Origin of the sequence: Streptococcus sp. 1453 (assembly GCF_013276955.1) — a bacterium.
GTDB lineage: Bacteria > Bacillota > Bacilli > Lactobacillales > Streptococcaceae > Streptococcus.
Genome location: NZ_VMLZ01000005.1, coordinates 115,344 through 230,686, shown reverse-complemented (window position 1 = coordinate 230,686; position 115,343 = coordinate 115,344). Strand labels below are relative to the sequence as shown.

104 protein-coding genes, 1 other RNA gene, 3 pseudogenes and 1 riboswitch (2 of these 109 cut by a window edge) are annotated in these 115,343 nt (G+C 40.7%); of the genes and pseudogenes, 75 read left to right on the top strand and 33 right to left on the bottom strand.

Annotated features, from left to right (window positions below):
• The 3 genes in view from HW098_RS04615 to HW098_RS04605 are tightly spaced (at most 30 nt apart) and all read right to left on the bottom strand, a layout consistent with a single transcriptional unit that may run on beyond the window.
• Positions 1-57, bottom strand: partial view of a sugar kinase gene (locus HW098_RS04615; RefSeq protein WP_000161469.1) — the beginning only. Its footprint begins 945 nt before the window's first position; the window shows 57 of its 1,002 coding nt (coding positions 1-57); the start codon lies at positions 55-57; its stop codon lies off the left edge, out of view.
• 30 nt (positions 58-87) lie between these two features.
• Positions 88-729: an RpiB/LacA/LacB family sugar-phosphate isomerase gene (locus HW098_RS04610; RefSeq protein WP_000684782.1), complete on the bottom strand. Its 642-nt coding sequence runs from the start codon at positions 727-729 to the stop codon at positions 88-90.
• An 18-nt stretch (positions 730-747) separates the two neighbouring features.
• A complete protein-coding gene (locus HW098_RS04605) occupies positions 748-1,563 on the bottom strand; it encodes a gluconate 5-dehydrogenase (RefSeq protein ID WP_176139424.1) in 816 nt (271 codons plus the stop codon).
• A 272-nt stretch (positions 1,564-1,835) separates the two neighbouring features.
• Here HW098_RS04605 and HW098_RS04600 point away from each other — a divergent pair, with 272 nt between their 5' ends.
• The 8 genes from HW098_RS04600 to HW098_RS04565 are packed head-to-tail and all read left to right on the top strand — an operon-like array spanning position 1,836 to position 8,850.
• A complete protein-coding gene (locus HW098_RS04600; protein ID WP_000706826.1) occupies positions 1,836-2,270 on the top strand; it encodes a PTS sugar transporter subunit IIA in 435 nt (144 codons plus the stop codon).
• A gap of 11 nt (positions 2,271-2,281) precedes the next feature.
• Complete coding sequence (locus tag HW098_RS04595; protein WP_176139423.1) at positions 2,282-3,472, top strand: glycoside hydrolase family 88 protein; 1,191 nt, start codon at positions 2,282-2,284, stop codon at positions 3,470-3,472.
• 10 nt (positions 3,473-3,482) lie between these two features.
• Positions 3,483-3,974 (top strand): PTS system mannose/fructose/N-acetylgalactosamine-transporter subunit IIB, encoded by a 492-nt coding sequence (locus HW098_RS04590; protein WP_050094117.1) that lies wholly within the window; start codon positions 3,483-3,485, stop codon positions 3,972-3,974.
• Positions 3,975-3,988: 14 nt separating this feature from the next.
• The gene (locus HW098_RS04585; RefSeq protein WP_000026611.1) at positions 3,989-4,768 is read left to right on the top strand and encodes a PTS mannose/fructose/sorbose/N-acetylgalactosamine transporter subunit IIC; all 780 of its coding nucleotides are present in this window, start codon (positions 3,989-3,991) and stop codon (positions 4,766-4,768) included.
• Positions 4,755-5,573 carry a PTS system mannose/fructose/sorbose family transporter subunit IID gene (locus tag HW098_RS04580; RefSeq protein ID WP_000148015.1) on the top strand — a complete coding sequence of 273 codons (819 nt, stop codon included), beginning with the start codon at positions 4,755-4,757 and terminating at the stop codon, positions 5,571-5,573. Before HW098_RS04585 ends, HW098_RS04580 begins: the two co-directional genes overlap by 14 nt.
• Positions 5,573-5,866, top strand: a complete 294-nt coding sequence (yajC, locus tag HW098_RS04575) for a preprotein translocase subunit YajC (RefSeq protein WP_000381733.1) — start codon at positions 5,573-5,575, stop codon at positions 5,864-5,866. The genes HW098_RS04580 and yajC overlap by 1 nt, the downstream gene beginning before the upstream one ends.
• Positions 5,867-5,887: 21 nt before the next feature.
• Positions 5,888-7,789: an alginate lyase family protein gene (locus HW098_RS04570; protein ID WP_176139422.1), complete on the top strand. Its 1,902-nt coding sequence runs from the start codon at positions 5,888-5,890 to the stop codon at positions 7,787-7,789.
• Between the two features lie 59 nt (positions 7,790-7,848).
• Positions 7,849-8,850: a LacI family DNA-binding transcriptional regulator gene (locus HW098_RS04565; RefSeq protein WP_000412459.1), complete on the top strand. Its 1,002-nt coding sequence runs from the start codon at positions 7,849-7,851 to the stop codon at positions 8,848-8,850.
• 270 nt (positions 8,851-9,120) lie between these two features.
• Here HW098_RS04565 and HW098_RS04560 read toward each other — a convergent pair whose 3' ends face one another.
• Genes HW098_RS04560 through HW098_RS04540 form a run of 5 tightly spaced genes read right to left on the bottom strand, consistent with a single transcriptional unit; the run spans position 9,121 to position 11,064 of the window.
• Positions 9,121-9,699 carry a DUF3278 domain-containing protein gene (locus HW098_RS04560; RefSeq protein ID WP_176139421.1) on the bottom strand — a complete coding sequence of 193 codons (579 nt, stop codon included), beginning with the start codon at positions 9,697-9,699 and terminating at the stop codon, positions 9,121-9,123.
• A 26-nt stretch (positions 9,700-9,725) separates the two neighbouring features.
• A complete protein-coding gene (locus tag HW098_RS04555) occupies positions 9,726-10,049 on the bottom strand; it encodes a hypothetical protein (protein WP_000838776.1) in 324 nt (107 codons plus the stop codon).
• A 9-nt stretch (positions 10,050-10,058) separates the two neighbouring features.
• Positions 10,059-10,301 (bottom strand): hypothetical protein, encoded by a 243-nt coding sequence (locus tag HW098_RS04550; RefSeq protein ID WP_000711746.1) that lies wholly within the window; start codon positions 10,299-10,301, stop codon positions 10,059-10,061.
• Between the two features lie 10 nt (positions 10,302-10,311).
• On the bottom strand, positions 10,312-10,854 hold the full coding sequence (locus HW098_RS04545; protein ID WP_176139420.1) for a DUF3278 domain-containing protein: 543 nt from the start codon (positions 10,852-10,854) through the stop codon (positions 10,312-10,314).
• 15 nt (positions 10,855-10,869) lie between these two features.
• Entirely contained in the window at positions 10,870-11,064 is a 195-nt protein-coding gene (locus HW098_RS04540; RefSeq protein ID WP_001082470.1) for a helix-turn-helix transcriptional regulator, read from the bottom strand.
• A gap of 166 nt (positions 11,065-11,230) precedes the next feature.
• Between HW098_RS04540 and rsmH the strand changes: the two genes are divergently transcribed.
• The 5 genes from rsmH (at position 11,231) to HW098_RS04515 (ending at position 18,191) form a co-directional block, all read left to right on the top strand.
• Entirely contained in the window at positions 11,231-12,181 is a 951-nt protein-coding gene (rsmH, locus tag HW098_RS04535) for a 16S rRNA (cytosine(1402)-N(4))-methyltransferase RsmH (protein WP_176139419.1), read from the top strand.
• A gap of 9 nt (positions 12,182-12,190) precedes the next feature.
• Complete coding sequence (ftsL, locus tag HW098_RS04530; RefSeq protein WP_000227826.1) at positions 12,191-12,508, top strand: cell division protein FtsL; 318 nt, start codon at positions 12,191-12,193, stop codon at positions 12,506-12,508.
• A 3-nt stretch (positions 12,509-12,511) separates the two neighbouring features.
• Positions 12,512-14,764 (top strand): penicillin-binding protein PBP2X, encoded by a 2,253-nt coding sequence (pbp2X, locus tag HW098_RS04525; RefSeq protein WP_000872247.1) that lies wholly within the window; start codon positions 12,512-12,514, stop codon positions 14,762-14,764.
• Between the two features lies 1 nt (position 14,765).
• Positions 14,766-15,746: a phospho-N-acetylmuramoyl-pentapeptide-transferase gene (gene mraY, locus HW098_RS04520; RefSeq protein WP_176139418.1), complete on the top strand. Its 981-nt coding sequence runs from the start codon at positions 14,766-14,768 to the stop codon at positions 15,744-15,746.
• A gap of 339 nt (positions 15,747-16,085) precedes the next feature.
• Positions 16,086-18,191, top strand: a complete 2,106-nt coding sequence (locus tag HW098_RS04515; RefSeq protein WP_176139417.1) for an ATP-dependent Clp protease ATP-binding subunit — start codon at positions 16,086-16,088, stop codon at positions 18,189-18,191.
• A gap of 165 nt (positions 18,192-18,356) precedes the next feature.
• On the opposite strand, the gene HW098_RS04510 is transcribed toward HW098_RS04515, so the two are convergent.
• On the bottom strand, positions 18,357-18,839 hold the full coding sequence (locus HW098_RS04510; protein ID WP_000032547.1) for an S-ribosylhomocysteine lyase: 483 nt from the start codon (positions 18,837-18,839) through the stop codon (positions 18,357-18,359).
• Positions 18,840-18,933: 94 nt separating this feature from the next.
• Positions 18,934-20,418, bottom strand: coding sequence for a DUF1846 domain-containing protein (locus HW098_RS04505; protein WP_176139416.1), 1,485 nt, complete (start codon positions 20,416-20,418; stop codon positions 18,934-18,936).
• A 152-nt stretch (positions 20,419-20,570) separates the two neighbouring features.
• Between HW098_RS04505 and HW098_RS04500 the strand changes: the two genes are divergently transcribed.
• From HW098_RS04500 to HW098_RS04480, 5 genes are all read left to right on the top strand, one after another.
• Positions 20,571-22,181 (top strand): alpha-glucosidase, encoded by a 1,611-nt coding sequence (locus HW098_RS04500; RefSeq protein ID WP_176139415.1) that lies wholly within the window; start codon positions 20,571-20,573, stop codon positions 22,179-22,181.
• Between the two features lie 269 nt (positions 22,182-22,450).
• The gene (locus tag HW098_RS04495; protein ID WP_050222427.1) at positions 22,451-24,418 is read left to right on the top strand and encodes a peptide ABC transporter substrate-binding protein; all 1,968 of its coding nucleotides are present in this window, start codon (positions 22,451-22,453) and stop codon (positions 24,416-24,418) included.
• A 226-nt stretch (positions 24,419-24,644) separates the two neighbouring features.
• The gene (locus HW098_RS04490) at positions 24,645-26,603 is read left to right on the top strand and encodes a peptide ABC transporter substrate-binding protein (RefSeq protein ID WP_176139414.1); all 1,959 of its coding nucleotides are present in this window, start codon (positions 24,645-24,647) and stop codon (positions 26,601-26,603) included.
• A gap of 331 nt (positions 26,604-26,934) precedes the next feature.
• Positions 26,935-28,035 carry a UDP-galactopyranose mutase gene (gene glf / locus HW098_RS04485; protein ID WP_000272519.1) on the top strand — a complete coding sequence of 367 codons (1,101 nt, stop codon included), beginning with the start codon at positions 26,935-26,937 and terminating at the stop codon, positions 28,033-28,035.
• 234 nt (positions 28,036-28,269) lie between these two features.
• Positions 28,270-30,249, top strand: coding sequence for a peptide ABC transporter substrate-binding protein (locus HW098_RS04480; protein WP_055356911.1), 1,980 nt, complete (start codon positions 28,270-28,272; stop codon positions 30,247-30,249).
• A 396-nt stretch (positions 30,250-30,645) separates the two neighbouring features.
• Here HW098_RS04480 and pbp1a read toward each other — a convergent pair.
• Positions 30,646-32,700, bottom strand: a pseudogene (gene pbp1a / locus HW098_RS04475) (penicillin-binding protein PBP1A); the annotation flags it as partial.
• Positions 32,697-33,293, bottom strand: a complete 597-nt coding sequence (gene recU, locus HW098_RS04470) for a Holliday junction resolvase RecU (protein WP_000248777.1) — start codon at positions 33,291-33,293, stop codon at positions 32,697-32,699. The pseudogene pbp1a and the gene recU, both read right to left, overlap by 4 nt.
• A 66-nt stretch (positions 33,294-33,359) precedes the next feature.
• On the opposite strand from recU, the gene HW098_RS04465 reads away from it, so the two are divergent.
• The 17 genes from HW098_RS04465 (at position 33,360) to tig (ending at position 52,096) form a co-directional block, all read left to right on the top strand.
• Positions 33,360-33,887 (top strand): DUF1273 domain-containing protein, encoded by a 528-nt coding sequence (locus HW098_RS04465; protein WP_000179549.1) that lies wholly within the window; start codon positions 33,360-33,362, stop codon positions 33,885-33,887.
• 69 nt (positions 33,888-33,956) lie between these two features.
• Entirely contained in the window at positions 33,957-34,298 is a 342-nt protein-coding gene (gene gpsB, locus HW098_RS04460; RefSeq protein WP_000146532.1) for a cell division regulator GpsB, read from the top strand.
• 20 nt (positions 34,299-34,318) lie between these two features.
• Positions 34,319-34,699: RNase P RNA component class B (gene rnpB / locus HW098_RS04455), an RNA gene on the top strand.
• Positions 34,700-34,783: 84 nt separating this feature from the next.
• Entirely contained in the window at positions 34,784-35,941 is a 1,158-nt protein-coding gene (locus HW098_RS04450) for a class I SAM-dependent RNA methyltransferase (protein WP_176139412.1), read from the top strand.
• Between the two features lie 12 nt (positions 35,942-35,953).
• Positions 35,954-37,360, top strand: a complete 1,407-nt coding sequence (mapZ, locus tag HW098_RS04445) for a mid-cell-anchored protein MapZ (RefSeq protein ID WP_176139411.1) — start codon at positions 35,954-35,956, stop codon at positions 37,358-37,360.
• Positions 37,361-37,435: 75 nt separating this feature from the next.
• Positions 37,436-38,860 carry an NADP-dependent phosphogluconate dehydrogenase gene (gndA, locus tag HW098_RS04440; RefSeq protein WP_000158778.1) on the top strand — a complete coding sequence of 475 codons (1,425 nt, stop codon included), beginning with the start codon at positions 37,436-37,438 and terminating at the stop codon, positions 38,858-38,860.
• A gap of 11 nt (positions 38,861-38,871) precedes the next feature.
• Complete coding sequence (locus HW098_RS04435) at positions 38,872-39,561, top strand: response regulator transcription factor (protein ID WP_033684286.1); 690 nt, start codon at positions 38,872-38,874, stop codon at positions 39,559-39,561.
• A 98-nt stretch (positions 39,562-39,659) separates the two neighbouring features.
• Positions 39,660-40,688: a choline-binding protein CbpF gene (cbpF, locus tag HW098_RS04430; RefSeq protein ID WP_176139410.1), complete on the top strand. Its 1,029-nt coding sequence runs from the start codon at positions 39,660-39,662 to the stop codon at positions 40,686-40,688.
• 365 nt (positions 40,689-41,053) lie between these two features.
• Complete coding sequence (locus HW098_RS04425) at positions 41,054-44,284, top strand: SHIRT domain-containing protein (protein ID WP_176139409.1); 3,231 nt, start codon at positions 41,054-41,056, stop codon at positions 44,282-44,284.
• A 153-nt stretch (positions 44,285-44,437) separates the two neighbouring features.
• Positions 44,438-45,316, top strand: a complete 879-nt coding sequence (gene mvk, locus HW098_RS04420) for a mevalonate kinase (protein ID WP_176139408.1) — start codon at positions 44,438-44,440, stop codon at positions 45,314-45,316.
• Positions 45,298-46,251 (top strand): diphosphomevalonate decarboxylase, encoded by a 954-nt coding sequence (mvaD, locus tag HW098_RS04415; RefSeq protein WP_176139407.1) that lies wholly within the window; start codon positions 45,298-45,300, stop codon positions 46,249-46,251. The genes mvk and mvaD overlap by 19 nt, the downstream gene beginning before the upstream one ends.
• Complete coding sequence (locus tag HW098_RS04410; protein WP_176139406.1) at positions 46,238-47,245, top strand: phosphomevalonate kinase; 1,008 nt, start codon at positions 46,238-46,240, stop codon at positions 47,243-47,245. The genes mvaD and HW098_RS04410 overlap by 14 nt, the downstream gene beginning before the upstream one ends.
• Complete coding sequence (gene fni, locus HW098_RS04405) at positions 47,229-48,239, top strand: type 2 isopentenyl-diphosphate Delta-isomerase (RefSeq protein WP_176139405.1); 1,011 nt, start codon at positions 47,229-47,231, stop codon at positions 48,237-48,239. The genes HW098_RS04410 and fni overlap by 17 nt, the downstream gene beginning before the upstream one ends.
• Before the next feature lie 76 nt (positions 48,240-48,315).
• Positions 48,316-49,014: a cell wall-active antibiotics response protein LiaF gene (gene liaF / locus HW098_RS04400; protein ID WP_176139404.1), complete on the top strand. Its 699-nt coding sequence runs from the start codon at positions 48,316-48,318 to the stop codon at positions 49,012-49,014.
• On the top strand, positions 49,011-50,006 hold the full coding sequence (locus HW098_RS04395) for a sensor histidine kinase (RefSeq protein ID WP_173277067.1): 996 nt from the start codon (positions 49,011-49,013) through the stop codon (positions 50,004-50,006). Before liaF ends, HW098_RS04395 begins: the two co-directional genes overlap by 4 nt.
• A gap of 13 nt (positions 50,007-50,019) precedes the next feature.
• The gene (locus HW098_RS04390) at positions 50,020-50,652 is read left to right on the top strand and encodes a response regulator transcription factor (protein ID WP_176139403.1); all 633 of its coding nucleotides are present in this window, start codon (positions 50,020-50,022) and stop codon (positions 50,650-50,652) included.
• Positions 50,653-50,812: 160 nt separating this feature from the next.
• Entirely contained in the window at positions 50,813-52,096 is a 1,284-nt protein-coding gene (gene tig / locus HW098_RS04385) for a trigger factor (protein WP_176139402.1), read from the top strand.
• Between the two features lie 47 nt (positions 52,097-52,143).
• Here tig and HW098_RS04380 read toward each other — a convergent pair whose 3' ends face one another.
• From HW098_RS04380 to rnhC, 3 genes are all read right to left on the bottom strand, one after another.
• Entirely contained in the window at positions 52,144-54,510 is a 2,367-nt protein-coding gene (locus tag HW098_RS04380) for an ATP-dependent RecD-like DNA helicase (RefSeq protein WP_176139401.1), read from the bottom strand.
• A gap of 279 nt (positions 54,511-54,789) precedes the next feature.
• Entirely contained in the window at positions 54,790-55,404 is a 615-nt protein-coding gene (gene lepB, locus HW098_RS04375) for a signal peptidase I (protein ID WP_049523793.1), read from the bottom strand.
• A gap of 3 nt (positions 55,405-55,407) precedes the next feature.
• Entirely contained in the window at positions 55,408-56,289 is an 882-nt protein-coding gene (rnhC, locus tag HW098_RS04370; RefSeq protein WP_049511282.1) for a ribonuclease HIII, read from the bottom strand.
• Positions 56,290-56,375: 86 nt separating this feature from the next.
• Between rnhC and zapA the strand changes: the two genes are divergently transcribed.
• The 3 genes from zapA to HW098_RS04355 all read left to right on the top strand — a co-directional run bounded on the left by zapA (position 56,376) and on the right by HW098_RS04355 (position 59,663).
• Entirely contained in the window at positions 56,376-56,678 is a 303-nt protein-coding gene (gene zapA, locus HW098_RS04365) for a cell division protein ZapA (protein WP_000002019.1), read from the top strand.
• Positions 56,675-57,223 carry a CvpA family protein gene (locus HW098_RS04360; protein WP_176139400.1) on the top strand — a complete coding sequence of 183 codons (549 nt, stop codon included), beginning with the start codon at positions 56,675-56,677 and terminating at the stop codon, positions 57,221-57,223. Before zapA ends, HW098_RS04360 begins: the two co-directional genes overlap by 4 nt.
• A gap of 103 nt (positions 57,224-57,326) precedes the next feature.
• A complete protein-coding gene (locus HW098_RS04355; protein ID WP_176139399.1) occupies positions 57,327-59,663 on the top strand; it encodes an endonuclease MutS2 in 2,337 nt (778 codons plus the stop codon).
• A 48-nt stretch (positions 59,664-59,711) separates the two neighbouring features.
• On the opposite strand, the gene HW098_RS04350 is transcribed toward HW098_RS04355, so the two are convergent.
• Complete coding sequence (locus HW098_RS04350) at positions 59,712-60,641, bottom strand: helix-turn-helix transcriptional regulator (protein WP_049511285.1); 930 nt, start codon at positions 60,639-60,641, stop codon at positions 59,712-59,714.
• A 212-nt stretch (positions 60,642-60,853) separates the two neighbouring features.
• On the opposite strand from HW098_RS04350, the gene HW098_RS04345 reads away from it, so the two are divergent.
• The 5 genes from HW098_RS04345 (at position 60,854) to HW098_RS04325 (ending at position 66,937) form a co-directional block, all read left to right on the top strand.
• Positions 60,854-61,735: a hypothetical protein gene (locus tag HW098_RS04345; protein WP_049511603.1), complete on the top strand. Its 882-nt coding sequence runs from the start codon at positions 60,854-60,856 to the stop codon at positions 61,733-61,735.
• A gap of 61 nt (positions 61,736-61,796) precedes the next feature.
• Positions 61,797-63,356, top strand: a complete 1,560-nt coding sequence (locus HW098_RS04340; RefSeq protein ID WP_049511587.1) for a DUF6287 domain-containing protein — start codon at positions 61,797-61,799, stop codon at positions 63,354-63,356.
• A 199-nt stretch (positions 63,357-63,555) separates the two neighbouring features.
• A riboswitch (glycine riboswitch) is annotated at positions 63,556-63,644 on the top strand.
• Between the two features lie 90 nt (positions 63,645-63,734).
• On the top strand, positions 63,735-65,057 hold the full coding sequence (locus HW098_RS04335) for a sodium:alanine symporter family protein (RefSeq protein WP_176139398.1): 1,323 nt from the start codon (positions 63,735-63,737) through the stop codon (positions 65,055-65,057).
• A 322-nt stretch (positions 65,058-65,379) separates the two neighbouring features.
• The gene (locus HW098_RS04330) at positions 65,380-65,928 is read left to right on the top strand and encodes a carboxymuconolactone decarboxylase family protein (protein ID WP_176139397.1); all 549 of its coding nucleotides are present in this window, start codon (positions 65,380-65,382) and stop codon (positions 65,926-65,928) included.
• 109 nt (positions 65,929-66,037) lie between these two features.
• On the top strand, positions 66,038-66,937 hold the full coding sequence (locus HW098_RS04325) for a TDT family transporter (protein ID WP_176139396.1): 900 nt from the start codon (positions 66,038-66,040) through the stop codon (positions 66,935-66,937).
• 23 nt (positions 66,938-66,960) lie between these two features.
• Here the strand turns inward: HW098_RS04325 and serS are convergent, their stop codons facing one another.
• From serS to HW098_RS04310, 3 genes are all read right to left on the bottom strand, one after another.
• Positions 66,961-68,235, bottom strand: coding sequence for a serine--tRNA ligase (serS, locus tag HW098_RS04320; protein WP_173262960.1), 1,275 nt, complete (start codon positions 68,233-68,235; stop codon positions 66,961-66,963).
• A gap of 213 nt (positions 68,236-68,448) precedes the next feature.
• Complete coding sequence (locus tag HW098_RS04315; protein WP_000079358.1) at positions 68,449-68,820, bottom strand: DUF956 family protein; 372 nt, start codon at positions 68,818-68,820, stop codon at positions 68,449-68,451.
• A 2-nt stretch (positions 68,821-68,822) separates the two neighbouring features.
• Positions 68,823-70,187, bottom strand: coding sequence for an aspartate kinase (locus tag HW098_RS04310; RefSeq protein WP_176139395.1), 1,365 nt, complete (start codon positions 70,185-70,187; stop codon positions 68,823-68,825).
• Positions 70,188-70,374: 187 nt separating this feature from the next.
• On the opposite strand from HW098_RS04310, the gene HW098_RS04305 reads away from it, so the two are divergent.
• From HW098_RS04305 to HW098_RS04240, 14 genes are all read left to right on the top strand, one after another.
• The gene (locus HW098_RS04305) at positions 70,375-70,536 is read left to right on the top strand and encodes a hypothetical protein (protein ID WP_176139394.1); all 162 of its coding nucleotides are present in this window, start codon (positions 70,375-70,377) and stop codon (positions 70,534-70,536) included.
• A 12-nt stretch (positions 70,537-70,548) separates the two neighbouring features.
• Positions 70,549-71,334, top strand: a complete 786-nt coding sequence (locus HW098_RS04300; protein ID WP_176139393.1) for an enoyl-CoA hydratase — start codon at positions 70,549-70,551, stop codon at positions 71,332-71,334.
• Between the two features lie 92 nt (positions 71,335-71,426).
• Entirely contained in the window at positions 71,427-71,861 is a 435-nt protein-coding gene (locus tag HW098_RS04295; RefSeq protein ID WP_000386353.1) for a MarR family transcriptional regulator, read from the top strand.
• Positions 71,861-72,835 (top strand): beta-ketoacyl-ACP synthase III, encoded by a 975-nt coding sequence (locus tag HW098_RS04290; protein WP_176139392.1) that lies wholly within the window; start codon positions 71,861-71,863, stop codon positions 72,833-72,835. Before HW098_RS04295 ends, HW098_RS04290 begins: the two co-directional genes overlap by 1 nt.
• A gap of 58 nt (positions 72,836-72,893) precedes the next feature.
• Positions 72,894-73,118: an acyl carrier protein gene (locus tag HW098_RS04285; protein ID WP_000257838.1), complete on the top strand. Its 225-nt coding sequence runs from the start codon at positions 72,894-72,896 to the stop codon at positions 73,116-73,118.
• A gap of 117 nt (positions 73,119-73,235) precedes the next feature.
• Positions 73,236-74,210, top strand: coding sequence for an enoyl-[acyl-carrier-protein] reductase FabK (gene fabK / locus HW098_RS04280; protein WP_112444397.1), 975 nt, complete (start codon positions 73,236-73,238; stop codon positions 74,208-74,210).
• Positions 74,203-75,126, top strand: coding sequence for an ACP S-malonyltransferase (gene fabD / locus HW098_RS04275; protein ID WP_176139391.1), 924 nt, complete (start codon positions 74,203-74,205; stop codon positions 75,124-75,126). Before fabK ends, fabD begins: the two co-directional genes overlap by 8 nt.
• 40 nt (positions 75,127-75,166) lie before the next feature.
• Positions 75,167-75,898 (top strand): 3-oxoacyl-[acyl-carrier-protein] reductase, encoded by a 732-nt coding sequence (gene fabG, locus HW098_RS04270; protein ID WP_176139390.1) that lies wholly within the window; start codon positions 75,167-75,169, stop codon positions 75,896-75,898.
• Between the two features lie 21 nt (positions 75,899-75,919).
• Entirely contained in the window at positions 75,920-77,155 is a 1,236-nt protein-coding gene (fabF, locus tag HW098_RS04265) for a beta-ketoacyl-ACP synthase II (RefSeq protein WP_176139389.1), read from the top strand.
• 2 nt (positions 77,156-77,157) lie between these two features.
• Positions 77,158-77,643 carry an acetyl-CoA carboxylase biotin carboxyl carrier protein gene (gene accB, locus HW098_RS04260; RefSeq protein WP_176139388.1) on the top strand — a complete coding sequence of 162 codons (486 nt, stop codon included), beginning with the start codon at positions 77,158-77,160 and terminating at the stop codon, positions 77,641-77,643.
• Positions 77,640-78,062: a 3-hydroxyacyl-ACP dehydratase FabZ gene (gene fabZ / locus HW098_RS04255; protein WP_175880256.1), complete on the top strand. Its 423-nt coding sequence runs from the start codon at positions 77,640-77,642 to the stop codon at positions 78,060-78,062. The genes accB and fabZ overlap by 4 nt, the downstream gene beginning before the upstream one ends.
• A gap of 11 nt (positions 78,063-78,073) precedes the next feature.
• On the top strand, positions 78,074-79,441 hold the full coding sequence (gene accC / locus HW098_RS04250; RefSeq protein ID WP_175880255.1) for an acetyl-CoA carboxylase biotin carboxylase subunit: 1,368 nt from the start codon (positions 78,074-78,076) through the stop codon (positions 79,439-79,441).
• Between the two features lie 36 nt (positions 79,442-79,477).
• Positions 79,478-80,344: an acetyl-CoA carboxylase, carboxyltransferase subunit beta gene (gene accD, locus HW098_RS04245; RefSeq protein ID WP_176139387.1), complete on the top strand. Its 867-nt coding sequence runs from the start codon at positions 79,478-79,480 to the stop codon at positions 80,342-80,344.
• Positions 80,341-81,108 carry an acetyl-CoA carboxylase carboxyl transferase subunit alpha gene (locus tag HW098_RS04240; protein ID WP_176139386.1) on the top strand — a complete coding sequence of 256 codons (768 nt, stop codon included), beginning with the start codon at positions 80,341-80,343 and terminating at the stop codon, positions 81,106-81,108. Before accD ends, HW098_RS04240 begins: the two co-directional genes overlap by 4 nt.
• 253 nt (positions 81,109-81,361) lie before the next feature.
• Here the strand turns inward: HW098_RS04240 and nusB are convergent, their stop codons facing one another.
• The 6 genes from nusB to gatC all read right to left on the bottom strand — a co-directional run bounded on the left by nusB (position 81,362) and on the right by gatC (position 86,088).
• Positions 81,362-81,787, bottom strand: coding sequence for a transcription antitermination factor NusB (nusB, locus tag HW098_RS04235; protein WP_176139385.1), 426 nt, complete (start codon positions 81,785-81,787; stop codon positions 81,362-81,364).
• A complete protein-coding gene (locus HW098_RS04230; protein ID WP_050242198.1) occupies positions 81,780-82,169 on the bottom strand; it encodes an Asp23/Gls24 family envelope stress response protein in 390 nt (129 codons plus the stop codon). The genes nusB and HW098_RS04230 overlap by 8 nt, the downstream gene beginning before the upstream one ends.
• A gap of 21 nt (positions 82,170-82,190) precedes the next feature.
• The gene (gene efp, locus HW098_RS04225) at positions 82,191-82,751 is read right to left on the bottom strand and encodes an elongation factor P (RefSeq protein ID WP_000568643.1); all 561 of its coding nucleotides are present in this window, start codon (positions 82,749-82,751) and stop codon (positions 82,191-82,193) included.
• A gap of 126 nt (positions 82,752-82,877) precedes the next feature.
• Complete coding sequence (gene gatB, locus HW098_RS04220; RefSeq protein WP_061088367.1) at positions 82,878-84,320, bottom strand: Asp-tRNA(Asn)/Glu-tRNA(Gln) amidotransferase subunit GatB; 1,443 nt, start codon at positions 84,318-84,320, stop codon at positions 82,878-82,880.
• The gene (gene gatA / locus HW098_RS04215) at positions 84,320-85,786 is read right to left on the bottom strand and encodes an Asp-tRNA(Asn)/Glu-tRNA(Gln) amidotransferase subunit GatA (protein WP_176139384.1); all 1,467 of its coding nucleotides are present in this window, start codon (positions 85,784-85,786) and stop codon (positions 84,320-84,322) included. The genes gatB and gatA overlap by 1 nt, the downstream gene beginning before the upstream one ends.
• Entirely contained in the window at positions 85,786-86,088 is a 303-nt protein-coding gene (gene gatC / locus HW098_RS04210) for an Asp-tRNA(Asn)/Glu-tRNA(Gln) amidotransferase subunit GatC (protein WP_000705419.1), read from the bottom strand. The genes gatA and gatC overlap by 1 nt, the downstream gene beginning before the upstream one ends.
• Positions 86,089-86,300: 212 nt before the next feature.
• On the opposite strand from gatC, the gene HW098_RS04205 reads away from it, so the two are divergent.
• A complete protein-coding gene (locus tag HW098_RS04205; RefSeq protein WP_001025436.1) occupies positions 86,301-87,845 on the top strand; it encodes a peptide chain release factor 3 in 1,545 nt (514 codons plus the stop codon).
• Positions 87,846-88,207: 362 nt separating this feature from the next.
• A complete protein-coding gene (locus tag HW098_RS04200) occupies positions 88,208-88,621 on the top strand; it encodes a glycosyltransferase (RefSeq protein WP_345789770.1) in 414 nt (137 codons plus the stop codon).
• Positions 88,622-88,680: 59 nt separating this feature from the next.
• On the opposite strand, the pseudogene HW098_RS04195 reads toward HW098_RS04200, so the two are convergent.
• Together HW098_RS04195 and HW098_RS04190 are read right to left on the bottom strand one after the other, a co-directional pair.
• A pseudogene (locus tag HW098_RS04195) lies at positions 88,681-88,842 on the bottom strand (helix-turn-helix domain-containing protein); the annotation flags it as partial.
• Between the two features lie 344 nt (positions 88,843-89,186).
• The gene (locus tag HW098_RS04190) at positions 89,187-90,353 is read right to left on the bottom strand and encodes an IS30 family transposase (RefSeq protein ID WP_176139383.1); all 1,167 of its coding nucleotides are present in this window, start codon (positions 90,351-90,353) and stop codon (positions 89,187-89,189) included.
• Positions 90,354-90,589: 236 nt separating this feature from the next.
• Between HW098_RS04190 and rpmB the strand changes: the two genes are divergently transcribed.
• The 9 genes and pseudogenes from rpmB to HW098_RS04150 all read left to right on the top strand — a co-directional run bounded on the left by rpmB (position 90,590) and on the right by HW098_RS04150 (position 98,877).
• Positions 90,590-90,778 (top strand): 50S ribosomal protein L28, encoded by a 189-nt coding sequence (gene rpmB, locus HW098_RS04185; protein ID WP_001140948.1) that lies wholly within the window; start codon positions 90,590-90,592, stop codon positions 90,776-90,778.
• Between the two features lie 154 nt (positions 90,779-90,932).
• Positions 90,933-91,298, top strand: a complete 366-nt coding sequence (locus HW098_RS04180) for an Asp23/Gls24 family envelope stress response protein (protein ID WP_050089938.1) — start codon at positions 90,933-90,935, stop codon at positions 91,296-91,298.
• 2 nt (positions 91,299-91,300) lie between these two features.
• Positions 91,301-92,968, top strand: coding sequence for a DAK2 domain-containing protein (locus HW098_RS04175; protein WP_000036655.1), 1,668 nt, complete (start codon positions 91,301-91,303; stop codon positions 92,966-92,968).
• 200 nt (positions 92,969-93,168) lie between these two features.
• Positions 93,169-94,869 (top strand): acetolactate synthase large subunit, encoded by a 1,701-nt coding sequence (locus HW098_RS04170; protein WP_176139382.1) that lies wholly within the window; start codon positions 93,169-93,171, stop codon positions 94,867-94,869.
• Entirely contained in the window at positions 94,862-95,338 is a 477-nt protein-coding gene (ilvN, locus tag HW098_RS04165) for an acetolactate synthase small subunit (protein ID WP_001253803.1), read from the top strand. Before HW098_RS04170 ends, ilvN begins: the two co-directional genes overlap by 8 nt.
• 178 nt (positions 95,339-95,516) lie before the next feature.
• Entirely contained in the window at positions 95,517-96,539 is a 1,023-nt protein-coding gene (gene ilvC / locus HW098_RS04160; RefSeq protein WP_000290683.1) for a ketol-acid reductoisomerase, read from the top strand.
• Between the two features lie 113 nt (positions 96,540-96,652).
• The gene (gene ilvA, locus HW098_RS04155; protein ID WP_000952975.1) at positions 96,653-97,903 is read left to right on the top strand and encodes a threonine ammonia-lyase IlvA; all 1,251 of its coding nucleotides are present in this window, start codon (positions 96,653-96,655) and stop codon (positions 97,901-97,903) included.
• 538 nt (positions 97,904-98,441) lie between these two features.
• A pseudogene (locus tag HW098_RS10495) lies at positions 98,442-98,555 on the top strand (SPFH domain-containing protein); the annotation flags it as partial.
• 106 nt (positions 98,556-98,661) lie between these two features.
• Positions 98,662-98,877 carry a hypothetical protein gene (locus HW098_RS04150; protein ID WP_001130036.1) on the top strand — a complete coding sequence of 72 codons (216 nt, stop codon included), beginning with the start codon at positions 98,662-98,664 and terminating at the stop codon, positions 98,875-98,877.
• Between the two features lie 106 nt (positions 98,878-98,983).
• On the opposite strand, the gene HW098_RS04145 is transcribed toward HW098_RS04150, so the two are convergent.
• A complete protein-coding gene (locus HW098_RS04145; RefSeq protein WP_000189477.1) occupies positions 98,984-99,724 on the bottom strand; it encodes an amino acid ABC transporter ATP-binding protein in 741 nt (246 codons plus the stop codon).
• A complete protein-coding gene (locus HW098_RS04140) occupies positions 99,724-101,289 on the bottom strand; it encodes an ABC transporter substrate-binding protein/permease (RefSeq protein WP_176139381.1) in 1,566 nt (521 codons plus the stop codon). Before HW098_RS04140 ends, HW098_RS04145 begins: the two co-directional genes overlap by 1 nt.
• A gap of 138 nt (positions 101,290-101,427) precedes the next feature.
• On the opposite strand from HW098_RS04140, the gene HW098_RS04135 reads away from it, so the two are divergent.
• Positions 101,428-103,317: a DUF2207 domain-containing protein gene (locus HW098_RS04135; protein ID WP_176139380.1), complete on the top strand. Its 1,890-nt coding sequence runs from the start codon at positions 101,428-101,430 to the stop codon at positions 103,315-103,317.
• 61 nt (positions 103,318-103,378) lie between these two features.
• On the top strand, positions 103,379-104,224 hold the full coding sequence (locus HW098_RS04130) for an undecaprenyl-diphosphate phosphatase (RefSeq protein WP_176139379.1): 846 nt from the start codon (positions 103,379-103,381) through the stop codon (positions 104,222-104,224).
• 32 nt (positions 104,225-104,256) lie between these two features.
• On the opposite strand, the gene dinB is transcribed toward HW098_RS04130, so the two are convergent.
• Positions 104,257-105,318, bottom strand: coding sequence for a DNA polymerase IV (gene dinB, locus HW098_RS04125; RefSeq protein ID WP_176139378.1), 1,062 nt, complete (start codon positions 105,316-105,318; stop codon positions 104,257-104,259).
• Positions 105,319-105,556: 238 nt separating this feature from the next.
• Here dinB and pflB point away from each other — a divergent pair, with 238 nt between their 5' ends.
• Positions 105,557-107,881: a formate C-acetyltransferase gene (gene pflB / locus HW098_RS04120; RefSeq protein ID WP_176139377.1), complete on the top strand. Its 2,325-nt coding sequence runs from the start codon at positions 105,557-105,559 to the stop codon at positions 107,879-107,881.
• A 367-nt stretch (positions 107,882-108,248) separates the two neighbouring features.
• Here pflB and HW098_RS04115 read toward each other — a convergent pair whose 3' ends face one another.
• The 3 genes from HW098_RS04115 to HW098_RS04105 form a co-directional block, all read right to left on the bottom strand.
• A complete protein-coding gene (locus tag HW098_RS04115; RefSeq protein WP_000359824.1) occupies positions 108,249-108,806 on the bottom strand; it encodes a DUF6036 family nucleotidyltransferase in 558 nt (185 codons plus the stop codon).
• Positions 108,799-109,083: a hypothetical protein gene (locus HW098_RS04110; RefSeq protein WP_176139376.1), complete on the bottom strand. Its 285-nt coding sequence runs from the start codon at positions 109,081-109,083 to the stop codon at positions 108,799-108,801. The genes HW098_RS04115 and HW098_RS04110 overlap by 8 nt, the downstream gene beginning before the upstream one ends.
• A 937-nt stretch (positions 109,084-110,020) precedes the next feature.
• Positions 110,021-111,244, bottom strand: coding sequence for an ROK family transcriptional regulator (locus tag HW098_RS04105; protein WP_176139375.1), 1,224 nt, complete (start codon positions 111,242-111,244; stop codon positions 110,021-110,023).
• A gap of 167 nt (positions 111,245-111,411) precedes the next feature.
• Here HW098_RS04105 and HW098_RS04100 point away from each other — a divergent pair, with 167 nt between their 5' ends.
• The 4 genes from HW098_RS04100 to lacG all read left to right on the top strand — a co-directional run.
• The gene (locus HW098_RS04100; protein ID WP_050259687.1) at positions 111,412-112,734 is read left to right on the top strand and encodes a PTS sugar transporter subunit IIC; all 1,323 of its coding nucleotides are present in this window, start codon (positions 111,412-111,414) and stop codon (positions 112,732-112,734) included.
• A gap of 1 nt (position 112,735) precedes the next feature.
• Positions 112,736-114,622 (top strand): DUF4838 domain-containing protein, encoded by a 1,887-nt coding sequence (locus tag HW098_RS04095; protein WP_050083924.1) that lies wholly within the window; start codon positions 112,736-112,738, stop codon positions 114,620-114,622.
• A 167-nt stretch (positions 114,623-114,789) separates the two neighbouring features.
• Positions 114,790-115,134 (top strand): PTS lactose/cellobiose transporter subunit IIA, encoded by a 345-nt coding sequence (locus HW098_RS04090; RefSeq protein WP_000836780.1) that lies wholly within the window; start codon positions 114,790-114,792, stop codon positions 115,132-115,134.
• Positions 115,135-115,143: 9 nt separating this feature from the next.
• Positions 115,144-115,343 carry the beginning of a 6-phospho-beta-galactosidase gene (gene lacG, locus HW098_RS04085; protein ID WP_176139374.1) on the top strand. It continues 1,213 nt past the right edge of the window, so 200 of the gene's 1,413 nt are visible here — the first part of the coding sequence; it begins with the start codon at positions 115,144-115,146; its stop codon lies off the right edge, out of view.

Here is a 115,343-nt window from a genome sequence, read left to right as displayed (position 1 = left end):
GGCATCTAATGGTGAGATTCGAATTAATGGTTCGCCAAACAGTAATATTTTCGTCATCCATTAGTTCCTTTCTGGTTTAGAATAGCTTTACTTGGCTAATACTTCTTTCAAATAAGTAGCGACTTCATCATCTTGGCAGTTTTCAAAGAAGTATTCTTGGAAGTATTTGCCAGAGATGGTGTCTTTGAGGAAGTCTTGGTCGATTGTTTTAAGGATGGTCATCAAATCATTGTAGGTGATTTGTTTCACCTCGTTTAAGATACGAGCGTTGCGTTGTTCAGGGATTACACGTTCTCTTGGGTAGCCACCGCCCATTTCTTCAGCAAATAAGCGTTCAAACATCAATTTGAGGGTCAGTTCTGCCCCCCAGCCAAATCCTTTGGCATAAGGGATAGACAAGGCGTTACCACCATTGATTTGAGAATAAAGGTAAGCGTCAGTTGGGTCCACTGCTAGACCACAGACAACACCAGGGAAGCTGTTTAAAGCAAGCATAGCTCCTACACCCGTACCACAGCCGGTAACAACAAAGTCGACTGCTTTTGTATTTAAAAGGATGGCAGCCATTAGGCCGTTTTGTACGTATGTTAATGGGTTTTCACCTTCTTCTCCACGCATACCATAGTTAAATAATTGGTAGCCTTTTTTATCTGTTGCTTCTTTTAGACTATCGTAAATAATGTGATTCTTACTAGCTTGACTATTTTCATTGATTAATGCGATTTTCATAAGATCCTCTTTCTATTTTTACTCAGGTTGTTTTCCGATGTAGGATAAGATACCGCCATCTACATATAGGATGTGGCCATTGACAAAGTCGCTGGCATCACTAGCGAGAAAGACAGCAGGGCCCATTAAATCTTCAGGATTTCCCCAACGTGCAGCAGGTGTTTTTGCAATGATGAACTGGTCAAATGGGTGGCGAGAACCATCTTCTTGCAACTCACGAAGAGGTGCTGTTTGAGGAGTGGCAATATAACCCGGCCCGATTCCGTTACATTGGATATTGGCTCCACCGTATTCAGACGCAATGTTGCGGGTCAACATTTTCAAGCCGCCTTTAGCGGCAGCATAAGCGCTAACCGTTTCACGTCCCAGTTCGCTCATCATCGAGCAAATATTGATAATCTTTCCATGCCCTTTCTTTATCATAGAAGGAATGACTGCTTTTGAAACGATAAATGGTGCGTTTAAGTCAATATCGATGACCTTACGGAAATCAGCGGCGCTCATTTCGCACATTGGAACGCGGCGGATAATACCAGCGTTATTAACGAGGATGTCAATGACACCAACCTCTTGTTCGATTTGCTTGACCATGGCTTGGATACCGTCCTCGTCTGTCACGTCACAGACATACCCATGGGCTTCGATGCCAACTTCACGATAAGCTTCAATCCCTTTATTGACCAGGTCTTGATTGATATCATTAAAGACAATAGTAGCGCCGACCTCAGCGTAGGATTTGGCAATAGCAAATCCAATTCCATAAGAAGCGCCGGTGATGAGAGCAATTTTTCCTTTTAAAGAAAACTGCTCAATTGAGAATGATGTATTTGTCATTTGATACTTCCTTTCAAATTTGTTAAGACTTCTCTATAACCAAATTATATTCTAGTAAACCGGTTTTGTCAATAATTAAATATTTTTATTTCTGAAAATCTTTGCTTTCCTAAAAAAAACGGAAGATTTTGAAGTTTCTGTCTATTGTAATGGTTAAACAAGCAATGAAAGCGCTAATATTTTTTTGAAAAAACTATTGACAAGATAAAAATAAAGGTCTACAATGTAAAATATAGAGTAAACCGGTAAACTCAAAAAAGAAAGGAGAAAAGATGAAAATTGTACTTGTAGGGCATGGACATTTTGCCACAGGGATTTATAGTTCTTTACAATTGATTGCAGGCAATCAAGAAAATGTGGAGGCGATTGACTTTGTGGAAGGAATGTCAGCAGATGAACTCAAGCAAAAAATCTTACTTGCAATTTCAAATGAAGAAGAAGTTTTAATCCTAAGTGATCTCTTGGGAGGATCGCCATTCAAGGTTTCTTCTACCATAATGGGAGAAAATCCAGCCAAAACAATGAATGTTCTCTCGGGTTTGAACTTAGCTATGTTAATGGAAGCAGTCTTTGCTAGAATGGCTCATAGCTTTGATGAGGTTGTTAATAAATCAGTAGTGGCGGCTCAGGGCGGAGTCGTAAATGGTAAAGAATTGTTTTCAACGGATGCAGAGGAAGAGGAAGAAGATTTCGAATCGGGTATTTAAAGGGTAAAAGAATGATAAAAAAGGTTACGATTGAAGAAATAAAATCGCCTGAGCGCTTCTTAGAAGTACCACTTCTGACGAAAGAAGAAGTCGGCCAGGCAATCGATAAGGTTATTCGGCAGTTAGAACTCAACCTTGACTATTTCAAGGAAGATTTCCCGACGCCAGCTACCTTTGATAATGTCTATCCAATCATGGATAATACGGAATGGACCAATGGTTTCTGGACAGGAGAACTGTGGTTGGCTTATGAATACAGTCAACAGGATGAATTTAAAAACATCGCTCATAAAAATGTTCTTTCTTTCCTGGATCGTGTCAATAAGAGAGTAGAATTGGATCACCATGATCTCGGCTTCTTGTACACACCGTCTTGTATGGCTGAATATAAGATAAATGGAGATGGAGAGGCCAGAGAGGCAGCCTTGAAAGCTGCAGATAAGTTGATTGAACGCTATCAAGAAAAAGGTGGTTTTATTCAAGTTTGGGGAGACTTGGGCAAGAAAGAGCATTACCGTTTGATTATCGACTGCTTGCTCAACATCCAACTCTTATTCTTTGCTTATCAAGAAACAGGCGATCAAAAATACTACGATATTGCAGAAAGCCATTTCTATGTTTCAGCTAATAATGTAATCCGTGATGACGCTTCGTCCTTCCACACCTTCTACTTTGATCCTGAGACAGGTCAACCCCTTAAAGGTGTAACGAGACAAGGGTATAGTGATGATTCATGCTGGGCACGTGGTCAATCATGGGGAGTCTATGGTATTCCTTTGACTTATCGTCACCTGAAAGACGAGTCCTGCTTTGACTTGTTTAAGGGTGTAACCAATTATTTCTTGAATCGTCTGCCAAAAGATCATGTTTCTTATTGGGATTTGATTTTTAATGATGGTAGTGATCAATCACGAGATTCTTCAGCAACAGCTATCGCTGTCTGTGGGATTCATGAAATGCTAAAACATCTCCCAGAGGTGGATGCTGACAAAGATATTTATAAACATGCTATGCATGCCATGCTTCGTTCTTTGATCGAACATTATGCAAATGATCAATTTACCCCTGGTGGGACAAGTCTCCTCCACGGTGTGTACTCATGGCATTCAGGTAAAGGAGTGGACGAAGGCAATATCTGGGGTGACTACTATTACCTAGAAGCCCTTATCCGTTTCTACAAGGATTGGAACCTATATTGGTAGGAGGAGAAATATGACAATGCCAAATATTATTATGACCCGTATCGATGAACGGTTGATTCATGGGCAAGGACAACTTTGGGTAAAATACCTAGGTTGTAATACGGTCATTGTTGCCAATGATGAAGTAAGCACGGACAAGATGCAACAAACTCTGATGAAAACAGTTGTACCAGACTCAGTTGCCATGCGTTTCTTCCCTTTGCAAAAGGTGATTGATATCATTCACAAGGCTAATCCTGCTCAAACGATCTTTATCGTTGTAAAGGATGTAAAGGACGCTTTAACCTTGGTAGAAGGTGGTGTCCCTATCAAAGAAATCAATATTGGGAACATTCACAATGCCTCTGGTAAAGAGCAAGTGACACGCTCTATCTTCCTGGGTGGAGAGGACAAGGCAGCTCTCAAGGAATTGAACCAAACTTATCAAGTAACATTTAATACGAAAACAACTCCAACAGGAAATGATGGAGCTGTTGAAGTCAACATTATGGACTATATTTAAAAGAGGAGATCGTTATGTCGATTAATGTATTTCAAGCGATTTTAATTGGATTATGGACAGCTTTCTGTTTTAGTGGAATGCTGTTAGGAATTTACACCAATAGATGCATTGTTCTGTCATTTGGTGTCGGAATTATTCTAGGTGATTTGCCTACTGCTCTTGCAATGGGAGCTATTGGTGAATTGGCTTATATGGGATTCGGTGTTGGTGCTGGAGGTACTGTTCCACCAAACCCAATCGGACCTGGTATCTTTGGTACCTTGATGGCTATCACTAGTGCTGGTAAAGTCAGTCCAGAAGCGGCTCTTGCCCTCTCTACTCCGATTGCTGTGGCGATTCAATTCTTACAAACTTTCGCCTACACTGTACGTGCTGGTGCGCCTGAAACGGCGATGAAGCACTTGAAAAACCATAATTTGAAGAAATTCAAGTTCACTCTAAATGCAACAATTTGGTTATTTGCCTTTATTGGATTTACCTTGGGTTGCTTGGGTGCCCTTTCAATGGATACCTTGTTGAAACTCGTAGACTACATTCCACCGGTATTGCTTACAGGTTTGACAGTTGCTGGTAAAATGCTCCCAGCTATCGGTTTTGCGATGATCTTGTCAGTGATGGCTAAGAAAGAGTTGATTCCCTTTGTCTTGTTGGGATATGTTTGTGCAGCTTATCTAAACATCCCAACAATTGGTATTGCAATTGTAGGTACTATCTTTGCTTTGATTGAATTTTATAACAAGCCAAAAACAGCGAATCATGTGGTAGAGGAGGAAGCACACGATGACTGGATCTAACAAATTAACAAAACGTGATTATCTTAAAACGTCTTTGCGGGCATTCTTTTGTCAAAATGGATTTAACTATAGTAACTATCAAGGGTTGGGATATGCCAATGTGATGTATCCTGCTTTGAAAAAACACTATGGAGAGGATCAGGAAGGTTTCTACCAAGCCTTGGAAGAAAACTGTGAATTCTATAATACCAACCCACACTTCCTGCCTTTTATTACCAGTTTGCACCTTGTAATGTTGGAAAATGGCCGTCCGGCAAAAGAGACACGTAGCATCAAGATGGCCTTGATGGGGCCATTGGCAGGTATTGGGGATTCTCTTTCTCAATTCTGTTTAGCTCCATTGTTCTCAACCATCGCCGCTTCTTTTGCTCAAGAAGGCCTGGTTGTCGGTCCAATCTTGTTCTTCCTAGCGATGAATACGATTTTGACAGCGATTAAATTGTCAACTGGTCTCTATGGATACAAACTAGGAACGACTGTGATTGATAAACTAAGTGAACAGATGGCAACGATTTCTCGTATTGCTAATATTATCGGTGTAACCGTAATTGCTGGTTTGGCAGCGACATCTGTGAAGATTATGGTGCCAATCACCTTTGCTGCAGGGGAAGTTAAAGCAGATACCAAACAAAGTATCGTAAGTATTCAGGGAATGCTTGATAAGGTTGCTCCAGCTCTTCTACCAGCCCTATTTACACTTTTAGTTTACTACTTGATCAAAGAAAAGAAATGGACAACATATAAACTCGTTATTTTAACAGTTATCATCGGAATTATCGGAAGCTGGCTTAAGATTCTAGCTTAATGGATACAACATTGTTTTATGGAATAGTGATTGTCTTGGCAGTGAGCCCCCTTTTACTGTCAAGCTTTCATTCTATTCGTCAGCAAAAGTTGCTTCGCAAACAGATGGAGCAACGAAAAGAGTATTTAGCTTCTTTAACATCTGGTGATGAAGTGTTGTTATTGTCTGGAATTCATGGAAAAATCATTTCTATCAAAGATGACTTGGTCTCCTTGCAGATTGCAAAAGGTGTGGTCATCTATGTAGAAAAGGAAAGTGTAATGGGAAAGACAAAAGAACTGCTTTTTAAGTAGTTCTTTTTCTGGTAATAGATAATGAAAGAAGAAAGAAGACAATTTTTTGAAAGAATTGATGGGGATCAATATCGTGATTATATCTTGTCCCACTGTTCACAAGACTATGAGAAAGTCAAGCGTTCCCTTGAACGCTTGATGGACAATCGTTTTATGTTTGATAGTCCTTGGGATATGGAACCTTGTTCAAAAATCCATCAAATCCAGCCGATGGTGTGGAATCAAGTATTTGAAGATGATCCAGAATGGGCTTATATGCTCAATCGACAAGAATATCTCTTGCAGTTTATGATAGGGTACCTGGTAGAAGGAGATAAGGGCTATATCCAAAAGTGCAAGTTCTTTCTATTTGACTGGATTGAGCAGGTGAGAGAATTTCGTCCTCAATCTTTGATGACTAGAACCTTGGATACGGGTATTCGTTCCTTTACTTGGTTGAAACTACTCTTGCTCCTCTTGAAATTTGACCTGCTAGAGGAGGAAGAACTAGAGAAAATTTTGGTCAGTCTAGAAAAGCAGATTGACTTTATGAAAAGCCATTATCGCGCCAAGTACACCCTTAGTAACTGGGGAATTTTACAAACGATTCCGATACTTGCAACCTATCATTTCTTTTCAGATAAGATGGACCTAGAAGAAGCTTACCATTTTGCTTCAAAGGAGTTGAAACAGCAGATCGAGACGCAGATTTTAGAGGATGGAAGTCAGTTTGAACAGTCGATTCTCTATCATGTAGAGGTTTATAAAGCCTTGCTGGACTTGTGTCTCTTGCTTCCGGACTTGCAAGATAGCTTTCAAGAGCTGCTGGAAAAGATGGCGACTTACATTCAAATGATGACAGGTCTAGATGGACGGACCTTGGCTTTTGGTGATAGCGATTCTACAGAAACGACAGAGATTTTGAGCCTGTCTGCTATGGTTTTGAACAAGGAAGACCTTCTTAACGGTCTGGATGTTAAAGTCGATTTACTTAGCCTCCTGTTCCTGGGGCGAGAAAAGGTCAAGCGACTGCAGGAATTTGAAAAGAGAGCTTGGCAGCCTAAGTTCAGGAGCTTTGAAGATTCTGGGCATGTTTGCATTAAGGATGAACATCGTTATCTATTTTTTAAAAACGGTCCGCTGGGAAGTGCCCATAGCCATAGTGACGAGAATAGTTTTTGCTTACAGTATCAAGGCCAACCGATTTTCATAGATACTGGGCGTTATTCTTATCGGGAGGTAGATGAACGTTATCTCTTAAAGAGTGCTTGGAGTCATTCGACCTGTATAGTAGATGGGAAAGCTCCAGAAAGGATCGTGGGATCCTGGGAATATGAATACTATCCTCACTCCCTGTTTTGTCACCACAAAGAAAGAGAGGGAGTGCATTATATTGAGGGGGCGTATTTGTCAGCAGAACCTGATTTGCCTTATCTTCACAGGAGAAAAATCCTCATGTTGGCAGAGGATGTATGGCTCTTGGTAGATGATATCAGGTGTCAAGGTCAGCATGAGGCGTTGACTCAGTTTATCCTTGACAAGGATGTGACCTATCAAGATGGGAAAATCAATCAGTTGAAACTATGGAGTGAAGTTGATTTTGATTTGGAAGCTACGATCATTTCTCCTAAATACAACGAGCTTGAAAAAACTAGCAAACTCATCAAACACCAATTCTTTGAGAATCAGATGCTGGATTATACAATCATTGCGCATGAGAGTTTTGAAATCATCCGTCATTCTGTCTACCAGACAGATGGTCATCAAGTAGAAAATGCTCTGGCTTTTGAAGTGAAAAATGACGAAACAGACAAGCTGATTCTGTTATTAAGCGAGGATATTTGTGTAGGTGAAAAATTATGCCTAGTTGACGGAACAAAAATGCGTGGAAAATGTCTAGTATATGATAAAATAAATGAGAGAATGATTCGCTTGCAGTGCTAGAAATAGGCGTTTTGAATAGTGAATATGTTATAATGAGTATTAGTAGGAGGTGTTTTAGATTGGAGAAGAAACTGACCATAAAAGATATTGCAGAAATGGCTCAGACCTCGAAAACAACCGTGTCATTTTACCTAAACGGGAAATATGAAAAAATGTCCCAAGAGACACGTGAAAAGATTAAAAAAGTTATTCATGAAACAAATTACAAACCGAGCATTGTTGCGCGTAGCTTAAACTCCAAACGAACAAAATTAATTGGTGTTTTGATTGGTGATATTACCAACAGTTTCTCAACCCAAATTGTTAAGGGAATTGAGGATATCGCCAGCCAGAATGGCTACCAGGTAATGATAGGAAATAGTAACTACAGCCAAGAGAGTGAGGACAGGTATATTGAAAGCATGCTTCTCTTGGGAGTAGACGGCTTTATTATTCAGCCTACCTCTAATTTCCGAAAATATTCTCGTATCATCGATGAGAAAAAGAAGAAAATGGTCTTTTTTGATAGTCGGCTCTATGAACACCGGACTAGCTGGGTCAAAACCAATAACTATGATGCCGTTTATGATATGACCCAGTCCTGTATCGAAAAAGGTTATGAGCATTTTCTCTTGATTACAGCGGATACGAGTCGTTTGAGTACTCGGATTGAGCGGGCAAGTGGTTTTGTGGATGCTTTAACAGATGCTAATATGCGCCACGCTAGGCTAACCATTGAAGATAAGCATACGAATTTGGAACAAATTAAGGAATTTTTACAAAAAGAAATCAATCCCGATGAAAAAACTCTGGTATTTGTTCCTAACTGTTGGGCCCTACCTCCAGTCTTTACCGTTATCAAAGAGTTGAATTATAACTTGCCACAAGTTGGGTTGATTGGTTTTGACAATACGGAGTGGACTTGCTTTTCTTCTCCAAGTGTTTCGACGTTGGTTCAGCCCGCCTTTGAAGAAGGACAACAGGCTACAAAGATTTTGATTGACCAGATTGAAGGCCTCAATCAAGAAGAAAGGCAACAAGTCTTGGATTGTAGTGTGAGTTGGAAAGAGTCGACTTTCTAAGATGAAAGGGAAATAACTGGCAACCTCTGTTAAGAAATAAAATAATCCCATCTAGCATGAACTGGATGGGATTATTTGTCTATAAAATGAGAAATTACGGGAGTAATCTCCTAAATCAACTATTTTTGATTTACTTCTTTAACTACTTGATAAAAGTTATAGAAGTAGACCAAACTTGAGATGATGGTTACGACTAGGAATATTGGAAATTTCCATTGGATGGAGTTTCTTGATTTTCTTGGTTCAAGACTGAAAAATCGTATAGTGAAGTCATTGCTTACTTTTCTCCTTCTGTTTGGTATTTTTAGGAGTTTTCTCCTCCTGAAGTGATAGAAATCCGTAGGTCAGGGTTCCGAAAATACTACCGATAATCAGGCCATACATCAGGAAAGGACCACTTTTATCAAATTGCATGAGCAACTTTCCAAAATCTGAAAAGGACATCTGCTGAACGAAGACTTTATGAAAGATGAGTAGGGTAAAGAGGCCAATCTGAATACCGATAAACACAACCCAGCTTCGGAATTTGATTTGGGCTTTGCTGTAGGTTTTGAGGATGATTTCTGACTTGTCATCTTTTTCCAGATGGAGTTCTTTGACGGCTCTTTGAGTTTTTAAAGTAATGAAAAAAATGAGTCCAGAGTAAACGTAGGGCATGGCATAGAGAACGGCCTCTATGAAGCGTCCAAATAACAGATAAAACAAGAAGAGGAAGAAGGAAGAATAAACGATTTGAACCATAGAACGGGCACAAGCTTTGTAGATAATCTCTTGTCGGCATTCATCAAAAGGACCCTGAATATGAAAGAGATTTCGAAGCAGGCGAGTGGTTAAGTCTTCTTTGTTCATGCTAATAACCTCCTAAATGAGCAGTTTTACTGACTTTCTTTTACGAATTGATAGAGATAATAAAGATAAGTGATAGAAGAAAGGATAGCGATAGTGAACAGTAAATAATATTTCCAACCGCTTGAGATGAGCATCAGTTGTGGTAAAGATAGAATCATAAAGCATAGTGCTAAGTTGAGTATGCGTGTTTTTTGGGAGTCAATCTTTAGATAAGTCAGTCCTTTGTTAAGGGCTGGAACAAAGACTAGCACGAGGAATATCTCTCTGATTAAGTTCCCTGAAACGATGATGAAGATGAGCAGAGAACTGAACAAAATATGATAGGTCAGTAAAGTTAGTAATGATTTCATAGGTACCTCCTAATCCTGGTCTTTTTTAGCTCTTGCAATACGAAGTGAGTCGACAATATGCATCATCACTCCGAAAAAGAAAGCTCCCAGTATAGTTTTAAAAATATGTTTTGTATTTAGAAGAGAAGTGATAAAATTTGGATTTTCACTTGTTAGGGTATCAATGAGTGGAATTATAAAAAATATCACTGTTCCATAAATCGAACCTGCTTTCAGACCAGGATAACGTAACTGTTTCTTTTCTTTTTTCATGAGTTTCCTCCTAATCATTATCTTGATCTTTCTTAGCTTTAGCAATGCGACGGGAGATGATAATTTGTATAATCACTCCGAAGAAGAAAGAATGGAGAATACTTGAAAAAATATTTTTAAAAGCGAGAAGAGACTGAAGATAGTCCTGACTCTCACCTAGCAGTATATGGAGAAGAGGGGTTGTAAAAAAACTCATTAATCCATAGACTATCCCAGCTTTCAGACCTGGGTAATGTAGTTGCTTACTTTCTTTCTCACTCAGCATATCTGGTTCAATAGTTGTAATCCCTGTTTTTTGCATTTGGTAGGTGAGATATCCAGCAACGATGAGGGCAATCACTAAAATTAGAGGAGGATAGACTAGAGCCACTAGTTGAGGATATTTATAGGCCAGAACGAGCGGAATAAGATTGCCGAAAATCATCAGATAAAAGAGGAAGATAAAGACTTGGTTACCTATACGGTCTGCCTCGCGTCGTTTGTATTCGTCAAGGGGATCAGAAATACCGTATGTGCGCTTGATCAGTTTTTCAGTGAAGGTTTCTTTTTTCATGAGTTGGCTCCTTTTTTAAAAATCATCCTCCCAAAAGAGACTGTTGAGGTCAGTTTGGAGGCTGCGGGCGAGATTGAGACAGAGTTCCAGAGTCGGATTGTACTTGTCGTTTTCAATCATGTTGATGGTTTGTCTCGAGACACCGATATCCTTGGCGAGCTCGAGCTGGGAAATGCCCAGTTCCTTGCGAAATTCTTTCACACGATTCATCTGGTCTCCTTTCTGATTTATGTCGTATATATTTGACTACATTATATTCTTCTATGGACTGAATGTCAAGCATATTTGACATATTTCTTAAAGAAATCTTACTTGTTTTTGCCCTATTTGTCTGACTAGTGCAAGCTAGTCAGATTTGTGGTAAAATAGATAGGATATGACAAAAGAATTTCATCATGTAACGGTCTTACTCCACGAAACGATTGATATGCTTGATGTGAAACCTGACGGTGTTTACGTTGATGCGACCTTGGGTGGAGCGGGCCATAGCGAATATTTATTAAGTAAATTAAGTGAAAAAGGCCATCTCTATGCCTTTGACCAGGACCAGAATGCCATTGACAACGCGCAAAAACGCTTGGCTCCTTACATTGAAAAGGGAATGGTGACTTTTATCAAGGATAACTTCCGTCATTTACAGGCACGTTTGCGCGAAGCTGGTGTTCAGGAAATTGATGGAATTTGTTATGACTTGGGAGTGTCTAGTCCTCAATTGGACCAGCGTGAGCGTGGTTTTTCTTATAAAAAGGATGCACCACTGGACATGCGGATGAATCAGGATGCTAGTCTGACAGCCTATGAAGTGGTGAATCACTATGACTATCATGACTTGGTTCGTATTTTCTTCAAGTATGGTGAGGATAAATTCTCTAAACAGATTGCGCGTAAGATTGAACAAGCGCGTGAAGTCAAGCCAATCGAGACAACGACTGAGCTGGCAGAAATTACCAAGTCGGCTAAACCTGCCAAGGAGCTCAAGAAGAAGGGCCATCCTGCCAAGCAGATTTTCCAGGCTATTCGAATTGAAGTCAATGATGAACTGGGAGCAGCAGATGAATCTATCCAGCAGGCTATGGAGATGTTGGCTCTAGATGGTAGAATCTCAGTGATTACCTTCCATTCCTTGGAAGACCGCTTGACTAAGCAATTGTTCAAGGAAGCTTCAACAGTTGAAGTTCCCAAAGGTTTGCCTTTCATCCCAGATGATCTCAAGCCCAAGATGGAATTGGTATCCCGTAAGCCAATCTTGCCAAGTGCAGAAGAATTAGAAGCCAATAACCGCTCGCACTCAGCCAAGTTGCGCGTGGCCAGAAAAATTCACAAGTAAGAGGAAAAAATGGTAGATAAGAAAGAAACAACCAGTCAATTCTTGCAGAGTCGTATAAAAAAATTCTCCCGTGTGGAGAAGGCTTTTTATCTTTCCATTGCGTTTACGGCTCTCGTCTTAGCAGTGAGTATTATCTTTATGCAGACACGACTCTTGCAAGTGCAAAGTGATTTGACAAAAATCAATGCACAGATAGAAGAGAAGAAGACAGAGCTCGATGATGCTAAGCAGGAAGTGAATGAATTGATTCGTTCAGAACGCTTGAAAGAAATCGCAAATTCTAAGGACTTAAAATTGAATAACGAGAATATTCGATCAGCGGAGTAAGATATGAAGTGGACAAAAAGAATAACCCGATTTGCGATTAGAAACCGTAAATCTCCAGCAGAAAACCGTAAAATAGTAGGGAAGTACATCAGCTTGTTAGCTGTCGTACTTTTCGCTGTCTTTTTGGTCAATTTTGCTGTTATTATCGGGAGTGGTAGTAAATTTGGAACGGATCTAGTAAAAGAGGCTAAGAAAGTTCACCAAATAACTCGTACAGTCCCTGCCAAACGTGGGACTATTTATGACCGCAATGGAGTCCCGATTGCTGAGGACGCAACCTCCTATAATGTCTATGCTGTTATTGATAAAAAATACAAATCAGCAACGGGTAAAATTCTTTATGTAGAAGATGCCCAGTTTAATAAGGTAGCAGAGGTTTTCCATAAGTATCTGGATATGGACGAGGCTTATGTTAAAGAACAATTGTCTCAACCGAATCTGACTCAAGTTTCTTTTGGTGCCAAAGGAAATGGAATTACCTATGCCAATATGATGGCTATTAAAAAGGATTTGAAAGACGCTAGTGTTGAAGGAATTGACTTCACAACTAGCCCTAATAGAAGCTATCCAAATGGACAATTCGCTTCTAGTTTTATTGGTTTGGCCCAACTCCATGAAAATGAGGATGGTAGCAAGAGTTTGCTGGGAACTTCTGGGATGGAGAGTTCCTTGAACAGTATTCTTGCAGGGAAAGACGGTATTATTACCTATGAAAAAGATCGTCTGGGTAATATTGTCCCTGGAACAGAACAAGTTTCCCAACAAACGGTAGATGGCAAGGATGTTTATACAACATTGTCTAGTCCGCTACAATCTTTCATGGAAACTCAGATGGATGCCTTTCTAGAAAAAGTAAAAGGTAAGTATATGACCGCGACCTTGGTCAGTGCAAAGACCGGTGAAATCCTCGCTACCACCCAACGACCTACCTTTAATGCAGATACTAAAGAAGGAATCACTGAGGACTTTGTTTGGCGTGATATTCTTTATCAAAGTAACTATGAACCAGGATCAGCCATGAAGGTTATGACGTTAGCTTCTTCTATTGATAATAATACCTTCCCAAGTGGAGAATACTTCAATAGCAGTGAATTCAAAATAGCGGATGCGACGACTCGAGATTGGGATGTTAATGAAGGTTTGACTACTGGTGGGATGATGACTTTCTTACAAGGTTTCGCTCACTCCAGTAATGTTGGAATGAGTCTACTTGAACAAAAAATGGGAGATGCTACTTGGTTGGATTATCTAAAACGCTTTAAATTTGGGGTTCCAACTCGCTTTGGCTTGACAGATGAATACGCTGGTCAACTTCCAGCTGATAATATTGTTAGTATTGCTCAAAGCTCATTTGGGCAAGGAATTTCAGTGACACAAACACAAATGCTTCGTGCCTTTACAGCTATTGCTAATGATGGAGTTATGCTGGAGCCAAAATTTATAAGTGCTATTTATGATACTAACAATCAGTCTGTACGTAAGTCACAAAAAGAAATAGTAGGAAATCCTGTTTCCAAAGAGGCAGCAAGCACAACTCGAAATCACATGATCTTAGTTGGGACGGACCCTCTATATGGAACTATGTATAATCACTACACAGGAAAGCCAATTATAACAGTTCCTGGACAAAATGTAGCAGTTAAATCCGGTACGGCTCAAATCGCTGATGAGAAAAATGGAGGATACTTGGTTGGTTCTACCAATTATATTTTCTCAGCTGTGACTATGAATCCTGCTGAAAATCCTGATTTTATCTTGTATGTAACGGTTCAACAGCCTGAGCATTATTCAGGTATCCAGTTGGGAGAATTTGCCACCCCAATCTTGGAGCGGGCTTCAGCTATGAAAGAATCTCTCAATCTTCAATCTCCAGCCAAAAATTTAGATAAAGTTACGACAGAATCTTCTTATGCAATGCCTAGCATCAAGGATATTTCACCTGGTGAGTTGGCGGAAGCCTTACGCCGAAATATTGTGCAACCAATCGTTGTAGGTACTGGAACAAAGATTAAAGAGACTTCTGTAGAAGAAGGGACCAATCTTGCACCAAACCAACAAGTTCTCCTTTTATCGGATAAGGTAGAGGAAATTCCAGACATGTATGGCTGGAAAAAGGAGACTGCTGAGACTTTTGCTAAATGGTTGGATATTGAGCTAGAATTTGAAGGTTCAGGTTCCGTCGTTCAGAAGCAAGATGTTCGGACTAATACAGCTATCAAAAACATTAAAAAAATTAAATTAACTTTAGGAGACTAATATGTTTATTTCTATCAGTGCTGGAATTGTGACATTTTTACTAACTTTAGTAGGAATTCCAGCCTTTATCCAATTTTATAGAAAGGCGCAAATTACAGGCCAGCAGATGCATGAGGATGTCAAACAGCACCAGGCAAAAGCTGGGACTCCTACAATGGGGGGGCTTGTTTTCCTCATTGCTGCAGTTGTGGTGAGTTTCCTCGTCGCTCTTTTTTCAAAACAATTGACCAATAATGTTGGTATGGTTTTGTTTATTTTGGTCTTGTATGGTTTGGTTGGTTTTTTAGATGACTTCCTCAAGGTCTTCCGTAAAATCAATGAGGGGCTGAATCCTAAGCAAAAATTGGCTCTTCAGCTCCTAGGTGGGGTCGTTTTCTACCTTTTCTATGAGCGCGGTGGCGATATGCTTTCAGTCTTTGGTTACCAAGTGCATCTAGGGATTTTCTATATTCTTTTCGCCCTTTTCTGGCTAGTTGGTTTTTCAAACGCAGTCAACTTGACTGACGGCATTGACGGTCTGGCTAGTATTTCAGTCGTGATTAGTTTGTCTGCCTATGGAGTTATTGCCTATGTGCAAGGTCAGATGGATATTCTTCTAGTGATTCTTGCCATGATTGGTGGTTTGCTTGGTTTCTTTGTCTTTAACCATAAGCCTGCTAAGGTCTTTATGGGGGATGTGGGAAGTTTAGCTCTCGGTGGAATGCTGGCAGCGATTTCTATGGCCCTCCACCAAGAATGGACTCTCTTGATTATCGGAATTGTTTATGTTTTTGAAACAACTTCAGTCATGATGCAAGTCAGTTATTTCAAAATGACTGGTGGCAAACGTATTTTCCGCATGACGCCTGTGCATCACCATTTTGAGCTTGGAGGATTGTCTGGTAAAGGAAATCCATGGAGCGAGTGGAAGGTTGACTTCTTCTTTTGGGGAGTGGGACTTCTAGCAAGTCTCTTGACCCTAGCAATTTTGTATTTGATGTAAGAATGGCACCCTGATGTTTCAGGGTGTTTTTGCTTTTTAAAAAATATTGGTCAATTAAAGTCAAATCCCTTGACCTTTTCTGACTAATGTAGTATATTATGAACGTAAGGTAAATGAAAGCCTTACTAGAACGCTTATTTAAAGTAAAAAAGAAAGAGGTGGGGTCTATGTTTAATCTAGAAATCTTCAGAAGTAAAGATAGTCTACTCCTGCTTGAAAAAGAAAAACCAGAAATAGTACGTAGAGTAGCGATTTGGCTAGTCTAAATTTTTTAAAACAAAGGTCAAAGATAGTCAATATCAGTAATCATAACTAAGTAAACAAAATGAGGTAAAGAATATGAACAACAACTTTAATAATTTTAACAACATGGATGATTTGTTTAACCAATTGATGGGTGGTATGCGAGGATACAGTTCTGAAAACCGTCGCTACTTGATTAATGGACGAGAAGTGACACCTGAGGAATTTGCTCACTATCGTGCAACTGGCCAATTGCCAGGAAATGCAGAAGTTGATGGACAAATGCCACAACATACGTCAGGTATGAAACAAGACGGTGTCCTTGCTAAACTAGGTCGAAACTTGACAGCAGAAGCTCGCGAGGGCAAGCTGGATCCTGTTATCGGACGAAACAAGGAAATTCAAGAAACATCTGAAATCCTCTCACGCCGTACTAAGAACAATCCTGTTTTGGTCGGAGATGCAGGCGTTGGTAAGACAGCTGTTGTCGAAGGTCTTGCTCAAGCAATTGTGAACGGTGATGTTCCAGCTGCCATTAAGAATAAGGAAATTATTTCCATTGATATCTCAGGCCTTGAGGCTGGGACTCAATACCGTGGTAGCTTTGAAGAAAACGTTCAAAACTTAGTCAATGAAGTAAAAGAAGCGGGAAATATCATTCTCTTCTTTGATGAAATTCACCAAATCCTCGGTGCTGGATCTACTGGAGGTGACAGTGGTTCTAAGGGGCTTGCGGATATTCTCAAGCCAGCTCTCTCTCGTGGAGAATTGACAGTGATTGGGGCAACGACTCAGGATGAATACCGTAACACCATCTTGAAGAATGCTGCTCTTGCTCGTCGTTTCAACGAAGTCAAGGTCAATGCTCCTTCAGCAGAGGATACTTTTAAAATTCTTCAAGGAATTCGTGACCTCTATCAACAACATCACAATGTCATATTGCCAGACGAAGTTTTGAAAGCAGCGGTGGATTATTCTGTTCAGTATATTCCTCAACGTAGCTTGCCAGATAAGGCTATCGACCTTGTCGATGTAACGGCAGCTCACTTGGCGGCTCAACATCCAGTAACAGATGTGCATGCTGTTGAACGAGAAATCGAAGTGGAAAAAGACAAGCAAGAAAAAGCAGTTGAGGCAGAAGATTTTGAAGCAGCTTTAAACTATAAAACACGCATTGCAGAATTGGAAAAGAAAATCGAAAATCACACAGAAGATATGAAAGTGACTGCAAGTGTCAACGATGTGGCTGAATCTGTAGAGCGAATGACGGGTATCCCAGTGTCACAAATGGGAGCGTCAGATATCGAACGTTTGAAAGATATGGCTCATCGCTTGCAAGACAAGGTAATCGGTCAAGATAAGGCAGTAGAAGCAGTAGCTCGTGCCATCCGTCGTAACCGTGCTGGTTTTGATGAAGGCAATCGCCCAATCGGAAGCTTCCTCTTTGTAGGTCCAACTGGGGTTGGTAAGACTGAGCTTGCTAAGCAATTGGCACTGGATATGTTTGGAACTAAGGATGCGATCATCCGTTTGGATATGTCTGAATACAGTGACCGCACAGCCGTTTCTAAGCTAATTGGTACAACAGCAGGTTATGTGGGCTATGATGACAATAGCAATACATTGACAGAACGTGTTCGTCGCAATCCATACTCTATCATTCTCTTGGATGAAATTGAAAAGGCTGATCCCCAAGTGATTACCCTTCTCCTCCAAGTCCTAGATGATGGTCGTTTGACAGATGGTCAAGGAAATACAGTAAACTTCAAGAACACTGTCATTATTGCGACCTCAAATGCTGGTTTTGGCTATGAAGCCAACTTGACAGAAGATGCGGACAAACCAGAATTGATGGACCGTTTGAAACCATTCTTCCGTCCAGAATTCCTCAACCGCTTTAATGCAGTTATCGAGTTCTCGCACTTGACTAAGGAAGACCTTTCTAAGATTGTGGATTTGATGTTGGTTGAAGTCAACCAAACCTTGGCTAAGAAAGACATTGATTTGGTAGTCAGTCAAGCAGCTAAGGACTATATCACAGAAGAAGGTTATGACGAAGTCATGGGTGTTCGTCCTCTTCGTCGCGTGGTTGAACAAGAAATTCGGGATAAGGTGACAGACTTCCACTTGGATCATTTAGATGCTAAACATCTGGAAGCAGATATGGAAGATGGTGTTTTGGTCATTCGTGAAAAAGCCTAATACTCTTCGAAAATCAAATTCAAACCACGTCAGTTTCGCCTTGCCGTACTCAAGTACTGTCTGTGGCTAGCTTCCTAGTTTGCTTTTTGATTTTCATTGAGTATAAGCCAAGATTTTGAGAATAAAAAGAAGGAGCCAGCTGAAAAAAACTGGTTCCTTTTGTGTTTAAATCACATGACGTTCAAAGGCATCATCTGAAATTCCTTGTTCCAAGATGAGTTTTGCCCATTCTTTAGCAGAAAAGAGGCTGTGATCCTTGTAGTTACCGCAAGATTCGATGGTTGTTCCAGGGACGTCTTCCCAAGTAGTAGTCTCAGCGATTTCTTTGAGCGAATCCTTGATAACAGCCGCGATTTCAGCACTGGTGTGGCGCCCCCACATAATCATGTGGAAGCCTGTGCGGCAACCAAATGGTGAACAGTCAATCATACCGTCAATGCGGGTACGGATGAGCTTGGCCAAGAGGTGCTCGATAGTGTGAAGTCCAGCAGTAGGGATAGAGTCTTCGTTTGGTTGCACTAAACGAATATCGTAATTGGAGATGATGTCTCCCTTTGGCCCTGTTTCTTCCCCAATCAAGCGAACATAGGGTGCTTTAACAATGGTGTGGTCAAGTTCAAAACTTTCAACAATAACTTCTTTTGACATGGTAAATCCTTTCAGTTTTCTTCTTTCATTATAACATAAAGCCGGCTCCTGAGACAGAGAGAAAACCTCTCCGAGGGTGGAGAGGTTGAAATCGTTACTTACGATACAAGCGGTCGTATTGGTAGTAAGGGTCAAAGGTTACATTGATACCCAATTTGCGAAGGACATTCTTGTCTTCATCTGTCAAGATGATAGTTGAGTGGGCTTCGCTTCCTTTGAGGTTGCCAAGCTCTTCCATAGCACGAGCGGCATCAGGATTTTCTGTAGCTGTGATAGCAAGGGCAATCAAAATTTCATTTGAATGTAGGCGTGGATTGCGGCTACCTAGATGATCGATTTTAAGACCTTGGATTGGCTTGACAACTTCTGGTTCGATTAGTTTCACTTCTTTAGCAATATCAGCTGATTTCTTGATAGCGTTGATAAGAGCAGCGGCTGTAGGGCCAAAGAGTTCTGAGTTTTTACCAGTCACGATTTCGCCAGTTGGCAATTCAAGGGCTAGGGCTGGTCCGCCAGTTTCTTCTGCTTTTTGACGCGCAACAACAGCAACCTTACGGTCAGCTGGTGTGATGCCAAGGTCGTTCATGAGCAGTTGGATTTTTTTAACGGCCGTTTCACCGACTTTTTCAGCCTTGAAATCAAGCACTGTTTGATAGTAACGGCGAATGATTTCTTGTTTAGAAGCTTCGATAGCAGCCTCATTATCTGTAATAGCGAAACCAACCATGTTGACACCCATGTCTGTCGGAGAAGCGTATGGAGATTTACCAAGAATACGTTCCAACATGCGCTTAAGCACTGGGAAAATCTCGATATCACGGTTGTAGTTGACAGTGGTCTCTCCGTAAGTTTGGAGATGGAAGGGGTCAATCATGTTGACATCGTCAAGGTCAGCTGTGGCAGCTTCGTAGGCCAAGTTGACTGGGTGATGAAGGGGAAGATTCCAAACTGGGAAGGTTTCAAATTTAGCGTAACCAGACTTGATACCATTGATTTGGTCGTGGTACATGTTGGACATACACGTTGCCAATTTTCCAGAACCAGGGCCAGGAGCAGTTACGACGATTAAGTTACGACTGGTTTTGATGTAATCATTTTTCCCCATACCTTCAGGAGAAATAATGTGATCCATATCCGTCGGATATCCTTTGATTGGATAATGAAGATAAGAATCAATTCCGTTTTTCTCGAGTTGGTTTCGGAAGGCATCTGCAGCTGGTTGACCAGCGTATTGTGTAATGACAACGGAGCCAACGAAAATCCCTAATTCATTGAATTTGTCAATCAAACGAAGAACTTCTTGGTCATAAGAAATACCCAAGTCGCCACGTGCTTTGGAATGCTCGATGTTGCTAGCGTTAATGGCAATCACAACTTCGACTTGCTCTTTCAATTCCTGCAAGAGCTTGATTTTGTTGTCAGGTTCATAGCCAGGAAGGACACGAGCAGCGTGGAAATCTTCTAACATTTTGCCACCAAACTCCAAGTAGAGCTTGCCGTCAAATTGGTTAATGCGTTCCAAAATGTGGTCGCGTTGTAGATTCAAATAGTTTTCAGAACTAAAAGCTTGTTTTTTCATTTTTTTACCTCTGACCTCTATTATAATAAAAAATTGGAAGTTAGGAAACTATGGAGTTAAAAAAGAAATCAAAAAGATTAGGCAAACGCTTGCACAAAACTCAGAAAAGCGCTATCATAGACTGTAGATTATTAAAATAATGAGGTAAGAAAATGCAAGAAAAATGGTGGCACAATGCCGTAGTCTATCAAGTCTATCCAAAGAGTTTTATGGATAGCAACGGAGATGGAATTGGCGATTTGCCAGGAATTACCAGTAAGTTAGACTATCTAGCCAAGTTAGGAATCACAGCGATTTGGCTTTCTCCAGTTTATGACAGTCCTATGGATGATAATGGCTATGATATTGCTGATTATCAAGCGATTGCAGCTATTTTCGGGACCATGGAGGATATGGACCAACTAATCGCTGAAGCTAAGAAACGTGATATTTGTATCATCATGGACTTGGTGGTCAATCATACCTCGGATGAACATGCTTGGTTTGTCGAGGCCTGTGAAAATCCTGACAGCCCTGAGCGTGACTACTATATCTGGCGGGATGAGCCTAATGATCTTGATTCTATCTTTAGTGGGTCTGCTTGGGAGTATGATGAAAAGTCGGGTCAATACTATCTCCACTTTTTCAGTAAGAAACAGCCTGATCTCAACTGGGAGAATGAAAAACTTCGCCAGAAAATTTATGAGATGATGAACTTCTGGATTGATAAAGGCATTGGCGGTTTCCGTATGGATGTCATTGACATGATTGGCAAAATTCCTGATGAGAAGGTAGTCAATAATGGACCGATGCTCCATCCTTATCTCAAGGAGATGAACCAAGCCACTTTTGGCGATAAGAATCTCTTGACAGTAGGGGAGACTTGGGGAGCAACTCCAGAGATTGCCAAGCTTTACTCTGATCCAAAGGGGCAAGAATTGTCTATGGTTTTCCAATTTGAACACATCTGTCTTCAGTATCAGGAAGGGCAACCTAAGTGGCACTATCAAAAAGAGTTGAACATCGCTAAGTTAAAAGAGATTTTCAACAAATGGCAGACAGAGTTAGGCGTTGAGGACGGCTGGAATTCACTCTTCTGGAACAATCATGACCTCCCTCGTATCGTCTCAATCTGGGGAAATGACCAAGAATACCGAGAAAAATCTGCCAAAGCCTTTGCAATCTTGCTTCATCTCATGAGAGGGACTCCTTATATCTATCAAGGTGAGGAAATTGGGATGACAAATTATCCGTTTGAAACACTGAATCAAGTAGAAGATATTGAATCTCTTAACTATGCGCGTGAGGCTCTTGAAAAAGGCGTTCCGATGGAAGAAATCATGGACAGTATCCGTGTCATTGGTCGTGACAATGCCCGTACCCCTATGCAATGGGATGAGAGCAAAAACGCTGGTTTCTCAACTGCTCAACCTTGGTTGGCAGTGAATCCAAACTATCAAGCAATCAACGTTCAAGAAGCGCTGGCAAATCCTGATTCTATTTTCTATACCTATCAGAAGCTAGTTCAAATCCGTAAGGAGAATAGCTGGCTGATTCGAGCTGATTTTGAACTTCTTGATACGGCTGATAAGGTCTTTACTTATATTCGTAAAGATGGCGACCGTCGTTTTCTAGTTGTGGCCAATTTGTCCAATGAAGAGCAAGACTTAACAGTAGAAGGAAACGTCAAATCTGTCTTGATTGAAAACACCACGGCTCAAGAAGCCTTTGAAAAACAAGTCTTAGCTCCATGGGATGCTTTCTGTGTGGAATTGACTGACTAAAATGAGAGAGATTGGGCAAAAACTCGACTTCAGGAGAAAATGAAGTAAATCTTTCCACAATAAAATGCATAGTACCAAGTTTTTTCAAGACCTGATATTATGCGTTTTTTGTTTTAAAGACTTTTTTCCCAGCCTCTTTTTGCTAAAAGTTGTGTAAAAACTCTTTTAAAAACATTTGTTAGAATTTTCTAACAAATTCTACAAGAAGTCTTGCATTTATAAAAAAATAGGGTATAATAGTGAAAATACTATTTTGAAGGAGATTATTTATGCAATCGAAAAAGTGGCTCTTAGGAGCAGGAGTGACCTTGAGCACAGCCATTCTTTTAACAGCTTGTGGGAAAAGTGAAAAGAATGCAGATGCTCCCAAAACATTTTCTTATGTTTATGCAGTTGATCCATCATCCTTGGATTATAGCCTTACAAGTAAAAGTTCAACTTCTGACGTAATAGGTAATGTCGTCGACGGTCTTTTAGAGAATGATAAATATGGGAATCTCATTCCTTCTCTAGCAGAGGATTGGTCAGTTTCTAAAGATGGCTTGACTTATACTTACAAATTACGTAAAGGTGTGAAGTGGTATACTTCTGAAGGAGAGGAGTATGCAGAAGTTAAGGCTCAGGATTTTGTTACAGGTCTGAAACATGCAGCAGACGGAAAATCCGATGGTCTTTCTTTGGTTGAGAAATCCATCAAAGGATTGGAGGCTTATGTTAGTGGTGAGACAAACGATTTCTCAACTGTAGGTGTAAAGGCTCTTGATGATTATACGGTAGAATATACCCTTAATAACCCGGAAAGTTTTTGGAACTCTAAAGTAACCACAGCAACCATGCTTCCTGTAAATGAAGAATTTTTGAATGCAACAGGCAAGGATTACGGAGCGCCAACCCCATCAAGTATTCTTTACAATGGCCCATATTTTTTGAAATCTTTGATTTCTAAATCTGTGATTGAATATGAAAAAAATCCTAACTATTGGGATAAGGACAATGTCAAAATTGATAATGTTAAATTGACATTCTATGATGGTTCAGATCAAGAATCCTTAATTCGTAGCTTTACACAAGGTGCCTATACCACTGCACGTCTTTTTCCAGCAAGCTCAAACTTTGAGTCAACTAAGAAAGAGTACGGAGATAAGATTGTCTATAGTCCACAAGAGGCAACAAGCTACTACCTCACTGTGAACGTAAACCGCCAGTCTTACAATAAAACAGCTAAAACAGATGAGTCACAAAAAACATCAACAAAAGAAGCACTTCTCAATAAGAACTTCCGTCAGGCTCTTAATTTTGCATTTAATCGTCACGCCTATACAGCTCAATTAAACGGTGAAGAGGGTGCGGATAAGATTATTCGTAATAGTCTAGTGCCAGATAATTACGTTCAAGTAGCTGGGAAGACCTTCGGACAGTTGGCTCAGGATGAACTACTGAAATATGGAGAACAGTGGAAAGATGTGACTCTCACAGATGGTAAGGATACAATTTACAATCCAACAAAGGCTAAATCTGCATTTGAAAAAGCGAAGTCAGAATTGCAAGCTAAGGGAGTGAGTTTCCCGATTCATTTGGATGTGCCTGTTGAGCAAACTGATGTAGTTGCGGTTCAACAAACCAATTCGCTAAAACAATCAATTGAAGAAACGCTTGGAACGGAGAATGTCATTATAGATGTTCTTCAAATGACAGATAATGAGAAGGAAAGTATTACTTCTCAAGCTAAAGTTCCAACCCAAAAAGATTATGATTTGAACGGAACAGGTTGGGGACCAGATTACCAAGATCCAGCAACCTATCTCAATATTTTAGATGCTAAGAAGGGTTCTGCCTTGAAACATCTAGGTATAACAAAGGGCAAGGATCCTGAAGTTGTGGCGAAAGTTGGCTTGGATGAATACAAGAAGCTCTTGGATGATGCGGCTTCTGAGACAAGTAATCTTGATAAACGATACGAAAAGTATGCTAAAGCACAGGCTTGGGTTACTGATAGTTCACTTCTTATTCCAGTTGCTTCTTCAGGGGGCTCTCCTATGGTTAGTCGTACTGTTCCATTTACCAAAGCTTATTCACAGGTTGGTATTAAGGGGGATCCATTTATTTTTAAAGGAATGGAACTTCAAAATGATATTGTGACAACTAAAGAGTATGATGCGGCCTTCAAAAAGTGGCAAAAGGAAAAACTGGAATCGAATGCTCAGTATCAAAAGGATTTAGAAAAGCACATAAAATAATGTGAATGAGAATCTTGCTTTCGTTAGGTTATCAGTTAATTCATTGATATTTAAATGATAAACCGTATAAAAACAAGGGAGAACTGTATGAAAGGCAGAAATCCTTTGTTTTTTTATAACCAAGGTTTATAAACTTTCATTCTCAAAATTCAATTAACTTTACAAATTCCCACTATTTTGGTAAAATAAACTTATGTTATAAAAACTAACATAAAGGAGAAATAAGATGACTACAAAAAAGCGTGTCCTTAGTGCAGGCCTGACTTTTGCGGCTGCTTTGCTTTTAGCTGCTTGCGGACAATCAGGTTCAGATACAAAAACTTACTCATCAACCTTTAGTGGAAATCCAACTACATTTAACTATCTATTAGACTACTACGCTGATAATACAGCCATCATTACCAACCTAGTTGATGGTTTGCTTGAAAATGACAATTACGGGAATCTAGTTCCATCTTTGGCAGAAGACTGGTCTGTTTCAAGCGATGGTCTGACTTATACCTACAAATTGAGAAAAGATGCCAAATGGTTCACGGCTGACGGTGAAGAGTACGCCCCAGTCAAGGCACAAGATTTTGTGACAGGTATCAAGTACGCAGTGGATAATAAATCACAGGCCATTGACCTGATTCAAAATTCAATCAAGGGCTTGAATGATTATATTACAGGAGCAGATTCTGACTTTTCTAAGGTTGGGGTGAAGGCCATTGACGACCAGACTGTTGAGTATACTTTGACACGCCCAGAACCTTACTGGAATTCAAAAACAACCAACAGTATTCTTTTCCCAGTAAATGAAGAGTTTTTAAACTCAAAAGGGAAAGATTTTGGGATCCTATCTCCAGATAGTATTCTCTACAGCGGACCTTATTTGTTAAAAGATTTCACATCAAAATCATCGATCGAGTATGTGAAGAACCCGCATTACTATGATCATGATAAAGTATCAATTGAACATGTGAAATTGGCTTATTTTGATGGCTCAGACCAAGAATTGACCATCCGTAACTTTGAAAGTGGCGCTTATTCAATCGCTGGGGTTTATCCAAATAGTTCTAACTTCGCCAAGACCAAGGAGAAATATAAGGATAATATCGTCTATAGCTTGCAGGACAAGACTTCTTGGTATTTCAATTTCAACGTCAACCGTAAGGCCTACAATCACACTGCTAAAACGACAGATGAGCAGAAGAAGTCAACTGAGACAGCTGTCTTGAACAAGAACTTCCGCCAAGCAGTGAACTTCGCCTTGGACCGCACAGCCTATTCTGCCCAGTCAAATGGGGAAGAAGCAGCTAGCAAGACCCTTCGGAACACCCTAGTGCCTCCTACATTTGTCCAAGTTGGAGACAAGACCTTCGGAGAAGTAGTCGCTTCTAAATTGGTCAACTATGGCACAGAATGGTCAGGTATTAACTTGGCAGATGCTCAGGATGCCTATTTCAATAAAGAAAAAGCCCAAGCAAAATTTGTGGAAGCTAAAAAAGAATTGGCAAGTCAAGGTGTGGCCTTCCCAATTCACTTGGATGTGGCTGTTGATCAGACAAGTAAAAATGCTGTGACAGGCATGAACTCAGTTAAGCAGACTCTTGAGTCAGTTTTGGGTGCTGATAACATTGTCATTGACGTTCAGCAACTTTCAACAGATGATTTTAATAATGTAGCCTTCTTAGCACCGACAGCAGCTGATCGAGACTACGATTTGAACTTTGATGGTTGGGTAGGTGACTATCAGGATCCATCAACTTATCTCAATCCTTTCAATGCAGAGGATGGATTCTACCTTAAGATTTTTGGACTAGATGCCAAGGAAGATAAGGAAAAAATCACTAGTCTAGGTCTTGATACCTACACTAAGATGCTCAAAGATGCAGATAGTGAAAACAAAGATGTAGCCAAACGCTATGAAAAATATGCTGAAGCACAGGCTTGGATGATTGACAACTCTCTGATTATGTCAGCTATGTCAAGTGGTGGAACAGCATCTGTAACCAAAGTAACGCCATTTACAAGAGGCTATTCACTGGTCGGTATCAAGGGTGATGGCAATAATTACAAGTACATGAAACTGCAAAAAGATACTGTAACAACCAAACAGTATGAGGAAGCTAAGACTAAATGGGAGCAAGAAAGCAAAAAAGCAATCGAAAAAGCTCAAAAAGAAGCAGAAAATCATGTTAAATAGTTAGCAATAGCCTTTTCAAGCAAAATCATAAAGACAAACATCAGTTTTGGTGCTTGTCTTTTTAAATCACTCGGCTATTGAAAACTGAGAAATGATTTGTTTTGTGCTAAAATAGATTGAAACGAATACTCAATAAAAATCAAAGAGTAACTGGGAAGTTAGCTCAAAGTACAGCTTTGAGGTGGTAGATAGAACTGACGAAGTCAGATCAAAATACTGTTTTGAGCTTGCAGATGGACGCTGACGTGGTTTGAAGAGATTTTCGAAGAGTATAAGATTCTCTCTTTTACTATAGTTAAGGAGATGAGAGGTAAATGATAAGGAAGAGACTATGTACGACTATCTAATCGTTGGTGCTGGTTTGTCGGGAGCAATTTTTGCTTATGAAGCAACCAAGCGTGGAAAAAAAGTAAAAGTTATTGATAAACGTGATCACATTGGTGGGAATATCTACTGTGAGAATGTAGAAGGGGTTAATGTTCATAAATACGGTGCTCATATCTTCCATACTTCTAATAAGAAAGTCTGGGATTATGTGAATCAATTTGCTGAGTTTAACAACTACATCAACTCGCCTCTAGCTAATTACAAGGGTAGCCTTTATAATCTACCTTTCAATATGAATACTTTCTATGCTATGTGGGGGACAAAAACTCCTCAAGAAGTGAAAGATAAGATTGCTGAGCAAACGGCTCACATGAAGGACGTTGAACCGAAAAACTTAGAGGAACAGGCTATCAAGTTGATCGGTCCAGATATTTATGAAAAGTTGATCAAAGGATATACTGAAAAGCAATGGGGACGTTCTGCGACTGACCTTCCACCCTTTATCATCAAACGCTTACCAGTTCGTTTAACCTTTGATAATAACTACTTTAATGACCGTTACCAAGGAATTCCAATAGGTGGCTATAATGTCATTATCGAAAATATGCTCAAGGATGTGGAAGTAGAACTTGGCCTTGACTTTTTTGCCAATCGTCAGGAATTAGAAGCTTCTGCTGAAAAAGTTGTCTTTACAGGGATGATTGACCAATACTTTGATTATAAACATGGTGAGTTAGAATATCGTAGTCTTCGTTTTGAGCATGAAGTTCTCAATGAAGAAAACTATCAAGGAAATGCTGTTGTCAACTATACAGAACGAGAAATTCCTTATACTCGCATTATTGAGCATAAACACTTTGAGTATGGTACACAAGCTAAAACGGTCATTACTCGTGAATACCCAGCTGATTGGAAACGAGGAGATGAGCCTTATTATCCAATCAATGACGAGAGAAACAATGTCCTGTTTGCTAAATATCAAGAAGAAGCAGCACAGAATGATAAGGTCATTTTCTGTGGACGTTTGGCTGATTATAAATACTATGACATGCATGTGGTCATCGAACGGGCCTTGGAAGTAGTCGAGGAAGAGTTGGGACAATGATGCAAGGATTCTGTCATTTTAGAATCTTTGCTACTTAAGATTTTTAGAAGTAAGGTCAACAAGATTCTTTTCTGGTTATCAGAAGAGAATCTCTGTTGGCTTTTTTGGCATAAATGAACAATTTTATTTTTCAGAATATATCAAATATAACAAATAACTCTTAAAATTCAGAAAATTCTATTGACAGGACTTGAAAAAGAGTCTATAATGAATAAAAAAACAAAGGAGAATACTATGAAAACAAGAAAAGTATTGGCTCTTGCGGGAGTAACCTTATTAGCAGCTGGTGTTTTAGCTGCTTGTTCTGGGGGTTCAGGCGCTCAAGGTGAAAAGACCTTTGCATTTACCTACGAGACACATCCAGATAATCTCAACTATTTGACAACTGGTAAGGCAGCAACTTCTGAGATTACTAGTAATGTGATTGATGGATTGCTTGAAAATGATAAATACGGGAACCTTGTTCCTTCATTGGCAGAAGACTGGTCTGTCTCTAAGGATGGCTTGACTTATACTTATAAGATTCGTCAGGATGCCAAGTGGTATACATCTGAGGGAGAAGAGTATGCTCCTGTTAAGGCTCAGGACTTTGTAACAGGACTTAAATATGCAACAGATAAGAAAGCAGAAGCCCTTTACTTGGTACAGGATTCAATCAAAGGTCTGGATGCCTATGCCAAAGGTGAAATCACAGACTTTGCTCAAGTCGGGATTAAAGCGCTTGACGACCAAACAATCCAATACACCTTGAACAAACCTGAAACTTTTTGGAACTCAAAAACAACCATGGGTGTGCTTGCGCCAGTCAATGAAGAGTTTTTGAACTCAAAAGGGGATGATTTTGCCAAAGCGACGGATCCAAGTAGTCTCTTGTATAACGGCCCTTATTTGTTGAAATCCATTGTGACCAAATCCTCTGTTGAATTTGCGAAAAATCCGAACTATTGGGATAAGGACAATGTGCATATTGACAAGGTCAAATTGTCATTCTGGGATGGGCAAGATACCAGCAAACCAGCAGAAAACTTTAAAGATGGTAGCCTTACAGCAGCTCGTCTTTATCCAACAAGTGCAAGTTTCGCAGAGCTTGAGAAGAGTATGAAAGACAATATCGTCTATACTCAACAAGACTCTACGACTTATCTAGTAGGAACAAATATTGACCGTCAATCTTATAAACACACATCTAAGACTAGCGAAGAACAAAAGACATCTACTAAAAAGGCGCTCTTAAACAAGGATTTCCGTCAGGCTATTGCCTTTGGATTTGACCGTACAGCTTATGCCTCTCAGTTGAATGGAGAAACTGGAGCAAGCAAAATCTTGCGTAATCTCTTTGTGCCACCAACATTTGTTCAAGCAGATGGGAAAAACTTTGGCGATATGGTCAAAGAAAAATTAGTAACCTATGGGGATGAATGGAAGGATGTTAATCTGGCCGATTCACAAGATGGTCTCTACAATCCAGAAAAAGCCAAGGCTGAATTTGCTAAAGCTAAATCAGCTTTACAAGCAGAAGGTGTGACATTCCCAATTCACCTAGATATGCCTGTTGACCAGACAGCAACTACAAAAGTTCAGCGCGTCCAATCTATGAAACAATCCTTGGAAGCAACTTTAGGAACTGATAATGTCGTTATTGATATCCAACAATTGCAAAAAGATGAATTGCTTAATGTAACTCTATTTGCTGAAAATGCTGCTGGCGAAGACTGGGATTTATCAGATAATGTCGGTTGGGGTCCAGACTTTGCCGATCCATCAACCTACCTTGATATTATCAAACCTTCTGTAGGAGAAAGTACTAAAACATATTTAGGATTTGACTCAGGGGAAGATAATGTAGCTGCTAAAAAAGTAGGTCTATATGACTACGAAAAATTGGTTACTGAAGCTGGTGATGAGGCTACAGATGTTGCTAAACGCTATGATAAATACGCTGCTGCCCAAGCTTGGTTGACCGACAGTGCTTTGATCATCCCAACAACTTCTAAAACTGGTCGTCCAATCTTGTCTAAGATGGTACCATTTACAATACCATTTGCATTGTCAGGAAACAAAGGCACAAGTGACCCAGTCTTATATAAATACTTGGAACTTCAAGACAAGGCAGTTACTGCAGATGAATACCAAAAAGCTCAAGATAAATGGATGAAAGAAAAAGCAGAATCCAATAAAAAAGCGCAAGAAGAACTTGCCAAACATGTCAAATAAAGGTAAGGGAGTTGGTTTGTAGCCGACTCCTTTATATTCTTCGAAAATCTATTCATACTCTTCGAAAATCTCTTCAAACCACGTCAGCTTCCATCTGCAACCTCAAAACAGTGTTTTGAGCAAGCTGCAGCTAGCTTCCTAGTTTGCTTTTTGATTTTCATTGAGTATGATTTGAATTTCCCAATCAATTTGCTTAGTTTTTATTTCAATCTACTTTACTTGATTTCTGTATTTTATTTTGATAATGAAAAAATCCTGAGTTTAGAGTTCTCAGGATTTTTTCGTTTACTGTTGTGGTTGTTGTTGAACTTGAGGGGTCTGAGGAGTCTGTGGAGCCGGGTTTTGATTGGCTCCTGGTGCATTTGGTGCTTGGTTTTGACCATTAGTACTAGCATCAGGACTTGTGGTTGGTGCTTGGCTAGTGGAGCTTTCTGCACTTGTTGATGAGTTTTCGGTTGAAGATGATTGGGATGTTGTTTCAGTCCAAGTCGGTCTTGCTCCATTTTGGAAAACAAACTGCCCATTTCGATAGATGCCATCTGGCATTGTCCAATCTCCAGGTTGGTCATCTTCAGAAAGGTAAGTTATCATTGAGCGATAAACTTTAGCTGCAACTAGGAAACCATCTCCAACGATAGGAGTTAGACGATTCGAATAACCTGTCCATACAGCCATAGAATACTTACGAGTATAACCAACAAACATTTCATCTGGAGCTACATAGCCAGTGTTCTTGATGTGTTTTTCAATTTCATCATCTGTGTAGTTAGAAGTACCTGTCTTACCAGCTTGCGCTAACCATGGGAGATAGGCTCCACGACCAGTTCCATAAGTCAAGACTGTTTTCATCATATCGGTCATCATATAGGCTGTCGTTTCCTTCATGGCACGAGTCCCAACATTAGAGAACTCTTTTTCACTTCCATCACTAAAGACGACTTTATGGATATACATTGGTTTATAGTAAGTTCCACCATTTGCAAAGGCAGCGTAAGCAGCAGCCATCTTTTCACTACTTGCTCCATATTTTTTGTCTGATTCAGTTGTGTTACTTGAAATGGCGTTTGCATAATGCATGCTTGGATAGTCGATACCAAGACCATTAAGGAAGGTTTTAGCTCTATCTAGACCGACCTTATTCAAAGTCTCAACGGCTGTGACATTTCGTGATTGTTGAAGAGCATATTGCAGAGTAATGTTACCAAAATATGCTCGATCCCAGTTGTAGACAGGTGTGCTTGTTCCCGGATAGTTATAAGGAATATCATTAACCATAGTAGCAGTTGAATCGTAGACACCGTACTCCAAGGCAGGAGCATAGTCTGTGATCGGTTTCATAGATGATCCCCAGTCGCGGTTTGTTTCCACTGCTTGGTTGGTGCCAAATGAAACGTTACTTGCTTGGTGACGAGCTCCAAGTTGGGCAATGACTTTACCGTTAGAAACATCAACAATGGTAGAAGCGACTTGCAATTCATCGTCTGGATAGGCAACGTATTCGTCTGTATTGTAAATATCCCACAGATGTTTTTGAGCTTCTTGGTCTACATTTGTGTAGACGTCCATTCCAGTTGTGAGCAGGTTATAGCCTGTTTCTTCTTCAACTTGATTGATGACCTCCTTGAGGTAATTATCCATGTAAGCAGGGTAATTACTTGCTGATTTGAGACTTTGTAGTCCATCAGTAATTGGTGTGTTGACTGCTTTCTCATACTGTTCAGCAGAGATGTAGCCTTGATTTTTCATTTCAGATAAGACCAAGTTTCGGCGGTCTTGGGCTGCTTCTGGATGTGAATAGGGGTCATATTGGTTTGGTGCCTGAGGCATTCCAGCCAGCAAGGCTAACTGAGGTAAACTTAAATTATTGAGGTCTTTACCATAGTAGTTTTGAGCTGCTGTCTGCATTCCATAGTTGCCATTAGACATGTAGACCTTATTTATATAGTAGGTCAAGATTTCCTGTTTGGTTGCTTTTTGTTCTAACTGAATCGCTAACCAAGCTTCCTGAGCCTTACGAGAAATAGTCTGGTCGGAAGTCGAGGTTGAAAAGTAAGTCAATTTAATCAACTGTTGGGTGAGAGTTGATCCACCTTGGAGGGAATTGCTTTGCAGATTGCGCAAGAAAGCTCCCAGGATACGGATGGTATCAATCCCCCTGTGGTCGAAGAAGCGATGGTCTTCGATAGAAACGATTGCCTTAACCAAATCTGTGGGAATATCATTAGCTTGGGCATTGACGCGGCGTTCAGAACCCAAGTCAGCAATGAGTTGATTTTTATTGTCGTAGATTTTACTAGAGGTTGTTGCAACTAGTTTACTCTCGGATAGGCTAGGAGCCTTGCTAACATAGTAGAAAAAAACTCCTCCGCCTAAGACAATGGCTGCGATAACCAAGCTTAAGAAGCTAATGCTCAGATACTTGATTAGGCGCAGAATCGTTGGTTTGTTCATCTTGTTTTACCACCTAATAAATGTTCTTTGATAACATTGAGATAAGGAATTTGAGGGAAGGCACCAGCCTTGATTTCATATCCATATTCTCGAATATATCCAAGTGGCATTGATTTTTGTCCCTTATCTTGATGATAGAAGCGAATCAAATCGAATGCCGGCAATAAGTAGGTTTCTTGCTGAGAAGAAAAGTGAAGAAGGACAAAGCAGATTCCTTGTTGGGCAAGGACTTGTTCCATATGCTGAATCTGATGTGGATGAAAATTTTTCATCGGAATCGCACGTTTTTGTTTTGTTTCCTTGGCTTCAAAGTCGATGTAATATCCATTATAAACGCCAGAATAGTCCGTCGTTGAAGCTTGTCGAAAATAGGCTTCAACAATCTTGGCACGACTTCGTTGTGGATAGTCCACTCGTACAATTTGAATAGGGGTTGGTTTCTTATGTATAACAGCCAAGCCCTGAGACAAATAGTAGTCGTTGGTAGCATTGATCATCTTTTCAAAAGACATTCCTCGATTTGCGAAATTTTTGGGTTGAGAAAGAGATGTTTGTCTTTTTTGTGATGAAAGTTTATGTGGATAGTTGACCATAATTCTCCTTATTGGTACAATAACATCACTCTATTATACCATAAATTTGCACAGAAAGGGTTAAAAATGGCTACAGCTTTGGTTTTGGGCTATTCTGCTTTTGATTTGGGTTTGTTTTCTGATAAGGATCCTCGTCTTAAATTGATAAAAAAAGCAATACGTAAAGATTTAGAGGCTATGGCAGCAGATGGGGTGTCTTGGCTTGTGTTTACAGGAAGTTTGGGTTTTGAATATTGGGTTTTAGAGGTTGCTCAGGAGATGAAAACCGAGTACGGTTTCCAGTTGGCCACCATTTTTGCTTTTGAAACCCATGGGGAAAATTGGAATGAAGGCAATCAGATGAAACTGAGTCGTTTTAAGCAGGTAGACTTTGTCAAATATGCTTATCCTCGCTATGAGCACAAGGGGCAGTTAAGAGATTACCAGCAGTTTTTGCTGGAAAACACGACTAGTTCCTATCTTTTTTATGATGAAGAAAATGAAACGAAACTAGCTTATTTTTACCAAAAGATGAAAAATCAAGAGGACTATTTTATAAAGAGATTAACATTTGATCAATTAAATGAACTTGCTGAAAATTTTTCCGAAAATTGAAGCTTTGACCTTGATTTTTGTTTGCCTTTTTTTATATAATAATACTAGCAAGCGAGAATGGAGAGAGACATGGCAAGTATTATTTTTTCAGCGAAAGATATTTTTGAACAAGAGTTTGGGCGTGAAGTCCGTGGCTATAGCAAGGTAGAAGTTGATGAGTTTTTAGACGATGTCATCAAGGATTATGAAACCTATGCTGCCTTGGTCAAGTCACTTCGTCAGGAGATTGCGGATTTGAAGGAAGAATTAACTCGTAAACCGCAAGTGAGTTCGGCTCCAAGTCCTAGTCACCCAGATCCAATTGATGTGGCTGCTTCATCTTCTATGACGAATTTTGATATTTTGAAACGCTTGAATCGTCTTGAAAAAGAAGTATTCGGTAAACAAATTTTAGACAATACTGATTTGTAATTCAGGTCTTGTTACATGCAATTTTTGGATAATCGCGTGAGGAGAATTGCTTCTCATGAGGAAAGTCCATGCTAGCACAGGCTGTGATGCCTGTAGTGTTTGTGCTAGGCGAAACCATAAGCCTAGGGACGAGAAATCGTTACGGCAGTTGAAATGGCTAAGTCCTTGGATAGGCCAGAGTAGGCTTGAAAGTGCCACAGTGACGGAGTCTTTCTGGAAACAGAGAGAGTGGAACGCGGTAAACCCCTCAAGCTAGCAACCCAAATTTTGGTCGGGGCATGGAGTACGCGGAAACGAACGTAGTATTCTGACTGCTATCAGCTAGAGCTGTTAGTGGTAGACAGATGATTATCGAAGGAAGTGGTCCTAGTCACTTCTGGAACAAAACATGGCTTATAGAAAATTGCATATAGGTTGGGGCTGAGAAATTTTCTCAACCTCATTTTTTAAAGTGGACATATAGAAAGGTCTTGCAAGACTGTAACATGAAAAAAGAATTTAATTTAATTGCAACTGTAGCAGCAGGGCTTGAAGCTGTTGTTGGACGTGAAGTGCGAGAGTTGGGCTACGATTGTCAGGTTGAAAATGGACGTGTTCGTTTTCAAGGAGACGTGAGAGCTATTATTGAAACCAACCTCTGGCTTCGGGCAGCAGATCGTATCAAAATCATCGTAGGAACGTTCCCAGCTAAGACTTTTGAAGAGCTGTTTCAGGGAGTTTTCGCCCTAGATTGGGAAAATTATTTACCACTTGGAGCTCGGTTCCCGATTTCAAAAGCCAAATGTGTTAAGTCCAAACTTCATAATGAACCGAGTGTTCAGGCTATTTCTAAGAAAGCTGTTGTCAAGAAATTGCAGAAACACTATGCTCGCCCAGAAGGTGTTCCTCTGATGGAGAATGGCCCAGAGTTTAAGATTGAGGTCTCTATTCTCAAAGATGTGGCAACTGTCATGATTGATACGACAGGGTCTAGCCTCTTTAAACGTGGTTATCGTACGGAAAAGGGTGGCGCTCCTATCAAGGAAAACATGGCGGCAGCTATTTTACAACTTTCTAACTGGTATCCAGATAAGCCTTTGATTGATCCGACCTGTGGTTCAGGAACTTTCTGTATCGAGGCAGTTATGATTGCTCGAAAGATGGCACCAGGACTTCGTCGCTCTTTTGCATTTGAGGAGTGGAACTGGGTCAGCGATCGCTTGATTCAGGAAGTGCGTACAGAAGCGGCTAAAAAAGTGGATCGTGAGCTGGAACTGGATATCATGGGCTGTGATATCGATGCACGTATGGTGGAAATTGCTAAAGCTAATGCTCAGGCAGCTGGTGTTGCAGAGGATATTACTTTTAAGCAGATGCGCGTGCAGGATTTACGTTCTGATAAAATCAATGGTGTGATTATCTCCAATCCGCCTTATGGAGAGCGTTTATCAGATGATGCAGGAGTTACCAAGCTTTATGCTGAGATGGGGCAAGTATTTGCACCACTGAAAACTTGGAGTAAGTTTATCCTAACTAGTGATGAAGCCTTTGAGACCAAGTACGGTAGTCAGGCGGATAAGAAACGTAAGTTATACAACGGAACCTTGAAAGTGGATCTGTATCAATATTTTGGTCAGCGTGTCAAACGGCAAGAGGTAAAATAGAAAGGGATACTCATGAGTAAAAAAAGACGGAATCGTCATAAAAAAGAAGGTCAAGAACCGCAATTTGATTTTGATGAAGCAAAAGAGCTAACAGTTGGTCAAGCTATTCGTAAAAATGAAGAAGTGGAAGCAGGAGTCTTGCCTGAGGATTCCATTTTGGACAAGTATGTTAAGCAACACAGAGATGAAATTGAGGCGGATAAGTTTGCGACTCGTCAATACAAAAAAGAGGAGCTAGTTGAAACTCAGAGTCTGGATGATTTAATCCAAGAAGTGCGTGAGGCTGTAGAAGAGTCAGAAGCTTCTTCGGAGGAAGTTCCATCTTCTGAAGACATCTTACCACCCTTGCCTCTGGACGATGAGGAGCAAGGCTTGGATCCTCTATTGCTAGAGGATGAAAATCCAACAGAAATGACTGAAGAAGTGGAAGAGGAGCAGAGTCTTTCTCGTCTGGAACAAGAAGACTCAGAAAAGAAAAGCAAAAAAGGCTTTGTTTTGACCGCTTTGGCGCTTGTATCAGTGATTATCTGTGTCAGTGCTTATTATGTCTATCGTCAAGTGAATCGCTCGACCAAGGAAATTGAAACTTCTCAATCAACTACAGCCAATCAATCAGATGTGGATGATTTTAATACACTTTATGATGCCTTCTACACAGACAGCAATAAAACGGCTTTGAAAAATAGCCAGTTTGATAAACTAAGTCAACTCAAGACCTTACTTGATAAGCTGGAAGGTAGTCGTGAACATACGCTTGCCAAATCTAAATATGATAGTCTAGCAACGCAAATCAAGGCCATTCAAGATGTCAATGCACAATTTGAAAAACCAGCTATTGTGGATGGTGTGTTGGATACCAATGCCAAAGCCAAATCGGATGCTAAATTTACAGATATTAAAACTGGAAATACGGAGCTTGATAAAGTGCTAGATAAGGCTATCAGCCTTGGTAAGAGCCAGCAAACAAGTACTTCTAGCTCAAGTTCAAGTGAAACTAGTAGCTCAAGTTCAAGTCAAACAAGCTCAAATACGACTAGTGATACAAGCCCAAGTAGTTCAAATGCTACCTCAAATGAGACTAGAAGTTCTCGTAGTGAAGTCAATATGGGTCTCTCGAGTGCAGGGGTTGCTGTTCAAAGAAGTGCCAGTCGTGTTGCCTATAATCAGTCTGCTATTGATGATAGTAACAACTCTGCCTGGGATTTTGCGGATGGTGTCTTGGAACAAATTCTAGCGACTTCACGTTCACGTGGCTATATCACTGGAGACCAATATATCCTTGAACGTGTCAATATCGTTAACGGCAATGGTTATTACAACCTCTACAAGCCAGATGGAACCTATCTCTTTACCCTTAACTGTAAGACAGGCTACTTTGTCGGAAATGGCGCTGGTCATGCGGATGACTTGGACTACTAAGCAGTCGTTACAAAATTCTTTCTTTTCAAAAGTAAAAATGATAAAATAAAACAAATCAAACAAGAGGAGTGTCAAATGACAAAAGCTAACTTTGGTGTCGTAGGTATGGCCGTAATGGGTCGTAACCTTGCCCTTAATATTGAATCTCGTGGTTACACAGTTGCTATCTACAACCGTAGTAAAGAAAAAACGGAAGATGTAATTGCTTGCCATCCTGAAAAGAACTTTGTGCCAAGCTATGATGTTGAAAGTTTTGTAAACTCAATCGAAAAACCACGTCGTATCATGCTCATGGTTCAAGCTGGACCTGGTACAGATGCTACTATTCAAGCCCTTCTTCCACACCTTGACAAGGGAGATATCTTAATTGACGGAGGAAATACTTTCTACAAAGATACCATCCGTCGTAATGAAGAATTGGCAAACTCAGGTATCAACTTTATCGGTACTGGGGTTTCTGGTGGTGAAAAAGGTGCCCTTGAAGGTCCTTCTATCATGCCTGGTGGACAAAAAGAAGCCTACGAATTGGTTGCGGATGTTCTTGAAGAAATCTCAGCAAAAGCACCAGAAGATGGTAAACCATGTGTGACTTACATCGGTCCTGATGGAGCTGGTCACTATGTGAAAATGGTTCACAACGGTATCGAGTATGGTGACATGCAATTGATTGCAGAAAGCTATGACTTGATGCAACACTTGCTAGGCCTTTCTGCAGAAGACATGGCTGAAATCTTTACTGAGTGGAACAAGGGTGAATTGGACAGCTACTTGATCGAAATCACAGCTGATATCTTGAGCCGTAAAGACGATGAAGGCCAAGATGGACCAATCGTAGACTACATCCTTGACGCTGCAGGTAACAAGGGAACTGGTAAATGGACTAGTCAATCATCACTTGACCTTGGTGTGCCATTGTCACTCATCACTGAGTCAGTATTTGCACGTTACATCTCTACTTATAAAGAAGAACGTGTACATGCTAGCAAGGTTCTTCCAAAACCAGCTGCCTTCAAATTTGAAGGAGACAAGGCTGAGTTGATTGAAAAGATCCGTCAAGCCCTTTACTTCTCAAAAATCATTTCATACGCACAAGGTTTTGCGCAATTGCGTGTAGCTTCTAAAGAAAATAACTGGAACTTGCCATTTGCGGACATCGCATCTATCTGGCGTGATGGCTGTATCATCCGTTCTCGTTTCTTGCAAAAGATTACAGATGCTTACAACCGTGATGCAGACCTTGCAAACCTTCTTTTGGATGAGTACTTCTTGGATGTTACTGCTAAGTACCAACAAGCAGTGCGTGATATTGTAGCTCTTGCTGTTCAAGCTGGTGTGCCAGTGCCAACTTTCTCAGCAGCTATTACTTACTTTGATAGCTACCGTTCAGCTGACCTTCCAGCTAACTTGATTCAAGCGCAACGTGATTACTTTGGTGCCCACACTTACCAACGTAAAGACAAAGAAGGAACATTCCACTACTCTTGGTATGACGAAAAATAAGTAGGTCTGCCATGGGGAAACGGATTTTATTACTTGAGAAAGAAAGAAATCTAGCTCATTTTTTAAGTTTGGAACTCCAAAAAGAGCAATACCGAGTTGATCAGGTTGAGGAGGGGCAAAAAGCCCTCTCCATGGCTCTTCAGACAGACTATGACTTGATTTTATTGAATGCTCATCTGGGGGATATGACAGCCCAGGATTTTGCAGATAAGCTGAGTCGGACTAAGCCAGCTTCAGTCATCATGGTCTTGGACCATCGAGAAGAATTGCAAGACCAGCTCGAGACAATCCAACGCTTTGCCGTTTCTTACATCTATAAGCCAGTTATTATTGAGAATCTGGTAGCTCGTATTTCAGCGATTTTCCGAGGTCGGGACTTTATCGACCAACACTGTAGTCAGATGAAGGTTCCAACTTCTTACCGCAATCTGCGTATGGATGTAGAGCATCATACCGTTTATCGTGGCGAGGAGATGATTGCTCTGACGCGCCGTGAGTATGACCTTTTGGCTACTCTTATGGGAAGCAAGAAAGTTCTGACTCGTGAGCAGTTGTTGGAAAGTGTCTGGAAGTATGAAAGTGCGACCGAAACCAATATCGTGGATGTCTATATCCGTTATCTACGTAGCAAGCTTGATGTAAAAGGTCAAAAAAGCTACATTAAAACAGTACGTGGTGTTGGTTACACCATGCAAGAATAGAAAGCAGTTGCAGTTATGTAACTGCTTTTTTTGAAAGATTTCTATATATTGACATGCAGTCGGGTTTTTGCTACAATCAGTTATGGAGGATAGGTCTAATGAAAATAATAAAAAAATTGATGCCAATCGCATTAGCAGTCTTTTTCTTTGGTTTGCTAGCGACAAGTGCAGTATTGGCGGATGATGCTGATTCAGAAGGCTGGCAATTTGTCCAAGAAAATGGTAGAACCTACTATAAGAAGGGGAACCTCAAAGAAACCTACTGGCGAGTGATTGATGGAAAATACTATTATTTTGATCCTTTATCCGGAGAGATGGTTGTCGGCTGGCAATATATACCTGCTCCACACAAAGGGGTTACGATTGGTCCTTATCCAAGACAAGAGATTGCTTTTAGACCAGATTGGTTTTACTTTGGTCAAGATGGGGTACTACAAGAATTTGTTGGCAAGCAAGTGTTAGAAGCAAAAACTGCTACAAATACCAACAAACATCATGGGGAACAATATGATAGCCCAGCCGAAAAACGTGTTTATTATTTTACAGATCAGAATAGCTATCACACCTTAAAAACTGGTTGGGTTTATGATGATGGGGACTGGTATTATTTGCAGAAGGATGGTGGCTTTGATTCTCGCATCAACAGATTGCCTGTTGGGGAGATAGCACGTGGTTGGATCAAGGATTATCCTCTAACCTATGATGAAGAGAAGCTTAAAGCGGCTCCATGGTATTACCTAGATCCAGTAACTGGTATCATGCAAACTGGTTGGAAATACCTTGGTAATAAGTGGTACTACCTTCGTTCATCAGGAGCTATGGCAACTGGCTGGTATCAGGAAGGTTCGACTTGGTATTATTTAGACGAGTCAAATGGTGATATGAAAACGGGCTGGCAATACCTTGGTAACAAGTGGTACTATCTCCGTTCATCAGGAGCTATGGCAACTGGTTGGTATCAAGATGGATCAACATGGTATTACTTAGATAATAAAAATGGTGATATGACGACAGGCTGGTTCCAGGTCAATGGCAAATGGTACTATGCTTACAGTTCAGGTGCTTTGGCAGTGAATACGACTGTAGATGGCTATTCTGTCAATTATAATGGCGAATGGGTTCTATAAATAATGATAGTATTTTGTAATTTGAGATAAATTTTAAGTAAGAGTGCAGTTTCACGAAGTGATACTGGATAAAAAGTTTTTAAAATCAGAAAACCGCATATTATCAGGTGGCAAAACCTTGATAATATGCGGTTTATTATGGAAAGATTTACTTATTTACTTATTTTTAACAAAATTGAGTTTTTGCCCAATTTTACATGACATGTTTTAGAAAAAGGTATATAATGTTAGTGTAATATCAAGTGTTTTTTTGAAAGCACCATAACAATTACAATTTTAGGCTTAAAAATCGAACCTTCTTTAAATACTTAAATATTTAAGGGGGGGTATAAGTACCCATTTGTAAAAAAGAAATGAGGTTGAAAATGAACTTTAAGTCAAGAAAATGTGAAGAAAACGGGAAAAAAGTTTTACGCTATTCTATTAGAAAGCATCATTTGGGAGTAGCTAGTGTAGCAGTAGCTTCGGTGTTGTTTTTTGCAACTGGTGTGGCGACTGTTCAAGCGGATGGAGCAGTATCAGGCGAACCAGTATCAGGCACACCAGCCCCACCAAGTACACCAGGTTCAGCAAGTACAACAAGCACAACAAGCACACTAGGCACTTCTGGTGCTAATACTGGTGACACAGAAATAGAAAATACAAATATAGATACAAATACAGCTGCATTAACTGAGAGTAATGGAAACTCTCTTCAAGGAGTACCTCGTGCAGCGGAAGTAAGAAATGGAAATGATATGCCTAGTACAACGCTAGGTAGTGATAGAGCTGTATCAACAGATATTAAGCCAGAGGATAGCGATGGAGCAAGAAATAATGAGGAAAAACCTAACTATGCTGGTAAGGTAACACTTATGAAACAGTGGAATGTAGATGCAAATGATCCTACTATTAGAGAAGATATAGATAAGACATATAAGACGGGAGAAGATAAGTTAGGAAGACCATTAGTTAACTCTAGTACTGCCAATACTTTTCTTGGTTGGTCTGACAAACCTTCAGTAAATGGGAAAATCGCAGAAGGAGCTAGATTATTTTCACCAGAAGATACATTAGCAACAGCCTTTCCAAATGGTTTAAAACCTGATTCAAAGCTATATGGTGTTTACACAAGCTTTACCGAGAACGAAGAGCCTGTCCCAACGGATAGTAGAAGAAATATGATTCTTTTCAATGGGTTAGATAGATTCAAAATTAATGCTAACAAAGTTAAAATTGATACTAAGGTAGAATCGGATGCTGTATTACCAAATACTAAGTTGAGCAAAGCAACAGAAGATGAAAATAATACACGTACTATCATTGATAAGTATAACCCGGAAAATAATGATACTACAAAAGTGAACGAAGTGGTTCTAAAAGCTGAGTTTGAAATGGATGATACTACAGCTATGACTGTATATAGAAATCCTGATGCAAGAGGAGCGGGTCCTGTTTTATCAAACACATACAAAAATAATAAATTTAAAATAGATGAAACTACAAAGACTTACACATATGTAGACTTGAATGTGAATTTAGACGAGGATTTAGTTGTTCCGGAAAAACTATATGCAGAATTTAATGGTTATTCATGGAGACCTTTATATGCTCTTGGAATTAAGGATGGGAAGAAAGAAATCTTGAATGTGTATTCAACATCTGAAAAAAATTTAGGAAATGACAAAAATAGCTTTAATTCATTAGTTAGTAATACAGATCCTAAAATTACATTTGGTGTTGAGACTAAAGGTTACAATAATATTACATTTAGGATGATTCTTAGATCTTTAAACGACAAGGATAGTAATAGACCAGAAGGTGAACGTAATGAACGTATCGCTGAAAGTGCAATAAAACCAGATGAAGGTAAGACTATCGCTGAAACTATTATGCGTAATATGACACTTAAAACTCTTTCATCAACAGAACTTAAAAAATTATTCCCTGGTAAGAGTGACGAAGAAATCAATAAGATGGTTATTCGTATTGCACAAGATAAAGCCAAAGAGTTAGCAGATTCGAATGGTAAAAAAGTACTAAAAGTAACAGGTACTGTTGAAGGTAATGTTCGCCCTAGTGCAGGTAGCTTGTTTTTCTTTACTTTAGCTAGAAATTTACCTATCAACAAAGTAGCAGCTAATGTTTTAGAGCTAGGTTATGTTCATCCTTATACAGCAATATATAAGTTCATAAGTGGAACAGTAGGAAAAGATCTGCCAGCAGCAATAGAAGGCTATAAACCAACAGACCCAAAAACGTATGAAAATACAGCTAATGTAAATGCTATTAAACCAACTACAACAGAGTACAAAGTTGAAGAAGAAGATGGTAAATGGGTATTCAAAAGTTACGATGCAGAAAATAAAGTAGTAAATGCAGCAAATGTAGAGTTTATAGGAACATGGGTATTTGAAGCTAATAAATACGGTGTAACCTACAAATTTGAAAGTGGAACCCCGGGTAAGACATTGCCAGCAGCAATAGAAGGCTATAAACCAACAGACCAAAACCGTTATGTAGATAAATCAAATGTAAATGCGACTCAACCGACAACTAAAGAGTACGTTGATACAGAAAATGATGGGAAATGGGTATTCAAGAGTTACGATGCAGAAAATAAACAGGTAAATAAAGCAGATGTAGAGTTTATAGGAAAATGGGAATTTGAAGCTAACAAATACGGTGTAACCTATAAATTTGAAAGTGGGACTCCAAGTAAGACATTGCCAGAAGCAATCGAAAACTATAAACCAACAGATCAAAACCGTTATGTAGATAAATCAAATGTAACAACAATTCAACCAACAAAAACAGAGTATGTTGATGCAGAAAACGATGGGAAATGGGTATTCAAGAGCTACGATGCTGAAAATAAACAGGTAAATAAAGCAGATGTAGAGTTTGTAGGAACATGGATATTCGAAGCTAATAAATACGGTGTAACATATAAATTTGAAAGTGGGACACCAGGTAAGACATTGCCAGAAGCAATAGAAGGCTATAAACCAACAGACCAAAACCGTTATGTAGATAAATCAAATGTAACAACAATTCAACCAACAAAAACAGAGTATGTTGATACAGAAAATGATGGGAAATGGGTATTTAAGAGCTACGATGCTGAAAATAAAGCAGTAAATAAAGCAGATGTAGAGTTTGTAGGAACATGGGTATTCGTGGCTAACGCACCGACTCCTAAGCCAGAGCCTAAGCCAGAGCCTAAGCCAGAACCAAAACCGGAGCCTAAGCCGGAACCAAAACCAGAGCCTAAACCAGAACCAAAACCGGAGCCTAAGCCAGAGCCTAAACCGGAACCAAAGCCAGAGCCTAAACCGGAACCAAAGCCAGAGCCTAAGCCAGAACCGAAACCAGAGCCAGAGCCTGAACCAAAACGAGAACCAGAACCTAAGCCAGAACCGCAACCAACCCCAACTCCAACTCCTTCAGAGAATTGGGATCAAGGAAGTACTGAAGTGCACAAGCGGGATGAACTACCTCAGACAGGTAGTCAACAAGATGAATGGTTGGTAGCTCTAGGTGGCTTATCTATCCTAGGTGCTTTGACGGTATTTCCTAAAAAACGAGAAGAAGAGGATATGCTAGAAATCGTTTAAATAATAAAATGATGGAAATATATCCCTATAATGGGAAAAGCGATTGTGAAGGAAACAATCGCTTTTTTTGTGAAAATATAATAAAATAGATAGGAGAGAAGCAATACTTGTATGAAAAAATGAGACGGCTTTTTCGTCTAGCAAAAGGAAAATATGACAAAAAAAGTTGGTGTCGGTCAGGCACATAGTAAGATTATTTTAATAGGGGAGCATGCGGTTGTTTACGGTTATCCTGCTATCTCCCTGCCTCTTTTGGAGGTGGAAGTGACTTGTAAGGTAGTTCCTGCAGTGAGTCCTTGGCGTCTCTATGAGGAGGATACCTTGTCCATGGCGGTTTATGCCTCACTGGAGTATTTGAATATCACAGAGGCCTGCATTCGTTGTGAGATTGACTCGGCTATCCCTGAAAAACGGGGAATGGGTTCGTCAGCTGCTATTAGCATAGCGGCCATTCGTGCGGTATTTGACTACTATCAGGCAGAACTGCCTCATGATGTACTAGAAATCTTGGTTAATCGGGCTGAGATGATTGCCCATATGAATCCGAGTGGTTTGGATGCCAAGACCTGTCTCAGTGACCAGCCTATTCGTTTTATTAAGAATGTAGGATTTACAGAGCTTGAGATGGATTTATCCGCCTATTTGGTGATTGCAGATACAGGCGTTTATGGTCACACTCGTGAAGCCATCCAAGTGGTTCAAAGTAAGGGAAAGGATGCCCTACCGTTTTTGCATGCTTTGGGAGAATTGACCCAGCAGGCAGAAGAAGCGATTACAAGAAAAGATGCTGAAGGACTGGGGCAAATCCTCAGTCAAGCACACTTGCATTTAAAAGCAATTGGTGTTAGTAGCCCAGAGGCGGATTCTCTAGTTGAAACGGCTCTTAGTCATGGTGCTCTGGGTGCTAAGATGAGCGGTGGTGGGCTTGGAGGCTGTATCATAGCCTTGGCAATCAATTTGACACACGCACAAGAACTAGCAGAAAGATTAGAAGAGAAAGGAGCTGTTAAGACATGGATAGAGAGCCTGTAACAGTACGTTCCTACGCAAATATTGCTATTATCAAATATTGGGGAAAGAAAAAAGAAAAAGAAATGGTGCCTGCTACTAGCAGTATTTCTTTGACTTTAGAAAATATGTACACGGAGACGACTTTGTCATCTCTATCGACGGATGCGACAGCTGATGCCTTTTATATCAATGGTCAGCTACAAAATGAGGCTGAGCATGCTAAGATGAGTAAGATTATTGACCGCTACCGTCCAGTTGGAGAAGGTTTTGTTCGTATCGATACTCAAAACAATATGCCTACCGCAGCGGGCTTGTCATCAAGTTCTAGTGGTTTGTCCGCCCTGGTCAAAGCTTGCAATGCTTATTTTCAGCTTGGATTGGATAGAAGTCAGTTAGCGCAGGAGGCTAAGTTTGCCTCAGGATCTTCTTCTCGGAGTTTTTATGGACCACTAGGTGCCTGGGACAAGGATAGCGGAGAAATTTACCCTGTCGAGACAGATTTGAAACTAGCCATGATTATGTTGGTGCTAGAAGACAAGAAAAAACCAATCTCTAGTCGTGATGGGATGAAACTTTGTGTGGAAACTTCGACGACCTTTGATGACTGGGTGCGTCAGTCTGAGAAGGACTATCAGGACATGCTGGTTTATCTCAAGGAAAATGACTTTGCCAAGGTTGGGAAGTTAACGGAGGAAAATGCCCTTACTATGCACGCTACGACCAAAACTGCATCACCAGCCTTTTCTTATCTGACCGATGCAAGCTATGAAGCCATGGACTTTGTCCGCCAGCTTCGCGAGCAAGGCGAGGACTGTTACTTTACCATGGATGCTGGTCCCAATGTCAAGGTCCTTTGTCAGGAGAAAGACTTGGAGCATTTATCAGAAATCTTCGGTCAACGTTATCGCTTGATTGTGTCAAAAACAAAGGATTTGAGCCAAGATGATTGCTGTTAAAACTTGCGGAAAACTCTATTGGGCAGGTGAATATGCTATTCTAGAACCAGGGCAGTTGGCCTTGATAAAGGCCATTCCTATCTATATGAAGGGCGAGATTGCTTTTTCTGATAGTTACCGTATCTACTCAGATATGTTTGATTTCGCAGTGGATTTGACGCCAAATCCTGACTATAGCTTGATTCAAGAAACGATTGCTTTAGTGGAAGATTTCCTCGCTGTTCGAGGTCAGAATTTAAGACCTTTTTCCCTAGAAATCTGTGGCAAAATGGAACGAGAAGGGAAAAAGTTTGGTCTAGGTTCTAGCGGTAGCGTCGTTGTCTTGGTTATCAAGGCTTTGCTTGCTCTATATGATCTTTCGGTTGATCAGGAGCTCTTGTTCAAGCTGGCTAGCGCGGTCTTGCTCAAGCGCGGAGACAATGGTTCTATGGGAGACCTTGCCTGTATTGTGGCAGAGGAATTGGTTCTTTACCAGTCATTTGATCGCCAGAAGGTGGCTGCTTGGTTGGAAGAAGAAAATTTGTCGACAGTTTTAGAGCGTGATTGGGGCTTTTCAATTTCGCAAGTGAAACCAACTTTAGAATGTGATTTTCTAGTGGGATGGACCAAGGAAGTGGCTGTATCGAGTCACATGGTCCAGCAAATCAAGAAAAATATAAATCAAAATTTTTTAACTTCCTCAGAAGAAACGGTGGCTTCTCTGGTAGAAGCCTTGGAGCAGGGGGAATCAGAAAAAATTATCGAGCAAGTAGAAGTAGCCAGCAAGCTTTTAGAAGGCTTGAGTACAGATATTTACACGCCTTCGCTTAGACAGTTGAAAGAAGCCAGTCAAGATTTGCAGGCTGTTGCCAAGAGTAGTGGCGCTGGTGGTGGTGACTGTGGGATTGCCTTGAGTTTTGATGAGCAATCAACTGAAACCCTAAAAAACCGTTGGGCCGATCTGGGGATTGAGCTTTTATACCAAGAAAGGATAGGACATGACGACAAATCGTAAGGATGAGCACATCCGCTATGCCCTTGAGCAGAAAAGTTCCTATAATAGCTTTGATGAGGTGGAGTTGATTCATTCTTCCTTGCCTCTTTACGACCTGGATGAAGTCAATCTGTCGACAGAGTTCGCTGGTCGAAAGTGGGCTTTTCCTTTTTATATCAATGCCATGACAGGTGGGAGTGAAAAAGGTAAAGAAATCAATCAAAAACTAGCTCAGGTGGCGGACGCCTGTGGGATTTTGTTTGTGACGGGATCTTATAGCGCAGCCCTCAAAGATCCAGCAGATGACTCGTTTTCTGTCAAGTCTAGTCATCCAAATCTCCTTCTTGGAACTAATATTGGATTGGACAAGCCTGTTAAGTTGGGACTTCGGACTGTAGAAGAGATGAATCCTCTTCTCCTACAAGTGCATGTCAATGTCATGCAGGAATTACTCATGCCAGAGGGAGAAAGAATGTTCAGAAGCTGGCAATCGAATCTAGCAGACTATAGTAAACAAATCCCTGTTCCGATTGTCCTCAAGGAAGTAGGCTTTGGAATGGATGTGAAGACCATCGAGAGAGCCTATGAATTGGGCGTTCGAACCTTTGACCTGTCAGGTCGTGGTGGTACCAGCTTTGCCTATATTGAAAACCGTCGCAGTGGTCAGCGTGATTATCTCAATCAATGGGGTCAGTCCACCATGCAGGCCCTACTCAATGCCCAAGAATGGAAAGACAAGGTCGAACTCTTGGTCAGTGGAGGCGTTCGGAATCCGCTGGATATGATTAAGTGTTTGGTCTTTGGTGCCAAGGCTGTAGGCCTGTCTCGAACAGTTCTAGAATTGGTTGAAACCTACACAGTTGAAGAAGTGATTTCCATTGTCCAAGGCTGGAAAGCGGATTTACGCTTAATCATGTGTGCTCTTAATTGTGCCACCATAGCAGATTTGCAAAGCGTAGATTACATTCTTTATGGAAAATTAAAAGAAGCAAAGGATCAGATGAAAAAGGCGTAACCATCGCCTTTTTTCCATCTTCAGACCGAGGTGACTTTTTTGAAGTGTGATAAAATAGAAGGGAGAGGATGAACCTATGAGAAAATTTAAAATCTTTTTATTTATCGAAGCCTGTCTTTTGACAGGAGCTCTGATTTTGATGGTATCAGAGCATTTTTCGCGTTTTCTGCTGATTCTATTCCTCTTTTTGCTTTTGATTCGCTATTACACTGGTAAAGAGGGCAATAATCTCCTTTTAGTGGTGGCAACCATTCTCTTCTTTTTCATCGTCATGCTTAATCCCTTTGTGATTCTAGCTATTTTTGTTGCGGTTATATACAGTCTCTTTCTTCTTTACCCGATGATGAATCAGGAAAAAGAGCAGACAAATTTGGTTTTTGAAGAGGTGGTAACGGTTAAGAAGGAGAAAAATCGTTGGTTTGGGAATCTTCATCATTTTTCAAGCTATCAGACTTGCAAGTTTGATGATATCAATCTCTTTCGTCTCATGGGTAAGGACACTATTCATCTGGAGAGGGTCATCCTAACCAATCATGACAATGTCATTATCCTCAGAAAGATGGTAGGCACGACCAAAATTATTGTACCTGTAGATGTGGAAGTCAGTCTCAGCGTTAACTGTCTCTATGGGGATTTGACTTTTTTCAATCAGCCCAAGCGAGCCCTCCGCAATGAACACTATCAACAGGAAACGAGAGATTATCTCAAGAGTAACAAGAGCGTCAAGATTCTCTTGACCACTATGATTGGGGATGTTGAGGTGGTTAGAGGATGAAAAAACAAGTTTATGTAATTATTGCTCTCATATCCATCCTGTTTGTCTTATTTCTGTCCCACAGCTTGCTGGAAATCCTTGACTTTGACTGGTCTGTTTTCCTGCATGATGTCGAAAAAACAGAAAAATTTGTCTTTTTGTTGTTGGTATTCAGCATGTCCATGACCTTTCTCTTAGCCCTGTTTTGGCGAGGTGTGGAAGAGATTTCTCTGAGAAAAATGCAGGCCAATCTCAAGCGTTTGTTGGCAGGGAAAGAAGTGGTTCAGGTTGCAGACCCAGATTTGGATGTTAGTTTTAAGTCCTTATCTGGCAAACTTAACCTCTTGACAGAAGCTCTTCAAAAAGCTGAAAACCACAGTCTTGCTCAGGAAGAGGAAATCATTGAGAAAGAACGGAAGCGAATTGCTCGGGATTTGCACGATACAGTCAGTCAGGAGTTGTTTGCGGCTCACATGATTTTGTCAGGTGTCAGCCAGCAGACTTTGAAATTGGATAGAGAAAAGATGCAAATCCAGTTGCAGAGTGTCACAGCTATTTTAGAAACTGCCCAGAAAGATTTACGGGTCTTGCTCTTGCATTTGCGACCAGTTGAGCTGGAGCAGAAGAGTCTGGTTGAGGGAATCCAAATCCTCTTAAAAGAGCTTGAGGACAAGAGTGATCTCAAGGTTAGTTTCAAGCAAAATGTGACGAAATTGCCTAAGAAAATCGAGGAGCATATCTTCCGTATCCTGCAAGAATTGATCAGCAATACTCTCCGCCATGCCCAGGCATCTTGTCTGGATGTCTACCTCTATCAGACAGATTTTGAATTGCAGCTGAAGGTGGTGGACAATGGGATTGGTTTCCAGTTAGGGAGCTTAGACGACTTGAGTTATGGACTCCGCAATATCAAGGAGCGGGTCGAAGATATGGCAGGGACGGTTCAGTTATTAACAGCTCCCAAGCAAGGACTGGCAGTTGATATCCGTATTCCCCTGTTAGATAAGGAATGATAAAGGAGTAAAGATGAAAATTTTACTAGTAGATGACCATGAAATGGTCCGATTGGGCTTGAAAAGCTACTTTGACCTCCAAGACGATGTAGAAGTTGTGGGCGAGGCGTCCAACGGGTCTCAAGGCATTGACTTAGCCTTGGAATTGCGTCCAGATGTTATTGTTATGGATATTGTCATGCCTGAGATGAATGGAATTGATGCAACCTTGGCCATCCTCAAAGAATGGCCCGAGGCCAAGATTTTGATTGTGACTTCTTATCTAGATAATGAAAAAATCATGCCAGTATTGAATGCTGGGGCTAAAGGTTATATGCTTAAGACTTCTAGTGCCGACGAACTACTCCATGCCGTCCGTAAGGTGGCTGCTGGAGAGTTGGCCATTGAGCAAGAGGTCAGCAAGAAGGTCGAATACCACCGCAATCACATAGAACTACATGAGGACTTGACTGCGCGTGAGCGAGATGTTCTCCAACTCATCGCCAAGGGCTATGAAAATCAGCGAATCGCAGACGAACTTTTTATCTCTCTCAAGACGGTCAAGACCCACGTGTCCAACATTCTTGCCAAACTTGAAGTCAGCGATCGTACCCAGGCTGCAGTCTATGCCTTTCAGCACCACTTGGTGGGGCATGAGGAGCTTTAGTAGTTATATAAAATAATGTTGGAGAAATGACTTAATTTAGTATCAAAGAAGCGAGTAAGTAGTTCCAGCATGATTGAAAAGCGCAGTCATTACTTGAAAAAAGTCGCTCGTTTATGTTATAATAGACTGTATTTAAAAAATTTTAAGGAGAAATGACAGAATGTCTGTATCATTTGAAAACAAAGAAACAAACCGTGGTGTCTTGACTTTCACTATCTCTCAAGACCAAATCAAACCAGAATTGGATCGTGTCTTCAACTCAGTGAAGAAATCTCTTAATGTTCCAGGTTTCCGTAAAGGTCACCTTCCACGCCCTATCTTCGACAAAAAATTTGGTGAAGAGTCACTTTACCAAGACGTTATGAACGCTCTTTTGCCAAACGCTTATGAAGCAGCTGTTAAAGAAGCTGGTCTTGAAGTCGTTGCACAACCAAAAATTGATGTGACTTCAATGGAAAAAGGTCAAGACTGGGTTATCACTGCTGAAGTTGTTACAAAACCTGAAGTAAAATTGGGTGACTACAAAAACCTTGAAGTATCAGTTGATGTAGAAAAAGAAGTAACTGACGCTGACGTTGAAGAGCGTATCGAACGCGAACGCAACAACTTGGCTGAATTGGTTATCAAAGAAGCTGCTGCTGAAAACGGCGACACTGTTGTCATCGACTTTGTTGGTTCTATCGACGGTGTTGAATTTGACGGTGGAAAAGGTGAAAACTTCTCACTTGGACTTGGTTCAGGTCAATTCATCCCTGGTTTCGAAGACCAATTGGTAGGTCACTCAGCTGGCGAAACTGTTGATGTTGTCGTAACATTCCCAGAAGACTACCAAGCAGAAGATCTTGCAGGTAAAGAAGCTAAATTCGTGACAACTATCCACGAAGTAAAAGCAAAAGAAGTTCCAGCTCTTGACGATGAGCTTGCAAAAGACATCGATGAAGAAGTTGAAACACTTGCTGAATTGAAAGAAAAATACCGCAAAGAGTTAGCTGAAGCTAAAGAAGAAGCGTACAAAGATGCCGTTGAAGGTGCAGCAATCGATAAAGCTGTAGAAAACGCTGAAATCGTAGAACTTCCAGAAGAAATGATTCACGAAGAAGTTCACCGTTCAGTAAATGAATTCCTTGGAAACTTGCAACGTCAAGGTATCAACCCTGACATGTACTTCCAAATCACTGGAACTACTCAAGAAGACCTTCACAATCAATACCAAGTAGAAGCTGAGTCACGTACTAAGACTAACCTTGTTATCGAAGCAGTTGCCAAAGCTGAAGGATTTGACGCTTCAGAAGAAGAAATCCAAAAAGAAGTTGAGCAATTGGCTGCAGACTACAACATGGAAGTTGCTCAAGTACAAAGCTTGCTTTCAGCTGATATGTTGAAACATGATATCACAATCAAAAAAGCTGTTGAATTGATCACAAGCACAGCAACAGTTAAATAATCTTAATAAACAAAAATCCCACCTGATTAGGTGGGTTTTCTGATGCACTATTTTCCAAAAATCTCTTTGAGGTCTGCGTCTGTAATCCCAATCATGGCTGGGATACTGTCCCAGTTTTCTTCTGTCAGGATGTAGGATTGTTCGGAGGTACTTGATGTGACTGTTTCAGAGATAGCTGCTTGCTTTTCTTCAACAGTTTCCAATAAGTCACTGAAGCGTTCAATCAGATAGGTTTTTCGGGCAGTTCCGATATGTTGGGTGGCATAGTCGAAGGCCTGTAATTCGCCTAGTAAGATCAGCTTGCTTTTGGCGCGTGTAATGGCTGTATAGATGAGATTGCGCTCCAGCATACGTCGGCTAGCACTGGTGATAGGTAGGATGACAACAGGGAACTCACTTCCCTGTGATTTATGGATACTCATGGCATAGGCCAAGCGAATCTTGTACCATTCGTTACGTGGGTAAGAGACCTCGTTGCCATCAAAATCAATGACAATCTCGTCTTGTTTCGACTCTGTGTATTTACCAGGAATCAGGTCTGTGATGGCTCCTAAATCTCCATTAAAGACATTGATTTCAGCATCATTGACCAAGTGAATGACCTTGTCTCCCTTACGATAGTGGCATTGGGGAGCTTCAAAACTGACTTGGTCTTTTTGTGGTGGATTGAGCAGATCTTGCATGAGCTGATTGATAGCATCAATCCCTGCCGTCCCTCGGTACATGGGAGCCAGAACCTGAATATCATGAGCAGGGATACCACTTCTGAGGGCGGCACCTAAGATTTTTTCAATCGTAGCTGGAATATGGCCACTAGCAATTTCAAAGTAGGAACGGTCAGCTTTTTTCTGGGTGAAATCAGCTGGCAAGATGCCCTGTCGAATCTGACTAGCTAAGGTAACGATGGTTGATTCTTCGCTTTGCCGGTAAATTTTTTCCAAGCGAGTCTGAGGAATCAAAGGAATATGAAGCAGGTCCGCTAGAACCTGTCCAGGGCTGACAGACGGTAGCTGGTCGCTGTCGCCTACGATTAGAATCTTACTGTTAGAAGAGATGTTGGAGAAAAGTTGATTGGCCAGCCAAGTATCCACCATCGAAAATTCATCTACTATGATAAAGTCGGCATCCAGATAATCTTCCAGATGACTGGTATCATCGTCGCCTGTCATTCCCAAGTGGCGGTGTATGGTCGCGCTTGGCAAGCCTGTTAATTCATTCATGCGCCGAGCAGCTCGTCCAGTTGGAGCAGCAAGAAGAATCGGCAGATTGCTTTTTTTCCTGAGGTCAAGTCCTTCTAAAAGGGCATAAACAGCGATGATTCCATTGATAACAGTTGTCTTACCAGTACCAGGTCCACCTGTCAGGATAAAGACCTTGTTTTGGATAGCATCACAGATAGCTTGTTTTTGAATGTTATCATACTCAATTCCAAGCTCTTCCTCGACAGTAGTGATATGTTTTTGAATGGTTTCTAAATCATGACTCTTCTGTTTTCCTTTTTCAAGGATACGAACCAAGTGACTGCGGATGCCTTCCTCAGCGAAAAAGAGACTGTTATCAAAGATTTTGGTATCAATCTGCTGAACCTTGTCTTCTTCAATCAAGTAGGAGAGCTCTTGGGCTACTTGGCTGGGGTCCAGTTCCACGGGACGAGAAGATTCAAGGAGAGTAAGGGTTTGTTCTAGCAGTTCCCGTGCTTCAACATAGGTGTCCCCTGTTTCCATACAGACCTGAAAAAGACTGTGAACTAGACCGGCGCGGAAGCGTTCAGGAGCCTGACTTTCGATGCCTAGTTCCTCAGCTAGTTGGTCAGCAATAGTAAATCCCAACCCCTTGATATCCTCAACCAGTTGATAGGGATAATTTTCAACAACATCAAGGGTTTCTTCCTTGTAAAAGTCTTGAATCTGAAAGGCTAGTTTGTTGGGAATGCCGTAGTTGGCTAGTTTGGCCAAAACCATCTCCGTTCCGTAGTTGAGACGGAGGGTGGAGACGAAAGCCTCTCGATTTTTGGCAGATAGTCCTGCGATGCCTTCTAACTTTTCTGGGTGTTGCAAAATTTCGTCAATGGTATTGTCGCCATAGGTGTCCACTATTTTCTGAGCTGTCTTGAGACCAATTCCCTTGAAATGGCTACTTGAAAAGTACTTGACCAAGCCCTTGCTAGTTGGTTTTGCACGTTCATAACGGTTGATTTGCAGTTGTTCCCCATACTTGGAGTGCTGGACAATTTGCCCCCAAAAAGTGTAGTCTTCGCCCTCAATCACATCAGCCATGGTGCCGGTGACAATAATTTCAAAATCATCAAAATCCTCTGCGTTTGTATCGTCGATTTCTAGGAGGAGGATACGATAAAAATTGCTGGGATTTTCAAAAATAATCCGTTCAATGGTTCCTGAAAAATAAACTTCCATAAGATTCCTTTGCATAAATAGGTGAGAGTTAATACTCTTCGAAAATCTCTTCAAACCACGTCAGCTTCGCCTTGCCGTATATATGTTACTGACTTCGTCAGTTCTATCTACAACCTCAAAGCAGTGCTTTGAGCAACCTGCGGCTAGCTTCCTAGTTTGCTCTTTGATTTTCATTGAGTATAACTTTGTTTCTATCTTAATCAAACTGGATAGTGAATAATCATATTCTCACGATAGAAGAAGAGGCTGAGATTGGTGATTCTCGGCCTCTTAGGTTTCTTAAAATGTTCCGATACGGGTGATGGGCCAGAAGCGGAATTTAGCTTCCCCTGTGATATCTTTTGCTTTGAAGGTACCTACGTGACGGCTGTCGCTCGAAACCAAGCGGTCGTCTCCGAGGAGAAGGTATTCTCCTTCTGGGACAGTAAAGCTAAAGTTGGTGTTGTAGTTGACATCAACTGTGAAGGCTTGAGCTTTTTGAGCAATACTTCTAAAGAAAGTTCCTTTATTTCCTTCAAATCCCTTGCCTGAGTAAGTGCTTTGGAGTTTGTCATCCTTGAAACGTTTGATATAGTCAGCTAGATAAGGTTCATCTGTCTCTTTGTCATTGATGTAAAGTTTATCGTTCTCGTAACGGATAGTATCGCCAGGCATTCCAATCACGCGCTTGACGATGTCCTTATTGCCATCTTCCTCATGGGCAACCACGATATCAAAACGGTCAATAGGGAGGTGCTTAACGACAAAGAGAATTTCGCCATCTGCTAGGGTAGGATCCATGGAATGTCCTTCTACGCGGACATTACTCCAAAAAAAGATACGGCTCAAAGCTAGTAATGACAGAATCAGGAGGAATAATCCCCACTCTTTTAGGAAATGTTTAAATGAATTCATAACTTACCTTTCTAAGCGTTTTTTCGCTTTTTCAGTGTTTTTAAAGTGCAATTTGGCGCAGAAGTTGAGTCCCTGCATACCATAGGCTTGCAAAATCTGGCTAGCTACCTTATCAGAAGCCGTTCCAGCTCCACTTGGAAGTTGATAGCCCAGTTCTCGTCCTAGATTTTCAAGATTTTCCAGAAAGAGATCACGCGCAATGATGGAAGAAACTGCGACAGCCAAGTATTTACCCTCAGCCTTTTCTTCCAAGCTGATAGGATTGCTAAAACGATTGGCCTCTTGTGCCAAGTACTTGTCATAATTTTTAGCACTGGTAAAGGCATCAATCACAATTTTCTTAGGTTGAAGTCCTTTTTGAAGAAGGAGATAGATAGCCTGATTATGGAGGGCTACTTTAACCGAAACAGCGTTGTAGCGGTCTCCGATGACCTCGTTGTACTTGCTTGGTGAGAGAAGCAGTGCCTGGTGCTGGATTTTTTCTTTGAGAATAGGGGCAATCTGACGAATCTTTTGGTCGGTCAGAGTCTTAGAATCCCCCACACCGAGTTTTCGTAAAAAGTCGTGCTGGTCAGGTGTGACAAAGGCAGCGACAACTGCAAGCCCACCAAAGTAGGAACCATTCCCTACCTCATCTGTCCCAATCAAAGGAAGATTTTGTCCGCTGGTTTGCTCTACAGCTTGATAGCCAAAGAAACGAGCGTATTTCTCAGCCCCTTCACCCTGAAGCAAGACCTTTCCAGAAGTATAGATAGAAACCGTTGCATGAGGCAGTCGCAAAAAGTAGCGGATATAGGGATTCTTGCTGGGAGCCAGACTGGTTTGATAGTGTTCAAGAAAAGCCTGAATCTCCTTTTCACTTGGTGTGAGTGTTATACTTGCCATAGTTTCTATTGTACCACAAAAGCAGTAAAATTTGTAAAAACTGACAAAGTTAGCGAATTTTGGTATAATATCGTGAGGTGAATTTTATGGCAAATCTAAATCGATTCAAATTTACATTCGGGAAAAAATCATTAACCTTGACAAGCGAGCATGATAACCTCTTTATGGAGGAAATCGCTAAGGTTGCGACAGAAAAATACCAAGCAATTAAAGAACAAATGCCTAGTGCAGACGATGAAACCATCGCTCTTTTGTTGGCAGTCAACTGTTTGTCAACTCAACTCAGCCGTGAGATTGAATTTGACGATAAGGAGCAAGAGCTAGAAGAACTCCGTCACAAACTTGTGACTTGCAAGCAAGAGCAGAGCAAGATTGAGGATTCCTTATGATTTCAATCCTTCTTCTATTGGTCTTGGCTTGGGGATTTTATATCGGCTATCGGAGAGGTCTGCTCTTACAGGTTTATTACCTGATTTCAGCCATGGCATCGGCTTTTATGGCTGGCCAGTTTTACAAGGGGCTTGGAGAGCAATTCCATTTGCTGGTTCCTTATGCAAATCCGCAGGAAGGTCAGGGGACTTTTTTCTTCCCATCGGATCAACTCTTTCAGTTGGATAAGGTCTTTTACGCAGGAATCGGCTACTTGCTTGTATTTGGGATTGTCTATAGCATCGGTCGGTTGCTTGGTCTTCTTTTACACTTGATTCCTAGTAAAAAGCTGGGTGGCAAGTTGTTCCAAGTTTCAGCAGGTATCTTGTCCATGTTGGTGACCTTATTTGTCTTGCAAATGGCCTTGACAATCTTGGCGACCATCCCCATGGCAGCTATACAAAATCCTCTTGAAAAGAGTATCGTCGCAAAACACATTATCCAGAGCATACCAGTAACAACCAGTTGGCTCAAACAAATCTGGGTGACAAATTTAATCGGATAAAAAGGGCAGGAGTTTTCCTAGCCCTTTGTTTACAGATTTGACTAGAATCTATCAGAATGTAAAAAGCTAATACACCTAGACATTCAAAGACAAGGAAATAACGATGAACAAGAAAATATTAGAAACATTAGAGTTCAATAAGGTCAAGGCTTTGTTTGAACCCCATTTGTTGACCGAGCAGGGTTTGGAGCAATTGAGACAGCTGGCTCCGACTGCCAAAGCGGATAAAATCAAACAGGCTTTTGCTGAGATGAAGGAAATGCAGGCTCTCTTTGTTGAGCAACCGCATTTTACTATTCTTGCAACCAAGGAAATCGCAGGAGTCTGCAAGCGGTTGGAGATGGGAGCGGACCTCAATATCGAGGAGTTCCTCCTCTTGAAGCGCGTACTTCTTGCTAGCCGAGAACTGCAAAGTTTTTATGCCAATCTGGAAAATGTCAGCTTGGAAGAATTAGCCCTTTGGTTTGAGAAATTACATGATTTTCCGCAATTACAAGGAAATCTCCAAGCCTTTAATGATGCAGGTTTCATTGAAAATTTTGCCAGTGAAGAATTGGCGCGCATCCGTCGAAAAATCCATGATAGCGAGAGTCAGGTACGCGATGTCTTGCAAGATTTGCTCAAGCAAAAAGCGCAGATGTTGACAGAAGGAATCGTTGCCAGTAGAAATGGCCGTCAGGTTCTACCTGTCAAAAACACCTACCGCAATAAGATTGCAGGTGTCGTTCATGATATTTCTGCTAGTGGAAATACCGTCTATATTGAACCCCGTGAGGTGGTCAAACTGAGCGAAGAAATTGCCAGTTTACGAGCAGATGAGCGCTATGAAATGCTTCGTATTCTCCAAGAAATCTCGGAGCGTGTCCGCCCTCATGCGGCTGAGATTACCAATGATGCTTGGATTATCGGACATCTGGACTTGATTCGTGCCAAGGTTCGCTTTATCCAAGAAAGACAAGCAGTCGTTCCTCAGCTGTCAGAAAATCAAGAGATTCAACTGCTCCATGTCTGCCATCCTTTGGTCAAAAATGCCGTCGCAAATGATGTCCATTTTGGTCAAGATTTAACAGCCATTGTCATTACAGGTCCCAATACAGGTGGGAAGACCATCATGCTCAAAACCCTTGGCTTGACGCAGGTTATGGCTCAGTCCGGTTTGCCGATTTTAGCAGATAAGGGAAGTCGTGTTGGTATTTTTGAAGAAATTTTTGCTGATATTGGCGATGAGCAATCTATTGAGCAGAGCTTGTCTACCTTCTCTAGCCACATGACCAATATTGTGGATATTCTGGGCAAGGTTAACCAACATTCACTCTTACTCTTGGATGAGTTGGGGGCTGGTACAGACCCTCAAGAAGGAGCCGCCCTTGCCATGGCTATTCTGGAGGACCTTCGCCTGCGTCAGGTCAAGACCATGGCGACCACCCACTATCCAGAACTCAAGGCCTACGGTATTGAGACAGCCTTTGTGCAAAATGCCAGCATGGAGTTTGATACTGCAACTCTACGTCCGACCTATCGCTTTATGCAGGGTGTGCCTGGCCGAAGCAATGCCTTTGAGATTGCCAAACGTCTAGGCCTATCTGAAGTTATCGTAGGGGATGCCAGTCAGCAGGTCAATCAGGACAATGATGTCAATCGGATTATTGAGCAACTGGAAGAGCAGACGCTAGAGAGTCGCAAACGCTTGGACAATATCCGTGAGGTGGAGCAAGAAAATCTCAAGATGAATCGTGCTCTCAAAAAACTCTACAATGAGTTAAATCGTGAAAAGGAAACGGAGCTTAATAAGGCGCGTGAACAGGCTGCTGAGATTGTGGATATGGCTCTCAGTGAAAGTGACCAGATTCTTAAAAATCTCCACAGTAAATCCCAACTCAAACCCCATGAAATCATTGAAGCCAAGGCCAAACTGAAAAAATTGGCTCCTGAAAAAGTGGACTTGTCTAAAAACAAGGTCCTTCAAAAGGCCAAGAAAAAACGAGCTCCAAAGGTGGGAGATGATATCGTAGTTCTCAGTTATGGCCAGCGTGGTACCTTGACCAGTCAACTCAAGGACGGCCGCTGGGAAGCACAAGTCGGCTTGATCAAGATGACCTTGGAAGAGAAAGAGTTTGACCTTGTTCAAGCCCAGCAAGAAAAGCAAGTTAAGAAGAAACAGGTCAATGTTGTGAAACGAACTTCTAGTCGAGGACCTCAAGCCAGACTGGACCTTCGAGGCAAACGTTATGAAGAGGCCATGAATGAACTAGATGCCTTTATCGACCAAGCCTTGCTTAATAATATGGCTCAAGTTGATATCATCCATGGTATCGGAACAGGTGTCATCCGTGAAGGTGTCACCAAATACCTACAAAGAAACAAGCATGTCAAGAGTTTCGGCTATGCCCCACAAAATGCTGGAGGCAGTGGTGCGACTATTGTCACTTTTAAAGGATAAGAAAAGCCTGAGGAAATATGTGGTTCCTCAGGCTTTTTGATTTCTAGTTTAGACATCTAAAGGTTGTCCAGTGTGATTGAGTTGTGTGACAGTAACAAAGAAGTCCTCTCTCATTCGAGTCAGAAGTTGATTTGGATAGATTTTTTCAAAGTTATCCAGACTGGCAAAGATATGCTTAGCAAGCTCTAGACCTTTGACATCATCTTGTCTGAGAAAATTATTAGCCCGTTCCATGGAAATGCTAATCATCTCTGTCATCTTGGTACTCAGTAGAGGGAAAGTATTAATCACTTCCAGAGTCTTCAACGCAAGATTTTCAGCTTTATCATAGTAGCCATTAACAGAGTAATGCTTGATAGCGGTTCTTAAGCAGGCAATATAGTAGTCAGCAGTACGAGTTGAATGGTACTCTGTCTGTTTTTTTAGAGTATCCAATAAGTGGTAGAGTCTGTAGTCTAAAAATTCGATTGAAAAGTGAGGAAGGATAGATGAAAAGATATTGACCTCAATTTTATTCCAGTCGTCCAGTTCACTAAGATAGTTCTTGATATATTCTAGTTCTTGATAGTCTTTTGGAGTCAGAAAAGAATCGCCGATGATGTTTGCGATAGCAAATTTATTGACTACACGATTGGCAATCACATAGTGTTCAGCTATTCCAGGATTTTCCAGAGGCTGATTAATCAAGCTAAGGATCTTTTTAAATTCACGCTTATAGGCCAAATCAGCAACTTGAGCCTGTAATTTATGAAATTCAGTTGGGAACATATGCGCTTTGAGACTATCAAAGGTCTCTTTATCAATTCCAATATTAGAAAGAATCTCTTCAAATTTTTGAATGGTTATTCGAGATTTTCCTTGCTCAAACTGACGTAAAAAGTGAGGAGTCACTGTAGTTCCAGCAGCTTCCTTCTGGGTAAACCCTCTCTCCTCACGGATGGCCTTATATACTAATCCATAAACACTTTCATCTTGCATCCTAAATCTCCTCAAGTCCTTTTTTCCATTCTATCATAATTCTACCAGTTTTTAAGGGAATTTTTAGAAAAAAGTAAATATAGTTACGCTTTTTCGGGGGGGGGGGGGAATTGTTCAATAAAGGTAAATATAAATACGCTTTTCGTAAATAAGGTAAATAGCATGCTATACTGTAACCGTAAACAATAAAATTTTAAAGGAGATTTTTGATGATGAAGTCAAAAACAGTTTTAGTAACTAGCCTAGCGGCTGCAACATTTGGATTGGTCTCTCTTGTGGACACAGCAGGAGTTCTACCTTTTTCAGCGCAAACAGTGCAGGCTGACACACAAACGCTTAATCCAACTGCTAAATATTATATTCTTGTTCCAAAAGGTTCAGAAGTATTTAAAGGATGGAAGGGAACTGCTAATCGTCCCATTATTTGGGCTACAAAAACCACTCCAGAATTATCTTATTTCGAAGAAACTGCTCGAAATTATATAGCTCTTGAAAATAAGTCTGGTGCCAATTACATAGAGTGGAAGGGGACTGTAGAAGAGTTTAAAGAGGCTGTTAAGAAGTTGACTGGTAAAACAACAGCTTCCTCAACTCCAAAGACTTCTAACCAATCAACAACGAGTCAAAAAGATGGCTGGTCAGGTTCGTCCTACTACCAAAATGGTAGCAAAGTTACCAGTAAGTGGATTTTCGATAAGAACTATAATTCCTACTTCTACCTAGATGCTTCAGGTAATTATGTTCAAAATGCTTGGGTAGGAAACTACTACCTCAAGTCAGGTGGATATATGGCTAAAAGCGAGTGGATTTATGATAAGAATTATGGTTCATATTACTACCTAACGTCGGAAGGAAGTTACGCCCGTAATACTTGGGTGGGTAACTATTATCTCAAGTCAAACGGAAAGATGGCTAAAGGTGAGTGGATTTATGACAGTAACTACAGCTCTTACTATTACTTAACATCAGAAGGAAGCTATGCTCGTAACACATGGGTAGGTGATTATTATCTCAAGTCAAATGGTAAGATGGCAGTCAACGAACGTACACCAGATGGCTACCAAGTTGATGGTTCAGGTAAGTGGATTAAATAGAATAAAAATAGTGAAAGGAATTAGCACAGGCTGATTCCTTTCACTTAGATAAGGGAATAATATGAAAAAGTTATTATTAGCCACAACACTTTCACTGACATTAGTTCTAGGAGGTTGTCAGTATCTACCTTGGAATAAAAGCGCGGAACCAGCATCCGAGGAAGTAGCAAGTCCAGAAATAGACTACAGTTACTATAATAAAGTTTTGGATGACTATGAAAAAGTAGCGAAAGGAACCTTGCCGAAAGGTATGGATGTCAATCCCCTAGCTAGTCAAGTGAAATCTTCTCAAGGATTTTATACAGATGTGGTTTACCACAAGACGGATTTGAATAATGATGGAGTCGATGAACTCTTGCTTGCTCTTGAAATGAAGAGTGGCGAAAAGAGTTTACTTGATATTCGTACGCTGAAAGACGAAAAGGTGATTCGTTTGACTGATCAAGAAAATCGTTTAGACCAGATTGGTGAGAGAATGACAGTCGGTATCTTGCCAGATAATTCTCTGCTCTATCGTGGAGCTGGTACAGCAACGAGTCACATCTATGCTCACTACCAATTTAGTGAAGACGGACAGTCTTTGGTAAAGGGTAAGGAGGCTCAAGAAGTAGCAGATCTTGGGATCGGTTCTCCCATTTCTTTAGATACTTTAAGCTGGAAGTCAGTTTCAGATAAGATTCTTGGCGGAAGCAGTAAAGCCAAGAGTACAGATGAAGCCAAACCAAGCGTAGATTACAGTCCTTATAACAGCATTTTGAAGGATTATGAATTTATTTTAGACCATAAGGCAGAGGTTAAGGATAATATCAATCTAATTGCTAATGTCTATGCAGGGATGTCAGAACGTAGTCAAGCTTTTACCTATGCAATGGTTGATATGGATAAAAATGGCATTGATGAATTGATTATATCTTCTAAAAATGGTAGTGAGATTTTAGATATTTTTACACTCAAAGATCAGAAAGTCATTCGCCTCACCAATGCTGAAAATAAAATGCAGATGCTTGGAACACGCTTTAAGGCCTATCTCCTAGAAGATGGGAAACTTTATACCCAGTGGAATCCGTTTGCAGGAGATCCACAAACTATTTATACCATTTGGAAATTGAATAGTAGTGGGGACAAATTAGAGAAGGTTAAAGAAGCTAAGACAGAGGATGAAGTCAGTCCTGGTACTAGAATGAATCTATCTAGCCTGACTTGGAAATCTGTAACAGAAAAATTTGCTGAAACAGCATCTTCCACTAACAAAAATGTTTCTAGCAAAATGGATATTAATGCCATAAAAAATGGAGATTTCTCTAGTATTGAAGGAAAATGGAGTAAAGGAAATGGTGGAGAAGACTTAGTTTTTAGTAAGGATGGGCTAGTGGCTCCAGAACAATTTACGGTTGACCTTGCAGAATCAGAAATAGTCAATGATTTTCTAAGAGCTCGCTATTCAGGTCCATCTTTTGGAGTCTTTATTCAATTCATACCAGCAGGTGTTAGAATACCTGATGAGACATCAATGGATGGATTAATATCAGACGCTTCGGATATTAGTAAAGATAGAATTCTCTATCGCGCTTCATTTCCAGTACATAATAAACCAGAACAATTCTTATATCGTGTAGACTAGGAGTGAAACAGATTGATTTAATTAACAGCACCTCACGCACATGGAAATGCTCAATCTTTTTATACTGAGTCAAGTAAGATTTTCCCAAAATCCATTGACAAAAGCCAACATTTTTTGTAAAATAAGAATCAATTAAATACCAACACCGAATGAAGTTTAATAGAAGTGGGGAATCGTTTGATTTTCCATGACTGTAAATGGACGGAACTCTGGAGAGACCGTAAAGGCACCGAAGGGGCAAGGCAGGCAACTGCTCAAACTCTCAGGTAAAAGGACAGAGCTAGGATAGACCGCTTTTTAGCATTTATCTAAGCATTCCAGAGTACATGTATCTTGCATGTGCTCTTTCTTTTGGGGTTGAAAAGATAGGAGAAGGAAATGTTAGAATTGCTTAAATCAATCGATGCTTTTGCTTGGGGACCGCCCCTCTTGATTTTATTGGTCGGAACAGGGATTTACCTAACTATTCGGCTAGGACTCTTGCAGGTTTTGCGTCTGCCCAAGGCCTTTCAGCTTATTTTTATCCAGGATAAGGGACATGGTGATGTATCCAGTTTTGCAGCTCTGTGTACAGCCTTGGCATCAACTGTTGGAACAGGGAATATCATAGGAGTTGCGACGGCTATCAAGGTGGGGGGACCAGGAGCTCTCTTTTGGATGTGGATGGCGGCTTTCTTTGGAATGGCTACCAAGTATGCGGAAGGACTCTTGGCCATCAAATACCGCACCAAGGACGACCATGGTGCAGTAGCGGGAGGTCCCATGCACTATATCCTTCTAGGAATGGGAGAAAAGTGGCGACCACTTGCTGTTTTATTTGCAGTAGCAGGAGTACTGGTTGCTCTCTTGGGAATCGGAACCTTCACCCAAGTCAACTCGATTACAGAATCTATCCAAAATACAACGACGATTTCGCCAGCCATCACAGCTCTCGTCTTGTCTGTCTTTGTAGCGATTGCAGTCTTTGGTGGACTCAAGTCTATTTCTAAGGTTTCAACTACTGTTGTTCCTTTTATGGCCATCATTTATATTTTAGGAACTCTTGCAGTTATTTTCTTTAATATCGGAAAAATCCCTGCTACAATCGCTTTAGTCTTTACCTCAGCTTTTAGTCCCCTTGCTGCGGTAGGTGGTTTTGCTGGTGCTAGCGTTCGGATGGCTATTCAAAATGGTGTGGCGCGTGGTGTCTTCTCAAACGAATCTGGTCTGGGTTCTGCTCCCATTGCAGCTGCAGCTGCCAAGACAAACGAACCAGTAGAGCAAGGTTTGATTTCCATGACAGGAACCTTTATTGACACCCTCATTATCTGTACTCTGACTGGTTTGACCATCTTGGTAACTGGTGTTTGGAGTGGTGATTTGAATGGGGTTGCCTTGACTCAGTCAGCCTTCTCAACAGTCTTTTCACACTTTGGGCCTGCCCTCTTGACCATCTTCCTTGTGCTCTTTGCCTTTACAACGATTTTAGGTTGGAACTACTATGGAGAACGCTGTTTTGAGTTTCTCTTTGGGGTTCGCTTTATCTGGCTCTACCGTGTGATTTTTGTGCTCATGGTCTTGCTGGGAGGATTTATCGAGTTGGATATGGTCTGGATTATCGCAGATATTGTCAATGCCTTGATGGCACTACCAAACTTGATTGCTCTCTTAGTTTTATCGCCAGTCGTTATTGCTGAAACTAAAAAGTATTTTGATAAATAATGAAATCACACAGCTCGTGTGATTTTTTTGCCTATAAATGATTTTTATCAAGCTGATATATAATATATATTATGCAAGTGATTGGAAGTGTGATAAACTGATACTCAATGAAAATCAAAGAGCAAACTAGGAAGCTAGCCGCAAGCTGTACTTGAGTACGGTAAGGCGACGCTGACGCGGTTTGAATTTGATTTTCGAAGAGTATAATATACAACGAAAATCTTATGAGAAAATAAAGCTTTATCTTAAATAAACTTAGGAATCAGGATTTTATAAGATTTTCCAATAATACTAGTGTCAATAACAAGAAAAGAGGTATCTTATGACAACATTTACAATCCATACAGTAGAATCAGCACCAGCAGAAGTGAAAGAAGTTCTTGAGACAGTAGAAAAAGACAACAATGGCTATATTCCCAACCTAATCGGTCTTTTGGCCAATGCCCCGACTGCTTTAGAAGCCTACCGAACTGTCGCATCTATCAACCGTCGCAACAGCCTGACACCTGTTGAGCGTGAAGTGGTACAAATCACGGCAGCCGTGACCAATGGTTGTGCCTTCTGCGTCGCAGGTCACACAGCCTTTTCCATCAAACAAATCCAGATGAACGATGATCTTCTGCAAGCCCTTCGCAATCGTACTCCAATCGAAACAGATCCTAAATTAGACACCCTAGCTAAGTTTACTTTGGCAGTTATCAATACCAAGGGTCGTGTAGGAGATGAAGCCTTAGTTGAGTTTTTAGAAGCTGGTTACAGCCAACAAAATGCCTTGGATGTGGTTCTTGGTGTTAGCCTAGCCAGCCTTTGTAACTATGCTAACAACCTAGCCAATACCCCAATTAACCCAGAATTGCAACCTTATGCTTAATTCATATCTGAGTAAAAATGAAGTCTAAAATAATCGGACTTCATTTTTTATCCCCTCATTTAAGCGCTTTTATGCTATACTGAAACTAACATGATTATTGGAGGTTAGGATGAAAAAACTCCCCTTAGTATTTTCAGGTTGTTTGCTAGGTTTGGCAGGAGCTGGAAATCTTATTTTAGATACGTTGCCGGTTCTGTCCCATCTGTTGAGTCTGACAGGTTTGATTTTGTGGATTTACTTTCTGATTCTTCATCTCTTTAATTGGAAGGAAACCAAGCAAGAATTGACCAAGCCCCCTCTTTTGTCAGGGATGGCCACTTTTCCTATGGCTGGGATGATTTTATCTACCTATGTTTTTCGCGTCTTACCTCATCTTCCTTTGGTAGCGCAAGGGCTCTGGTGGTTTTCATTTCTCTTGGATGTGGCTCTGATTGCTGGCTTCACTATCAAATTTGCCTATCCAGGGCGGAGGGTTCATGCGACTCCAAGCTGGACGGTTCTCTATGTGGGGATAGCAGTAGCAGCCTTGACCTATCCTCTTGTAGGTATCATCGAAATTGCCTATGCGACCTTGAGTTTTGGATTTCTCTTGACCTTCTATCTCTACCCGCTTATTTATAGCGATTTAAAGAAACATCCACTCCCACAATCCATGCTTGGACAAGAAGGGATCTACTGCGCTCCTTTCTCTCTACTCTTGGCTTCTCTAGTTCGAGTTGGAGGAGCCAGCCTACCGACTTGGCTCTTGATTGCCATGATTTTGGCTTCTCAATCCTTCTTTTTCTTTGTTTTGACTCGCCTGCCCAATATTTTAAAACAAGGTTTTCAACCAGCCTTTTCAGCCCTCACCTTCCCAACCATTATCACGGCTACCTCGCTCAAGATGGCTCAGGGACTCTTGAAACTTCCATTTTTGGATTATTTGGTACTGGCTGAAACTGTTATTTGCCTAATTATTTTGCTCTTTGTATTAGGCGCTTATCTGATTTGGTTACGAAAAAAGGTCTAGCTAGAAATAGCTAAACCTTTTTTTTATGGTTTGATAACTTCAGCTCCACCCATGTATGGACGAAGAGCTTCTGGAATGGTTACAGAACCATCTTCATTTTGATAGTTTTCAAGAATTGCAGCCACTGTACGTCCAACTGCAAGTCCAGAACCGTTCAAGGTATGGAGGAGTTTCACCTTGCCGTCTGCTTCATCACGGTAACGGATTTGGGCACGACGGGCTTGGAAATCTTCTGTGTTTGAACAGCTTGAGATTTCACGGTAGGTATTTTGCGCTGGAATCCAAACTTCCAAGTCGTAAGTCTTCGCAGCTGAGAAGCCCATATCTCCAGTAGAGAGGGCAACGACACGGTATGGAAGGTTAAGTTTTTGAAGGATATTTTCAGCGTTTGCTGTCATTTTTTCCAATTCTTCGTAAGATTCTTCTGGCTTGGCAAATTTAACCATTTCAACCTTGTGGAATTGGTGCAAACGAATCAAGCCACGAGTATCACGACCAGCTGAACCAGCCTCAGAACGGAATGAAGGACTCATAGCAGTGAAGTAGATTGGCAGATCTTTACCGTCAAGGATTTCATCACGGTAGTAGTTTGTTAGAGGAACTTCAGCTGTAGGAATAAGGACATAATTGCTGTCGCTGAGTTCAAAAGTATCTTCCTTGAATTTTGGATATTGACCAGTCCCAAACATAGAATCATGGTTAACCATGTAAGGCGTGATGACTTCCGTATAGCCTTCTTTTCCATGTTCATCCAACATAAAGTTGTAGATGGCACGTTCCAAACGAGCACCGAGGCCTTTATAGAAGAGGAAGCGAGCGCCTGTTACCTTACCACCGCGTTCCCAGTCAAGGATACCAAGCTCTTCACCAAGATCCCAGTGAGCTTTTGGTTCGAAGTCAAACTCGCGTGGAGTCCCCCAACGGCGAACTTCCACATTGTCATCTTCGTCAGCCCCAACAGGAACACTGTCAGCTGGAATGTTTGGAAGAGTAGTGGTAAATTCTGTCAATTTAGCATCGATGTCTGCCAATTCAGCATCCAAGGCTTTGACCTCAGCAGATAGAGTTTGCATGGCAGCAATCTTGTCATCTGCATTTTCTTTGTTGCGCTTAGCTTGGGCAATCTCAGCTGAAACTGTGTTACGTTCAGCCTTGAGAGTTTCAACCTTGACCAAAATATCACGACGTTTAGCATCGATTTCTTTCATCTCGTTTAAGACAGCAGCATCTACACCACGTGTAGCCAATTTTTCTGCGACAGCATCAAAATCTGTACGAATACGTTTGATATCTAACATAAGAACTCCTTTATGAAAAAAGCACACCTGACAAAGCGTTGGAGTGGCAGGGCCACGGTTCCATCCAACTTCACAGGTGTGCACTTGATTGTGTATGTAATTGTTACTAACGGTAGAATTTCACCTATCCCTCCTATCTGCTCGCAGCACCCGCAGACTTTCTGAAAGAAGAAGATAACCTACTTATCCGTTGCTATGATTATACTAAAGTTTCTACTTTTTTGCAAATAGATTTTTAAATTTTTGGCTAATTGTCTGAATCAGGGTCGGAAGTTTGACGACCTTGTCATTGCCCAGTTTTTCGCGTGCAATTTTGAGAATAGCACCTGAGTCTTTTGAAGCAAAGAGGAATTTTCCTTTGTCTGTAAAGACTTCGAAGTGGCGACTGATTTTCCGCCCAGTGACATTGGCTCCAATCTGATTGATATGGCTCCAAGGAATCTGGATAAATTGTTCGACATTGACATCTGGGTAAAATTCCAGAGCCTGATCTCCGACCAGGAATTTCCCAACTTTCCCAGCGATAGAGAGGTAGGAAGTGCCTGTCGTGCTGAGCAGCACTGTTTTGTTAAGCGATTGGGCCATGATTAGTCTTCCTTACTTTCTCCAAAAAAGGCATTGTAGAGGGCTTTGATTGCTGCTTTCTCTTGGTCTTTATTGACAACAAACATGATAGAAACTTCACTAGAACCTTGAGACATCATCTGGATGTTGATCTTGTTTTCAGATAAAGCGCGTGTCGCAGTAGCAGTTACTCCGATATGACTCTTCATTTTTTCTCCAACAATCATAATGATTGAAAGGTCGTGTTCGATTTCTGCATGGTCTACTTCAGCCTTTTGAACCAACTGACGAAGGATTTCTTCTTCCTTGATAGGAGTTAGTTCACGAGAACGGAGAATGATAGAAAGATCGTCGATACCAGTTGGCATATGTTCCCAACCGATGTTAAGGTCTTCAAGGATTTGCAGAACCTTGCGGCCAAATCCAACCTCACGGTTCATAAGGTATTTCGACATGTTAATGCTGACAAAGCCTGAGTCACCAGCAATTCCCACAACTGGAAATTCATCACTACTGTGTTTTAGAACGATACGAGTACCTGGATGGTCAGGGTTGTTGGTATTCTTGATAACCAGAGGAATTTTTCCACGGTAGGCAGGAAGAAGAGCCTCGTCATGAAGGACTGAGAAGCCTGCATAGGCCAACTCACGCATTTCACGGTAGGTCAACTCAGGAATCGAGTGTGGTTGGTGGATAATACCTGGGTGGGCTGCAAAGATACCATCAACGTCTGTAAAGTTTTCATAGAGATCGGCCTTAACACCGGCAGCAATGATAGAACCTGTAATGTCTGATCCTCCACGTGAGAAAGTACAGATTTGATTTTCCTTGGTAACTCCAAAGAAACCAGGAATGACAAGGACTTCATTTGCATTTGTCAATTCTTCAATCTTGTCATAACTTGATGGAATAATGCGAGCGTGACCAGGCTCACTTGTGACCACAATACCAGCTTCTCTAGGGTGCACATAGCGTGCATCGATACCGTTTTGATTAAAGTAGGCTGCAATCAATTTAGCATTGTTGTTTTCACCGGCTGCTAGGAAAGTGTCGTAGAGAAATTCATTTTCTTCAATAGGAAGAGTAGCCAAGGCGCGAATGCTTTTTGAAATTTTTTCTAGCACAGCTGGTTTAAGACCTAGTTCACTAACCATAGCAGCATAGCGGTCGATAATCCAGTTTTGGCTCTTGCTAATATCGTTACCAGCAACATAATCACGGTAGTATTTAATCAAGGCATCCGTAACCTTAGTATCTTCAGCATTGCGTTTACCAGGCGCAGAAACAACTACAAAACGACGCTCTGGATCGCTTTTAACGATGTTTAAAACTTTTTCTAATTGACCAGCAGAGGCAAGAGAGCTACCTCCAAATTTAACAACTTTCATAAGAACTCCTAAAGTAAGTATTTTATACGATTATAGCAGAAAGAAAGCCTTTTTTCAATGAAGAAAATAAGATGTTTTCTAGCCTAAAGCGAGACTTTCCAATCGGCTGAGACACTTTCAGTCGATTTTTTCTTGCTTTCTGCTCCTAAAAAAGATATACTTTGAAAACAAAATAATTTAATGTTCAATGAAAATCAAAGAGCAAACTAGGAAGCTAGCCGTAGACTGCTCAAAGCACTGCTTTGAGGTTGTGGATAGAACTGACGAAGTCAGTAACCATACCTACGGCAAGGCAAAGCTGACGTGGTTTGAAGAGATTTTCGAAGAGTATAAACTGCTTATAAAATAAAAAGGAGTCCAGATGGAACACATTATTTATCAGCTTGAAGAGGACTTGGCAATCCTTACCTTGAACCGTCCTGAGGTCGCAAATGGTTTTCATATTCCCATGTGTGAGGAGATTTTAGAAGCCCTGACTTTGGCAGAAGAGGATCCGGCTGTGCATTTTATCTTAATCAATGCGAATGGTAAAGTCTTCTCAGTTGGGGGAGATTTAGTAGAGATGAAGCGTGCAGTAGATGAGGATGATATTCCATCATTGACAAAAATCGCAGAACTAGTCAATGCTATTTCTTATAAAATCAAGCAAATTGCAAAGCCTGTTTTGATGGAAGTTGATGGAGCTGTTGCAGGTGCCGCAGCGAATATGGCTGTTGCGGCAGATTTCTGTCTTGCAACGGATAAGGCTAAGTTTATTCAAGCCTTTGTTGGCGTTGGTTTGGCTCCAGATGCAGGGGGAATTCATCTCTTGAGCCGCAGTATCGGTGTGACGCGTGCTGCTCAATTAGCTATGACAGGTGAGGCTTTGACCGCAGAAAAAGCCCTAGAATGGGGGCTGGTTTACCGCGTTTCTGAAGCTGATAAACTTGAAAAGACGAGAGAGCAGCTTCTTAAAAAATTAAGACGTGGTTCAAGTAATTCCTATGCAGCCATTAAGAAGTTGGTTTGGGAGAGCCAATTTAAAGACTGGCAGGATTACGCTACTTTAGAACTGAACCTACAGGAATCCTTAGCTCAAACAGAGGATTTCAAAGAAGGAGTGCGAGCTCATTCGGAGAGAAGACGGCCTAAATTTACAGGAAAATAAAAAAATACTTGCATCATTCTTTGAACTTTGATATAATTCTCTTGTCAAATGTTTTGATTGTGAAAGTTTTTTGAGAAGGAGGGAAAGAAAGATTGGACTACCAACGAATTAATGAATATTTAACATCTATATTTAACAATGTCCTTGTCATTGAGGAAGTGAGCTTGAGAGGTAGTCGTTTCAAGGATATCTCCATCAAAGAAATGCATACGATTGATGTGATTGGGAAATTCCCAGACGTGACACCAAGTCAAGTGTCAAAAGAGTTGATGGTGACTCTTGGGACAGTTACGACTAGTTTGAATAATCTCGAACGCAAGGGTTACATTGAACGCATTCGCTCAGAGCAGGATCGTCGTGTGGTGCATCTACATTTGACAAAGAAGGGTCGCTTGGTTCATAGGCTGCATAAACGCTTCCACAAGGCCATGGTTGAAAAAATCATTGATGGTATGAGTAAGGAAGAAATTGATGTTATGAGCAAAGGGTTGACCAATCTTTATCAATTTTTGGAGGATTTGAAATAATGGCTTTTGCAAAAATAAGCCAGGTTGCTCATTATGTGCCAGAGCAAGTGGTTACAAATCATGATTTAGCCCAGATTATGGATACCAATGATGAGTGGATTTCAAGTCGGACGGGAATACGACAAAGGCATATTTCAAGAACAGAATCTACCAGTGATTTGGCTACAGAGGTTGCTAAGAAACTGATGACAAAAGCTGGAATCACAGGAGAGGAGTTGGATTTTATCATCCTAGCTACCATTACTCCTGATTCGATGATGCCCTCTACAGCTGCTCGTGTCCAAGCTAATATTGGTGCTAATAAGGCCTTTGCTTTTGACCTAACAGCTGCTTGCAGTGGATTTGTATTTGCTCTTTCAACTGCTGAAAAGTTTATCGCTTCTGGTCGCTTTCAAAAAGGCTTGGTGATTGGTAGTGAAACCCTCTCTAAAGCAGTCGATTGGTCGGACCGATCAACAGCTGTTTTGTTTGGAGATGGTGCCGGTGGTGTCTTGTTAGAAGCTAGCGAGCAAGAGCATTTCTTGGCTGAGAGTCTCAATAGCGATGGAAGTCGTAGTGAGTGTCTGACCTATGGACATTCAGGGTTACATTCTCCATTTTCAGATCAAGAAAATGCAGATTCATTTTTGAAGATGGATGGACGCGCAGTCTTTGATTTTGCCATTCGAGATGTAGCCAAGTCTATCAAGCAGACTATTGATGAATCTCCTATAGAGGCGACAGACTTGGATTATCTGCTACTGCATCAGGCTAATATCCGTATTTTGGATAAGATGGCTAGAAAAATTGGTGTTGACCGAGACAAACTTCCAGCTAATATGATGGAATATGGGAATACCAGTGCAGCAAGTATCCCGATTTTACTTTCAGAGTGTGTGGAACAAGGTCTCATCCCTTTAGATGGTAGCCAGACTGTTCTACTATCAGGCTTCGGTGGAGGCTTGACCTGGGGCACGCTCATTCTTACAATTTAGGTAATCATGTGGTGAACACATTGTTATAAAAAACTATTTATTTTAAAGGAGTCCTATCATGGCAGTATTTGAAAAAGTACAAGAAATTATCGTTGAAGAACTTGGAAAAGACGCATCAGAAGTAACACTTGAATCAACTTTTGATGATTTGGACGCAGATTCATTGGACTTGTTCCAAGTAATCTCAGAAATCGAAGATGCTTTTGATATCCAAATCGAAGCAGAAGATGACTTGAAAACAGTTGGTGACTTGGTTGCCTACGTTGAAGAGCAAACAAAATAAGAAGAATATAAGATAGAAGGAGTAGGGAAACCCGCTCCCTCTTGTTTAGGCAATAGTTTGATTGTCAAATTATGACGATATCGAACTATTACGTAAGCAAGAAACGATGGAGGCACTATGAAAACGCGTATTACAGAATTATTGAACATTGAGTATCCTATTTTCCAAGGAGGAATGGCCTGGGTTGCTGATGGTGATTTGGCAGGGGCTGTTTCTAAAGCTGGAGGACTAGGGATTATCGGTGGGGGAAATGCCCCGAAAGAAGTTGTCAAGGCAAATATTGATAAGATCAAATCATTGACGGATAAACCCTTTGGTGTCAACATCATGCTCTTGTCTCCCTTTGTGGAAGATATTGTAGATCTCGTTATCGAGGAAGGTGTTAAGGTAGTGACAACAGGTGCAGGAAATCCTGGTAAATACATGGAACGTTTCCATGAAGCAGGGATTACAGTTATTCCTGTTGTACCAAGCGTTGCCCTAGCTAAACGAATGGAAAAAATTGGTGCGGACGCTGTTATCGCAGAAGGAATGGAAGCTGGGGGACATATCGGTAAATTAACAACAATGACCTTGGTGCGTCAAGTGGCGGCAGCTGTATCTATTCCTGTTATTGCTGCAGGAGGGATTGCGGATGGTGAAGGTGCTGCGGCTGGCTTTATGTTAGGTGCAGAGGCTGTTCAGGTTGGAACGCGTTTTGTCGTTGCAAAAGAGTCTAATGCTCATCCAAATTACAAGGCCAAGATTTTAAAAGCTAGAGATATTGATACTACGATTTCAGCCCAACACTTTGGCCATGCTGTTCGAGCTATTAAAAACCAATTGACTCGTGATTTTGAAAAAGCTGAAAAAGATGCCTTTAAACAAGAAAATCCTGATTTAGAAATCTTTGAACAAATGGGAGCAGGTGCCCTAGCCAAAGCAGTTGTTCACGGAGATGTGGATGGTGGATCTGTTATGGCAGGTCAAATTGCGGGGCTTGTTTCCAAAGAAGAAACCGTTGAAGAAATCCTAAAAGATTTGTATTACGGAGCAGCTAAGAAAATTCAAGAAGAAGCCTCTCGTTGGGCAGGAGTTGTAAGAAATGACTAAAACAGCCTTTTTATTTGCTGGCCAAGGTGCCCAGTATCTAGGTATGGGACGGGATCTCTATGATCACTACCCTATTGTCAAAGAAACGATTGATCAAGCGAGTCAGGTACTCGGTTATGATTTGCGTCATCTTATTGATACGGAAGAAGACAAACTCAATCAGACTCGCTATACGCAACCTGCCATTCTAGCGACTTCGGTTGCTATCTACCGTCTATTGCAAGAAAAGGGCTATCAGCCTGATATGGTTGCTGGTTTGTCTCTTGGAGAATACTCTGCCTTGGTGGCTAGCGGTGCCTTGGATTTTGAAGAAGCTGTTCCCTTGGTAGCTAAGCGTGGAGCCTATATGGAAGAAGCGGCCCCTGCTGGCTCTGGTAAGATGGTAGCAGTTCTCAATACGCCAGTAGAGGTCATTGAAGAAGCCTGCCAAAAAGCTTCTGAACTTGGAGTGGTTACCCCAGCTAACTATAATACACCTGCACAAATTGTGATTGGTGGAGAAGGGGTTGCAGTCGATCGAGCTGTTGAACTCTTGCAGGAAGCAGGAGCTAAACGCTTGATTCCTCTCAAGGTTTCAGGACCTTTTCATACCGCTCTCCTTGAGCCTGCTAGCCAGAAACTAGCTGAAACTCTAGCTCAGGTAAGTTTTTCAGATTTCACTTGTCCCCTAGTCGGCAATACAGAAGCTACTGTGATGCAAAAAGAAGACATTGCTCAACTTTTGACGCGTCAGGTCAAGGAGCCAGTTCGTTTCTATGAAAGTATTGCAGTTATGCAAGAAGCAGGCGTAACCAACTTTATCGAGATTGGACCGGGGAAAGTCTTGTCAGGTTTTGTCAAAAAAATTGATAAGACGGCTAAACTAGCCACTGTTGAAGAACAGGCGAGTTTGGAAGCCTTGCTAGAAAACAAGTAATCCCTTCTCCCATAAATACAAGAGGAAACAGGAGAAAAGAATGCAACTAAAAAATAAAAATATCTTTATTACAGGTTCGAGTCGTGGAATTGGTCTTGCCATCGCCCACAAGTTTGCTCAAGCAGGAGCCAATATTGTTTTAAACAGTCGTGGGGCAATCTCAGAGGATTTGTTAACTGAGTTTGCAGACTATGGTGTCAAGGTGGTTCCCATTTCAGGAGATGTATCAGATTTTGCAGACGCTAAGCGTATGGTTGATCAAGCTATTGCAGAGCTGGGTTCAGTAGATGTTTTGGTTAACAATGCAGGGATTACCCAAGACACCCTTATGCTCAAGATGACAGAAGCAGATTTTGAAAAAGTTCTCAAGGTTAACCTGACTGGCGCTTTTAACATGACACAATCAGTCTTGAAACCGATGATGAAAGCCAGAGAAGGTGCTATCATCAATATGTCTAGTGTTGTTGGTTTGATGGGAAATATTGGCCAAGCTAACTATGCAGCTTCTAAGGCTGGCTTGATTGGTTTTACCAAGTCTGTGGCGCGTGAAGTGGCCAATCGCAATATCAGGGTTAATGCTATTGCACCAGGAATGATTGAGTCTGATATGACAGCTGTCCTATCAGACAAGGTAAAAGATGCCATGCTGGCGCAAATTCCTATGAAAGAATTTGGTCAGGCAGAGCAGGTTGCAGATTTGACAGTATTTTTAGCAGGCCAAGATTATCTAACTGGTCAAGTGGTTGCCATTGATGGCGGCCTCAGTATGTAGCAGAAGCTAGAGGTAAAAAAGATGAAACTAAATCGCGTAGTAGTAACAGGTTATGGAGTAACATCTCCAATCGGAAATACACCAGAAGAATTTTGGAATAGTTTGACAAGTGGAAAAATCGGAATTGGTCCAATTACAAAATTTGATCATAGTAACTTTGATGTGCATAATGCGGCAGAAATCCAAGATTTTCCTTTTGATAAATACTTTGTAAAAAAAGATACCAATCGTTTTGATAACTACTCTTTGTATGCCTTGTATGCAGCCCAAGAAGCCGTTAATCATGCTAATCTCGATGTAGAGGCTCTTGACAAGGATCGTTTTGGTGTTATCGTTGCCTCTGGTATTGGTGGAATCAAGGAAATTGAAGATCAAGTGCTTCGTCTAAATGACAAAGGGCCAAAACGTGTGAAACCATTGACCCTTCCAAAAGCCTTACCAAATATGGCTTCAGGAAATGTTGCTATGCGTTTTGGAGCAAACGGTGTTTGTAAATCCATCAATACTGCCTGCGCTTCATCAAATGATGCGATTGGAGATGCCTTCCGCTCAATCAAGTTTGGTTTCCAAGATGTTATGTTGGTAGGCGGTTCAGAAGCCTCTATTACCCCTTTTGCTATCGCTGGTTTCCAAGCCCTAACTGCTCTCTCTACTACAGAGGATCCAGCTCGTGCTTCTATCCCATTTGATAAGGCCAGAAATGGTTTTGTCATGGGTGAAGGTTCAGGGATGTTGGTTCTTGAAAGTCTTGAACACGCTGAAAAACGTGGGGCGACTATCCTGGCTGAAGTGGTTGGTTACGGAAATACCTGTGATGCCTACCACATGACTTCACCACATCCAGAAGGTCAGGGAGCTATCAAGGCCATTAAACTAGCCTTGGAAGAAGCTGAGATTTCTCCAGAGCAAGTAGCCTATGTCAATGCTCACGGAACATCAACTCCTGCTAATGAAAAAGGAGAAAGTGGTGCTATCGTAGCTGTTCTTGGTAAGGAAGTGCCTGTATCATCAACTAAGTCTTTCACAGGACATTTGCTGGGGGCTGCAGGTGCGGTAGAAGCCATCGTCACCATCGAAGCCATGCGTCATAACTTTGTACCAATGACAGCTGGAACAAGCGAAGTATCAGATTATATCGAAGCCAATGTCGTTTATGGACAAGGCTTGGAGCAAGAAATTCCATACGCTATTTCAAATACCTTTGGTTTTGGTGGCCACAATGCAGTTCTTGCTTTCAAACGTTGGGAGAATAAATAAGTATGAATTTAAACGATATTAAAGACTTGATGGCCCAATTTGACCAGTCAAGTTTGAGAGAATTTTCTTATAAAAATGGGACGGATGAGTTGCAGTTTAGCAAGAATGAAGCGAGACTGGTATCTGAAGTTGCATCTCAAGTCGCTCCAGCGCCCCTTCTAGCAACACCAAGTCCAGTAGCTCCTACATCTGCTCCAGTAGAAACTGTAGTGGAAGAAACTTCGTCACCAGCAGAAGCAAGCGTGGCTGCTGAGGGAGATCTTGTAGAGAGCCCACTTGTTGGGGTGGCTTACTTGGCTGCTGGCCCAGATAAACCTGCCTTCGTTACAGTTGGTGATACTGTTAAAAAGGGTCAAACGTTGGTCATCATCGAAGCCATGAAAGTCATGAATGAAATCCCAGCACCTAAGGATGGTGTGGTAACAGAAATTCTCGTTTCTAACGAAGAAATGGTTGAATTTGGTAAAGGATTGGTACGTATCAAATGATCGATATTCAAGGAATCAAAGAAGCCCTTCCCCACCGTTATCCTATGCTCCTAGTAGACCGTGTATTGGAAGTGAGCGATGACACCATTGTTGCCATCAAAAATGTGACCATCAATGAGCCCTTCTTTAACGGCCATTTTCCTCAATATCCAGTTATGCCAGGTGTTCTGATCATGGAAGCCTTGGCGCAAACAGCTGGTGTCTTGGAGTTGTCAAAACCTGAAAATAAGGGGAAACTGGTCTTTTACGCTGGTATGGACAAGGTTAAATTCAAGAAGCAAGTTGTACCAGGTGACCAATTAGTTATGACGGCAACGTTTGTAAAACGCCGTGGTACCATTGCCGTGGTTGAAGCAAAGGCTGAAGTGGATGGCAAGCTTGCAGCCAGTGGTACTCTTACCTTTGCAATTGGGAACTAAGGAGGTTCTCCATGTTTCGAAAAATTTTAATTGCCAATCGTGGTGAAATTGCGGTTCGTATTATCCGTGCAGCGCGTGAATTGGGGATTACAACGGTGGCGGTTTATTCAACTGCTGATAAGGAAGCCCTTCATACGCTTTTGGCAGATGAGGCTGTTTGCATCGGTCCTGGTAAGGCAACTGAGTCTTATCTCAATATCAATGCGGTTCTATCAGCTGCAGTCTTGACTGAGGCAGAAGCCATTCACCCCGGTTTTGGGTTTCTCAGTGAAAATTCCAAATTTGCGACCATGTGTGAAGAGGTAGGAATCAAGTTTATAGGTCCATCTGGTCATGTCATGGATATGATGGGGGATAAGATCAATGCGCGCGCTCAGATGATCAAAGCAGGCGTGCCAGTTATTCCAGGTTCGGATGGAGAAGTGCATAACTCTGAGGAAGCTTTGATTGTTGCTGAAAAAATTGGCTATCCTGTTATGCTCAAGGCTTCAGCAGGTGGTGGTGGTAAAGGGATTCGTAAGGTTGAAAAACCAGAAGACCTTGTTTCAGCCTTTGAAACTGCCTCTAGCGAAGCCAAGGCCAATTATGGCAATGGTGCCATGTACATAGAACGGGTTATCTATCCAGCTCGTCACATCGAGGTTCAAATTCTAGGAGATGAACACGGAAATGTGATTCACTTGGGGGAACGGGATTGTTCTCTTCAACGAAATAACCAAAAGGTTTTAGAAGAAAGTCCTTCGATTGCAATCGGAAAAACGCTACGTCATGAAATCGGTGCTGCTGCTGTTCGAGCGGCAGAGTCTGTTGGCTATGAGAATGCAGGGACTATTGAGTTTCTACTTGATGAAGCCAGTGGAAACTTCTATTTCATGGAAATGAATACTCGTGTGCAGGTGGAACATCCAGTAACAGAATTTGTTTCAGGCGTGGATATCGTTAAGGAACAGATTCGCATTGCGGCAGGTCAGCCCCTGTCTGTGAAGCAAGAAGATATTGTTCTAAGAGGCCATGCCATCGAGTGTCGGATCAATGCAGAAAACCCAGCCTTTAACTTTGCTCCAAGTCCAGGTAAGATTACCAATCTCTATCTGCCAAGTGGTGGAGTTGGCTTACGCGTGGATTCAGCAGTTTATCCAGGTTATACCATTCCGCCTTATTATGATAGTATGATTGCCAAAATCATCGTTCACGGTGAAAATCGTTTTGATGCCTTGATGAAAATGCAACGTGCTCTCTATGAATTAGAGATAGAAGGAGTGCAGACCAATGCAGATTTCCAGCTTGACCTCATTTCAGATCGCAATGTCATTGCTGGAGATTACGATACTTCCTTCTTGATGGAAACCTTCTTACCTAAATATCAAGAAAAAGAATAAAATGACTTCAAGAGTTTAAACCGAAAAGGGGAATCAATGGCTCTATTTAGTAAAAAAGATAAGTATATTCGAATCAATCCCAATCGTTCGGTTAGGGAAAAACCTCAAGCCAAGCCAGAGGTTCCAGATGAATTATTTTCTAAGTGTCCAGGCTGTAAGCATACCATCTATCAGAAGGATCTGGGAAGTGAGCGTATCTGTCCGCACTGTAGCTATACCTTTCGTATTTCTGCCCAAGAACGCTTGGTTTTGACGATTGATATGGGAACCTTCAAGGAATTGTTTACAGGGATTGAAAGCAAGGATCCCTTGCATTTCCCTGGTTATCAAAAGAAACTAGCAGCTATGCGTGAAAAAACAGGGCTGGATGAAGCTGTTGTGACAGGAACTGCTCTTATTAAAGGTCAGACTGTAGCTCTTGGGATTATGGATTCCAACTTTATTATGGCTTCTATGGGTACAGTTGTAGGTGAAAAAATTACTCGCTTATTTGAGTATGCGACTGTCGAAAAATTGCCAGTTGTCCTATTCACAGCCTCTGGTGGAGCCCGTATGCAGGAAGGAATCATGAGTCTCATGCAGATGGCCAAGATTTCTGCAGCAGTTAAACGCCATTCAAATGCAGGTCTCTTTTACCTGACCATTTTGACAGATCCAACGACAGGTGGTGTGACAGCTTCTTTCGCTATGGAAGGGGATATTATTCTGGCTGAACCACAGAGCTTGGTTGGTTTTGCTGGGCGTCGTGTCATTGAAAATACGGTTCGTGAAAGCTTGCCTGAGGATTTCCAAAAGGCAGAATTCCTATTGGAACATGGCTTTGTGGATGCGATTGTCAAAAGAAGAGACTTGCCAGATACCATTGCTAGCCTAGTCAGATTGCACGGAGGGAGTCCTAGATGAATATTGCAAAAATAGTCAGAGAAGCGCGTGAGCAGAGTCGCTTGACAACCTTGGATTTTGCGACAGGCATTTTTGATGACTTTATCCAATTACATGGTGACCGTTCTTTTCGTGACGATGGAGCAGTTGTTGGTGGTATTGGCTGGCTTGGAGATCAAGCTGTAACAGTGGTTGGTATCCAAAAAGGCAAGAGCTTACAAGACAACCTCAAACGGAATTTTGGACAACCGCATCCAGAAGGCTATCGCAAGGCCTTGCGTTTGATGAAACAGGCTGAAAAGTTTGGCCGTCCAGTTGTGACCTTTATCAATACAGCAGGTGCCTATCCTGGTGTGGGAGCGGAAGAACGTGGACAGGGAGAAGCCATTGCTCGCAATCTCATGGAAATGAGTGATCTGAGAGTTCCTATTATCGCTATCATTATCGGTGAAGGTGGTTCAGGTGGGGCTCTGGCTCTAGCAGTCGCAGACCGTGTCTGGATGCTGGAAAATTCTATCTATGCTATTCTCAGTCCAGAAGGCTTTGCTTCCATTCTATGGAAGGACGGCAGTCGTGCCATGGAAGCGGCAGAACTGATGAAAATCACTTCGCATGAACTGTTAGAAATGGACGTAGTAGACAAGGTGATTTCTGAAGCAGGACTTTCTAGCAAAGAACTGATTAAGAGTGTCAAAAAAGAACTCCAAACGGAGCTGGCTAGACTTTCACAAAAACCGTTAGAAGAGTTGTTGGAAGAACGCTATCAACGATTTAGAAAATACTAATATAAAAACTAGAACTGGCAGTCAGTTCTAGTTTTTATGTGCTTCTTATACTCAATGAAAATCAAAGAGCCAACTAGGAAACTAGCCGCAGGCTGCTCAAAACACTGTTTTGAGGTTGCAGATAGAACTGACGAAGTCAGTAACACATATACGACAAGCCGACGTTGACGCGGTTTGAAGAGATTTTCGAAGAGTATTACTCTGTGCAGAGGGGAAAGTCAAAAGGTGCCTGGAAGACCAAACACCTTTTTGATTATTCATTTTCTTCAGTTACAAATTGACTAAGCAGTCCGTTGATAAAGCGGGCTGATTTTTGATCTGAAAAATTCTTAGCAAGTTCAATAGCTTCATTAACTGCTACCAGCTGAGGTGTATCAAATGATGTGATTTCAAAGATTCCTAAGCGTAGTAAGTTTTTTTCGACCAAGGTCAAGCGTTCAACTGTCCAGCCTGACTTGAGGTGCTGGTTGATTTGTTTATCCAACTTGTCTTTTTGCGCTTGGATACCAGAAACCAAGTTTAGAAGAAAGGCAGGGATTTGCACATCTGCATCTTCACGGTCATGCGTGTAGGCAAAGCGACAAGCTGTTTCTATATCTGTGCCGAATTCAAGGCTCATGAGAGCTTGAAAAGCGCATTTACGAAGTTCACGTCTGGATTCTAATAGTGGACTAGTCATTGAGGAAATCCTCGTCAAACAGATCTTTCAACTCTGGTTTCGGAGTTTTATCCGGAACGATTCCAGCAACGTGAATATTGACAACAGAAAGTTCCACATCAGCCATATTACGAACAGCGTCCTTAACAGCTTTTTGGATAGCCATAGCAACTTTAGGTACTTTCACACCGTACTCAAGGTAGAGATAGATGTCAGCAGTTAGCTCTTCGTTGCTTTCTTTTAAGTAGACTCCACGACCAAGAGAGAGTTTTGATAGGGTGTCAGATACGGATTTATTTGAAAATGAGTGGACACCATCAACTTTAGCAGTTGCGATGGCAATGATTTTTTCAAGTACACGTGGAGCGATAACGATTTCGCCAAATTGTTCTTCAATTCCCATAGAATGACCTCTTTCTAGAGATTAGGCACGAGAAACGTAAGTTCCTTCTGCAGTGTTGATGATCAATTTTTGTCCAGCTTCGATGAAGTCAGGAACGTTGACAACAAGTCCAGTTTCCATAGTCGCTGGTTTACCAGAACCTGTAACAGTAGCACCTTTGATAGATGGTTGTGTTTCAGCAACTGTCAATTCAACAGTAGTTGGTACAGTGACACCGATTACTTCAGTTCCGTAGAATTGGATTTTCACATCAGAGTTTTCAAGGATGTAAAGCAATTCATTTTCAACGTTTACGACTGGGATTTCGTATTGGTCGTAAGTTTCAGTGTTCATGAAGTAGGCAGTTTCATCCATTTTGTACAAGTATTGAGCTGGAACAGTCTCGATAATAGCTTGTTCGAATTTTTCTTCTGGACGGTAGCTTGTATCAAAAGTAGAACCAGTACGGACATCACGCAATTTCATACGCATGATTGTATTCCCTTTACCTGGTTTGTGGTGGCTAGCTTCCAAAACGCGGATCAATTTTCCGTCTGCAGTTTCAAATGTCATACCAGCTTTCAATTTGCTTGCTTCAATCATGTTTTTACCTCTTTAATAAATATTATTACTCTTCATTTTACCATAAAATCTTCTGGAAATAAAGCCAAAATAGTTATTGGGAGATGGTAGGGGAGAAAAACCAACCTCAGGGCTGGTTTTTACATATTAATCTTCTTTCAACTTCGCCAATTCTTGGGCAAGTAGTTTAAGGGCGACTTGTGGGTTGGCTTGGCCTTTGGTTGCTTTCATAAGGAATCCTGTGAAGGCCTTGTCTGCGTTACGTTTGCCTGACTTGAAGTCGGCAACTGCGGCTTCGTTATCCGCAAAGACTTGGTGGATAATTGGAATCAAGACAGCTGGATCTGAGATTTGAACCATGCCTGCTTTCTCAACGTATTCACGCGCCCCACCCCCATTTTTAGCCAGGTGGACAAAGACTTTCTTGGCAATCTTAGAAGAGATCGTGCCGTCTTCGATAATGGCAATCATTTCAACCAAGTTTTCTGGTGTCAATTCGATTTGTTCGAGAGTTTTGCCTTCAGCATTCAAGAATTGAGCGACTTCTCCTTGGAGCCAGTTAGAGACTTGCTTAGCATCGCCACCGAGGGCGACAGCTTTTTCAAAGAAGTCAGATGTGACTTTATTAGCAGTCAACTGGCTAGCATCGTAGTCTGACAAGCCAAGGTCAGCCACGTAACGCGCACGGCGTTCTTTCGGAAATTCTGGCAATTCAGTACGCATTTCCTCAATCCACTCATCTGAGATTTCAAAAAGAGGCAGGTCTGGTTCTGGGAAGTAGCGGTAGTCTGCAGCGCCTTCCTTGACACGCATGAGGATGGTTGCCTTGTTAGCTTCGTCATAACGGCGTGTTTCTTGGCGAATTTGACCACCTGAGCGAAGGATTTCAGCTTGACGTTGGACTTCGTATTCAAGACCTTTGCGAACGTTTGAGAAGGAATTGAGGTTCTTCAATTCAGTCTTGGTACCGAATTTCTCTTGACCATAAGGGCGAAGGGAGATATTGGCATCCACACGCATAGAACCTTCTTCCATCTTAACGTCAGAAATACCAGCGTACTGGATAACTTCCTTGAGGGCTGTTAGATAAGCATAAGCTTCTTCTGGAGAACGCATGTCAGCTTCAGATACAATCTCAATCAAAGGAACCCCTTGGCGGTTAAGGTCAACATAAGAGTAGCCATCTGTACCGTGGGTGTTTTTACCAGCATCTTCTTCCAAGTGAGCGCGTTCGATACCAATTTTCTTGGTCGTACCGTCTTCTAGCTCAACTTCAATCCAACCGTTATAGCCGATTGGCTCATCAAACTGAGAAATTTGGTAGGCTTTAGGATTATCAGGATAGAAGTAGTTCTTGCGGTCAAAGTGCATCTTTTTATGGATGTCCATGTTGAGAGCAAGAGCAGCCTTGATACCGGCATCGACAACACCTTTATTGAGAACTGGCAGAACTCCTGGGAAAGACCAGTCAATCACGTTAGTGTTGGCATTTTGGTCATTTCCAAAGTGGGCAGAAGTAGGTGAGAAGATTTTTGAATTGGTGTTGAGCTCTACGTGGACTTCAAGTCCGATGACTGTTTCAAAGTTCATTAGTTGTCACCTCCAAAAATCACGGGTTGTTGTTTGTGGTAGTCTGTTGTTGCCTCAAAAGCAGCAGCAGCTTGGTAAATGGTTTCCTCAGAGTACTTAGGACCAATCAGTTGGAGACCGACAGGCAGACCTTGAGAGAATCCAGCAGGAATGGAAATTCCTGGCAGTCCTGCCAAGTTTACAGGTATGGTCAAGAGGTCAGCCAAGTACATAGCAACTGGGTCGTGGTTGAGTGAATCCAAGTCATAGGCAACACTAGGAGCAGTTGGGCCCAAAATCAAGTCGTAATCCGCGAAGACTTTTTCGAAATCTTGGATGATGAGGGTACGGATCTGTCCAGCTTTCTTGTAGTAGGCATCGTAGTAACCTGATGAAAGGCTGAAAGTACCTAACATGATACGACGTTTCACTTCTTCACCGAAACCTTGGCTACGGCTGTTTACATAGATTTCGTCAAGGTTAGTTGCATCCTCTGCGCGGTAGCCGTAACGGATACCGTCAAAGCGTTGCAAGTTTGATGAAGCTTCTGATGAAGCGATGATGTAGTAAACGGCAACACCGTATTTAGAGTGAGGAAGGCTGACTTCTTCGACAATAGCACCCAATTTTTCAAAGTGTTTAGCAGCATTCAGAATAGTTTCCTTAACCTCTGGATCAATCCCTTCGCCAAGATATTCTTTAGGTAAAGCGATTCTCATGCCCTTGATGTCTTGGCCGATTTTTGAAGTAAAGTCGGCAATGCGGACAGGGGCAGAGGTAGAGTCTTTGACATCTTCGCTGGCAATAGCATTGAGCAAGAGGGCATTTTCCTTAACAGTTGGTGCAAAAGGTCCAATCTGGTCTAATGAGCTACCAAAGGCAATGAGACCGAAACGTGAAACCGTTCCGTAGGTTGGTTTGAGACCAACGATCCCGTTAAAGGCAGCAGGTTGGCGGATGGAACCACCCGTATCAGAACCAAGTGACAAGCGGACTTGTCCTGAGGCTACAGCTGCGGCTGAACCACTTGATGATCCACCAGGAACTTTGCCTTGATCCCAAGCATTTTTAGTGGCACCATAGTGAGAAGTCTCACCTGATCCACCCATGGCAAACTCGTCCATGTTAGTTTTTCCTACGACAATCATGCCCTTAGCCTTTGCATTGGCAACGGCTGTCGCATCAAAGATTGGCTCATAGTTGTAGAGCATTTTTGAGGCAGCAGTTGTGAGAATACCGTCTGTAGAGATGTTATCCTTAACAGCAAGTGGAATTCCTGAGAGGACATTATCTGCGTCAATTCCAGCTTCATCAATAGCTTTGGCTTGAGCAAGAGCTTGCTCCTCAGCGATGGTAACAAAAGCGTTGATAGCTGTCTCGCGAGACTTAATATCTTCAAGAGTTGCTTGTGTCAACTCAGTTGCAGAAATTTCCTTAGAGACAAGGAGGTTGTGCAAGTCTTCAATCGTTTTGTTATTAAAAGTCATTAGGCATCTCCTCCATCATCTAGGATAGCTGGTACCTTGATATAGTAGTTGTCTTTTTCAGGTACGTTTTTAAACAGGCGATCACGGTCTGTTCCTTCTTCGGCCACATCAGGGCGGAGTACGGTCTTACGGTCAGCCATGGTCGTAGTAGGTGCGACACCAGTTGTGTCAACTTCGCCTAGCAACTCAACCATGTCAACAATCTTAGACAAGGTCGTTGCAAAGGCAGCAGTTTCTTCTTCAGAGAATCGTAATTTTGAAAGATTGGCAACATGTGTTACCTCTTCTTGCGTAATTTTCATCTTGCATCCTTTCGTGAAATGATGATTTTTAGTCTGTTCTATTTTACCATATTTTCCTATAAATAAGGGAGGGGGAAGTGAAAAGAAATAGAAATTGAAAAAAATGCTAAAATCCGATATAATGGAGTGTTGAAAGGAATGGTAAAATCCAATGTAGAAATCATTCTTAGCTATTGAAATAAGAAAAATAGAGAATCAAAGAAAGAGAACTTATGAATATTCAAGAAGAAATTAAGAAACGCCGTACCTTTGCCATCATCTCCCACCCTGACGCGGGGAAAACAACCATTACGGAGCAACTGCTCTACTTTGGGGGCGAGATTCGTGAGGCTGGTACCGTAAAAGGAAAGAAAACAGGGACTTTTGCTAAGTCTGACTGGATGGATATTGAGAAGCAACGTGGGATTTCGGTTACTTCATCTGTTATGCAGTTTGACTATGATGGTAAGCGTGTGAATATCCTTGACACACCAGGACACGAGGATTTCTCAGAAGATACCTATCGGACCTTGATGGCGGTGGATGCTGCGGTCATGGTGGTGGATTCTGCCAAGGGTATCGAGGCCCAAACCAAGAAATTATTTGAGGTTGTGAAACATCGTGGCATTCCAGTCTTTACCTTTATGAACAAGCTAGACCGTGATGGACGTGAGCCACTGGACCTCTTGCAAGAGTTGGAAGAAGTCTTGGGCATTGCTAGTTACCCGATGAACTGGCCGATTGGGATGGGGAAAGCCTTCGAGGGTTTATATGACCTTTATAACCAACGCTTGGAACTCTATAAAGGAGATGAGCGTTTTGCTAGTCTAGAAGATGGGGACAAGCTTTTTGGCAGCAATCCTTTCTACGAGCAAGTCAAGGATGATATTGAACTTTTAAATGAAGCTGGAAATGAGTTTTCAGAGGAAGCTATCCTTGCTGGAGAATTGACACCTGTCTTCTTCGGTTCGGCTTTGACAAATTTTGGTGTGCAGACCTTCCTTGAGACATTCCTTAAGTTTGCTCCAGAACCACATGGGCACAAGAAAACAGACGGAGAAATTGTGGATCCTCATGACAAGGATTTCTCAGGATTTGTCTTTAAAATCCAAGCCAACATGGACCCTCGTCACCGTGACCGTATTGCCTTTGTCCGTATCGTATCAGGTGAATTTGAGCGTGGCATGAGTGTCAACCTGCCTCGTACTGGTAAGGGGGCTAAACTTTCGAATGTCACTCAGTTTATGGCGGAAAGTCGTGAGAATGTAACCAATGCCGTGGCAGGAGATATTATCGGGGTTTACGATACAGGTACTTATCAGGTTGGGGATACTTTGACAGTTGGAAAAAACAAGTTTGAATTTGAACCCCTACCAACCTTTACACCTGAAATTTTCATGAAAGTATCTGCTAAAAACGTTATGAAACAAAAATCCTTCCACAAGGGGATTGAGCAATTGGTACAAGAAGGAGCCATCCAGCTTTACAAGAATTACCAAACAGGCGAGTACATGCTGGGAGCTGTTGGTCAACTCCAGTTTGAAGTCTTTAAACACCGTATGGAAGGCGAGTACAATGCGGAAGTGGTCATGAGCCCAATGGGTAAAAAGACTGTTCGTTGGATCAAGCCTGAGGACTTGGATGAACGGATGTCATCAAGCCGAAATATCTTGGCCAAAGACCGTTTTGACCAACCAGTCTTCCTCTTTGAAAATGACTTTGCCCTCCGTTGGTTTGCGGACAAGTATCCAGACGTAGAGTTAGAGGAGAAGATGTGATTCAGTAAGCCTACTTGATTGTGTAACAATCTAAGTAACTAACGCCAAGTTTATATGGAACTTGGCTAGGCGCTCCACTAGTAAAGTTTTACGAATAATATCGATTCGTAAAACTTTACGTCGTAACTGGTAGTGAGTGGTCTACCTAACTGCCTCACTAACTACGTTTGGCAAATAGAATCGATTTGCCAAACTCCGTGTCGTAATCTAACAATCGGCAACCGCTATGGCGGCTTACCTAAACGCTTTGCCGTCGTAATGGGAGGTGAGCTACCAAAAATATGATGGGAATAAAAAAGAAATGAGATAAAGAGTGAAAGAAGAGAAAAAAGCGAAAAAAGCGATTGTCTTAGGCGCAGATAATGCTCAGTATGAATAAAGTTGAAACAACAATAAAATCCCTCTGTGTTCATCATGATAATCTTAAGTTTTATATTTTCAATGATGACCTTCCGAGAGAATGCTTCCAATTGATGGAAAAAAGACTAGAGACTTTGAACAGTGAGATTGTGAACGTTCAGATTGACAGTAGTATTCTGAAAGATTATCGTTTACCCTTTGAGGGACTTTCTTACGCTACCTTATTTAGGTATTTTGTCCCTAAGTATGTAAGTGAGGTTCGTGTACTGTATTTAGACTCGGATATTATCGTAAGAAAACCGATAGAAGAGCTGTGGTACTTAGACTTGACAGGCATCTCCTTAGTAGCAGTTAGAGATGATTTTTATACACCTATTTTCAATGCTGTTTTTTTGTTAATCAACAATGACATGTGAAGAGCAGAAAATGTAACGTAAGATCTGATTTAAGACACAAATAAAAAATCTTCCAATTCTCTGTTTCCGTGTCTGAAGGCTTCTTTTCCTTTCTGTTGATAGGCTAGTAGCAGACGATTGATTTGTCTTTCAGAAAGATTGAGTTCGACACAGGCCCGTTTCTTTGTTTTCTTTCCTTGGGCTATAGCTTTTATCACAAGATATTTTTTCATTTCATTCATATTTAGTTGGATCCTTTTCATATGACTATTCTACCAAATGGGACATTTTCACGTTCGATTTACTAAAGACATTATCACATCCGAATCACATTGGTAAATTCCCAAACTAAGTTCTACTGCTAATCCAAGTGGAAGTTAGTCTGATAAAAATCGTAAAAACCAGTGGAAATCCGTGTCAGGGTAAGTTCCACTGGTTTTACTAATGCTTGATTTTATTGCTTTTGTAGCCAAAATGAATAGAAAAAAAGAGCGCACAAAATCCCCTCATCTGAAAGCGTTTCAGATTAAGTTCCGCTATGGTGGAAGTTAGTGTGAGACGTTTGAATGTGGTTAAAGGTTAGTTTTTAGAACTTATGTTGGAGTAATTTAGACGACTGACAGACGTCTTCTGCAGGTATTTTAGAAATACCTAGAAGTTTAGGAATTTCTTCTCCGTAAGTAAAGGCAAAGAGTTCATAGGCTGACTTTCCATTCAAAGCAGCGCGTTTGACACTGTTGACATGCGAACAGACGAGATTGATTTCCTCTTGAGTTAAATTGTCAAAAGAAGTTCCTTTAGGCAGAATGTCGCGAATCAGCGTGTGATTTTTCTCAATTCTCCCTTTCTGGTCAGAGCGATTAGGGTCACAAAAGAAGAGTTTACTCTCTCCTCGCACATCCATTTCGATATCATCAACCCTGGCAAACTCTCCACCATTATCTGTCAGGATGACAGGAAAGAGTTGACAGAAATCTTTATCAGCTTGGTGAAGAGTGTTCTTGATGTCATAGAGGTGTTTGGTAACCTCAAGGGCAGTTTTATTATCCAGAAGTCTAGCGAAGATAAAGTTACAGAAAGAGAGATTGAAGGTGAGTAGGACTTTACCTCCCATTCTGCCCATAACCGTATCCATTTCCAGCCAAGAGTCTAGTTGATTAAGGGTTAAATAATTTAGGAAATCCTCATAGGAACGGCCTTTTTTAGCTTCTTTAGGGATGGAAGGTAGCTTAGTTTTCCGTCTTTCTTTGAATTTAACGGCTCTGGCTAGGTCAATAGGAGCGATAGATAGGTATCCTTTTCGGATGTGTCGATAGACGGTTGAGGAGCTGACATCAAGGTTATGAGTTTTGAGGATATGATAGATGTGTTGTCCCTTTTTAACCCCATCAGAAATGACTTTGTCCATTTCCCAGAAGGTCTTGGAATTGAGGGGAGTTCCTTCACGAGCTTCAACAAGAGTTTGTTCGTACTGTTTTTGAGCTTGTTTAGCGAGGTAGAAGATTTTCTGATAGCCACAGTTTTGTCTTCTTTTAGGACATCCATTACAGACAAAGGGAGCTTTGTCGAGTAGAGGGCAAGGAAGATTATTGCATGTAGACTCTCGGACTTGTCTGTTTCGTTTGACTTCTTTAGAAACAGTAGTTGGGTCTTTTAGAATGGACTGTCCGATAGCTTTGAAGGTTTCACCGCGCTCTAAGCCTAGTTGGATATCGTTACGGTCTGAAAGGGTAAGATGTTTATGTTTTGTCATAGTGAGCCTCATTTCTAACTCAAACGTCTCACACTTAATTCCACCATAAAAATCCGTTTTAGACTAATTTCCACTTTGGTCAAGCAAGTGGAAGTTACTTTGAGAAGTTACGTCCGAATCACATTAAATAAAAAAATCTTCCAATTCCCTTGCAAAAATGAAGAAAGTGTGATAACATAGTACGGTATGTGGTGCTAGCACATCCGCTATATTAGATCTAATAGGAGGAAAACACAATGGCTAAAGTATGTTACTTTACAGGTCGTAAGACTGTATCAGGAAACAACCGTTCACACGCGATGAACCAAACAAAACGTGCCGTAAAACCAAACCTTCAAAAAGTTACTGTTCTTATCGATGGTAAACCTAAAAAAGTTTGGGCTTCAGCTCGTGCTTTGAAATCAGGTAAAGTTGAACGCGTTTAATAATAAAAGCAAGGAGACCTCAGGGTCTTTTTCTTTTGTCATATCGAAAAAATTATTTTAAAAGCAGAGTAAATATCCGCTGATACAGTATTCTGCTTTTACACTTGGGCTGAAATATGATAAAATAGAGTATCAACTAGTTGAGGTAAAAAGGATGACTGTAAAAATCAATACAAAAGATGGTCAAATCGAACTAACAGATGAAGTAATTGCAACTGTCGTAGGCGGTGCAACAACTGAGATTTTTGGTGTGGTCGGTATGGCTAGTAAAAATGCCCTCAAAGATAATTTCCAAGCCCTTCTAGGTAAGGAAAATTATTCTAAAGGTGTCGTCGTAAAGGCAGCCGAAGATGGCAGCATTGCAGTTGATGTGTATACCGTGTTGAGCTACGGAACAAAGATTAGTGAAGTGTCAAAAAACATTCAAGAGCGTGTTGCCTTTAGCTTGGAAAACCAACTTGGAATTACCGCTCAGACTGTAAATGTCTACATTCAAAATATCAAAGTTGTAGGAGAATAACCGTGTCAAAAATTACTACTAGCTTATTTCAAGAAATGGTGCAGGCTGCATCAACTCGCTTGAATAAGCAAGCTGAATATGTCAATTCATTAAACGTCTTCCCCGTTCCAGATGGAGATACTGGTACAAATATGGGGATGACCATTGAAAATGGAGCTAAAGAAGTTGCAGACAAGCCAGCTTCTACTGTTGGAGAGGTAGCGAGCATTCTTGCCAAAGGTCTTTTGATGGGTGCGCGGGGGAACTCAGGAGTTATTACGTCTCAGCTTTTCCGTGGATTTTCACAAGCCATTAAGGATAAAGACGAGTTAACAGGTCAAGACTTGGCCCTTGCCTTCCAATCAGGTGTGGAAGTTGCCTACAAGGCAGTGATGAAACCAGTTGAAGGAACGATTTTGACAGTTTCTCGTGGAGCTGCTATCGGTGCTAAGAAAAAAGCTGAGCAAACAGATGATGCTGTTGAAGTCATGCGTGCAGCTTTAGAAGGTGCTAAAACAGCTCTAGCTAAAACGCCAGACATGCTTCCAGTATTGAAGGAAGTTGGCGTTGTGGACTCAGGTGGTCAAGGATTGGTCTTTATCTACGAAGGTTTCCTTTCAGCCCTTACTGGCGAATATATTGCATCTGAGGACTTTGTAGCGACTCCTGCCAACATGAGTGAGATGATCAATGCAGAGCATCATAAGTCTGTGGCTGGTCATGTAGCGACTGAGGACATCACCTTTGGTTATTGTACTGAAATCATGGTAGCTCTTAAGCAAGGTCCAACCTATGCTAAAGATTTTGACTACGACGAGTTTCGTAACTACTTGAATGAGCTTGGAGACTCTCTCCTCGTTGTTAACGATGATGAAATTGTCAAAGTCCATGTCCATACAGAAGATCCAGGACTTGTTATGCAAGAAGGACTCAAATATGGTAGCTTGGTCAAGGTAAAAGTTGACAATATGCGCAACCAACACGAAGCACAGGTTGAGAAAGAAGCTGCTCAAGTTAGCAAGCCAGCTGAAGAAAAAGAGTATGCTTTGATTGCTGTGGTGGCTGGTAAAGGTCTAGCAGATATCTTCCGTTCTCAAGGTGTGGATTATGTTATCGAAGGCGGTCAAACTATGAACCCTTCAACAGAAGACTTTATCAAAGCTGTTGAACAGGTCAACGCTCGTAACATCATCTTCCTGCCAAACAACAAAAACATCTTCATGGCAGCTCAATCTGCAGCAGAAGTTTTGGAGCAACCAGCAGTAGTGGTAGAAGCTCGTACTCTTCCTCAAGGTTTGACAAGTCTTCTTGCCTTTGATCCAAGCAAGTCCATTGAAGAAAACCAAGAGCGTATGACAGCTGCTCTTAGCGATGTTGTTAGTGGAAGCGTCACAACAGCCGTTCGTGATACAACCATTGATGGCTTAGAAATCCATGAAAATGATAATCTAGGTATGGTGGATGGGAAAATTCTCGTGTCAAACCCTGACATGCACCAAACCTTGACAGAAACATTGAAACATATGTTGGATGAAGATAGTGAAATTGTAACATTCTATGTCGGTGAAGACGGAAGCGAAGAACTTGCTAATGAAATTGCTCAAGAAATCGCAGAAGAATTCGAAGACGTTGAAGTCGAGATTCACCAAGGCCAACAACCAGTTTACCCATACCTATTTAGTGTGGAATAAGATTAATGAAGGACTGAGAAATCAGTTCTTTTTTCTTTTTTGAATAATGAAATCGGTATCTTTTTAATAAAAACAAAAATAACATTCATAAATAAACGTTAAAATAGAAAATTCAGAAAATTTCTTCTTTTCTCTTGAAAAATCTTGAAAAAATGGTATGATAGTAACAAGTTATTTTTAAGAGAAAAGAACGGGGAACAATGGAGAAAATCAGTTTAGAATCTCCTAAGACGGGGTCGGACCTAGTTTTGGAAACACTTCGTGATTTAGGAGTTGATACCATCTTTGGTTATCCTGGTGGTGCGGTTTTACCTTTTTATGATGCGATATATAATTTTAAAGGCATTCGCCACATTCTAGGGCGCCATGAGCAAGGTTGTTTGCATGAAGCTGAAGGTTATGCCAAATCAACTGGAAAGTTGGGTGTTGCCGTCGTCACTAGTGGACCAGGAGCAACCAATGCCATTACAGGGATTGCAGATGCCATGAGCGATAGCGTTCCCCTTTTGGTCTTTACAGGGCAAGTAGCGCGAGCAGGGATTGGGAAGGATGCCTTTCAGGAGGCAGATATCGTGGGAATTACCATGCCAATCACTAAGTACAATTACCAAGTTCGTGAGACAGCTGATATTCCGCGTATCATTACGGAAGCTGTCCATATCGCAACTACAGGCCGTCCAGGGCCAGTTGTCATTGATCTACCTAAAGACGTATCTGCTTTAGAAACCGACTTCATCTATTCACCAGAAGTAAACCTACCAAGCTATCAGCCAACTCTTGAGCCAAATGATATGCAAATCAAGAAAATCTTGAAGCAATTATCCAAGGCTAAAAAGCCAGTCTTGCTTGCTGGTGGTGGGATTAGTTATGCTGAGGCTGCGGCAGAATTAAATGAATTTGCAGAGCGTTATCAAATTCCAGTGGTAACCAGCCTTTTGGGGCAAGGAACGATTGCAACGAGTCATCCACTCTTCCTTGGAATGGGAGGCATGCATGGGTCATTCGCAGCTAATATTGCCATGACGGAAGCGGACTTTATGATTAGTATTGGTTGTCGTTTCGATGACCGCTTGACTGGGAATCCTAAGACTTTCGCTAAGAATGCTAAGGTTGCCCATATTGATATTGACCCAGCTGAGATCGGAAAGATTATCAGTGCGGATATTCCAGTAGTTGGAGATGCTAAGAAAGCCTTGCAAATGTTACTAGCAGAACCGACAGTTCATAACAATACTGAGAAATGGATTGAGAAAGTCACTAAAGACAAGAACCGCGTTCGTTCTTATGATAAGAAAGAGCGTGTAGTTCAACCGCAAGCTGTTATTGAACGAATTGGTGAATTAACTAACGGAGATGCCATCGTGGTAACAGACGTTGGTCAACACCAAATGTGGACAGCCCAGTATTATCCCTACCAAAATGAACGTCAGTTAGTGACTTCAGGTGGTTTAGGAACCATGGGATTTGGAATTCCAGCAGCAATTGGAGCTAAAATTGCTAACCCAGATAAGGAAGTAGTCTTGTTTGTTGGGGATGGTGGTTTCCAAATGACTAACCAGGAATTGGCTATTTTGAACATTTACAAGGTGCCAATCAAGGTGGTGATGCTGAACAACCACTCACTTGGAATGGTTCGTCAATGGCAGGAATCCTTCTATGAAGGTAGAACGTCTGAGTCGGTCTTTGATACCCTTCCTGATTTCCAATTGATGGCACAAGCTTACGGTATTAAAAACTATAAATTTGACAATCCTGAGACCTTGGCTCAAGACCTTGAAGTCATCACTGAGGATGTTCCTATGCTAATCGAGGTAGATATTTCTCGTAAGGAACAGGTGTTACCAATGGTACCAGCTGGTAAGAGTAATCATGAGATGTTGGGGGTGAAGTTCCATGCGTAGAATGTTAACAGCAAAACTACAAAATCGTTCAGGAGTCCTCAATCGCTTTACAGGTGTCCTATCTCGTCGTCAGGTTAATATCGAAAGCATCTCTGTTGGAGCAACAGAAGATCCGAATGTGTCGCGTATCACCATTATTATTGATGTAGCTTCACATGATGAAGTGGAGCAAATCATCAAGCAACTCAATCGTCAGATTGATGTGATTCGCATTCGAGATATTACAGACAAGCCTCATTTGGAGCGCGAGGTGATTTTGGTTAAGATGTCAGCGCCAGCTGAGAAGCGAGCTGAGATTCTAGCCATTATTCAACCTTTCCGTGCAACAGTGGTAGACGTAGCGCCAAGCTCGATTACCATTCAAATGACAGGAAATGCCGAAAAGAGTGAAGCTCTATTGCGAGTCATTCGACCATACGGTATTCGCAATATTGCTCGAACGGGTGCAACTGGATTTACCCGTGATTAACACTCTTCGAAAATCAAATTCAAATCACGTCAGCTCTATCTGCAACCTCAAAACAGTGTTTTGAGCAACCTGCGGCTAGCTTCCTAATTTGCTCTTTGATTTTCATTGAGTATAAAAATATTTTAAATTTGTTAAACCAGCCTAAAAGGCAATAAATAATAGAAAAGAGAGAAAAACTATGGCAGTTCAAATGGAATACGAAAAAGATGTTAAAGTAGCAGCACTTGATGGTAAAAAAATCGCCGTTATCGGTTATGGTTCGCAAGGACATGCGCATGCTCAAAACTTGCGTGATTCAGGTCGCGATGTCATCATCGGTGTACGTCCAGGTAAATCTTTTGACAAAGCAAAAGAAGATGGATTTGACACTTACACAGTAGCAGAAGCTACTAAATTGGCTGATGTTATCATGATTTTGGCACCAGACGAAATCCAACAAGAATTGTACGAAGCAGAAATCGCTCCAAACTTGGAAGCTGGAAACGCAGTTGGATTTGCTCATGGTTTCAATATCCATTTTGAGTTTATCAAAGTTCCTGCGGATGTAGATGTCTTCATGTGTGCTCCTAAAGGACCAGGACACTTGGTACGCCGTACTTACGAAGAAGGATTTGGTGTTCCAGCTCTCTATGCAGTTTACCAAGATGCAACAGGAAATGCTAAAAACATTGCTATGGACTGGTGTAAAGGTGTTGGAGCAGCTCGTGTAGGTCTTCTTGAAACAACATACAAAGAAGAAACTGAAGAAGATTTGTTTGGTGAACAAGCTGTACTTTGTGGTGGTTTGACTGCCCTTATCGAAGCAGGTTTCGAAGTCTTGACAGAAGCAGGTTACGCTCCAGAATTGGCTTACTTTGAAGTTCTTCACGAAATGAAATTGATCGTTGACTTGATCTACGAAGGTGGATTCAAGAAAATGCGTCAATCTATTTCAAACACTGCTGAATATGGTGACTATGTATCAGGTCCACGTGTAATCACTGAACAAGTTAAAGAAAACATGAAAGCTGTCTTGGCAGATATCCAAAATGGTAAATTTGCAAATGACTTTGTAAATGACTATAAAGCTGGACGTCCAAAATTGACTGCTTACCGCGAACAAGCAGCTAACCTTGAAATTGAAAAAGTTGGTGCAGAATTGCGTAAAGCAATGCCATTCGTTGGTAAAAACGACGATGATGCATTCAAAATCTATAACTAATTGATAGAAATTAAGGTGAAGGCGAGTTGGGGGACTAACTCGCTTTTATAATCAATTCATCTCTTGTTAAAAAGATGGATTACGATAAGTATGAAATAGTCTAGGAGAAAAAGATGTTAAGTTCAAAAGATATTATCAAGGCTCACAAGGTCTTGAACGGTGTGGTTGTGAATACACCGCTTGATTATGACCATTATTTATCGGAGAAGTATGGTGCTAAGATTTATTTGAAAAAGGAAAATGCCCAACGTGTTCGCTCCTTTAAAATTCGTGGTGCCTATTATGCTATTTCTCAGCTCAGCAAGGAAGAGCGTGAGCGTGGGGTAGTCTGCGCTTCTGCGGGAAATCATGCGCAGGGGGTAGCCTATACCTGTAATGAAATGAAAATTCCTGCTACTATTTTTATGCCCATTACCACTCCGCAACAAAAGATTGGTCAAGTTCGCTTTTTTGGTGGGGATTTTGTAACTATTAAACTAGTTGGAGATACCTTTGATGCCTCAGCTAAAGCAGCTCAAGAATTTACAGTCTCTGAAAATCGTACCTTTATTGATCCTTTTGATGATGCTCATGTCCAGGCAGGTCAAGGAACAGTTGCTTATGAGATTTTAGAAGAAGCTCGAAAAGAATCGATTGATTTTGATGCTGTCTTGGTTCCTGTTGGTGGTGGTGGTCTCATTGCCGGGGTTTCTACCTATATCAAGGAAACAAGTCCAGAAATTGAAGTCATTGGGGTAGAGGCTAATGGAGCACGTTCTATGAAGGCTGCTTTTGAAGCTGGTGGTCCAGTCAAACTCAAAGAAATTGACAAATTTGCGGATGGGATTGCTGTGCAAAAGGTAGGACAGTTGACCTATGAGGCAACTCGTCAACATGTTCAAACTTTAGTAGGTGTCGATGAGGGATTGATTTCTGAAACCTTGATTGACCTCTACTCTAAGCAAGGGATTGTCGCAGAACCTGCTGGAGCGGCTAGTATCGCCTCTTTAGAGGTTTTAGCTGAATATATTAAGGGGAAAACCATTTGTTGTATCATTTCTGGAGGAAATAATGATATCAACCGTATGCCAGAAATGGAAGAGCGTGCCTTGATTTATGATGGGATCAAACATTACTTTGTGGTCAATTTTCCACAGCGTCCAGGAGCTTTGCGTGAATTTGTAAATGATATCCTGGGACCAAATGATGATATCACACGTTTTGAGTACATCAAACGAGCTAGTAAGGGAACAGGTCCAGTATTGATCGGAATCGCCTTAGCAGATAAGCATGATTATGCAGGTTTGATCCGTAGAATGGAAGGTTTTGATCCGGCTTATATTAACTTAAATGGGAATGAAACGCTTTATAATATGCTTGTCTGAGGACTAATAAAAAAATATCATATTATTTGCACAACTGATGTATAGGTGCTATAATGAAGATGAAGAAAGGGGGCGATTCCTATGGTTTTAGGAAGCTTATCGTGCAATTCTTACTTCTGTTCATTATAGCACTTATGATGTTTGGCTCAGATTTCCATCCTTCATTTTGATTTCCCATCTATTTTGAAAAGTAAACTCACACGGTCTTTAAGATGTGATTTGATTTCTTTTTATTGACAAATATACCATATTAAAAGGATATATAAGTAATCGACTGAGCTTATCTGTCTTGTCATCTTTATTAAGGATGGTTTAGATAATCGGGTGTTTGGTTTTAGGCTAGCACCTCAATATCCAAATGAGTGATGAATTTGAAGGATATAAGGAATACCTATCTCTCAGATGATTTTTTGAGGAAGAAAGATAGGAGTTTTTGAGCTAGTGAATGCTTGGATTTCTAAAGGTTAGAACTGTCATCTTCAGTTCTTAAATCGAAGAAATAAGCTATCTTACGGAAATAGAGAAGCATTTTTTTAAAAGCTTGAATAATTTTGCACCTCAAGAGGGTAATAATACAATATTTTTATTAGCAAATATTTATGGTGTAGAGGCTAGCAAAACCTATATATTATCGGCTTTAAAAAGGAAGTAAGAAAATTCTGAACTAATTATTTTCGTTGAATATATGTTTTTTTATTGACAAAAGTAGTAAAAACGTATACAATTAAATATTGTAAAGAAGAAAATAGGAGAAAAACATGGCTAAGTCAAACTTTGAAAAAGTAGAATCAGTTGTTGGCTGGGTTCGTGATAAGAAAATCACAGGCTACCGTATCTCTAAAGAAACGAATGCGCGTGAAATGTCTATCATTGCTCTGGCGCAGGGTCGTGCAAAAGTAAAAAATATTTCATTTGAAACAGCCCTAGGCCTAATTGATTTCTATGAAAAAAATCATGAAAAATTTGAAGATTAATCTTTGGATAACGGCGGATTCTTGACCCTCAAGTAGTAGAGATAGAGAATCTGCCTTTTCATTTTGGACAGCAAAAAGACTGCACGGTTGATGCAGCCTTTTCTTTTTATTTAAGATAGCGTTGAAGGAACTCTTTTGTACGGTCTTCTTTAGGATTGGTGAAGAGATCTTCTGGTTTGCCTTCTTCAGCAATCACACCCTTATCCATAAAGATAACACGGTGAGAGACATCACGGGCAAATTCCATTTCATGGGTTACGACAATCATGGTCAAGCCTTCCTGAGCTAGATCTTGCATGATTTTGAGGACTTCTCCAACCATTTCTGGATCGAGAGCTGATGTTGGTTCATCAAAGAGAATAGCGTCAGGATTCATTGAAAGGGCGCGAGCGATGGCCACACGTTGTTTTTGACCACCTGAGAGTTGTTTTGGTTTCGCTTGCCAGTAGCGTTCTCCCATGCCGACTTTTTCTAGGTTTTCTTTGGCAATTTTTTCAGCTTCTGTGCGTTCGCGTTTAAGGACTGTTGTCTGAGCGACGATTGTGTTTTCAAGCACGTTGAGATTTTCAAAGAGGTTAAAGGATTGGAAAACCATCCCCAACTTTTCACGGTATTGCGTGAGGTCATAGCCTTTTTCGAGGACGTTTTGTCCATGATAAAGGATTTGTCCATCAGTTGGTGTTTCAAGTAGGTTAATGGAGCGTAGGAAGGTCGATTTCCCGCTTCCAGAGCTTCCGATGATAGAGATGACTTCTCCCTTGTGGACAGTCAGAGAAATGTCTTTTAGCACTTCGTTTTGTCCATAGGATTTTTTGAGGTGTTTAATTTCAAGGATTGCTTGTGTCATTATTTCAAATCCTCCGTTTGCATTTGGTTAGCACCTGTAGTATAGGTATCCATGTCCATTCGGCGCTCGATGAAGCGTAGGATACGTGTTACGGTGAAGGTGAGGACAAAGTAAATCACGGCGATGATTGTAAATGTCTGGAAGTATTGATAGGTTTGAGTTGCCACGGTATTTCCTGAGAAATAAAGTTCGACAACAGAGATAACGTTCAATACAGATGTATCTTTGATATTGATGACAAATTCATTACCAGTTGCTGGTAGGATGTTACGGACTACCTGAGGGAGGACAATCTTACGCATGGTTTGGTTATGGGTCATACCAAGAGCAGTCGCAGCTTCAAATTGTCCCTTGTCAACTGCTAGGATACCACCACGGACGATTTCAGTCATGTAGGCACCGGTATTGATTGAAACGATGAAGATAGCAGCTAGTGTACGGTCAAGGTTGATCCCGAAAGCTTGGGCAGTTCCATAGTAGATAACCATCGATTGAACAATCATTGGGGTACCACGGAAAATTTCAATGTAGACATTGAGGATCCAGCCGATTAGTTTTTGTAATCCATAAATGGCTTTATTTTCAGAGAGAGGAGCAGTACGGAAAACACCAATGGCAAGACCGATGATGAGACCGATGATGGTTCCGACGATAGAGATTAAAAGAGTGATACCAGCACCACGCAAGAGTTGTTGCCAGTTTTCCGAAAGAATTTTAGTGACTTGGCTAAAGAAACTACTGCTAGTCTCTTCAGTTGTTGTAGCTTCGGCAGGTTGTTCCTTGATCATACGATCCATCAAGGCAACTTGGTCGTCTTTTGAAATGGTTTCAATGCTGGCATTGATTTGGCTAATACGATTGTCATCTTTACGAAGTCCAATAGCGATAGCTGTATCTTCTTCCCCAGTTTTAAAACCTGGCTCTACTTGAACCATCTTAAACTTAGAGTTAGCGGCTTCGGCAGTCAGTGCTTCAGGGCGTTCAGAAACATAGGCATCGATGACACCAGCCTCAAGAGCTTGGCGCATTTGAGCGAAGTCTCCCATGGCTGTTTCTTTTTTAGCGCCTGGGATTTGTGCAATCAAATCGTAAAGGTAGACACCTTGTTGAGAAGTGATTTTTGCACCATTAAAGTCATCCAAAGATTTAGCACTTGCATAGGCAGAATCTTTTTTGACTAGTAGAACTGGTTCGCTAGTGTAGTAACTGCTTGAAAAGGCAATTTCTTGTTTGCGCTCAGCAGTAGGACTCATACCTGCGATAATCATGTCAATCTTACCAGAAGTAAGGGCAGGGACTAGACCTTCCCACTTGGTTTTAACAACCAAAGGTTCTTTCCCTAAGTCCTTAGCGATTTTCTTGGCGATTTGAACATCGTATCCATTGGCGTACTGGTTGGTTCCATCGATTTTGACAGCTCCATTGCTATCATCGTCCTGAGTCCAGTTAAAGGGAGCATATGCTGCTTCCATCCCGATGCGTAAATATTCATCGGCTTGAGCAACATTGACAAGTCCTAGCATCAGCAAGAGACTTGTGAAAATAGATAAGTATATTTTTCTCATGATTTCTCCTATTTCTAATCTATTAAAAAATAACTGTCTCCTATTTTATCGAAAAATGCGTAATTTTTCAACATAAGTAAGCCTTTACTTACGAAAAAATGCTATAATGATAAGAAAGATAAAAAGGGGGCTTAATTGATGAAAAAAACTTTTTTCTTATTTGTTTTAGGCTTGTTTTGCCTTCTGCCATTCTCTGTTTTTGCCATTGATTTCAAGATAAACTCTTATCAAGGGGATTTGTATATTCATGCAGACAATACGGCAGAATTTAGACAAAAGATAGTTTATCAGTTTGAGGAGGACTTTAAGGGCCAAATCGTGGGACTTGGACGTGCTGGCAAGATGCCTAGTGGATTTGACATTGATCCCCATCCAAAGGTTCAGGCTGCGAAAAATGGTGCTGAACTAGCAGACGTTACGAGCGAAGTGACAGAAGAAGCGAATGGTTATACTGTGAGAGTCTATAATCCAGGCCAGGAAGGCGACACAGTTGAAGTTGAGCTTACATGGAACTTAAAAAATTTGCTTTTCCTATATGATGACATTGCTGAATTAAATTGGCAACCTTTAACAGATAGTTCAGGGGCTATTGGAAAGTTTGAATTTCATGTAAGGGGAGAAAAGGGGGCTGAAAAACTCTTTTTCCATACAGGGAAACTCTTTAGAGAGGGAATGGTTGAAAAGAGTAACCTTGATTATACTATCCGTTTAGACAATCTTCCGCCTAAGCGTGGAGTTGAATTGCATGCCTATTGGCCTCGAAATGATTTTGCTAGCGCTAGGGATCAGGGTTTGAAAGGGAATCGTTTAGAGGAGTTTAATAAGATAGAAGACTCGATTGTTAGAGAAAAAGATCAGAGTAAACAACTCGTTACTTGGGTCTTTCCTTCCATACTTTCCATCTCCTTGTTATTGAGTATTTGCTTTTATTTTATTTATAGAAGAAAGACCACTCCTTCGGTCAAATATGCCAAAAATCATCGTCTCTATGAACCACCAATGGAATTAGAGCCTATGGTTTTATCAGAGGCGGTTTATTCGACCTCCTTGGAGGAAGTGAGTCCTCTAACAAAAGGAGCAGGTAAATTTACCTTTGACCAACTTATTCAAGCTACCTTGCTAGATGTGATAGACCGTGGGAATGTCTCTATCATTTCAGAAGGAGATGCAGTTGGTTTGAGGCTAGTAAAAGAAGATGGTTTGTCAAGCTTTGAGAAAGACTGTCTAAATTTGGCTTTTTCAGGCAAAAAAGAAGAAACTCTTTCCAATTTGTTTGCGGATTACAAGGTATCTGATAGTCTTTATCGTAGAGCAAAAGTCTCTGATGAAAAAAGGATTCAAGCAAGAGGGCTTCAACTCAAATCTTCTTTTGAAGAAGTATTGAACCAGATGCAAGAAGGAGTGAGAAGTCGAGTTTCCTTCTGGGGGCTTCCGGATTACTATCGTCCTTTAACTGGTGGGGAAAAGGCCTTGCAAGTGAGTATGGGTGCCTTGACTATCCTGCCCCTATTTATCGGATTTGGTTTGTTCTTGTACAGTTTGGATGTTTATGGCTATCTTTACCTCCTCTTGCCAATACTTGGTTTTCTAGGTTTGGTTTTGGCTGTTTTCTATTATTGGAAGCTTCGATTAGATAATCGTGATGGTGTCCTAAATGAAGCAGGAGCAGAAGTATACTATCTCTGGACCAGTTTTGAAAATATGTTGCGTGAGATTGCACGATTGGATCAGGCTGAATTGGAAAGTATTGTGGTCTGGAATCGCCTCTTGGTCTATGCGACCTTATTTGGCTATGCGGACAAGGTTAGTCATTTGATGAAGGTTCATCAGATTCAAGTGGAAAATCCAGATATCAATCTATATGTAGCTTATGGTTGGCATAGTATGTTTTATCATTCAAGCGCGCAAATGAGCCATTATGCTAGTGTTGCAAATACAGCAAGTACCTACTCCGTATCTTCTGGAAGTGGAAGTTCTGGCGGTGGCTTCTCTGGAGGCGGAGGTGGCGGCAGTATCGGTGCCTTTTAAAGAGAGCTATCACAGACTGAAAAAGTATGCTATAATGGAAGATAGAAAAAAGGAGTAATCTATGTATCTTATTGAAATTTTAAAATCTATTTTCTTCGGGATTGTTGAAGGAATTACGGAATGGTTACCGATTTCCAGTACAGGTCACTTGATTTTAGCAGAGGAATTTATCCAATACCAAAATCAGAATGAAGCCTTTATGTCCATGTTTAATGTCGTGATTCAACTTGGTGCTATTTTAGCAGTCATGGTGATTTACTTTAATAAACTAAATCCTTTCAAACCGACTAAGGACAAGCAGGAAGTTCGTAAGACTTGGAGATTGTGGTTGAAGGTCTTGGTTGCTACTTTACCTTTACTTGGTGTCTTTAAATTTGATGATTGGTTTGATACCCACTTCCATAACATGGTTTCTGTTGCCCTCATGTTGATTATCTACGGGATTGCCTTTATCTATTTGGAAAAGCGCAATAAAGCGCGTGCTATCGAGCCAAGTGTAACAGAGTTGGACAAGCTTCCTTATACGACCGCTTTCTATATCGGACTCTTCCAAGTTCTTGCTCTTTTACCAGGAACGAGTCGTTCTGGGGCAACGATTGTCGGTGGTTTGTTAAATGGAACCAGTCGTTCTGTTGTGACAGAATTTACCTTCTATCTTGGAATTCCTGTTATGTTCGGAGCTAGCGCCTTAAAGATTTTCAAATTTATAAAAGCAGGACAGCTCTTGAGCTTTGGGCAATTGTTCTTGCTCTTGGTTGCGATGGGAGTCGCTTTTGCAGTCAGCATGGTGGCTATTCGTTTCTTGACAAGCTATGTGAAAAAACACGACTTTACCCTTTTCGGCAAATACCGCATCGTGCTTGGTAGTGTTTTGCTACTTTACAGTTTTGTCCGTTTATTTGTATAAGAAAAACCTTGAAGAGGCAGCTCTTCAAGGTTTTAAAATCCAGTCACGGTAATCCCCAGCAGGCGGACACCTCTTTCTTTCTCGCTTAACTCTTCATAGAGTTGCAGGGCGATTTGGCTTATCTGACTAGCATCCTGTGTTTTTTGAGCAAGACTTTTTCGTTTGGTAAGAGTTGAAAAGTCCTCGTAGCGGATTTTCAAAATGACAATTTTTCCAGCTTTTTCTTGCTGACTGAGATTGAGAGCGACTTTTTCTGATAGAAGAGTCAGCTCTTTTTTGATGTCTTCCTCGGCACGGAGAATCTTTCCATAGGTTTTTTCATTGCCGATTGATTTACGGATGCGATTGGATTTGACGGGGGAATTGTGGATGCCACGAGCCTTTCGATAAAGGTCATAGCCCAGTCTGCCAAAGCGGTCTATTAGGGTCACTTCAGGGACTTCAAGTAGATCAGCACCAGAAAAAACACCTATTTGATGAAGACGTTCTACTGTCTTCTTTCCTACTCCATGAAATTTGGAAATATCCATTTGTTTGAGAAAATTCTCAGCTTGGTCAGGTAGAATCACTGTCAGACCATGTGGCTTTTGATAATCACTGGCCATTTTAGCTAAGAATTTGTTATAAGAAACGCCAGCAGAAGCAGTTAGATGGAGTTCCTGCCAGATATCCTCTTGAATGAGACGAGCGATTTTGACCGCTGACTTAATCCCAAGTTTATTTTCTGTTACATCCAAATAGGCTTCGTCAATACTCATAGGTTCAATCAAATCTGTATAGCGCTTAAAGATAGCTCGAATCTGGAGTCCCACAGTCTTGTATTTTTCATAATTCCCTGAGATAAAGACTGCCTGGGGACAACGTTCGTAGGCTTCCTTGGAGCTCATGGCTGAATGGACACCAAAAACTCGAGCCTCATAGCTACAAGTGGAAACGACACCACGTCCACCTGTTTGCCGAGGGTCGCTTCCGATAATGACAGGTTTTCCTCTGAGTTTAGGATTATCCCTGATTTCCACTGCAGCAAAAAAGGCATCCATGTCAATATGGATGATTTTTCTTGACAAATCATTTAACAAAGGAAAAATCAACATGTCTAGCCCCCTTTTTACCGCTTATTTTCTTTTATTATACCTTTTTTTCTGAAAAAAAGAAAAAAGGACTTTATTTTTTCAAAAATATAATACAGTTTGAAATAAAATGTAGACTGTTTTAGAAAAGAAAGTGTAAAAATAGGGAATTTTCACTTGTTGAAATCGGTTACTGTATGGTATACTTGACTCATGAATGTAACAGATGGTTGTTACTAGAAAGAAAAAAGAGGACATTAACATGGTTGTTAAAACAGTTGTTGAAGCACAAGATATTTTTGACAAAGCTTGGGAAGGCTTCAAAGGCGTAGATTGGAAAGAAAAAGCAAGTGTATCACGCTTCGTACAAGCTAACTACACACCTTACGATGGAGATGAAAGCTTCCTTGCTGGACCAACAGAACGTTCACTTCACATCAAAAAAATTGTAGAAGAAACGAAGGCTCACTACGAAGAAACTCGTTTCCCAATGGACACTCGTCCAACATCTATCGCTGATATCCCAGCAGGATTTATCGATAAAGAAAACGAAGTTATCTTCGGTATCCAAAACGATGAACTCTTCAAATTGAACTTCATGCCAAAAGGTGGTATCCGTATGGCTGAAACTACTTTGAAGGAAAATGGATACGAACCAGATCCAGCTGTTCACGAAATCTTTACTAAATACGTAACAACAGTTAACGACGGTATCTTCCGTGCCTACACTTCAAACATCCGTCGCGCTCGTCACGCTCACACTGTAACTGGTCTTCCAGATGCATACTCACGCGGACGTATCATCGGTGTTTACGCACGTCTTGCTCTTTACGGTGCAGACTACTTGATGCAAGAAAAAGTAAACGACTGGAATGCAATTGAAGAAATCGATGAAGAAACAATCCGTCTTCGTGAAGAAATCAACCTTCAATACCAAGCATTGCAACAAGTTGTTCGCTTGGGTGACCTTTATGGGGTTGATGTTCGCAAACCAGCGATGAACGTTAAAGAAGCAATCCAATGGGTTAACATCGCTTTCATGTCTGTCTGCCGTGTGATTAACGGTGCTGCTACATCTCTTGGACGTGTGCCAATCGTATTGGACATCTTTGCAGAACGTGACCTTGCTCGTGGTACATTTACTGAATCAGAAATCCAAGAATTCGTTGATGATTTTGTTATGAAACTTCGTACAGTTAAATTTGCTCGTACAAAAGCTTATGACCAATTGTACTCAGGTGACCCAACCTTCATCACAACTTCTATGGCTGGTATGGGTAACGACGGTCGTCACCGTGTTACTAAGATGGACTACCGTTTCTTGAACACTCTTGATAACATCGGTAACTCTCCAGAACCAAACTTGACAGTTCTTTGGACTGATAAATTGCCATACAACTTCCGTCGCTACTGTATGCACATGAGCCACAAACACTCTTCTATTCAATACGAAGGTGTAACAACAATGGCTAAAGACGGATATGGTGAAATGAGCTGTATCTCATGCTGTGTGTCTCCACTTGACCCAGAAAATGAAGAGCAACGCCACAACATCCAGTACTTCGGTGCGCGTGTAAACGTATTGAAAGCCCTTCTTACTGGTTTGAACGGTGGTTATGACGATGTTCACAAAGACTACAAAGTATTTGACATCGAACCAATTCGTGACGAAGTTCTTGAATTTGAATCAGTTAAAGCTAACTTTGAAAAATCTCTTGACTGGTTGACTGACACTTACGTAGATGCTTTGAACATCATCCACTACATGACTGATAAGTACAACTACGAAGCTGTTCAAATGGCCTTCTTGCCAACTAAACAACGCGCTAACATGGGATTCGGTATCTGTGGATTTGCCAACACTGTTGACACATTGTCAGCTATTAAGTACGCTACAGTTAAACCAATCCGTGATGAAAATGGCTATATCTACGATTACGAAACAATCGGTGAATACCCACGTTGGGGTGAAGATGACCCACGTTCAAACGAATTGGCAGAATGGTTGATCGAAGCTTACACAACTCGTCTACGTAGCCACAAACTTTACAAAGACGCAGAAGCTACAGTTTCACTTTTGACTATCACATCTAACGTTGCTTACTCTAAACAAACTGGTAACTCACCAGTCCACAAAGGTGTATACCTCAACGAAGATGGTTCTGTGAACTTGTCTAAACTTGAATTCTTCTCACCAGGTGCTAACCCATCTAATAAAGCTAAAGGTGGATGGTTGCAAAACTTGAATTCACTTTCTAGCCTTGACTTTGGTTATGCAGCTGATGGTATCTCATTGACTACACAAGTATCACCTCGCGCTCTTGGTAAGACTCGTGACGAACAAGTTGATAACTTGGTAACAATCCTTGATGGTTACTTCGAAAACGGTGGACAACACGTTAACTTGAACGTTATGGACTTGAACGATGTTTACGAAAAGATCATGTCAGGTGAAGACGTTATCGTACGTATCTCTGGATACTGTGTAAACACTAAATACCTCACACCAGAACAAAAAACTGAATTGACACAACGTGTCTTCCACGAAGTTCTTTCAATGGATGACGCCTTGGATGCATTGAGCTAATCAAGTTTTTGAATAATAAAAAGGAACCCTCGGTCAGTCGACTGAGGGTTTTGTGCTTGGGATAGTGTGAGCAATTCCTTCGGCGCAATATGCAATGTTTTTTGGGCAGGAATAGTGGACCGAATCTGAAATATAGTAGATTGAAACTAGAATAGTACACATTTACTTCTAAAACATTGTTAGAAATCGATTTAACTGTCCTGATCGATTTGTCCTATTCTTATTTCATTTTACTATAGTCCGCTGAAACGGCTCAAACAGTGCTAGAAATTGACTGGAATTCTCTAAGCGATTTGTTCCGATTTTATTTCATTTCATCATAAAAACAAGACGACTGGCTAATTGACAATCATCTTGTTTGATACTGTTAATAAAATTCGCGAAGTTTATCTTGATTTTCTTTAAAAAATTTTTCTAACCAATCCATACCATAAGCATAACTAAAACCTTCTAATAGAACAGAGAGGTCAATAGTATCAAATCCCATGTCTTTTAAATATTTAAAGGTATCGAATGGTGAATGAAAGTTTTTGTATTTAATAATTGCACCAATATCTTTCAAATCCTGCTCCCTGATACTCATCATCTTCATTCCTAACACATACTCAATAGGGACTACTAAAACGGTCAGATTCTCAAACGAGTATAAGGATTCACATAAACTTAAGGGAGGTTGTTTGTTCATATTTGCAACATGATTGTTGAGCCATAACTCTTCGTGGGTGTTAAGATTAAACTGTTTTCCTACACGAGCAATAATTTCATTGATTTTCTGATTTTGGTCATAAAAAGCATCAACATCTTGTGTGGCACGCAAACCATGATATTCCAAGACATAACCGCCGACACAGATAATTGTTAAAGTAAGATTTTCCTGAATTAATTCCTTATTTAGGGCTTGGAAGACCGGTTTCATTTTATCCATGCTTGTATTTCTCCATCAATTTTTGAACATTGGTTAACTTAGCAGGTTTATTTAATGAAATCACATATTTATGAGTTGGAGTATGCTCTTGACAGGCATACTTCAAGCTAATTTTTTGAAAATGGGTTAGTTCTTTGGAATTTAGTAACTTCTCTACGTCTTGGTTTGTTAAATAAGAATAGTCTTCAAAAATAACTTTTCGCAAATAGCGAAACCAATGGCTTGCGTTGAATTGTGATTGTTTGGATGCCTGTATCATATAATCGTACCAATCCATTGTCTTCCTCCTATGAAATTTAGTTTATATTCAAAAATGTAGTTTTTCTTAATTAGCTCGTATCTATAGGATGATACTGAGAATCTTCTTGTCTATTTAAATCGCAATCGAAAAATTCTGTTTTTCATCTTAGAAAAGAGTATTTAGAAATGTAAAATGAAATTTTTTTCTCATCCGAAAACCTTACTAGAGTATATAATTTAGGAAGTCGATTCTGTATGATAATGTTTGTACTGTCGTAGAGTTTTTGCTTGATTGCCTAACGAGACAAATCTTAGAAGAATTTTCGGTGTGATTTGACAAGCTTCTGACTGAAAGGATAGTTACACTAGTATTGCCTATCAAAATGAGCAGACAGAGAAAATTTGGAATCTATTTGCTTATTATCAATTGTTTTTGAGCTTATTTGGCTTAGAGTGTTATGGAACTTACCTATGGATTAGTTCTCTTGTATCTTTACTGTTCCTAAATATGTTAGTAGAAAAATGAAGCAGTTGTTACGAGTATCTGTATTGGGGGAAAATTTCGTCTATACAATTCTTTAAATGATACTAAGACTAGGAATGCCAAAACGCTGACATATTTCGTTTGAATCCTATCTAGCCGCTTCAAGTGTATTTGTAGAAATGGCATCCGTCATATATTCACGGAGGCGATGATTTACAACAGTGTGGTCGTACATCTTTGTAACTTTATTATACAACAACCATTTACAGGTGTAAAGTTGAGCAGTGTCTTTAGTAAATTTAGAGACTTGTTTTTTTCAAAGTTTTGATACCTGTATCTGTTGTTTAAGTTCTGGGGGTTATGATAAATGTTACATAGTGAGAAGGTGATTTTCTATATGGAAGTCGTCTTGTTTTCATATTGTCTAAATACGAGATATTTACTACAGATTGTAGTTGATTTAAACAGGTGTATAGATTTCTAATATATATTAAGGTGAAATAATATCTTGTAACACATTGCTATGCTCTATGAAAAAAGCAACGATAGCTAATGCACAAGCTCCTATACTTCCACGATGTTTGTTGTAAGGTAAAATTTCAATTTCTATATTACGAGTAAAGGGAACAAAGTGGAGTTGATCTTGGATTTTATCCCTGACTTCATGAGTGAAAGGTTGATAATTAAGCAATTGACTGTTGATATAGATTTTATCAGCAGGATTGATGAGGAGAAGATTTGCAATAGAAGTGGCCAATAAATTGACTCCTTTATCAATTTGTTGGCGTAAAGCAGAGTCGCCTAAGTTGTAAGCTGTTAAAAGGGTATCTAAATGAATGTCTTTTTCAGTCTTTACAAGGCTTTTTAGTACAGTTAGTTGAGAATTTTTAAATAATAATTGGGCATGTTTGATTAACCAAGCATCCGAAATATATGTTTGTAAACAACCTTTTTTTCCGCATTCACAATATTGCCCATTCAATTCGACAATGGTGTGTCCAATTTCTCCGATATAAGGATTTTTAGAGGCTCCTATTTTTTCTTTTGTGAAAAAGGAAGTGTAAATACCTAATCCAGCGTGTAGGAAAATAAAGTTATCGGGGGTATTGTGTGGATTAAAAAGGTATTGTCCTATAGCCATACAATCGATATTATTTTTTACAATAAAAGTAAAATTGAAATCTTTAATTACATTTAATAAATTAAAAGATTCCCATATGGGGTTGTTTGTAATGATGCTTCCGGAGTCTTTGTTATAATGTCCAGGTATTGATAAGCCAAATCCAAGTAATTTTGTCTCCAAAGGGACATACTCTATAGCTGTTTTTATCATATTGGTAATGGTGGAATTGATTTCTGAAATAGGATAATCTTCATTCAAAATTTCTGTCTCGAAAAGAGTTTTCCCTTGTAAGTCACATAGACTGAGAAAGATACCTAGGACGTTTATTTCAATACCTCCAACAACATAGGGGATATTATCTGTAATAGAAATAGTTTTTCTACGTCTTCCAGATCCGGAAAACTCGCTAAATTCATCACCAGTTTCGTATATGAGGGATTGTTCGCTTAGCTCTTTTATGATGTTAGTCGTTGTTGCTGGAGTAAGTCCTGTTTCATTAACAATATCTGTACGGGATGTTGCTGGATTTCGATATAGAAACTCCAGTATAGTGGCTCTATTGTGTAAAAAGGCTGATTGTTTTGTAATCATTTGTTTCCTCCTTTGGTTTATTTTATATTAAACATAAGAAAAAATCAATTAAAATTATTATTCTATACAAAGAAAAAAATATTGTAAAAACAGCAAAAAATATATTGACAACGCTTTCTGTTAGTGGTATATTTAATTTATAAAAAATAAAAAAAGGAGTTCCGGTGATGAACAATATTTTAACGTTTTTAGAAACGAAAGTCGCTCCGTTTGGTGAAAAAGTTGGCAACCAACGGCATTTGAAAGCTATTCGTGAAGGATTTATGATGGCAATGCCTTTGATTTTAGTCGGCTCTTTATTTCTTATTCTAATCAGTTGGCCTCAAGAGGCTTTTACAAATTGGCTGAATAGTGTTGGATTGCTAAGTATCTTGACAACTATGAATCAGTCAACAGTAGCGATTATCTCCTTGGTCGCTTGTTTCGGTATTGCCTACAGGTTGTCAGAAGGATATGGTACAGATGGTCCGTCGGCAGGGATCATAGCCTTATCCAGTTTTGTATTGATGGCACCTCGTTTTTCGAGTATGGTTTATGATAAAAATGGGGAGCAGGTCAAGCAGTTATTTGGCGGCGCAATACCATTTTCTAGCCTGAATGCATCTTCTTTATTTATGGCGATTACCATTGGATTGGTTACAGCAGAGATTTATCGTATGTTTATCCAGCGCGGAATTACGATAAAAATGCCAAATGGTGTCCCAGATGTGGTCAGTAAATCATTTTCAGCTCTTTTACCTGGTTTTACCACTTTTGTTTTGTGGGCTTTGGTCTTAAAAGGTCTGGAAGCAGCAGGAGTTGCAGGAGGTCTCAACGGACTTTTAGGTGCAATTGTTGGAACGCCGCTTAAGTTAATTGCAGGAACACTTCCAGGTATGATTTTATGTGTTATTGTAAACTCATTCTTTTGGTTCTGTGGAGTTAATGGGGGACAAGTTTTAAATGCTTTTGTAGACCCAGTTTGGTTACAATTTACTACAGAAAACCAAGAAGCTGTGGCTGCAGGACAAACCCTACAACACATTATTACATTACCGTTTAAAGATTTATTTGTATTTATTGGTGGCGGTGGAGCGACTATTGGTCTTGCGATTTGTCTCTTCCTATTTAGTAAGAGTCGTGCGAATAAAACATTAGGTAAGCTAGCTATTATACCGTCTATCTTTAATATCAATACAGCTATTCTATTTACGTTTCCAACGGTTTTAAATCCGATTATGCTGATTCCGTTTATTGCTACTCCTACAATCAATGCCTTAATTACCTATGTATCAATGGCTGTAGGATTAGTACCTTATACAACAGGTGTAATTCTTCCGTGGACAATGCCACCGATCATAGGAGGATTCCTTGCGACAGGGGCTAGTTGGCGAGGAGCTCTATTACAAGTTGTTTTAATTTTGGTTTCTGTGGCAATTTATTATCCATTCTTCAAAATTGCAGATAAACGCAATCTTGAAAAAGAAAAAGCTACTGTTGGAGGGGAATAAGATGGTTATCAGAGTATTTGATCAGCAGAAAAATACTTATTCTAGCTTTGCCTTAGAGGAATTGAGTTACTATATGAATCGGGTCTTTAAGACTGACATAGAACTTGTCGAGGAGAAGGAAGCGGATATTTTTGTAGGATTAGTCAATAAAGAGGATAGAAAAGACCATGTTCTTATCTCATTAGACAAGGGTAAGGGGAGAATTGAGTCTAATACAATTGTAGGTTTACTTATTGGAATTTACCGAATGTTTCATGAATTTGGGGTTGTGTATACTAGACCAGGGCGCGGACATGACTTTGTTCCAGAGTTAGGATTTGAAGATTTTTTAGATAAACAGCTATCTATAGATGAAACAGCCAGTTACTATCATAGGGGAGTATGTATAGAGGGAGCAGATTCATTTGAAAATATACTAGATTTCATTGATTGGCTACCTAAGATTGGGATGAACAGTTTTTTCATTCAGTTTGAAAATCCCTATTCTTTTTTGAAACGTTGGTATGAACATGAGTTTAATCCATACCTAAATAAAGAAAAATTCTCAAATGAATTAGTACAAGAATTGAGTGATAGGTTGGATAAAGAATTGCAAAAAAGAGGTCTTATTCATCATCGTGTTGGTCATGGATGGACAGGTGAGGTTTTAGGTTACTCTTCAAAATTTGGCTGGGAATCAGGTCTTAGTATTTCAGAGGAGAAGAAACCGTATGTCGCTGAAATAAACGGGAAGCGAGAATTATTTAGTACGGCTCCAATTTTAACAAGTCTGGATTTTTCAAATTCAGATGTGGCGGATAAGATGGTAGAAATTATTACGGATTATGCCAAGAAAAGACCTGATGTGAATTACTTACATGTATGGTTGTCGGATGCTCGTAATAATATTTGTGAATGCGAAAACTGTAGACAAGAATTGGTTTCGGATCAGTATATTCGTATTCTCAATCAATTGGATAGGGCTTTAAGGAGTGAGGGATTAGATACAAAGATTTGTTTCCTACTTTATCATGAGTTGTTATGGGCGCCTCAGAAAGAAAAATTAGATAATCCTGAACGCTTTACCATGATGTTTGCACCGATTACAAGAACATTTGAAATGAGTTATGCAGATGTAGATTTTGACAATTCCATACCTGCTCCTAAACCTTATATGCGTAATAAAATTATACTTCCGAATTCTCTTGAGGAAAATTTATCTTATCTTTTTGAGTGGCAAAAAACATTTAAAGGAGATAGTTTCGTATATGACTATCCTTTAGGGCGTGCTCATTATGGCGATTTAGGCTATATGAAAATTAGTCAAACTATTTACAAAGATGTATCTTATCTTTCAAACCTACATTTGAACGGGTACATTTCGTGTCAAGAATTACGTGCCGGATTCCCTCATAATTTTCCTAATTATGTTATGGGGCAAATGCTCTGGAAGAAGACAAGAAGTTATGAAGAATTGATTGAAGAATACTTTTCTGCTTTGTATGGGGAAAATTGGCAGTCTGTTGTTGAATATTTAGAAAAATTATCCATTTATTCCTCTTGTGATTATTTTAATGCAATTGGCAGCCGTCAAAATGATGTTTTAGCGAATCATTATTATATAGCTTACAATCTAGCTGATAATTTTTTACCAATTATTGAGGAAAATATTTCTAAATTAGTGAATAGTCAAAAGGATGAATGGAAACAACTAAGTTATCATCGTGAATATGTTGTTAAGATGGCGAAGGCTTTATATCTTCAAGCAACTGGAAAAACAAGGCAAGCTCAAGATGAATGGAGAAATGTTTTGAATTATATCCGTGGGCACGAACTGCTATTCCAATCTAATTTGGATGTTTATCGTGTAATTGAAGTAGCAAAAAATTACGCTGGTTTCCACTTATAAATCATAAGTATAGAAAATGAACTAAGGTATTCAGAGAAGATTGATCCTAAATATTATGAAATTTAAGGATTTTTAAGATATTTAGGGTCAACTTTCTATTTGTATCGTAGCGAAGTCATTTTAATAATGATGTGTAAAAGATGGATCAAGATTGAGGAGGAAGAAAGATGAAATCAAAAGAAGAAATAAATATGCTTGGTTTTACAATTGTCGCTTACGCAGGAGATGCAAGGTCAGATTTGATGGATGCTTTGGCGTTTGCGAGAGATGGATATTTTGAACAGGCAAGAGAATTGGTTGAGTCTGCAAACGACTCAATAGTGTCTGCCCATCGAGAACAGACTAATTTATTAGCGGAGGAGGCATCTGGAGATAATTTTGAAGTGAGCTTTATTATGATTCATGGTCAAGATACCTTGATGACAACGATGTTATTGTATGATCAGGTAAAGTTTTTTATTGATGAATATGAACGAATTCGAAAGATTGAAGAACATATTGGTTTGCAATGAGGATTAGTCATGGAAAATTTACAGGTTAAAGCCTTACCGAAGGAGTTTTTATTAGGAGCAGCCACCGCTGCTTACCAAGTAGAGGGTGCAACTAGGGTAGATGGCAAAGGAATAAATATGTGGGATGTTTATTTGCAAGAAAATAGTCCGTTCTTACCAGATCCAGCTAGTGATTTTTATCATCGTTACGAAGAAGATATAGCCTTGGC

What these genes read in the sequence shown, in the direction of transcription:
- HW098_RS04180 (WP_050089938.1), top strand. Translation starts at nt 90,933, where the DNA reads ATGACTGTAAAAATCAATACAAAAGATGGTCAAATCGAACTAACAGAT.
- pflB (WP_176139377.1), top strand. Translation starts at nt 105,557, where the DNA reads ATGGTTGTTAAAACAGTTGTTGAAGCACAAGATATTTTTGACAAAGCT.
- zapA (WP_000002019.1), top strand. Translation starts at nt 56,376, where the DNA reads ATGGCAAATCTAAATCGATTCAAATTTACATTCGGGAAAAAATCATTA.
- mvaD (WP_176139407.1), top strand. Translation starts at nt 45,298, where the DNA reads ATGGATAGAGAGCCTGTAACAGTACGTTCCTACGCAAATATTGCTATT.
- HW098_RS04585 (WP_000026611.1), top strand. Translation starts at nt 3,989, where the DNA reads ATGTCGATTAATGTATTTCAAGCGATTTTAATTGGATTATGGACAGCT.
- fabD (WP_176139391.1), top strand. Translation starts at nt 74,203, where the DNA reads ATGACTAAAACAGCCTTTTTATTTGCTGGCCAAGGTGCCCAGTATCTA.
- HW098_RS04325 (WP_176139396.1), top strand. Translation starts at nt 66,038, where the DNA reads ATGAAAAAACTCCCCTTAGTATTTTCAGGTTGTTTGCTAGGTTTGGCA.
- mapZ (WP_176139411.1), top strand. Translation starts at nt 35,954, where the DNA reads ATGAGTAAAAAAAGACGGAATCGTCATAAAAAAGAAGGTCAAGAACCG.
- HW098_RS04560 (WP_176139421.1), bottom strand. Translation starts at nt 9,699, where the DNA reads ATGAACAAAGAAGACTTAACCACTCGCCTGCTTCGAAATCTCTTTCAT.
- HW098_RS04495 (WP_050222427.1), top strand. Translation starts at nt 22,451, where the DNA reads ATGCAATCGAAAAAGTGGCTCTTAGGAGCAGGAGTGACCTTGAGCACA.
- HW098_RS04310 (WP_176139395.1), bottom strand. Translation starts at nt 70,187, where the DNA reads ATGAAAGTTGTTAAATTTGGAGGTAGCTCTCTTGCCTCTGCTGGTCAA.
- HW098_RS04390 (WP_176139403.1), top strand. Translation starts at nt 50,020, where the DNA reads ATGAAAATTTTACTAGTAGATGACCATGAAATGGTCCGATTGGGCTTG.
- HW098_RS04315 (WP_000079358.1), bottom strand. Translation starts at nt 68,820, where the DNA reads ATGGCCCAATCGCTTAACAAAACAGTGCTGCTCAGCACGACAGGCACT.
- HW098_RS04545 (WP_176139420.1), bottom strand. Translation starts at nt 10,854, where the DNA reads ATGAAAAAAGAAACCTTCACTGAAAAACTGATCAAGCGCACATACGGT.
- HW098_RS04570 (WP_176139422.1), top strand. Translation starts at nt 5,888, where the DNA reads ATGAAAGAAGAAAGAAGACAATTTTTTGAAAGAATTGATGGGGATCAA.
- HW098_RS04350 (WP_049511285.1), bottom strand. Translation starts at nt 60,641, where the DNA reads ATGCAAGATGAAAGTGTTTATGGATTAGTATATAAGGCCATCCGTGAG.
- HW098_RS04110 (WP_176139376.1), bottom strand. Translation starts at nt 109,083, where the DNA reads ATGGATTGGTACGATTATATGATACAGGCATCCAAACAATCACAATTC.
- HW098_RS04115 (WP_000359824.1), bottom strand. Translation starts at nt 108,806, where the DNA reads ATGGATAAAATGAAACCGGTCTTCCAAGCCCTAAATAAGGAATTAATT.
- HW098_RS04500 (WP_176139415.1), top strand. Translation starts at nt 20,571, where the DNA reads ATGCAAGAAAAATGGTGGCACAATGCCGTAGTCTATCAAGTCTATCCA.
- rpmB (WP_001140948.1), top strand. Translation starts at nt 90,590, where the DNA reads ATGGCTAAAGTATGTTACTTTACAGGTCGTAAGACTGTATCAGGAAAC.
- HW098_RS04190 (WP_176139383.1), bottom strand. Translation starts at nt 90,353, where the DNA reads ATGACAAAACATAAACATCTTACCCTTTCAGACCGTAACGATATCCAA.
- mraY (WP_176139418.1), top strand. Translation starts at nt 14,766, where the DNA reads ATGTTTATTTCTATCAGTGCTGGAATTGTGACATTTTTACTAACTTTA.
- HW098_RS04380 (WP_176139401.1), bottom strand. Translation starts at nt 54,510, where the DNA reads ATGGAAGTTTATTTTTCAGGAACCATTGAACGGATTATTTTTGAAAAT.
- rsmH (WP_176139419.1), top strand. Translation starts at nt 11,231, where the DNA reads ATGACAAAAGAATTTCATCATGTAACGGTCTTACTCCACGAAACGATT.
- fabG (WP_176139390.1), top strand. Translation starts at nt 75,167, where the DNA reads ATGCAACTAAAAAATAAAAATATCTTTATTACAGGTTCGAGTCGTGGA.
- HW098_RS04335 (WP_176139398.1), top strand. Translation starts at nt 63,735, where the DNA reads ATGTTAGAATTGCTTAAATCAATCGATGCTTTTGCTTGGGGACCGCCC.
- HW098_RS04490 (WP_176139414.1), top strand. Translation starts at nt 24,645, where the DNA reads ATGACTACAAAAAAGCGTGTCCTTAGTGCAGGCCTGACTTTTGCGGCT.
- HW098_RS04345 (WP_049511603.1), top strand. Translation starts at nt 60,854, where the DNA reads ATGAAGTCAAAAACAGTTTTAGTAACTAGCCTAGCGGCTGCAACATTT.
- liaF (WP_176139404.1), top strand. Translation starts at nt 48,316, where the DNA reads ATGAGAAAATTTAAAATCTTTTTATTTATCGAAGCCTGTCTTTTGACA.
- tig (WP_176139402.1), top strand. Translation starts at nt 50,813, where the DNA reads ATGTCTGTATCATTTGAAAACAAAGAAACAAACCGTGGTGTCTTGACT.
- gpsB (WP_000146532.1), top strand. Translation starts at nt 33,957, where the DNA reads ATGGCAAGTATTATTTTTTCAGCGAAAGATATTTTTGAACAAGAGTTT.
- HW098_RS04515 (WP_176139417.1), top strand. Translation starts at nt 16,086, where the DNA reads ATGAACAACAACTTTAATAATTTTAACAACATGGATGATTTGTTTAAC.
- ilvA (WP_000952975.1), top strand. Translation starts at nt 96,653, where the DNA reads ATGTTAAGTTCAAAAGATATTATCAAGGCTCACAAGGTCTTGAACGGT.
- HW098_RS04505 (WP_176139416.1), bottom strand. Translation starts at nt 20,418, where the DNA reads ATGAAAAAACAAGCTTTTAGTTCTGAAAACTATTTGAATCTACAACGC.
- HW098_RS04230 (WP_050242198.1), bottom strand. Translation starts at nt 82,169, where the DNA reads ATGGGAATTGAAGAACAATTTGGCGAAATCGTTATCGCTCCACGTGTA.
- HW098_RS04595 (WP_176139423.1), top strand. Translation starts at nt 2,282, where the DNA reads ATGATAAAAAAGGTTACGATTGAAGAAATAAAATCGCCTGAGCGCTTC.
- pbp2X (WP_000872247.1), top strand. Translation starts at nt 12,512, where the DNA reads ATGAAGTGGACAAAAAGAATAACCCGATTTGCGATTAGAAACCGTAAA.
- HW098_RS04410 (WP_176139406.1), top strand. Translation starts at nt 46,238, where the DNA reads ATGATTGCTGTTAAAACTTGCGGAAAACTCTATTGGGCAGGTGAATAT.
- accC (WP_175880255.1), top strand. Translation starts at nt 78,074, where the DNA reads ATGTTTCGAAAAATTTTAATTGCCAATCGTGGTGAAATTGCGGTTCGT.
- HW098_RS04205 (WP_001025436.1), top strand. Translation starts at nt 86,301, where the DNA reads ATGAATATTCAAGAAGAAATTAAGAAACGCCGTACCTTTGCCATCATC.
- fabF (WP_176139389.1), top strand. Translation starts at nt 75,920, where the DNA reads ATGAAACTAAATCGCGTAGTAGTAACAGGTTATGGAGTAACATCTCCA.
- ilvC (WP_000290683.1), top strand. Translation starts at nt 95,517, where the DNA reads ATGGCAGTTCAAATGGAATACGAAAAAGATGTTAAAGTAGCAGCACTT.
- HW098_RS04090 (WP_000836780.1), top strand. Translation starts at nt 114,790, where the DNA reads ATGAAATCAAAAGAAGAAATAAATATGCTTGGTTTTACAATTGTCGCT.
- HW098_RS04480 (WP_055356911.1), top strand. Translation starts at nt 28,270, where the DNA reads ATGAAAACAAGAAAAGTATTGGCTCTTGCGGGAGTAACCTTATTAGCA.
- HW098_RS04095 (WP_050083924.1), top strand. Translation starts at nt 112,736, where the DNA reads ATGGTTATCAGAGTATTTGATCAGCAGAAAAATACTTATTCTAGCTTT.
- recU (WP_000248777.1), bottom strand. Translation starts at nt 33,293, where the DNA reads ATGGTCAACTATCCACATAAACTTTCATCACAAAAAAGACAAACATCT.
- dinB (WP_176139378.1), bottom strand. Translation starts at nt 105,318, where the DNA reads ATGTTGATTTTTCCTTTGTTAAATGATTTGTCAAGAAAAATCATCCAT.
- HW098_RS04140 (WP_176139381.1), bottom strand. Translation starts at nt 101,289, where the DNA reads ATGAGAAAAATATACTTATCTATTTTCACAAGTCTCTTGCTGATGCTA.
- gatA (WP_176139384.1), bottom strand. Translation starts at nt 85,786, where the DNA reads ATGACTTTTAATAACAAAACGATTGAAGACTTGCACAACCTCCTTGTC.
- rnhC (WP_049511282.1), bottom strand. Translation starts at nt 56,289, where the DNA reads ATGGCAAGTATAACACTCACACCAAGTGAAAAGGAGATTCAGGCTTTT.
- HW098_RS04590 (WP_050094117.1), top strand. Translation starts at nt 3,483, where the DNA reads ATGACAATGCCAAATATTATTATGACCCGTATCGATGAACGGTTGATT.
- HW098_RS04395 (WP_173277067.1), top strand. Translation starts at nt 49,011, where the DNA reads ATGAAAAAACAAGTTTATGTAATTATTGCTCTCATATCCATCCTGTTT.
- yajC (WP_000381733.1), top strand. Translation starts at nt 5,573, where the DNA reads ATGGATACAACATTGTTTTATGGAATAGTGATTGTCTTGGCAGTGAGC.
- serS (WP_173262960.1), bottom strand. Translation starts at nt 68,235, where the DNA reads ATGTTAGATATCAAACGTATTCGTACAGATTTTGATGCTGTCGCAGAA.
- mvk (WP_176139408.1), top strand. Translation starts at nt 44,438, where the DNA reads ATGACAAAAAAAGTTGGTGTCGGTCAGGCACATAGTAAGATTATTTTA.
- HW098_RS04425 (WP_176139409.1), top strand. Translation starts at nt 41,054, where the DNA reads ATGAACTTTAAGTCAAGAAAATGTGAAGAAAACGGGAAAAAAGTTTTA.
- HW098_RS04300 (WP_176139393.1), top strand. Translation starts at nt 70,549, where the DNA reads ATGGAACACATTATTTATCAGCTTGAAGAGGACTTGGCAATCCTTACC.
- HW098_RS04465 (WP_000179549.1), top strand. Translation starts at nt 33,360, where the DNA reads ATGGCTACAGCTTTGGTTTTGGGCTATTCTGCTTTTGATTTGGGTTTG.
- lepB (WP_049523793.1), bottom strand. Translation starts at nt 55,404, where the DNA reads ATGAATTCATTTAAACATTTCCTAAAAGAGTGGGGATTATTCCTCCTG.
- HW098_RS04435 (WP_033684286.1), top strand. Translation starts at nt 38,872, where the DNA reads ATGGGGAAACGGATTTTATTACTTGAGAAAGAAAGAAATCTAGCTCAT.
- HW098_RS04330 (WP_176139397.1), top strand. Translation starts at nt 65,380, where the DNA reads ATGACAACATTTACAATCCATACAGTAGAATCAGCACCAGCAGAAGTG.
- HW098_RS04540 (WP_001082470.1), bottom strand. Translation starts at nt 11,064, where the DNA reads ATGAATCGTGTGAAAGAATTTCGCAAGGAACTGGGCATTTCCCAGCTC.
- glf (WP_000272519.1), top strand. Translation starts at nt 26,935, where the DNA reads ATGTACGACTATCTAATCGTTGGTGCTGGTTTGTCGGGAGCAATTTTT.
- accD (WP_176139387.1), top strand. Translation starts at nt 79,478, where the DNA reads ATGGCTCTATTTAGTAAAAAAGATAAGTATATTCGAATCAATCCCAAT.
- ilvN (WP_001253803.1), top strand. Translation starts at nt 94,862, where the DNA reads ATGCGTAGAATGTTAACAGCAAAACTACAAAATCGTTCAGGAGTCCTC.
- HW098_RS04100 (WP_050259687.1), top strand. Translation starts at nt 111,412, where the DNA reads ATGAACAATATTTTAACGTTTTTAGAAACGAAAGTCGCTCCGTTTGGT.
- fabK (WP_112444397.1), top strand. Translation starts at nt 73,236, where the DNA reads ATGAAAACGCGTATTACAGAATTATTGAACATTGAGTATCCTATTTTC.
- HW098_RS04510 (WP_000032547.1), bottom strand. Translation starts at nt 18,839, where the DNA reads ATGTCAAAAGAAGTTATTGTTGAAAGTTTTGAACTTGACCACACCATT.
- gatC (WP_000705419.1), bottom strand. Translation starts at nt 86,088, where the DNA reads ATGAAAATTACGCAAGAAGAGGTAACACATGTTGCCAATCTTTCAAAA.
- fni (WP_176139405.1), top strand. Translation starts at nt 47,229, where the DNA reads ATGACGACAAATCGTAAGGATGAGCACATCCGCTATGCCCTTGAGCAG.
- HW098_RS04290 (WP_176139392.1), top strand. Translation starts at nt 71,861, where the DNA reads ATGGCTTTTGCAAAAATAAGCCAGGTTGCTCATTATGTGCCAGAGCAA.
- efp (WP_000568643.1), bottom strand. Translation starts at nt 82,751, where the DNA reads ATGATTGAAGCAAGCAAATTGAAAGCTGGTATGACATTTGAAACTGCA.
- HW098_RS04360 (WP_176139400.1), top strand. Translation starts at nt 56,675, where the DNA reads ATGATTTCAATCCTTCTTCTATTGGTCTTGGCTTGGGGATTTTATATC.
- HW098_RS04130 (WP_176139379.1), top strand. Translation starts at nt 103,379, where the DNA reads ATGTATCTTATTGAAATTTTAAAATCTATTTTCTTCGGGATTGTTGAA.
- HW098_RS04145 (WP_000189477.1), bottom strand. Translation starts at nt 99,724, where the DNA reads ATGACACAAGCAATCCTTGAAATTAAACACCTCAAAAAATCCTATGGA.
- accB (WP_176139388.1), top strand. Translation starts at nt 77,158, where the DNA reads ATGAATTTAAACGATATTAAAGACTTGATGGCCCAATTTGACCAGTCA.
- HW098_RS04285 (WP_000257838.1), top strand. Translation starts at nt 72,894, where the DNA reads ATGGCAGTATTTGAAAAAGTACAAGAAATTATCGTTGAAGAACTTGGA.
- HW098_RS04450 (WP_176139412.1), top strand. Translation starts at nt 34,784, where the DNA reads ATGAAAAAAGAATTTAATTTAATTGCAACTGTAGCAGCAGGGCTTGAA.
- HW098_RS04105 (WP_176139375.1), bottom strand. Translation starts at nt 111,244, where the DNA reads ATGATTACAAAACAATCAGCCTTTTTACACAATAGAGCCACTATACTG.
- HW098_RS04340 (WP_049511587.1), top strand. Translation starts at nt 61,797, where the DNA reads ATGAAAAAGTTATTATTAGCCACAACACTTTCACTGACATTAGTTCTA.
- HW098_RS04240 (WP_176139386.1), top strand. Translation starts at nt 80,341, where the DNA reads ATGAATATTGCAAAAATAGTCAGAGAAGCGCGTGAGCAGAGTCGCTTG.
- gatB (WP_061088367.1), bottom strand. Translation starts at nt 84,320, where the DNA reads ATGAACTTTGAAACAGTCATCGGACTTGAAGTCCACGTAGAGCTCAAC.
- cbpF (WP_176139410.1), top strand. Translation starts at nt 39,660, where the DNA reads ATGAAAATAATAAAAAAATTGATGCCAATCGCATTAGCAGTCTTTTTC.
- HW098_RS04150 (WP_001130036.1), top strand. Translation starts at nt 98,662, where the DNA reads ATGGCTAAGTCAAACTTTGAAAAAGTAGAATCAGTTGTTGGCTGGGTT.
- HW098_RS04170 (WP_176139382.1), top strand. Translation starts at nt 93,169, where the DNA reads ATGGAGAAAATCAGTTTAGAATCTCCTAAGACGGGGTCGGACCTAGTT.
- fabZ (WP_175880256.1), top strand. Translation starts at nt 77,640, where the DNA reads ATGATCGATATTCAAGGAATCAAAGAAGCCCTTCCCCACCGTTATCCT.
- HW098_RS04135 (WP_176139380.1), top strand. Translation starts at nt 101,428, where the DNA reads ATGAAAAAAACTTTTTTCTTATTTGTTTTAGGCTTGTTTTGCCTTCTG.
- HW098_RS04600 (WP_000706826.1), top strand. Translation starts at nt 1,836, where the DNA reads ATGAAAATTGTACTTGTAGGGCATGGACATTTTGCCACAGGGATTTAT.
- HW098_RS04200 (WP_345789770.1), top strand. Translation starts at nt 88,208, where the DNA reads ATGCTCAGTATGAATAAAGTTGAAACAACAATAAAATCCCTCTGTGTT.
- HW098_RS04550 (WP_000711746.1), bottom strand. Translation starts at nt 10,301, where the DNA reads ATGAAAAAAGAAAAGAAACAGTTACGTTATCCTGGTCTGAAAGCAGGT.
- HW098_RS04610 (WP_000684782.1), bottom strand. Translation starts at nt 729, where the DNA reads ATGAAAATCGCATTAATCAATGAAAATAGTCAAGCTAGTAAGAATCAC.
- HW098_RS04580 (WP_000148015.1), top strand. Translation starts at nt 4,755, where the DNA reads ATGACTGGATCTAACAAATTAACAAAACGTGATTATCTTAAAACGTCT.
- HW098_RS04305 (WP_176139394.1), top strand. Translation starts at nt 70,375, where the DNA reads ATGAAAATCAAAGAGCAAACTAGGAAGCTAGCCGTAGACTGCTCAAAG.
- HW098_RS04605 (WP_176139424.1), bottom strand. Translation starts at nt 1,563, where the DNA reads ATGACAAATACATCATTCTCAATTGAGCAGTTTTCTTTAAAAGGAAAA.
- HW098_RS04355 (WP_176139399.1), top strand. Translation starts at nt 57,327, where the DNA reads ATGAACAAGAAAATATTAGAAACATTAGAGTTCAATAAGGTCAAGGCT.
- ftsL (WP_000227826.1), top strand. Translation starts at nt 12,191, where the DNA reads ATGGTAGATAAGAAAGAAACAACCAGTCAATTCTTGCAGAGTCGTATA.
- HW098_RS04555 (WP_000838776.1), bottom strand. Translation starts at nt 10,049, where the DNA reads ATGAAATCATTACTAACTTTACTGACCTATCATATTTTGTTCAGTTCT.
- nusB (WP_176139385.1), bottom strand. Translation starts at nt 81,787, where the DNA reads ATGACTAGTCCACTATTAGAATCCAGACGTGAACTTCGTAAATGCGCT.
- gndA (WP_000158778.1), top strand. Translation starts at nt 37,436, where the DNA reads ATGACAAAAGCTAACTTTGGTGTCGTAGGTATGGCCGTAATGGGTCGT.